General features: G+C 48.7%; 132 protein-coding genes (2 of these 132 running past the window's edge). 38 read left to right on the top strand and 94 right to left on the bottom strand.

What is annotated here, in order from left to right; all coding sequences use genetic code 11:
* The 6 genes from HRU77_13710 to HRU77_13685 all read left to right on the top strand — a co-directional run.
* A protein-coding gene (locus tag HRU77_13710) for a DUF1614 domain-containing protein (GenBank protein QOJ21646.1) crosses the window boundary here: on the top strand, positions 1-571 show its 3' portion. It extends 98 nt beyond the left edge of the window; the window shows 571 of its 669 coding nt (coding positions 99-669); its start codon lies beyond the left edge, outside the window; the stop codon is at positions 569-571.
* A 69-nt stretch (positions 572-640) separates the two neighbouring features.
* The gene (locus tag HRU77_13705; protein ID QOJ21645.1) at positions 641-2,407 is read left to right on the top strand and encodes an NAD(P)H-dependent oxidoreductase subunit E; all 1,767 of its coding nucleotides are present in this window, start codon (positions 641-643) and stop codon (positions 2,405-2,407) included.
* Positions 2,391-3,122, top strand: a complete 732-nt coding sequence (locus tag HRU77_13700; protein ID QOJ21644.1) for a (2Fe-2S)-binding protein — start codon at positions 2,391-2,393, stop codon at positions 3,120-3,122. Before HRU77_13705 ends, HRU77_13700 begins: the two co-directional genes overlap by 17 nt.
* A 125-nt stretch (positions 3,123-3,247) precedes the next feature.
* Positions 3,248-4,525 carry an aminotransferase class I/II-fold pyridoxal phosphate-dependent enzyme gene (locus tag HRU77_13695; GenBank protein ID QOJ21643.1) on the top strand — a complete coding sequence of 426 codons (1,278 nt, stop codon included), beginning with the start codon at positions 3,248-3,250 and terminating at the stop codon, positions 4,523-4,525.
* Between the two features lie 184 nt (positions 4,526-4,709).
* Entirely contained in the window at positions 4,710-5,465 is a 756-nt protein-coding gene (locus HRU77_13690) for a fused MFS/spermidine synthase (GenBank protein ID QOJ21642.1), read from the top strand.
* 560 nt (positions 5,466-6,025) lie between these two features.
* The gene (locus tag HRU77_13685) at positions 6,026-6,568 is read left to right on the top strand and encodes a PEP-CTERM sorting domain-containing protein (GenBank protein QOJ22190.1); all 543 of its coding nucleotides are present in this window, start codon (positions 6,026-6,028) and stop codon (positions 6,566-6,568) included.
* 162 nt (positions 6,569-6,730) lie between these two features.
* Here HRU77_13685 and HRU77_13680 read toward each other — a convergent pair whose 3' ends face one another.
* Genes HRU77_13680 through HRU77_13665 form a run of 4 tightly spaced genes read right to left on the bottom strand, consistent with a single transcriptional unit; the run spans position 6,731 to position 9,066 of the window.
* A complete protein-coding gene (locus HRU77_13680; protein ID QOJ21641.1) occupies positions 6,731-7,231 on the bottom strand; it encodes a phage tail protein in 501 nt (166 codons plus the stop codon).
* Positions 7,232-7,280: 49 nt separating this feature from the next.
* Positions 7,281-7,799 (bottom strand): phage tail protein, encoded by a 519-nt coding sequence (locus tag HRU77_13675; protein ID QOJ21640.1) that lies wholly within the window; start codon positions 7,797-7,799, stop codon positions 7,281-7,283.
* A 45-nt stretch (positions 7,800-7,844) separates the two neighbouring features.
* Positions 7,845-8,366, bottom strand: coding sequence for a phage tail protein (locus HRU77_13670; protein ID QOJ21639.1), 522 nt, complete (start codon positions 8,364-8,366; stop codon positions 7,845-7,847).
* Positions 8,367-8,415: 49 nt separating this feature from the next.
* Complete coding sequence (locus tag HRU77_13665; protein QOJ21638.1) at positions 8,416-9,066, bottom strand: hypothetical protein; 651 nt, start codon at positions 9,064-9,066, stop codon at positions 8,416-8,418.
* A 294-nt stretch (positions 9,067-9,360) separates the two neighbouring features.
* Here HRU77_13665 and HRU77_13660 point away from each other — a divergent pair, with 294 nt between their 5' ends.
* The 4 genes from HRU77_13660 to HRU77_13645 all read left to right on the top strand — a co-directional run bounded on the left by HRU77_13660 (position 9,361) and on the right by HRU77_13645 (position 12,203).
* Positions 9,361-9,900 carry an NADP oxidoreductase gene (locus HRU77_13660; GenBank protein QOJ22189.1) on the top strand — a complete coding sequence of 180 codons (540 nt, stop codon included), beginning with the start codon at positions 9,361-9,363 and terminating at the stop codon, positions 9,898-9,900.
* Positions 9,901-9,905: 5 nt separating this feature from the next.
* Positions 9,906-11,378 (top strand): Ni/Fe hydrogenase subunit alpha, encoded by a 1,473-nt coding sequence (locus HRU77_13655; GenBank protein QOJ21637.1) that lies wholly within the window; start codon positions 9,906-9,908, stop codon positions 11,376-11,378.
* 64 nt (positions 11,379-11,442) lie between these two features.
* Positions 11,443-11,856 (top strand): nucleotidyltransferase substrate binding protein, encoded by a 414-nt coding sequence (locus HRU77_13650; GenBank protein QOJ21636.1) that lies wholly within the window; start codon positions 11,443-11,445, stop codon positions 11,854-11,856.
* Positions 11,853-12,203 carry a nucleotidyltransferase domain-containing protein gene (locus HRU77_13645; protein ID QOJ21635.1) on the top strand — a complete coding sequence of 117 codons (351 nt, stop codon included), beginning with the start codon at positions 11,853-11,855 and terminating at the stop codon, positions 12,201-12,203. Before HRU77_13650 ends, HRU77_13645 begins: the two co-directional genes overlap by 4 nt.
* A 183-nt stretch (positions 12,204-12,386) precedes the next feature.
* On the opposite strand, the gene HRU77_13640 is transcribed toward HRU77_13645, so the two are convergent.
* From HRU77_13640 to HRU77_13630, 3 genes are read right to left on the bottom strand one after another with little or no spacing between them, the layout of a single operon-like run.
* On the bottom strand, positions 12,387-12,587 hold the full coding sequence (locus HRU77_13640; GenBank protein QOJ21634.1) for a DUF2905 domain-containing protein: 201 nt from the start codon (positions 12,585-12,587) through the stop codon (positions 12,387-12,389).
* A 31-nt stretch (positions 12,588-12,618) separates the two neighbouring features.
* Positions 12,619-13,134 carry a lipocalin family protein gene (locus tag HRU77_13635; protein QOJ21633.1) on the bottom strand — a complete coding sequence of 172 codons (516 nt, stop codon included), beginning with the start codon at positions 13,132-13,134 and terminating at the stop codon, positions 12,619-12,621.
* A gap of 1 nt (position 13,135) precedes the next feature.
* Positions 13,136-14,215: an alkene reductase gene (locus HRU77_13630; protein ID QOJ21632.1), complete on the bottom strand. Its 1,080-nt coding sequence runs from the start codon at positions 14,213-14,215 to the stop codon at positions 13,136-13,138.
* A gap of 234 nt (positions 14,216-14,449) precedes the next feature.
* Here HRU77_13630 and HRU77_13625 point away from each other — a divergent pair, with 234 nt between their 5' ends.
* Complete coding sequence (locus HRU77_13625; GenBank protein QOJ21631.1) at positions 14,450-14,668, top strand: C4-dicarboxylate ABC transporter; 219 nt, start codon at positions 14,450-14,452, stop codon at positions 14,666-14,668.
* 84 nt (positions 14,669-14,752) lie between these two features.
* Here HRU77_13625 and HRU77_13620 read toward each other — a convergent pair whose 3' ends face one another.
* Positions 14,753-15,718 carry an MBL fold metallo-hydrolase gene (locus tag HRU77_13620; protein ID QOJ21630.1) on the bottom strand — a complete coding sequence of 322 codons (966 nt, stop codon included), beginning with the start codon at positions 15,716-15,718 and terminating at the stop codon, positions 14,753-14,755.
* 49 nt (positions 15,719-15,767) lie between these two features.
* Entirely contained in the window at positions 15,768-17,738 is a 1,971-nt protein-coding gene (acs, locus tag HRU77_13615) for an acetate--CoA ligase (GenBank protein QOJ21629.1), read from the bottom strand.
* Positions 17,739-18,013: 275 nt separating this feature from the next.
* Between acs and rimP the strand changes: the two genes are divergently transcribed.
* From rimP to HRU77_13585, 6 genes are all read left to right on the top strand, one after another.
* Positions 18,014-18,442, top strand: a complete 429-nt coding sequence (gene rimP / locus HRU77_13610) for a ribosome maturation factor RimP (GenBank protein ID QOJ22188.1) — start codon at positions 18,014-18,016, stop codon at positions 18,440-18,442.
* A gap of 29 nt (positions 18,443-18,471) precedes the next feature.
* Complete coding sequence (nusA, locus tag HRU77_13605; GenBank protein QOJ21628.1) at positions 18,472-19,944, top strand: transcription termination/antitermination protein NusA; 1,473 nt, start codon at positions 18,472-18,474, stop codon at positions 19,942-19,944.
* Positions 19,945-20,025: 81 nt separating this feature from the next.
* Positions 20,026-22,662: a translation initiation factor IF-2 gene (gene infB / locus HRU77_13600; protein QOJ21627.1), complete on the top strand. Its 2,637-nt coding sequence runs from the start codon at positions 20,026-20,028 to the stop codon at positions 22,660-22,662.
* A 24-nt stretch (positions 22,663-22,686) separates the two neighbouring features.
* On the top strand, positions 22,687-23,073 hold the full coding sequence (gene rbfA / locus HRU77_13595) for a 30S ribosome-binding factor RbfA (GenBank protein QOJ21626.1): 387 nt from the start codon (positions 22,687-22,689) through the stop codon (positions 23,071-23,073).
* A 43-nt stretch (positions 23,074-23,116) separates the two neighbouring features.
* Positions 23,117-24,055, top strand: coding sequence for a tRNA pseudouridine(55) synthase TruB (truB, locus tag HRU77_13590; protein ID QOJ21625.1), 939 nt, complete (start codon positions 23,117-23,119; stop codon positions 24,053-24,055).
* A gap of 325 nt (positions 24,056-24,380) precedes the next feature.
* Positions 24,381-24,917, top strand: a complete 537-nt coding sequence (locus HRU77_13585) for a PEP-CTERM sorting domain-containing protein (GenBank protein ID QOJ22187.1) — start codon at positions 24,381-24,383, stop codon at positions 24,915-24,917.
* 131 nt (positions 24,918-25,048) lie between these two features.
* On the opposite strand, the gene HRU77_13580 is transcribed toward HRU77_13585, so the two are convergent.
* From HRU77_13580 to polX, 4 genes are all read right to left on the bottom strand, one after another.
* Positions 25,049-25,498: a hypothetical protein gene (locus HRU77_13580; protein ID QOJ21624.1), complete on the bottom strand. Its 450-nt coding sequence runs from the start codon at positions 25,496-25,498 to the stop codon at positions 25,049-25,051.
* Between the two features lie 102 nt (positions 25,499-25,600).
* A complete protein-coding gene (locus tag HRU77_13575) occupies positions 25,601-26,101 on the bottom strand; it encodes a hypothetical protein (GenBank protein ID QOJ21623.1) in 501 nt (166 codons plus the stop codon).
* A 42-nt stretch (positions 26,102-26,143) separates the two neighbouring features.
* Positions 26,144-26,788 (bottom strand): phosphoribosyltransferase, encoded by a 645-nt coding sequence (locus HRU77_13570; GenBank protein ID QOJ21622.1) that lies wholly within the window; start codon positions 26,786-26,788, stop codon positions 26,144-26,146.
* Between the two features lie 20 nt (positions 26,789-26,808).
* Positions 26,809-28,536: a DNA polymerase/3'-5' exonuclease PolX gene (gene polX, locus HRU77_13565; GenBank protein QOJ21621.1), complete on the bottom strand. Its 1,728-nt coding sequence runs from the start codon at positions 28,534-28,536 to the stop codon at positions 26,809-26,811.
* Positions 28,537-28,665: 129 nt separating this feature from the next.
* On the opposite strand from polX, the gene HRU77_13560 reads away from it, so the two are divergent.
* The 11 genes from HRU77_13560 to HRU77_13510 all read left to right on the top strand — a co-directional run bounded on the left by HRU77_13560 (position 28,666) and on the right by HRU77_13510 (position 38,507).
* Entirely contained in the window at positions 28,666-29,073 is a 408-nt protein-coding gene (locus HRU77_13560) for an archease (GenBank protein QOJ21620.1), read from the top strand.
* Positions 29,070-30,497, top strand: a complete 1,428-nt coding sequence (locus HRU77_13555) for an RtcB family protein (GenBank protein ID QOJ21619.1) — start codon at positions 29,070-29,072, stop codon at positions 30,495-30,497. The genes HRU77_13560 and HRU77_13555 overlap by 4 nt, the downstream gene beginning before the upstream one ends.
* 43 nt (positions 30,498-30,540) lie before the next feature.
* On the top strand, positions 30,541-31,098 hold the full coding sequence (gene raiA, locus HRU77_13550; protein ID QOJ21618.1) for a ribosome-associated translation inhibitor RaiA: 558 nt from the start codon (positions 30,541-30,543) through the stop codon (positions 31,096-31,098).
* A 44-nt stretch (positions 31,099-31,142) separates the two neighbouring features.
* The gene (locus HRU77_13545; GenBank protein QOJ21617.1) at positions 31,143-31,724 is read left to right on the top strand and encodes a nicotinamidase; all 582 of its coding nucleotides are present in this window, start codon (positions 31,143-31,145) and stop codon (positions 31,722-31,724) included.
* A complete protein-coding gene (locus tag HRU77_13540) occupies positions 31,721-33,079 on the top strand; it encodes a nicotinate phosphoribosyltransferase (protein ID QOJ21616.1) in 1,359 nt (452 codons plus the stop codon). The genes HRU77_13545 and HRU77_13540 overlap by 4 nt, the downstream gene beginning before the upstream one ends.
* Before the next feature lie 146 nt (positions 33,080-33,225).
* A complete protein-coding gene (locus tag HRU77_13535) occupies positions 33,226-33,729 on the top strand; it encodes an ATPase (GenBank protein QOJ21615.1) in 504 nt (167 codons plus the stop codon).
* 51 nt (positions 33,730-33,780) lie between these two features.
* A complete protein-coding gene (locus tag HRU77_13530) occupies positions 33,781-34,230 on the top strand; it encodes a CBS domain-containing protein (GenBank protein ID QOJ21614.1) in 450 nt (149 codons plus the stop codon).
* Positions 34,231-34,383: 153 nt separating this feature from the next.
* Positions 34,384-36,756, top strand: coding sequence for an endopeptidase La (gene lon, locus HRU77_13525; protein QOJ21613.1), 2,373 nt, complete (start codon positions 34,384-34,386; stop codon positions 36,754-36,756).
* Between the two features lie 471 nt (positions 36,757-37,227).
* On the top strand, positions 37,228-37,584 hold the full coding sequence (locus HRU77_13520; protein ID QOJ21612.1) for a hypothetical protein: 357 nt from the start codon (positions 37,228-37,230) through the stop codon (positions 37,582-37,584).
* A 135-nt stretch (positions 37,585-37,719) separates the two neighbouring features.
* Positions 37,720-38,010 carry a DUF2934 domain-containing protein gene (locus HRU77_13515; protein ID QOJ21611.1) on the top strand — a complete coding sequence of 97 codons (291 nt, stop codon included), beginning with the start codon at positions 37,720-37,722 and terminating at the stop codon, positions 38,008-38,010.
* 47 nt (positions 38,011-38,057) lie between these two features.
* Positions 38,058-38,507: an Hsp20/alpha crystallin family protein gene (locus HRU77_13510; protein QOJ21610.1), complete on the top strand. Its 450-nt coding sequence runs from the start codon at positions 38,058-38,060 to the stop codon at positions 38,505-38,507.
* A gap of 138 nt (positions 38,508-38,645) precedes the next feature.
* Here HRU77_13510 and HRU77_13505 read toward each other — a convergent pair whose 3' ends face one another.
* The gene (locus HRU77_13505; protein QOJ22186.1) at positions 38,646-39,011 is read right to left on the bottom strand and encodes a hypothetical protein; all 366 of its coding nucleotides are present in this window, start codon (positions 39,009-39,011) and stop codon (positions 38,646-38,648) included.
* A gap of 257 nt (positions 39,012-39,268) precedes the next feature.
* Between HRU77_13505 and HRU77_13500 the strand changes: the two genes are divergently transcribed.
* Complete coding sequence (locus HRU77_13500; GenBank protein ID QOJ21609.1) at positions 39,269-39,565, top strand: hypothetical protein; 297 nt, start codon at positions 39,269-39,271, stop codon at positions 39,563-39,565.
* A gap of 15 nt (positions 39,566-39,580) precedes the next feature.
* On the opposite strand, the gene HRU77_13495 is transcribed toward HRU77_13500, so the two are convergent.
* From HRU77_13495 to HRU77_13450, 10 genes are all read right to left on the bottom strand, one after another.
* The gene (locus HRU77_13495; protein QOJ21608.1) at positions 39,581-40,009 is read right to left on the bottom strand and encodes a GNAT family N-acetyltransferase; all 429 of its coding nucleotides are present in this window, start codon (positions 40,007-40,009) and stop codon (positions 39,581-39,583) included.
* A gap of 49 nt (positions 40,010-40,058) precedes the next feature.
* Positions 40,059-41,354 carry an adenylosuccinate synthase gene (locus HRU77_13490; GenBank protein ID QOJ21607.1) on the bottom strand — a complete coding sequence of 432 codons (1,296 nt, stop codon included), beginning with the start codon at positions 41,352-41,354 and terminating at the stop codon, positions 40,059-40,061.
* Between the two features lie 35 nt (positions 41,355-41,389).
* On the bottom strand, positions 41,390-42,541 hold the full coding sequence (locus HRU77_13485) for an ATP phosphoribosyltransferase regulatory subunit (protein ID QOJ21606.1): 1,152 nt from the start codon (positions 42,539-42,541) through the stop codon (positions 41,390-41,392).
* A 41-nt stretch (positions 42,542-42,582) separates the two neighbouring features.
* Complete coding sequence (locus tag HRU77_13480; protein ID QOJ21605.1) at positions 42,583-42,768, bottom strand: DUF2065 domain-containing protein; 186 nt, start codon at positions 42,766-42,768, stop codon at positions 42,583-42,585.
* A 208-nt stretch (positions 42,769-42,976) separates the two neighbouring features.
* The gene (hflC, locus tag HRU77_13475; protein QOJ21604.1) at positions 42,977-43,852 is read right to left on the bottom strand and encodes a protease modulator HflC; all 876 of its coding nucleotides are present in this window, start codon (positions 43,850-43,852) and stop codon (positions 42,977-42,979) included.
* Positions 43,853-45,031 (bottom strand): FtsH protease activity modulator HflK, encoded by a 1,179-nt coding sequence (gene hflK / locus HRU77_13470; GenBank protein QOJ21603.1) that lies wholly within the window; start codon positions 45,029-45,031, stop codon positions 43,853-43,855.
* 33 nt (positions 45,032-45,064) lie between these two features.
* Positions 45,065-46,240 (bottom strand): GTPase HflX, encoded by a 1,176-nt coding sequence (gene hflX / locus HRU77_13465; protein ID QOJ21602.1) that lies wholly within the window; start codon positions 46,238-46,240, stop codon positions 45,065-45,067.
* A complete protein-coding gene (hfq, locus tag HRU77_13460; GenBank protein QOJ21601.1) occupies positions 46,240-46,485 on the bottom strand; it encodes an RNA chaperone Hfq in 246 nt (81 codons plus the stop codon). Before hfq ends, hflX begins: the two co-directional genes overlap by 1 nt.
* Positions 46,486-46,758: 273 nt before the next feature.
* Positions 46,759-47,751 carry a cytochrome-c peroxidase gene (locus HRU77_13455; GenBank protein QOJ21600.1) on the bottom strand — a complete coding sequence of 331 codons (993 nt, stop codon included), beginning with the start codon at positions 47,749-47,751 and terminating at the stop codon, positions 46,759-46,761.
* Positions 47,752-47,896: 145 nt separating this feature from the next.
* On the bottom strand, positions 47,897-48,472 hold the full coding sequence (locus HRU77_13450) for an RNA pyrophosphohydrolase (protein QOJ21599.1): 576 nt from the start codon (positions 48,470-48,472) through the stop codon (positions 47,897-47,899).
* 213 nt (positions 48,473-48,685) lie between these two features.
* Between HRU77_13450 and HRU77_13445 the strand changes: the two genes are divergently transcribed.
* Positions 48,686-50,395 carry a proline--tRNA ligase gene (locus tag HRU77_13445; protein QOJ21598.1) on the top strand — a complete coding sequence of 570 codons (1,710 nt, stop codon included), beginning with the start codon at positions 48,686-48,688 and terminating at the stop codon, positions 50,393-50,395.
* Positions 50,383-50,973, top strand: coding sequence for a lytic transglycosylase domain-containing protein (locus HRU77_13440; protein QOJ21597.1), 591 nt, complete (start codon positions 50,383-50,385; stop codon positions 50,971-50,973). The genes HRU77_13445 and HRU77_13440 overlap by 13 nt, the downstream gene beginning before the upstream one ends.
* A 51-nt stretch (positions 50,974-51,024) precedes the next feature.
* On the opposite strand, the gene HRU77_13435 is transcribed toward HRU77_13440, so the two are convergent.
* From HRU77_13435 to HRU77_13395, 9 genes are all read right to left on the bottom strand, one after another.
* Positions 51,025-51,513: a TlpA family protein disulfide reductase gene (locus tag HRU77_13435; protein QOJ21596.1), complete on the bottom strand. Its 489-nt coding sequence runs from the start codon at positions 51,511-51,513 to the stop codon at positions 51,025-51,027.
* A 49-nt stretch (positions 51,514-51,562) separates the two neighbouring features.
* Positions 51,563-53,095, bottom strand: a complete 1,533-nt coding sequence (locus HRU77_13430) for a 2-isopropylmalate synthase (GenBank protein QOJ21595.1) — start codon at positions 53,093-53,095, stop codon at positions 51,563-51,565.
* Positions 53,096-53,323: 228 nt separating this feature from the next.
* Complete coding sequence (gene pssA / locus HRU77_13425; protein ID QOJ21594.1) at positions 53,324-54,100, bottom strand: CDP-diacylglycerol--serine O-phosphatidyltransferase; 777 nt, start codon at positions 54,098-54,100, stop codon at positions 53,324-53,326.
* A 158-nt stretch (positions 54,101-54,258) separates the two neighbouring features.
* The gene (locus tag HRU77_13420) at positions 54,259-54,903 is read right to left on the bottom strand and encodes a phosphatidylserine decarboxylase (protein QOJ21593.1); all 645 of its coding nucleotides are present in this window, start codon (positions 54,901-54,903) and stop codon (positions 54,259-54,261) included.
* Positions 54,904-54,914: 11 nt separating this feature from the next.
* The gene (ilvC, locus tag HRU77_13415; GenBank protein QOJ21592.1) at positions 54,915-55,931 is read right to left on the bottom strand and encodes a ketol-acid reductoisomerase; all 1,017 of its coding nucleotides are present in this window, start codon (positions 55,929-55,931) and stop codon (positions 54,915-54,917) included.
* Between the two features lie 119 nt (positions 55,932-56,050).
* Entirely contained in the window at positions 56,051-56,542 is a 492-nt protein-coding gene (gene ilvN / locus HRU77_13410; protein ID QOJ21591.1) for an acetolactate synthase small subunit, read from the bottom strand.
* 8 nt (positions 56,543-56,550) lie between these two features.
* Positions 56,551-58,254: an acetolactate synthase 3 catalytic subunit gene (locus tag HRU77_13405; GenBank protein ID QOJ21590.1), complete on the bottom strand. Its 1,704-nt coding sequence runs from the start codon at positions 58,252-58,254 to the stop codon at positions 56,551-56,553.
* 64 nt (positions 58,255-58,318) lie between these two features.
* The gene (gene tldD / locus HRU77_13400) at positions 58,319-59,791 is read right to left on the bottom strand and encodes a metalloprotease TldD (GenBank protein QOJ21589.1); all 1,473 of its coding nucleotides are present in this window, start codon (positions 59,789-59,791) and stop codon (positions 58,319-58,321) included.
* Between the two features lie 30 nt (positions 59,792-59,821).
* Positions 59,822-60,679, bottom strand: a complete 858-nt coding sequence (locus HRU77_13395; protein QOJ21588.1) for a carbon-nitrogen hydrolase family protein — start codon at positions 60,677-60,679, stop codon at positions 59,822-59,824.
* Positions 60,680-60,909: 230 nt separating this feature from the next.
* On the opposite strand from HRU77_13395, the gene glnE reads away from it, so the two are divergent.
* Both glnE and HRU77_13385 read left to right on the top strand, forming a co-directional pair.
* A complete protein-coding gene (gene glnE / locus HRU77_13390) occupies positions 60,910-63,693 on the top strand; it encodes a bifunctional [glutamate--ammonia ligase]-adenylyl-L-tyrosine phosphorylase/[glutamate--ammonia-ligase] adenylyltransferase (GenBank protein ID QOJ21587.1) in 2,784 nt (927 codons plus the stop codon).
* Positions 63,694-63,885: 192 nt separating this feature from the next.
* Positions 63,886-64,308, top strand: coding sequence for a prepilin-type N-terminal cleavage/methylation domain-containing protein (locus HRU77_13385; protein QOJ21586.1), 423 nt, complete (start codon positions 63,886-63,888; stop codon positions 64,306-64,308).
* A 491-nt stretch (positions 64,309-64,799) separates the two neighbouring features.
* Here HRU77_13385 and HRU77_13380 read toward each other — a convergent pair whose 3' ends face one another.
* From HRU77_13380 to HRU77_13355, 6 genes are read right to left on the bottom strand one after another with little or no spacing between them, the layout of a single operon-like run.
* Positions 64,800-67,178, bottom strand: a complete 2,379-nt coding sequence (locus HRU77_13380) for a GspE/PulE family protein (GenBank protein QOJ21585.1) — start codon at positions 67,176-67,178, stop codon at positions 64,800-64,802.
* A gap of 11 nt (positions 67,179-67,189) precedes the next feature.
* A complete protein-coding gene (locus HRU77_13375; protein QOJ21584.1) occupies positions 67,190-67,954 on the bottom strand; it encodes a 3',5'-cyclic-nucleotide phosphodiesterase in 765 nt (254 codons plus the stop codon).
* Positions 67,955-67,975: 21 nt separating this feature from the next.
* A complete protein-coding gene (locus HRU77_13370; GenBank protein QOJ21583.1) occupies positions 67,976-68,401 on the bottom strand; it encodes a universal stress protein in 426 nt (141 codons plus the stop codon).
* A 28-nt stretch (positions 68,402-68,429) separates the two neighbouring features.
* Positions 68,430-69,149 carry a TerC family protein gene (locus HRU77_13365; protein QOJ21582.1) on the bottom strand — a complete coding sequence of 240 codons (720 nt, stop codon included), beginning with the start codon at positions 69,147-69,149 and terminating at the stop codon, positions 68,430-68,432.
* Between the two features lie 54 nt (positions 69,150-69,203).
* Positions 69,204-70,373 (bottom strand): patatin-like phospholipase family protein, encoded by a 1,170-nt coding sequence (locus HRU77_13360; protein QOJ21581.1) that lies wholly within the window; start codon positions 70,371-70,373, stop codon positions 69,204-69,206.
* A complete protein-coding gene (locus HRU77_13355; GenBank protein ID QOJ21580.1) occupies positions 70,366-70,623 on the bottom strand; it encodes a hypothetical protein in 258 nt (85 codons plus the stop codon). Before HRU77_13355 ends, HRU77_13360 begins: the two co-directional genes overlap by 8 nt.
* A gap of 297 nt (positions 70,624-70,920) precedes the next feature.
* Here HRU77_13355 and pip point away from each other — a divergent pair, with 297 nt between their 5' ends.
* Positions 70,921-71,883, top strand: coding sequence for a prolyl aminopeptidase (pip, locus tag HRU77_13350; GenBank protein QOJ21579.1), 963 nt, complete (start codon positions 70,921-70,923; stop codon positions 71,881-71,883).
* A gap of 8 nt (positions 71,884-71,891) precedes the next feature.
* On the opposite strand, the gene HRU77_13345 is transcribed toward pip, so the two are convergent.
* Positions 71,892-72,815 carry a CPBP family intramembrane metalloprotease gene (locus tag HRU77_13345; GenBank protein QOJ21578.1) on the bottom strand — a complete coding sequence of 308 codons (924 nt, stop codon included), beginning with the start codon at positions 72,813-72,815 and terminating at the stop codon, positions 71,892-71,894.
* 369 nt (positions 72,816-73,184) lie between these two features.
* Here HRU77_13345 and HRU77_13340 point away from each other — a divergent pair, with 369 nt between their 5' ends.
* On the top strand, positions 73,185-74,423 hold the full coding sequence (locus HRU77_13340; GenBank protein ID QOJ21577.1) for an HDOD domain-containing protein: 1,239 nt from the start codon (positions 73,185-73,187) through the stop codon (positions 74,421-74,423).
* A gap of 23 nt (positions 74,424-74,446) precedes the next feature.
* Here HRU77_13340 and HRU77_13335 read toward each other — a convergent pair whose 3' ends face one another.
* The 14 genes from HRU77_13335 to bioB form a co-directional block, all read right to left on the bottom strand.
* A complete protein-coding gene (locus HRU77_13335) occupies positions 74,447-74,896 on the bottom strand; it encodes a hypothetical protein (GenBank protein ID QOJ21576.1) in 450 nt (149 codons plus the stop codon).
* 15 nt (positions 74,897-74,911) lie between these two features.
* Positions 74,912-75,424, bottom strand: a complete 513-nt coding sequence (locus HRU77_13330; GenBank protein QOJ21575.1) for a PEP-CTERM sorting domain-containing protein — start codon at positions 75,422-75,424, stop codon at positions 74,912-74,914.
* Between the two features lie 77 nt (positions 75,425-75,501).
* Complete coding sequence (locus HRU77_13325) at positions 75,502-75,897, bottom strand: TM2 domain-containing protein (protein ID QOJ21574.1); 396 nt, start codon at positions 75,895-75,897, stop codon at positions 75,502-75,504.
* 19 nt (positions 75,898-75,916) lie between these two features.
* On the bottom strand, positions 75,917-76,129 hold the full coding sequence (locus HRU77_13320) for a DUF4177 domain-containing protein (protein ID QOJ21573.1): 213 nt from the start codon (positions 76,127-76,129) through the stop codon (positions 75,917-75,919).
* Between the two features lie 99 nt (positions 76,130-76,228).
* A complete protein-coding gene (locus HRU77_13315) occupies positions 76,229-76,810 on the bottom strand; it encodes a hypothetical protein (protein ID QOJ21572.1) in 582 nt (193 codons plus the stop codon).
* A 264-nt stretch (positions 76,811-77,074) separates the two neighbouring features.
* A complete protein-coding gene (locus HRU77_13310) occupies positions 77,075-77,776 on the bottom strand; it encodes a PEP-CTERM sorting domain-containing protein (protein ID QOJ21571.1) in 702 nt (233 codons plus the stop codon).
* A gap of 213 nt (positions 77,777-77,989) precedes the next feature.
* Positions 77,990-78,628 (bottom strand): hypothetical protein, encoded by a 639-nt coding sequence (locus tag HRU77_13305; GenBank protein ID QOJ21570.1) that lies wholly within the window; start codon positions 78,626-78,628, stop codon positions 77,990-77,992.
* A gap of 102 nt (positions 78,629-78,730) precedes the next feature.
* The gene (locus HRU77_13300) at positions 78,731-79,027 is read right to left on the bottom strand and encodes a DUF3175 domain-containing protein (GenBank protein QOJ21569.1); all 297 of its coding nucleotides are present in this window, start codon (positions 79,025-79,027) and stop codon (positions 78,731-78,733) included.
* Positions 79,028-79,103: 76 nt separating this feature from the next.
* Complete coding sequence (locus HRU77_13295) at positions 79,104-79,667, bottom strand: PEP-CTERM sorting domain-containing protein (GenBank protein QOJ21568.1); 564 nt, start codon at positions 79,665-79,667, stop codon at positions 79,104-79,106.
* A 276-nt stretch (positions 79,668-79,943) separates the two neighbouring features.
* Positions 79,944-80,624, bottom strand: coding sequence for a dethiobiotin synthase (gene bioD, locus HRU77_13290; GenBank protein ID QOJ21567.1), 681 nt, complete (start codon positions 80,622-80,624; stop codon positions 79,944-79,946).
* A gap of 1 nt (position 80,625) precedes the next feature.
* The gene (gene bioC / locus HRU77_13285; GenBank protein ID QOJ21566.1) at positions 80,626-81,504 is read right to left on the bottom strand and encodes a malonyl-ACP O-methyltransferase BioC; all 879 of its coding nucleotides are present in this window, start codon (positions 81,502-81,504) and stop codon (positions 80,626-80,628) included.
* Positions 81,482-82,252 (bottom strand): pimeloyl-ACP methyl ester esterase BioH, encoded by a 771-nt coding sequence (gene bioH, locus HRU77_13280; protein QOJ21565.1) that lies wholly within the window; start codon positions 82,250-82,252, stop codon positions 81,482-81,484. Before bioH ends, bioC begins: the two co-directional genes overlap by 23 nt.
* Positions 82,249-83,415, bottom strand: coding sequence for an 8-amino-7-oxononanoate synthase (bioF, locus tag HRU77_13275; GenBank protein QOJ21564.1), 1,167 nt, complete (start codon positions 83,413-83,415; stop codon positions 82,249-82,251). The genes bioH and bioF overlap by 4 nt, the downstream gene beginning before the upstream one ends.
* Positions 83,416-84,423, bottom strand: coding sequence for a biotin synthase BioB (bioB, locus tag HRU77_13270; GenBank protein QOJ21563.1), 1,008 nt, complete (start codon positions 84,421-84,423; stop codon positions 83,416-83,418). It lies immediately after the preceding gene.
* Positions 84,424-84,554: 131 nt separating this feature from the next.
* Between bioB and HRU77_13265 the strand changes: the two genes are divergently transcribed.
* Together HRU77_13265 and trmL are read left to right on the top strand one after the other, a co-directional pair.
* Positions 84,555-85,232 carry a ComF family protein gene (locus HRU77_13265; protein ID QOJ21562.1) on the top strand — a complete coding sequence of 226 codons (678 nt, stop codon included), beginning with the start codon at positions 84,555-84,557 and terminating at the stop codon, positions 85,230-85,232.
* A gap of 25 nt (positions 85,233-85,257) precedes the next feature.
* The gene (gene trmL, locus HRU77_13260) at positions 85,258-85,722 is read left to right on the top strand and encodes a tRNA (uridine(34)/cytosine(34)/5-carboxymethylaminomethyluridine(34)-2'-O)-methyltransferase TrmL (GenBank protein QOJ21561.1); all 465 of its coding nucleotides are present in this window, start codon (positions 85,258-85,260) and stop codon (positions 85,720-85,722) included.
* A 7-nt stretch (positions 85,723-85,729) separates the two neighbouring features.
* Here the strand turns inward: trmL and pilQ are convergent, their stop codons facing one another.
* Genes pilQ through HRU77_13235 form a run of 5 tightly spaced genes read right to left on the bottom strand, consistent with a single transcriptional unit; the run spans position 85,730 to position 90,699 of the window.
* Positions 85,730-87,832 carry a type IV pilus secretin PilQ gene (pilQ, locus tag HRU77_13255; GenBank protein QOJ22185.1) on the bottom strand — a complete coding sequence of 701 codons (2,103 nt, stop codon included), beginning with the start codon at positions 87,830-87,832 and terminating at the stop codon, positions 85,730-85,732.
* A 30-nt stretch (positions 87,833-87,862) separates the two neighbouring features.
* Positions 87,863-88,381 (bottom strand): pilus assembly protein PilP, encoded by a 519-nt coding sequence (locus HRU77_13250; GenBank protein ID QOJ22184.1) that lies wholly within the window; start codon positions 88,379-88,381, stop codon positions 87,863-87,865.
* Positions 88,382-88,384: 3 nt separating this feature from the next.
* Entirely contained in the window at positions 88,385-88,999 is a 615-nt protein-coding gene (locus tag HRU77_13245; protein ID QOJ21560.1) for a type 4a pilus biogenesis protein PilO, read from the bottom strand.
* A gap of 9 nt (positions 89,000-89,008) precedes the next feature.
* Positions 89,009-89,599 carry a PilN domain-containing protein gene (locus HRU77_13240; protein ID QOJ21559.1) on the bottom strand — a complete coding sequence of 197 codons (591 nt, stop codon included), beginning with the start codon at positions 89,597-89,599 and terminating at the stop codon, positions 89,009-89,011.
* Entirely contained in the window at positions 89,596-90,699 is a 1,104-nt protein-coding gene (locus HRU77_13235; GenBank protein ID QOJ21558.1) for a pilus assembly protein PilM, read from the bottom strand. The genes HRU77_13240 and HRU77_13235 overlap by 4 nt, the downstream gene beginning before the upstream one ends.
* Before the next feature lie 205 nt (positions 90,700-90,904).
* On the opposite strand from HRU77_13235, the gene HRU77_13230 reads away from it, so the two are divergent.
* On the top strand, positions 90,905-93,223 hold the full coding sequence (locus HRU77_13230) for a penicillin-binding protein 1A (protein ID QOJ21557.1): 2,319 nt from the start codon (positions 90,905-90,907) through the stop codon (positions 93,221-93,223).
* Positions 93,224-93,459: 236 nt separating this feature from the next.
* Here HRU77_13230 and hemB read toward each other — a convergent pair whose 3' ends face one another.
* The 35 genes from hemB to fusA form a co-directional block, all read right to left on the bottom strand.
* Positions 93,460-94,464 (bottom strand): porphobilinogen synthase, encoded by a 1,005-nt coding sequence (hemB, locus tag HRU77_13225; protein QOJ21556.1) that lies wholly within the window; start codon positions 94,462-94,464, stop codon positions 93,460-93,462.
* 186 nt (positions 94,465-94,650) lie between these two features.
* Positions 94,651-95,265, bottom strand: a complete 615-nt coding sequence (locus HRU77_13220) for a YihA family ribosome biogenesis GTP-binding protein (protein QOJ21555.1) — start codon at positions 95,263-95,265, stop codon at positions 94,651-94,653.
* Positions 95,262-96,035 carry a type III pantothenate kinase gene (locus tag HRU77_13215; GenBank protein ID QOJ21554.1) on the bottom strand — a complete coding sequence of 258 codons (774 nt, stop codon included), beginning with the start codon at positions 96,033-96,035 and terminating at the stop codon, positions 95,262-95,264. Before HRU77_13215 ends, HRU77_13220 begins: the two co-directional genes overlap by 4 nt.
* 10 nt (positions 96,036-96,045) lie before the next feature.
* Positions 96,046-96,840 carry a biotin--[acetyl-CoA-carboxylase] ligase gene (locus tag HRU77_13210; GenBank protein QOJ21553.1) on the bottom strand — a complete coding sequence of 265 codons (795 nt, stop codon included), beginning with the start codon at positions 96,838-96,840 and terminating at the stop codon, positions 96,046-96,048.
* Positions 96,841-97,070: 230 nt separating this feature from the next.
* On the bottom strand, positions 97,071-97,463 hold the full coding sequence (gene rplQ, locus HRU77_13205) for a 50S ribosomal protein L17 (protein QOJ21552.1): 393 nt from the start codon (positions 97,461-97,463) through the stop codon (positions 97,071-97,073).
* Positions 97,453-98,454, bottom strand: coding sequence for a DNA-directed RNA polymerase subunit alpha (gene rpoA, locus HRU77_13200; protein ID QOJ21551.1), 1,002 nt, complete (start codon positions 98,452-98,454; stop codon positions 97,453-97,455). The genes rplQ and rpoA overlap by 11 nt, the downstream gene beginning before the upstream one ends.
* A 42-nt stretch (positions 98,455-98,496) precedes the next feature.
* On the bottom strand, positions 98,497-99,123 hold the full coding sequence (gene rpsD, locus HRU77_13195) for a 30S ribosomal protein S4 (GenBank protein ID QOJ21550.1): 627 nt from the start codon (positions 99,121-99,123) through the stop codon (positions 98,497-98,499).
* Between the two features lie 10 nt (positions 99,124-99,133).
* Positions 99,134-99,523 carry a 30S ribosomal protein S11 gene (gene rpsK / locus HRU77_13190; protein ID QOJ21549.1) on the bottom strand — a complete coding sequence of 130 codons (390 nt, stop codon included), beginning with the start codon at positions 99,521-99,523 and terminating at the stop codon, positions 99,134-99,136.
* A 42-nt stretch (positions 99,524-99,565) separates the two neighbouring features.
* On the bottom strand, positions 99,566-99,925 hold the full coding sequence (rpsM, locus tag HRU77_13185; GenBank protein QOJ21548.1) for a 30S ribosomal protein S13: 360 nt from the start codon (positions 99,923-99,925) through the stop codon (positions 99,566-99,568).
* Positions 99,926-99,961: 36 nt separating this feature from the next.
* Positions 99,962-100,075 carry a 50S ribosomal protein L36 gene (gene rpmJ / locus HRU77_13180; GenBank protein ID QOJ21547.1) on the bottom strand — a complete coding sequence of 38 codons (114 nt, stop codon included), beginning with the start codon at positions 100,073-100,075 and terminating at the stop codon, positions 99,962-99,964.
* A 52-nt stretch (positions 100,076-100,127) separates the two neighbouring features.
* Positions 100,128-100,346 (bottom strand): translation initiation factor IF-1, encoded by a 219-nt coding sequence (gene infA / locus HRU77_13175; GenBank protein QOJ22183.1) that lies wholly within the window; start codon positions 100,344-100,346, stop codon positions 100,128-100,130.
* Between the two features lie 18 nt (positions 100,347-100,364).
* A complete protein-coding gene (gene secY / locus HRU77_13170; GenBank protein ID QOJ21546.1) occupies positions 100,365-101,687 on the bottom strand; it encodes a preprotein translocase subunit SecY in 1,323 nt (440 codons plus the stop codon).
* Between the two features lie 37 nt (positions 101,688-101,724).
* On the bottom strand, positions 101,725-102,147 hold the full coding sequence (rplO, locus tag HRU77_13165) for a 50S ribosomal protein L15 (GenBank protein QOJ21545.1): 423 nt from the start codon (positions 102,145-102,147) through the stop codon (positions 101,725-101,727).
* A 2-nt stretch (positions 102,148-102,149) separates the two neighbouring features.
* Positions 102,150-102,341 (bottom strand): 50S ribosomal protein L30, encoded by a 192-nt coding sequence (gene rpmD / locus HRU77_13160; protein ID QOJ21544.1) that lies wholly within the window; start codon positions 102,339-102,341, stop codon positions 102,150-102,152.
* On the bottom strand, positions 102,334-102,858 hold the full coding sequence (rpsE, locus tag HRU77_13155) for a 30S ribosomal protein S5 (GenBank protein QOJ21543.1): 525 nt from the start codon (positions 102,856-102,858) through the stop codon (positions 102,334-102,336). The genes rpmD and rpsE overlap by 8 nt, the downstream gene beginning before the upstream one ends.
* Positions 102,859-102,888: 30 nt before the next feature.
* Complete coding sequence (gene rplR / locus HRU77_13150) at positions 102,889-103,242, bottom strand: 50S ribosomal protein L18 (protein QOJ22182.1); 354 nt, start codon at positions 103,240-103,242, stop codon at positions 102,889-102,891.
* A 13-nt stretch (positions 103,243-103,255) separates the two neighbouring features.
* On the bottom strand, positions 103,256-103,789 hold the full coding sequence (gene rplF / locus HRU77_13145; GenBank protein QOJ21542.1) for a 50S ribosomal protein L6: 534 nt from the start codon (positions 103,787-103,789) through the stop codon (positions 103,256-103,258).
* Between the two features lie 15 nt (positions 103,790-103,804).
* Positions 103,805-104,200 carry a 30S ribosomal protein S8 gene (gene rpsH, locus HRU77_13140; protein ID QOJ21541.1) on the bottom strand — a complete coding sequence of 132 codons (396 nt, stop codon included), beginning with the start codon at positions 104,198-104,200 and terminating at the stop codon, positions 103,805-103,807.
* A gap of 71 nt (positions 104,201-104,271) precedes the next feature.
* Entirely contained in the window at positions 104,272-104,577 is a 306-nt protein-coding gene (gene rpsN, locus HRU77_13135; protein ID QOJ21540.1) for a 30S ribosomal protein S14, read from the bottom strand.
* 7 nt (positions 104,578-104,584) lie between these two features.
* On the bottom strand, positions 104,585-105,124 hold the full coding sequence (gene rplE, locus HRU77_13130; protein ID QOJ21539.1) for a 50S ribosomal protein L5: 540 nt from the start codon (positions 105,122-105,124) through the stop codon (positions 104,585-104,587).
* Positions 105,125-105,140: 16 nt separating this feature from the next.
* Positions 105,141-105,455, bottom strand: a complete 315-nt coding sequence (rplX, locus tag HRU77_13125; GenBank protein ID QOJ21538.1) for a 50S ribosomal protein L24 — start codon at positions 105,453-105,455, stop codon at positions 105,141-105,143.
* Between the two features lie 17 nt (positions 105,456-105,472).
* The gene (gene rplN, locus HRU77_13120) at positions 105,473-105,841 is read right to left on the bottom strand and encodes a 50S ribosomal protein L14 (GenBank protein QOJ21537.1); all 369 of its coding nucleotides are present in this window, start codon (positions 105,839-105,841) and stop codon (positions 105,473-105,475) included.
* Positions 105,842-105,911: 70 nt separating this feature from the next.
* Entirely contained in the window at positions 105,912-106,169 is a 258-nt protein-coding gene (gene rpsQ, locus HRU77_13115; protein QOJ21536.1) for a 30S ribosomal protein S17, read from the bottom strand.
* 2 nt (positions 106,170-106,171) lie between these two features.
* Positions 106,172-106,360, bottom strand: coding sequence for a 50S ribosomal protein L29 (gene rpmC / locus HRU77_13110; GenBank protein ID QOJ21535.1), 189 nt, complete (start codon positions 106,358-106,360; stop codon positions 106,172-106,174).
* Positions 106,361-106,362: 2 nt separating this feature from the next.
* The gene (gene rplP, locus HRU77_13105) at positions 106,363-106,779 is read right to left on the bottom strand and encodes a 50S ribosomal protein L16 (GenBank protein QOJ21534.1); all 417 of its coding nucleotides are present in this window, start codon (positions 106,777-106,779) and stop codon (positions 106,363-106,365) included.
* A gap of 60 nt (positions 106,780-106,839) precedes the next feature.
* Entirely contained in the window at positions 106,840-107,598 is a 759-nt protein-coding gene (gene rpsC, locus HRU77_13100; protein QOJ21533.1) for a 30S ribosomal protein S3, read from the bottom strand.
* Between the two features lie 20 nt (positions 107,599-107,618).
* The gene (rplV, locus tag HRU77_13095) at positions 107,619-107,966 is read right to left on the bottom strand and encodes a 50S ribosomal protein L22 (protein ID QOJ21532.1); all 348 of its coding nucleotides are present in this window, start codon (positions 107,964-107,966) and stop codon (positions 107,619-107,621) included.
* An 11-nt stretch (positions 107,967-107,977) separates the two neighbouring features.
* Complete coding sequence (gene rpsS / locus HRU77_13090) at positions 107,978-108,259, bottom strand: 30S ribosomal protein S19 (GenBank protein QOJ21531.1); 282 nt, start codon at positions 108,257-108,259, stop codon at positions 107,978-107,980.
* An 8-nt stretch (positions 108,260-108,267) separates the two neighbouring features.
* On the bottom strand, positions 108,268-109,101 hold the full coding sequence (gene rplB, locus HRU77_13085) for a 50S ribosomal protein L2 (GenBank protein ID QOJ21530.1): 834 nt from the start codon (positions 109,099-109,101) through the stop codon (positions 108,268-108,270).
* Complete coding sequence (gene rplW, locus HRU77_13080; protein ID QOJ21529.1) at positions 109,101-109,436, bottom strand: 50S ribosomal protein L23; 336 nt, start codon at positions 109,434-109,436, stop codon at positions 109,101-109,103. Before rplW ends, rplB begins: the two co-directional genes overlap by 1 nt.
* Positions 109,433-110,053, bottom strand: coding sequence for a 50S ribosomal protein L4 (gene rplD, locus HRU77_13075; protein ID QOJ21528.1), 621 nt, complete (start codon positions 110,051-110,053; stop codon positions 109,433-109,435). The genes rplW and rplD overlap by 4 nt, the downstream gene beginning before the upstream one ends.
* A 36-nt stretch (positions 110,054-110,089) precedes the next feature.
* A complete protein-coding gene (rplC, locus tag HRU77_13070) occupies positions 110,090-110,737 on the bottom strand; it encodes a 50S ribosomal protein L3 (GenBank protein QOJ21527.1) in 648 nt (215 codons plus the stop codon).
* An 84-nt stretch (positions 110,738-110,821) separates the two neighbouring features.
* Positions 110,822-111,130: a 30S ribosomal protein S10 gene (rpsJ, locus tag HRU77_13065; GenBank protein ID QOJ21526.1), complete on the bottom strand. Its 309-nt coding sequence runs from the start codon at positions 111,128-111,130 to the stop codon at positions 110,822-110,824.
* A 71-nt stretch (positions 111,131-111,201) separates the two neighbouring features.
* Positions 111,202-112,392, bottom strand: a complete 1,191-nt coding sequence (gene tuf / locus HRU77_13060; protein ID QOJ21525.1) for an elongation factor Tu — start codon at positions 112,390-112,392, stop codon at positions 111,202-111,204.
* A gap of 31 nt (positions 112,393-112,423) precedes the next feature.
* Positions 112,424-114,414, bottom strand: the 3' portion of a protein-coding gene (gene fusA, locus HRU77_13055; protein QOJ21524.1) for an elongation factor G. 100 nt of this gene lie beyond the right edge of the window; 1,991 of the gene's 2,091 nt are visible here — the last part of the coding sequence; its start codon lies off the right edge, out of view — the gene reads right to left on this strand; the stop codon is at positions 112,424-112,426.

The following is a 114,414-nucleotide window of genomic DNA, read 5'->3' as shown; positions in this document are numbered from 1 at the left end:
TGTGAAACTGGGCTTGCCGCCGGAAATGGGTTTGACGGTGTTATTCCTTTCCCTGTTCGGCAGCGTCGTCAATTTGCCGGTGGCGCGGATTAAAAGCGATGTACCGGTGCGGGAATTCACCCAACCGGTATATTGGGGATTGCTGCGGATGCCGATGCAGCCGTTTCACAATGAAACGCAGATCGCGGTCAACCTCGGCGGTTGCCTGATACCGGCGGCGCTATCGCTTTATTTGTTTTCCAACAGCGCGTTGGGTCTATTTCCCACGCTGCTGGGGATCGCCATCATCAGCGCGATCAGTTACTACTTCAGCCGCCCGATTCAGGGATTAGGCATCGGCATGCCGATATTGGTCGCGCCCGTCAGCGCGGCGCTGGTCGGTTTATTCATCAGCCCGGAGCAAAGCGCGCCGCTGGCGTACATCAGCGGCACGCTGGGGGTGTTGATCGGCGCCGACCTGCTGCATATGAAGGATATTTCCCGGCTCGGCACACCGTACGCCTCGATCGGCGGCGCAGGCACGTTCGACGGCATTTTCATCACCGGCATCGTCGCCGCGCTGCTGGCTTAATCGCTGATTTCACGAACAAATACCCGCCGCCGCTACCGGTTCGGCGGCAATCCCGCTATACTCACCAGCATGATGAATTGTTCCAGCTCATTCGCGCGTGAGCACTTGCTGCACCGCCTGCACGCAATCCAGCAACAACACCGGTATATTCCGCCGCACGCGATGCAGCAAGCCGCCACCGAATTCAATGTACCGCTCAGCCAGGTAGCCGCGGTGGTGGCGTTTTATTCGTTTTTCTCCACGCAACCGCGCGGCCGTTTCGATATTTTGTTCAGCAATTGCACCAGTTGCGGTTATCTGACCGGCGAACAGAACCTGCTGCAAATGTTGTGCAAACAGTTGCAAGTCACGCCCGGCAAGACGCGAGCGGACGGATTGGTCAGTATCGATGAAACCTCGTGCATCGGTCTATGCGATCAGGGTGCGTCGCTGCTGATCAACGGGTTTCCCGTAACCGGCCTGAATGCGGCAAAACTCGCGCAAATTGCGCAGCTTATCACCGATGAAATACCGCTCCGGCAATGGCCCGGGACATGGTTTGACATCCCGGATACCATTCACCGCCGCGATTTGCTGCTGACGGAACACCTGTTCCCCGGTGCTGCGCTGCAACAAGCCTTTCAACACGGCGCCAGCGAAACCTTGGCGATCATTCAGCAATCCGGCTTGCGCGGCCGCGGCGGCGCGGGATTCGATACCGGCAAAAAATGGCAATTGTGCCGTGAAGCACCCGGCGCAACACGCTACGTCGTCTGCAACGCCGACGAGGGCGAACCCGGCACGTTCAAGGATCGCCTGCTGTTGCACGAATACGCCGATGCTTTGTTCGAGGGCATGGCGCTGTGCGCGTTTGTCATCGGCGCGCAAAAAGGCTTTGTCTATCTGCGCGGCGAATACCGCTATTTGCTGCCGCACCTGCAAGCGCGGTTGGATCAGCACCGCAAGCAAGGATTGTTGGGCGAAAGGATTCTCGGGCAAGCGGAGTTTGATTTTGACATTGATATCGTCATCGGCGCCGGTGCGTATATTTGCGGCGAGGAATCGGCGCTGATCGAATCGCTCGAAGGCAAGCCCGGCATTCCGCGCATCCGTCCGCCGTTTCCCGTCACGCACGGCTACCTTGGGCAACCGACCGTGGTCAATAACGTCGAGACGTTCATCGCCGCGGCGCACATCGCCGCACGCGGCAGCGCTTGGTTCAAAGCGGCGGGCACACCGTCGTCGGCGGGCAGCAAAATCCTCAGCATCAGCGGCGATTGCGGAAAACCGGGAATTTACGAATATCCGTTTGGTGTGACGATCCAGCAAGTGCTGGACGATTGCAGCGCCACGGATGTGCAAGCGGTGCAAACCGGCGGTCCCGCCGGAACATTGCTCAGCCCGGCGGAATTCGGACGCACCATTGCTTTCGACGATGCCGCCACCGGCGGATCGTTGCTGGTATTCCGATCGCAGCGCGATTTGCTCGCAGTTCACCGCAACTTCGCGCAGTTCTTCGCGCACGAAAGCTGCGGCTTCTGCACACCCTGCCGGGTCGGCACGCAATTGTTGAAAAACACGCTGGATAACATCGCCGCTGGCCGCAGCACAGCAGCCGGCATCGATGAATTGCAACAGCTCGGCCGCATCGTGCAGCACCAATCGCATTGCGGCCTGGGACACACAGCCGCCAACCATGTGCTGGACGGCCTGCGGAAATTTCCCCAAACCTTCTCCCCGCATTTGCAACCGCACTTCACCGCGCGCTTCGATCTTGGTCAAGCGCTGGCCAGCGCACGGCGCATCACACATCGCGACGATGCTGGCGCGCATTTGGATAATGACCACCGGCCCTGACACAATCCGTATCGATGGCGAGGAAATCCCGTTCACGCCGGGCCAAACCATCATGGATGCAGCATTGGCAGCCGGAATCTACATCCCGCATCTGTGCCACTACCCCGGCCTGCCGCCGAGCGGCAATTGCCGCCTGTGCGTGGTGGAAATTGGCAACCGCAGCGCCGCCGCGTGTATCACAGCGGCAGCAGCGGGGCAGGAAATCCGCAATAACACGCCGGAATTGAACGAAGCGCGCAAAGCGATCACGCAGATGCTGTTCGTCGAAGGCAACCACATTTGCCCGTCATGCGAGAAAACCGGCAACTGCAAATTGCAAGCGATGGCTTATCACCTCGGCATGCTCGACGATCACTTCGCGCAGTTTTATCAACGCCGCGAGATCGACGCCTCGCACCCCGATATCCTGCTCGACCGCAGCCGCTGCATTCTGTGCGATTTGTGCGTGCGCGCCAGCCGCGACGTGGATCAAAAAAATGTCTTCGCCATCGCCGGACGCGGCACGAATGCGCACCTGATCGTCAATACCCCGAGCGGGAAGCTGGCCGACAGCACGATGGCAGTCACCGATCTGGCCGCAACGATTTGCCCGGTGGGCGCGATTCTGATCAAGGGAAAAGGCTACGAAGTGCCAATCGGGCAGCGCATTTACGACCGGCAAACCATCCGCGAAACCGGTTTGCAGGAACATGTCGAACGGAAAAATGACGATTGAGCGCACAACCGGTTGATTGAAAACAACGCCCTGCCATGCCAACGCTTGCAGCGCATGCACGATGAAATACGGCAAACCTGCTAAACTCCTCGCTATTTCTTGAGGTTCACGCACAGGAGAATGGCATGAAAGACGAAACAATCGCTATCCACGCGGGCTATCACACCGACCCCACCACCAAAGCGGTGGCGGTTCCTATTTATCAGACCGTCGCCTACGAATTCGACAATGCGCAGCACGGCGCGGATTTGTTCAATCTGGCCGTGCCGGGCAACATTTATACGCGCATCATGAACCCGACCAACGATGTGCTGGAACAGCGGGTGGCGGCGCTCGAAGGCGGAGTTGCGGCGCTGGCGCTCAGCTCGGGCCAAGCGGCGATTCATTATGCGGTGATCAATATCGCCGAGATGGGCAACAACATCGTCAGCGTGCCGCTGCTATACGGCGGAACTTATACGCTGTTCGCACACATGCTGCCGAAATTGGGGATCGAAGTGCGTTTCGCCAAGGACGATAATCCGGCGAGCCTCGAGCCGCTGATCGACAAAAAAACTTCGGCGGTATTCTGCGAATCGCTGGGCAATCCGGCGGGCAATATCCCGGACATGGAAGCCATTTGTGCGATGGCGCACCGGCACGGTGTTCCGGTTATCGCCGATAACACCGTGCCCACGCCGGTCTTGATGAAGCCTTTCCAGTCCGGCGCGGACATCGTCGTGCATTCGTTGACCAAATACATGGGCGGACACGGCACATCGGTCGGCGGCATCATCGTCGATTCCGGCAACTTTCCCTGGCCGGATCACGCGGAACGGTTTCCGATGCTCAACAACCCCGAACCGGCTTATCACGGCGTCATTTATACACAAGAATTCGGCCCCGCCGCTTATGTCGGACGTGTGCGCACCGTCGCGCTGCGTAATACCGGCTCGGCCATGTCGCCGATGAATGCCTTTTTCTTTTTACAGGGCATCGAAACCCTGTCACTGCGCATGGAACGGCACACTGAAAACGCGCTGAAAGTCGCGCAATATCTTGAGCGGCATCCTGCCGTGGCGTGGGTCAGGTACGCGGGACTGCCGTCGTCGGAATACTATCAACTGGCACAGAAATATATGCAGGGCCGTCCGTCGGCATTGATGACATTCGGCATCAAAGGCGGTTTTGAGGCCGGTGTAAAATTTTACGATGCGCTCAAACTGTTCAAGCGGCTGGTGAATATCGGCGATGCCAAATCCTTGGCCGCGCATCCGGCATCCACAACCCACCGGCAATTGACTGAACCCGAACTCGCCGCGGCAGGCGTCACGCAGGACATGATCCGTTTGTGCATCGGCATTGAAAATATCGACGATATTCTGGCGGACTTGGAACAAGCGCTAGCGGCCAGCCGGATTTAAGAAAGCTCTGAAAAACTACTGCGCTCGGTCATGCTGTGTTGAAATCAGACTCAAAATGCTCATTTACATCTTGTAAACTGCGCTTTTTCGCCTGATTTCGCCTTGCCTGACCGTCGCTCGCTACCTTTTTCAGAGCTTCCTTAAGCAATCGCGACCAACAAAGCTATCGGATACCAAAAGTATAATGACTTTCCCCATCGACATCCGCGAAGCAGCCGGGGTGCGCACCTTGCATTTCGGTTCCGACTGGATACAGGGTGCCATGCGCATCGCGCGTCCTTGGCGCTTGGAACTCGACTACACCCGGGAAATGATGACGAGCCTGTTGCTGCGGGACGACGCGCGCTTTCCGCGCAACGCGCTGCTGATCGGTCTGGGTGCGGCGTCGCTGACCAAATTTCTGTACCGTTACTACCCATCGGCGAAACTGACCGTGGTTGAAATCGAGCCACGCGTGGTGGCGGCCGCGCGGCAATTTTTCAAACTGCCGGACGACCCGCTGCGCTTGAACATCGTGATCGCCGACGGTTCGCACTATATCGCCGAGCGGAACAAGACTTACGACCTGATTCTGGTCGATGGCTACGACGCCGATGCGCATCCCGGTGAACTGAACATGCTGCCGTTTTACCAAATGTGCCGCGCGCGATTGAGCGATAACGGCGTCCTTGCGGTGAATCTGCTGGGCCGCAGCCGCGGCTATCAAGCCAGCCTGGAACGCATCAAAACAGCATTCGACGAACGCGCACTGGCTTTCCCTTCCTGCGACAGCGGCAACGTCATCGCACTGGCCGCAACCGGAGAGAAAGTCGAGATTCCGTTGCATGAGCTCAAGGAACAGGTGCTCAAATTGAAAGAAAAAACCGGCCTCAACCTGCTACCGACGCTGACGCGTCTGGAACAAGCAAAATCTTGTTTGGGCGGAATTCTGGCAATTTAGAAAAATTAAAAAGAAAATACTTAGGGTTATTCTGAATTAGTTGATTGGATAGAAAAATCATAACGGCCGCATAATAGAAAGTTTTTCGGCGATGCAAGAACGGAGCGGTCAGGTCAATGAAGCAGTAATTCTTGGTTCGCACCCACTAGCTGAGAAAGCCGGATATTTCATACCTGCTTGATGCTGGGCTTTCTTCGGCAGCCCAGCCTACCGTGCTTGCGGAAAAAGTAGCATAACCAGCGAGTGAGTTAATCAAGCACACCAACATCACCCCCAGAATTTGTACAAAAATACTAAAAAAATAGTATGGATTTCCATTACAACCATCTACACTTCAGCATATATTTCTGTGATGCAATAGTATTGGGAATCAAAATCTAGTTTGTGATGTGCTGTTGAAGCGTATGACCTTAGTAGCCAGATTTTGATTGAAGGAATATTTTTTATATATACAAGGAAAAATAATGATGAATCTTAGAAAAATGGAAAATTCCTCGCCGTTGAAATTGTTTTCATCGATAGGTGTTTTTATTCGCCGCAGCGTCATTGGCGCTGCCGCGATGCTGACGGTTGGCAGCGCTCAGGCATTGGATTTCCAGCTTGTTTCGCATATTGGCGACAACTACAGCTACACGCTAACCTATGGACCAAATGACAATATGTGGTACGTTGAAAATGGTAACGTGCACGCAACGATCCAGCTATCAGGCCTGTTTGGAGTCACCAGTGTTTTCGGGCCGCTCGATAACGACTTTCCGTCCGGTTCTCTTCACGATGGGCAGTTAAAATGGACAGGCAGTGTATTGTTTGGCGGCTCAGTTGTACGTTTTACGATGCTCGAAGAAGACGTTGGTACCGGTAACTTCGGGTCAGACAAGCATGTCATTGGCTTCACACTCGTTGCGCCTCATACATCCGAAATCGATAAGATCATTCTGGATACCAACGGTTTCTATAGCGGCCACACATTGGCTGATCGGGACGTGCATATGCTCATTTCCGGCCCTGGCGTACCGGCGGTACCTGAGCCTTCTGGCTATGCAATGATGATCGCTGGAATATTGGGTATTGGCGTGATGCTCCGGCGGCGGAGTTTGTGTTAATCAGCACGCTTTATCTTTCTCAAACAGGTATGCAACCTTCGACATGATCTCTGAGCGCGATTTCCAATCCCAAAATATCGACCGCTCGGATAAGGCTTTGAGCTGCCATATGAAATGCTTAAAAGTCAAATACCACCGGATCTTACCGGTGGTATTTGTCTACTAACTCCGGCTCGGAAAAATACCCTGCACAGCAATGCAATAATTCACTACGAGGTAAGGTTGCATATTGGAATGCGGCTGTCCGCCTGTATTGCCAATCGCCGCGGCAGCCATGGTTGCGCCGCCTGTGCTGCTGAACACGACATTGCCGTCGGAATCCTGCGCCCAGAACTTTCCCGCCGGACTGGTTTGGGTTCCAACCACATTGCTGCAGTTTGCCGTATGACTGTGCGGGGGAATCTGGGCGGTTGTAAGCGTCACGTTTTCTTGCCCGGCCCGTTCTCCCTGGGTATGAACCGAGCTCGGGTGCATTCCCGCACGGCCGCGAAGATCGGGCAGCGCGAACGTGGTGCGGCCGTCTCCGCCGTACATCGTGCCCAGTAAGGAAAACAGCGCCATGTTTTGGGCAATCGGTAACAATTGACCATCGCAACTCGCCCAGCCTTTCGGCGCAAAACCGAAAGAAAAGGGCCGTATTTCTCCTAAAAATGGTTCGTCCATACTATCCTCTCATTTATCTTTGTCGAATTTTGCTGCGAAACATCCGGCTTTAGTTTCTGGGCGGATATGCGCCTTGCAGTGCAATGCAGTAGTTCAGCACCAGATACGGCTGCAGATTATCGTGCGCTTGTCCGCCACCGGTAGCGGTGATTGTTCCAGCCGCCATCTGCGCCGGTCCGCTATCGCCGTATTCCTTGCTGCCGCCCAGATCCTGCGCCCAGAAATTTCCGGCGGGATCCGGTTTGTTGCCGTTCCCGGCTTGCGCGTTGGCCGGATGGGTGTGCGGCGGAATCTGCTCAAGCGTCAGCGTCTCCGTCACCGTGCCGCCGGATTCACCCAGAACACGGTTAGAAAGACCGCTCCCCTGCCCCGCGCCCATAACGACATTGCCTTGAAGATTAGGCAGCGCGAAGGTCGTTTTGCCGTCGCCACCATAGGTTGTGCCAAGAATCGAAAATAATGCCGTGTTACTCGATATGGGCAGCAACTGTCCATTACACTGCGCCCAGCCCACCGGCGCGAAATTAAATCCAAACGAACGGATTTCTCCAATATACGGATCGCTCATGCAAAGATCTCCTTTTTTTCAACGGTTATCCGGATTGCCATCCTCTTAATCTCTCGGAGGGTAGATACCTTCAAGCGCGATGATGTAGTTGATGACCAAATAGGGTTGCACATTGTTATGCGGTTGTCCGCCGCCGGCATTGCCGATCGCCGTAGCAGCCATGGTGCTGCCGCTGGTCGTGCTGTATGCCCCGGTATTGCCGCCGGGATCGGTCGACCAGTAGCTGTTGACAGGGCTGGTGCTATTGGCGGTGGTATTGGAGCAGACCGCGGTATGGTTGTGCGCCGCCAGTTGCCCGGTAGTCAAAGTGATTGTTTCACTGCCGCCCAATTCACCGATTACTCGCAGACTGAGGCCGGCCCCGGCGCCTTGGTGCAGCGGAATACGACTGGCGAGATTCGGTAAGGCGAAATTCGATACACCGTCGCCGCCGTAGGTTGTTCCGATGAGCGAAAACAGCGCTTCATTCTCCGCGATTGAAAGTACCTGCCCCTGGCATAAAGCCCAGCCGGCGGGGGCAAAATTGCCGGCAAACGTCCTGATTTCACCTAAAAAGGGGTCGGGCATAATTTTCTCCTTGTTTGCGAAAAACTTCAGTCACAACGACGCAATCGCATCAAGCCACCTTGCGCCGCGCCGCAGCCAATACCGCCGGAACACCGATCAGAAGCAGCGTGCTCGTCAGCGGTTCCGGAACCGCGGTGGCGATATCCAGCGTGGAGAAATCCAATGCAGCGCCATTAAATTTCGTTTCGCCGAACAACCCCAGCCCCGGACCAGCCAGCGCCAAGGAAACGTTAACCGTGCCCGAGGCCAAGCCCGCAAAGGCCGATGCCGGTAACGTCAATGTATACACGTTATCTTCCCGGTTGACACCGCCATGCGCTTCGAACAGCGTATTGAGCGCGCTAGTAAGATCAATTCCATTGACGGTAAAGGATGCAACTTGACTTCCAGTGGCGGCGGATTCGTAATCATAAATCCCAAACGACAAACTACCGCCGATGATGGTATCTGCGATCGCGCCATATGAAAACACCCAGCTAGCGGAAAAATTCGAGCCAGTATCAGAATCCGAACCAATAAATACCCCATTGAACGGCGCGGGTTCACCGCCTCCGGCAGTTAGAAAAGCACCGGTGGTCGGCGTCGCGCCATCGGCAAAATCCTGATCACCGAGGGTTACGACTGTATTTGCATAAGTCAACTGAGACCCGGCCAAAAGCGCGAACGGTACGATTATTTTTGCAGACAAATATTTTTTCATTGAAAAATCCCCTTTGAATATGTGAATATTTCTTGTCAACATTCACGAAACGGCAGCGATGATCGTCGACTCTATCACCAGACGAGACCGGTTCTCGTTAACCGGCTCCGTTACGTTATACTCTTATATCGCAATCCATATCAAGGAATTTCTGCACCGGGAATTCATTATATTATTCATGATAATAACTGCATTTCATCAGAATTTCTTGACTAACAAAACAAAAAAGCCATACAACCGTTTTGTAAGAACTATCCGGCAATGGATCCGATAAAAATGACGATTGAGCACACGATCAAACGCAAACTCAAAATCGCCACCACGTCATTGGCGGGTTGTTTCGGCTGCCATATGTCGTTTCTCGACATGGACGAGCGCTTGGCCGGTTTGCTGGAGCACGTCGAGTTCGATCGTTCGCCGTTCACCGACATCAAGCATTGCGGGCCGTGCGATATCGGCTTGATCGAAGGCGGCGTGTGCAACGCGGAAAATGTGCATGTGCTGCGCGAGTTTCGCACTAACTGCAAGATTCTAGTGGCGGTTGGCGCGTGCGCGATCAACGGCGGTGTCCCGGCAATGCGCAATTACTTCGATTTGCAGGATTGCCTGGAGGAAGTGTATTTACGCGGCACCAATGTGACTCATCCGCGCGTCCCGGATGATCCCGAGCTGCCGCTGCTGCTCGACAAAGTTTATCCGGTCAGTGAGATCGTCCCAATCGATTATTTCCTACCGGGCTGCCCGCCTTCCGCCGAGGCTTTTTTGCAATTGCTGCAACCGCTGCTGGCCGGGGAAAAACCGGTGATCGCCAAATCCCAATTACACTACGATTGAGCATCATGGAACCGGACAAACCTGCATCACCAACTACCCGCCGCATCGCCATCGACCCGGTCACGCGCGTCGAAGGGCACGGCAAAATCACGCTGCTGGTCGACGATAACAACCGCATCGTCGAGGCGCGCTTTCATATCGTCGAATTCCGCGGTTTCGAGAAATTCATTCAGGGCCGCCCGTTCTGGGAAGTACCGTTTTTCGTGCAACGTCTATGCGGTATCTGCCCGGTCAGTCATCAGCTAGCCGCCGCGAAAGCGGTCGATCAGATCGTCGGCGTGCAGCAACTCACGCCCGCTGCAACCAAGCTGCGCCGCCTGTTGCATTTCGGCCAGATGCTGCAATCGCATGCGCTGCACTTTTTCCATCTATCGTCACCGGATTTTTTGTTCGGTTTCGGCAGTGATCCGGTAAAGCGCAACATCACCGGCGTGCTGGAGCAATATCCGGAAATCGCGCTGAAAGGCGTCAAGCTGCGCAAATACGGGCAGCGCATCATCGAAGCGATCACCGGCAAGCGCATCCACGGCACCGGCACCGTGCCCGGCGGCATGAACAAGCCGCTGACGATAACGGAACGCGATGCATTGCTTGCCGACATTGATGACATCCTGCAATGGAGTCAGGATGCTGTGGCGCTGAACGAGCACACTCATACGGCTCATCCAGAACATCGCAATTTCGGCACGCTGCCGAGTCATTATCTCGGCATGACCGGAACCAACGGTGAGCTGGAGTTCTACCACGGCGGACTGCGCGCACGCGCCGCCGACGGCAGCGGTATTTTCGATCAATTCGATTACTGCGATTACCAGCAAATCATCAAAGAAGAAGTGCGCTCGTGGAGCTACCTGAAATTTCCCTATTTCTCCAGCTTAGGCACCGAGCACGGCTGGTACCGCGTCGGCCCGCTGGCGCGCATCAATAATTGCGATGTCATCACAACACCGTTGGCGGAAGCGGCGCGTCAACGCTTCAAAGCCACCGGCCACGGCGGCTCGGTACACGACACGCTGGGATACCACTGGGCGCGCATGATCGAACTGTTGCACTGCGCCGAATCGATTCACGGCTTGCTGCAAGATCCGGACATCACCGGCACGGATTTACTGGCGGATAAAGGCGAATACCAGCCGCAAGGCATCGGCGTCATCGAAGCCCCGCGCGGCACGCTGTTTCATCATTACCACGTCAACGAAGAAGGACTGGTCACGCAAGCCAACCTGATCGTCTCGACCACCAGCAACAACCAGGCCATGAACGAATCGGTGCGCGTGGTCGCCAACCAATACCTCGACGGCCATGAAATCACCGAAGCGCTGCTAAACCACCTCGAAGTCGCCGTGCGCGCGTACGATCCGTGTCTTTCCTGTGCCACGCATGCACTGGGCAAAATGCCGTTGCAAGTGACGTTGCAAGACATGACGGGAAAAGTGATTCATCAATTGACGAAAGGCATAGACGGTGCTATTCAGTGATGAACAACCGGATTTAAATCCGGGCTCGCCGAGACTTTCAATTCCGCTTGAAAAATGAACGACCATGAATAATCCCGATATTCGCTGGCAGCAACGTTTCGCCAGCTACCAAAAAGCTTTGCTGCAACTGCAAAGCGCAGTTGAGCTCAGTCAACAGCGTGCGCTCAGTGCATTGGAAAAACAAGGTGTTATCCAAGCATTCGAATTCACGCATGAATTGGCTTGGAATCTATTGAAAGATTTCTTGCAAGATCAAGGCAATCAAAATATTAAAGGCTCCAGGGATGCCACCCGGGAAGCGTTCAAGGTTGAATTGATTCAAGACGGTGAACAATGGATGGCGATGATACAAAGCCGTAATGTCTCATCGCACACTTACGATGAACGCACTGCCGAGCGGTTGACCGATGCGATCATCCATCATTACTACCCATTGTTCGTCGCGCTAAAAAACGAAATGGAAAAATACCGGCCATGACCGATGAACGTCCGTTCGGTTTACCACCCGCGACCTTGGAAAAGCTCAACAGCGTATTCGCGCAACACACCGCCATCGACTCGGTACTGTTGTACGGCTCACGCGCCAAGGGAAATTACCGTGCAGGTTCCGATATCGACCTGACCATCAAGGGTGACGAAATTTCTTTCGATGAACTGATGCAAATCGAAAACGAAATCGACGATTTGATGCTGCCGTATACCGTCGATCTGTCGCAATACCGCCAGCTTGAAAACACCGGTTTGATCGCGCACATCGATCGGGTTGGAATTGTCGTTTATAATAAAGCGCATCTAAGCAAATCGCCGCAAGCAGCGGGATATTAATCACGTTTCAATTTGCCGGTTTTCAACCAGCTCGCGCTCCAAGGGTCGAAAAATTAGATCCATAGGGATTAAATCAGACTGGAATCTTCAGGACTGAGCAGCACGGATTCCTAATAAAAAACCAGGAAGCCATACCGAATTCACACATTCCCGGCATCCACGAAAAATTCTTTACGGGATGATTCACTTCCGTAACCACCACAGTATCAGCGTCAACACGACGGAAATGACCAGCCCCGTCATCAGCGGAAAATGAAAGCTGAAATTCTCGCGTTCGATATGAATATCGCCGGGCAAACGGCCGAGCGGCAGTTGCGATAGCCACGGCCACAGCAAACCGAGCACGAGTAAAATGATGCCTAGGGTAATGAGTAATTGCTGCATCGCGTTGATCCGGTCCACATCACAGTTTGAGTTAGTCCTGTTTTGGAAAAATCAATTTGTCCGTTGCAAAACCCAGTTCGCCGGATTTTTGCACAAAACGATTCAGCACTTCATCGCTCACCACCGGAGTTCTTGCCAGCAGCCACAGATAGGATTTGTCGTAACTGGTGATGAAGGCGTATTGATAGTTTTCCTTATCCAGTTCGAACACGATGTACGCACCGTAAAACGGGCCGAAGAAGGAAACTTTCAGATAGCCCTCCTGTGGATCTCTGACGAAATACGCTTTGCCTTCCGCTTCCTTCCATTTGTTATCCGCAACCGAGAAACCTTTGTTGACAACTTTGACGCCGCCGTCTTCGCGCAGCGAGTACTCGGCAGTGATATTGGCCAATCCGCGTTCAAACGAATGGTCGAGGCGGGCGATTTCGTACCATTTTCCTAGATAGCGGTTGAGTTCGAAGCCGTCAACCGGTGCGACATTTTGCGGTACCGAAACGCACCCGCCGAGCAAAACGATCAGGAGAAAAAGTGGCAGCAATCGCATATCAGCGCTCCAGCACAGTATTTAACGTTGGATAATCGGTATAGCCTTCCGCGCCGAAGGTATAAAACGTAGCCGGATTGGGTTCATTGAGCGGCGCACCGGTTTTGATCCGCGCCGGTAAATCGGGATTCGCCAGGAAGCTGACGCCGAAAGCCACGGCATCGACTTTGCCCACGGCAATGTCGCGCTCCGCCTCTTCCGCGGTGTAACCCATATTGCTGATCAAGACGCCGTTGTAATGCTGACGGATCGGCGTCAGAACATCGCCGCTTTGCTGGCGGTAAACATCGCCGCGAATCACGTGCAAGTATGCCAGATGATAGTCATTGAGCCGCCTGGCCAGCCAAGTAGATAATCCGGCCGGATCGCTGTCGATCATGCTGTTGTAACTGCTCAGCGGCGAAATACGCAAACCGACCCGCTCGCTGCCCCACACGGCACTGACGGCCTCGAGCACTTCCAAGGTCAGGCGCGCGCGGTTTGCAATCGAACCGCCGTACGGTCCGGTACGCTTGTTTGAGCCGTCGCGCAAAAATTCATCGAGCAAATAGCCGTTCGCGCCGTGGATTTCGATGCCGTCGAAACCGGCAGTCAAGGCATTTTGCGCCGCTTTCTTGAATCCGGCGGCGATGCCGGATAATTCGTCGTCACGCAATTCGCGCGGCACAGCATAAGGCTTTTTTCCTTCCGGCGTGCGCACTTCATCGGCAATGGCGATGGCGCTCGGCGCAACCGGCTGCGCGCCGCCATTGAGCAGCGGATGACACGCTCGGCCGCCATGCCAGAGTTGCAGAAAGATTCTGCCGCCGGCCGTATGTACGGCATCGGTCACCAGCTTCCAGCCGGTAACTTGTGCTTCCGAGTGAACACCCGGTTCCTTCCAGAATGCCGAGTTGCCTTCGATCGCCATCGTCGCTTCGGCAATGATCAATCCGGCACTTGCCCGTTGCGCGTAATACTGCGCCATCATGGCATTCGGAAGATGCTCGTCGCCTGCACGGCAACGCGTCAACGGCGCCATGAAAATGCGATTCGGCACGGTCAGCGCACCGAACTTGAGCGGCAAAAACAAGGTATTCATCTGCTAAATCTCCTCACAAATGCAGTCTGAGTCATTCTAGCGCAATTTGGCGCACGCCACTTTTACTCGATTTTTACAATTTTTCATAAAAATATTTCGCTTATTTTTCAATAAGAAGGCTAATTGTGTGAATAAATCGTGAAATAAATGTGAACTTTTTGTGAAGGTTATCCTCAAATTTGCCGTAAACGCTTTTTCAAACAACCTCAACCAATTTCAAACTAGGAGATTTTCATGAAAACAGGTCATATTTTCGTTATTTCAGCGTTGGTTATTAGCGGCATATTTTTTGGTATTTTGTCGCTGTATGACCTGCCGGAATCGGTAACCGAATGGGTTATTTCCGATATTATTCTTGGCGCAGTGCTGTACGTAAATTATCTGGTGATTGTGATGGGCACAGGTTCATCCAAATCCAGAGTACATTATTCAAGCAAAAAAGTTACCGCGTAAAACTCTCCGAAGTGATGGGGTTAAGTCAATCGTGCGGCTTAGCCCCTCTTTTCTTATCAGCAACCAATACCAGCATTTTAGCAATCAAAGCTGCTTGAAACGCTCAGCAGGTTGATCAAGCCAATGAATCAATCCTTGCGCGTTCAGCCGGATATCCGAACGTAACAGTTCATCGGCCGCATCCAGCGGTAACCGGCAGCCATGTTTTTCCAGGCGTTGCAGAAACAATTCCCGTAATGCGCTTGCAATCACGCTTTGCCGGTCTTCTTCATTTTTTGCGCACTGCGCGATCTCCACGTGCGCATCGAGCAAATCATGCAAGGATTGGGCATGGCGCGCGAGATGACCGATCTGGCTATAGTGCGTTAGATAAGCATAACGCGGCTGATAACGCATGATACGGTCAATCGACGCATGCGCCGCATTGGGATCGAATTGCACCGGCGACGTGGTCGGAATGACAAACTCCAAGCCATCGACATCGAATTCCCGGTATGAAACACCGAAAGTATCGCCGGTAAAAAAAGACTGACTGCGTTCGTCATAAATGCAATTATGATGGCGCGCATGCCCCGGTGTGTCGAGAAACAACAGCGAACGGCCATTCAGATCGATACGGCTTTCATCCGGCGCTTCGATAATGCGCCCGGCGTCAATCGGATAAATCTCTCCATACACGCGCCTGAACTCGGCCTCGCCATAAACGCCTACGGCACCGGCGACCAGCCGCGCCGGATTCGCCATATGACTGGCGCCGCGCGGATGCACGACCAGTTTAGCATTCGGAAATAAACGCATGCATTCACTGGCGCCACCGGCGTGATCCAGGTGGATATGCGTCAAGATGACATAAGCAACCGCCTCGGCGGGGATGTTCTTTTGCTCGAGTGCCTCAGCCACGCCGGAGATGGAAAACGTGGTGCCGGTATCCACCAGCGCGGCCGCGCCTTTTTCGACAATCAAATGAATCGCCGCCCGTTTGGGGCGGTGAAACTGTGCATCGATGGCACTGATGCCATGCTCATAATCAATTACAAATGGTGATGACATAACTCTCCGGTTTCTCGCGAACCAATTGTTCAAATAGCAATACTGAATATTATTTTGACGGATATTTCAGCTGTTCCAGGATCGCCGGGTTTTCCAGCGTGGAAATATCCTGCGTGATTTCCTCGCCTTTGGCTAATGTACGCAATAACCGGCGCATGATTTTGCCCGACCGGGTCTTGGGCAGATTTTCCCCGAAACGGATCTCCTCGGGCTTGGCGATTGGACCGATCTCTTTCGCCACCCAGTCGCGCAAAGTATCGGCGATTTGGATAACTTCCTCGCCGTGCGGATATTTACCCTTCAGCACGACAAAAGCAATCACCGCTTCACCTTTGATTTCATGCGGCTTGCCAACAACCGCCGCTTCCGCGACCAGAGGGTGGGCAACCAGAGCCGACTCGATTTCCATCGTGCCCAAACGATGTCCGGAAACGTTCAGCACGTCATCGATGCGCCCCATGATCCAGAAATAACCATCTTTGTCACGGTACGCGGAATCGCCTGCCAGATAATATTGGCCGTGTCCGATGTCTTCCGGGAAATATGCTTTTTTGAAACGTTCCGGATCGCCCCAGAGCGTGCGGATTTGCGAAGGAAAAGGTTTTTTGATCACCAGAAAACCACCTTTGCCGTTTTCGACATCGTGACCCGCTTCGTCGACAATTGCCGCAACAATACCCGGCAGCGGAAATGTGCACGAACCCGGCTTGAGCGCAACAGCGCCCGGGGTTGGCGCAATCATGTGACAACCGGTTTCCGTCTGCCACCAGGTGTCGACAATCGGACAACGCGACCGGCCCACTTTTTCATAAAACCACATCCAGGCTTCCGGATTGATCGGCTCACCCACCGATCCCAATAACCGCAGCGACGAGAGATCGTACTGCGCGGGCAGATCGCCACCCAATTTGATCAGCGAGCGGATCGCAGTGGGCGCGGTGTAAAACGTGGTTACTTTATGCTTCTGGATGATTTCCCAAAAGCGCCCGGCGTGCGGATACGTCGGAATACCCTCAAAAATCACTTGAGTCGCCCCCATAGCCAGCGGCCCGTACGTGACATAACTATGGCCGGTAATCCAGCCGACATCGGCCGTACACCAGAAAATATCCGTGGGCTTATAGTCAAAAATCCACTGCATGCTGACTTTGGTTCCAAGCAAATAACCCGCGCTGGAATGTTGTACCCCTTTAGGCTTACCCGTCGATCCCGAAGTGTACAGCGTAAACAAAGGATGCTCGGCATCGACCCATTCCGGTTCACAGTCAGTGCCAGCATCCTGCGTAATGTCATGCCACCAGACATCGCGCGCCGGATCGAAGGGAATCTCTCCGCCGGTGCGCCGGTACACCACGATCAATTGAACCGAAGTGGTATCGCCCATGCGCATGGCTTCGTCGACGGTAGCTTTGAGCGGATTGCGCTTACCGCCGCGAACTTGCTCGTCGGCGGTGATCACCGCCACCGCACCGGCATCATGAATGCGTTCGTGCAAGCTTTTGGCGGAAAAACCGCCGAACACCACCGAATGAATCGCACCGATACGCGCGCACGCTTGCATGGCGACCACCGCTTCAATGCGCATCGGCATGTAAATGACAACCCGGTCGCCTTTTTTGATATTGTGCGACTGCAATGCGTTGGCCAGCTGGCAAACGCGCTGATGCAGATCGCGGTAAGTGACACGCTGCACGTCGCCTTCATCCGATTCAAAAATAATGGCGATTTTGTCTGCTTGTGTAGCTAAATGCCGGTCAAGGCAGTTATAGGAAACGTTTAATTTCCCATCGGCAAACCATTTATAGAACGGCGCCGCACTGTCATCCAATACTTGCGTAAAAGGTTTATGCCAAAGAATCAGTTCATTTGCCCGCTTCGCCCAAAAACCCTGATAATCCTGCTCCGCTTCCGCGCACAACGCTTGGTATGCTTGAATGCCGGCGATATTGGCTTGACGGGCAAATTCACTGGAAGGCGGAAAAATACGGATTTCGTTCAAAACGGATTCAATGGTCGACATGCGCTATCTCCAATACTGTACTCATTTGTTCAGCAAACTCGAACCGAATTGTATCATTGGCACCAAGCACCATTGCTACTTCTATTTTTACCAAAAAAAACAACGCCGAAAAACCGCTAGAAAAATTACCGGAGGGGCTCCGGAAAGACGCTGAAAATGCTTGGAAATATTACTGTTGGCAAAAGTTTATGTTTCCTATTTTATAAAAATTTGTTAAAATAAAATCAATAAATTCGATGGGCTTTTTCAGCCCATTTTTTATTTGTGGTGGAGCTATGGCATTAGAGGAATTATTGGAGTCGACTCTAAAGGGAATGGGCTACGAGCTGGTCGAAGTGGAACAATTAGCGCACAACAAATTATTAAGAATATTTGTCGACAAAGAAGGTGGTATCAGCATCGATGACTGTGTAACAATCAGTAATCATTTGAGCAGGTTGTTCGCAGTTGAAAACATCGACTACGGCCGATTGGAAGTTTCGTCCCCCGGATTGGACAGACCGTTGCGGAAGGAAGCGGATTTTATTCGTTTCACAGGAGAAACGATCAAACTAAAACTGCGCATTCCAGTACAGGGGCAGCGGAATTTTGTGGGCGTTTTGCGAGAAGTAAATAATGGCATAATAAAACTTGAAGTCGAAGGGAAATTGTTGGATCTTGAATTGAGTAACGTTGGAAAAGCGCGTTTGGCTCCAAAATTGTAGGTATATAAAGAAGATTTGGCTGGAGGATTATGAGCCGGGAAATTTTACTGTTGGTTGATGCATTGGCGCGCGAAAAAGCGGTGGAAAAAGAAATCGTTTTCAGCGCGCTCGAACTTGCTTTGGCGTCCGCCACGAAAAAACGGTTTCAAGAGGATATTGAAACTCGTGTTTCTATTGACAGAGTCACAGGAGATCACCAATCCTTCCGCCGCTGGCTGGTTGTTGAAGATGATGCCGTGGAAGATCCTGCGCGCCAGATTTCCTTAAGTGACGCGGCAAAAACCGATGCCGGCATCCAGCTTGGCGAGTATCTTGAAAAACCGCTGGAGCCCATCGAATTCGGACGCATCGGAGCACAGGCGGCAAAACAGGTCATTTTCCAGAAAATACGCGACGCCGAACGCGAACAAACACTGAATGATTTCCTCGAGCGTGGAGATTATTTAATTACCGGCACGATCAAGCGCATGGAGCGCGGTAATGCCATCATCGAATCCGGAAAAATCGAAGCCGAGCTTCCGCGCGACCAGATGATACCGAAAGAAAATTTGCGTGTCGGTGACCGGGTGCGCGCTTACCTCCATAAAGTGGATCGCGCCGCCAGAGGACCACAATTAAAGCTTTCCCGTATTTCCCCCGAATTTCTGATGAAATTATTTGAACTGGAAGTCCCGGAAATTGAGGAAGGTTTACTGGAAATCAAAGCGGCAGCGCGAGACCCCGGGTCGCGCGCCAAGATTGCTGTCAAATCAAACGACCAGCGTATCGACCCAATCGGCACTTGCGTTGGCATGCGCGGTTCGAGAGTCCAGGCGGTTATCAGCGAACTGGCCGGAGAGCGTGTGGATATCGTGTTGTGGTCGGACGATCCCGCGACTTTTATCATCAATGCGCTGGCACCCGCAGAAATCAGCAGCATCATGGTCGATGAAGAAAAACATAGCATGGACATCGTGGTCGATGATGATAACCTTGCACAAGCCATCGGCCGCGGCGGACAGAATGTGCGCTTGGCTTCCGAATTGACCGGCTGGGAACTCAACATCATGACGGTGGATGAGTCCAAAGCCAAGCATGAACAGGAAACATCGCAAACCTGCCAGCTCTTTATGCAGAAGCTCGATGTTGATGAGGAAATCGCGGAAATTCTCGTGCAAGAGGGTTTTGTCACGCTGGAAGAAGTGGCTTACGTACCATTAAATGAGATGCTGGAAATCGAATCGCTGGACGAAGAAACCGTCAATGAACTACGTAATCGCGCGCGTAATGCGCTGCTGACGGATGCTATCGCCAATGAAGAAAAGGTTGAGCATGTCGCCGAGGATTTGCTTGCAATAGAAGGGATGGATATCGATATCGTGCGCGAATTGGCTGCAAAAGGTATTAACACGCAAGCCGATCTGGCCGATTTGGCCGCCGATGATCTGGTCGAGATAACCGGTATCGATATTGAACGCGCGAACCGGTTAATTATCAAAGCACGTGAACCATGGTTTACTTGATTCAAGCAACCGGCTGGAATACGGCCGGAACGTTAATTTCTGGAAGTCTTGCATGTCGTTTTGTTTGTTGAAGGGTTATAAATGGCTCAAATGAGTGTGGAACAATTTGCTAATGAACTGGGTTTGTTACCGGCCGTTCTGCTGGAGCAGCTTAAAGCCGCCGGTGTGAAAAAAACGCTGGCGGAAGACAGTTTGACAGAGCAAGATAAAGCGCAGCTACTCGACTATCTAAGAAAAACACATGGCGCCACCGAGACCAGAAGCAAAATCACTCTAACGCGCCGGCAAACTTCCGAAATACGAAAATCCGACAGCACGGGCAGACCGCGAACAATTCAAGTCGAAGTCAGAAAAAGACGTGTCGTAGCGAAACCCGGCGTGACGGACGAAGCTGAAACTTCCCCAGAAACCGCTAAGCCGCTTGACACCGCTCCGGCGATTAAAGAACCCACACCGGTCATCGATGCGGAACAATTGGCCCTGCGCAACGAAGAAGCAAGAAAACAAGCGGAGCTGATTGCGCGCCAAACCGAGGAAATCAAACAAAAAAGAGCGCGCAGAAAAGCCGAGACAGAAGAAGAGATCAAGAAAAAAACAGGGGAACCGGAAGCAGAAATCAAGACTGCGCCGCCGGTAACAAAGCCCGCGCCGTCAGGGGAACCGGAAGCCGCAAAGAAAATCGAACCTGAACAACGGATGGAGGATACACATCCCGGCTCGACTGACGGGACGCTGCATAAACCCGCAGTAAAACCCGAAGAAAAAGCCGATAAAAAGAAGAAGCAAGCCAAGCAGCAGCAAGTCGTCTGGAAAGATGAAAACACCAAGAAGCGCAGCGTAAAAACCCGCGGCGGTGATCTTCCCAACAGCCAGCAAGGCTGGCGCACGCGTAGAGACAAACACAGCAAACCGGCGCATGCCGAAGAACAGAATATTCACGCTTTTTCCGCGCCGACAGAACCGATCGTGCGTGAAATCATGGTGCCCGAAACCATTTCCGTCAGTGCGCTGGCACAGAAAATGTCGGTAAAGGCCGCCGATGTCATCAAGGTATTGATGAAAATGGGCAGCATGGTCACGATCAATCAAATGCTGGATCAGGATACGGCCATGATCGTGGTTGAAGAAATGGGACATATCGCAAAATATGCCGAGATCGATAACCCTGAGAATTTTCTTGCCGACCATGAAGCCTCCGCCACCGAAGCGGAATTATCTCCACGCGCTCCAGTCGTTACGGTCATGGGGCATGTCGATCACGGCAAAACCTCACTGCTGGACTATATCCGCCGCACCCGCGTTGCCGGCGGCGAGGCTGGCGGAATAACCCAGCATATCGGCGCTTATCATGTGGAAACCGATCACGGCATGGTCACTTTTCTCGACACACCGGGTCACGAAGCCTTTACGGCTATGCGCGCACGCGGCACCAAAATCACCGACATTGTCATCCTTGTGGTGGCAGCGGATGATGGCGTCATGCCGCAGACGATCGAAGCTATTCACCATGCCAAAGCAGCCAAGATCCCCATCATCGTGGCGGTAAATAAAATCGACAAACCGGAAGCCAATGCCGAACGGATCCGGCATGAACTGGTCGCGCACGAAGTGGTGCCGGAAGACTGGGGCGGCGATACAATGTTTGTCGAAGTATCGGCAAAAACCGGGCAAGGCATTGATGCTCTGCTGGAAAGTATACTGCTGCAAGCAGAAGTGCTGGAATTGAAAGCACCGGCCAAAACACCGGCCAAAGGCGTTGTGATTGAATCACGACTGGATAAAGGCCGCGGCCCGGTTGCGACGATCCTGGTGCAATCCGGAACGTTGCATCGCGGCGACGTGTTGCTGGCGGGCGCGGTTTTCGGCAAAGTGCGCGCCATGAATGATGAAAACGGCAAAGCGATCAAGCAGGCGGGTACCTCTATTCCGGTTGAAATTCAAGGATTATCGGAAGTGCCCGAGGCGGGTGAAACCGTACTGGTGCTCGATGACGAACGCAAAGCGCGTGAAATCGCGCTATTCCGCCAAGGTAAATACCGCGACGTGAAACTTGCCAAGCAACAGGCGGCAAAACTTGAAAACGTGTTTGATCAGCAAGAAGACGTCAAGGTGCTGTCCCTCATCATCAAAGCCGACGTGCAAGGCTCCTGTGAGGCTTTGGCTTATGCGTTGCAAAAGATTTCAACGGACGAAGTCAAGGTCAATATCATTCATAGCGGCGTGGGTGCGATTATCGAATCCGATGTCAATCTGTCGCTGGCATCTAAAGCCGTCATCATCGGCTTCAATGTGCGCGCGGACGCCAGCGCGCGCAAACTGATCGCGTCTACTGGCGTTGACGTGCGCTACTACAATATCATTTACGAAGCGGTTGATGAAATTAAAGCAGCGCTTTCCGGCCTGATGTCGCCTGAGCGTAAAGAAAGCATCATCGGGCTGATCGATATCCGTGAAATTTACCGCATCCCGAAAGTCGGCGTGGTTGCAGGCTGCTATGTGCTGGACGGTATCGTAAAAAGAAATTCTTTGATCAGGGTGTTACGCGACGGACTGGTCATTCACAGCTGCGAGCTCGATTCGCTGAAACGCTTCAAGGATGACGTCAAAGAGGTCAGGGAAGGATTTGAATGCGGCTTATCGCTCAGAAATTTCAACGATATTCAGATAGGCGATCAACTGGAAGTTTATGAAATCGTCGAAACCGCGAGATCGTTATAATCTAGCGCTCTGATTCAAGCACCTATGCCGAAAGATTTTTCCCGCACACTACGCGTTGCCGATCAAATACAACGAGAACTGGCGGACTTGATACAAAATGAAATCAAAGATCCCCGCGTGCGCCATCATGTCACGATTACGGCTGTTGAAGTCACGCGCGATTACAGCTACGCCAAGATCTTTTACACCACCTTATGCACGCCGGAAGAAAATCTGCTGGTAGAAAAAGGACTGGAACACGCCAAAGGCTTTTTGCGCACCCATCTGGCGCACCGCATGAAGTTGAGAATCACACCGCAACTTCACTTTGTTTTTGATGAATCGGTCGAACGCGGCGTACGTCTGTCGAAATTGATTGACGAAGCGATTGCGCAAGACAAAGCCACTCATCACATCGATCCGGAAACCTGAGCAATCAAACGGACGATTGCATTCAAATATTCCTCGCACAGATTTGGCTAAACCGAAACAACGTAATATCAGCGGTGTTCTATTACTGGATAAGCCCCTCAATGTCTCGTCCAATAAAGCCATTCAGATCGCCAAGCATCTTTTCTCCGCAACCAAATGCGGACACACCGGCACCTTGGATCCGCTGGCAACCGGATTGCTTCCGGTCTGCTTCGGTGAAGCAACCAAGTTTTCATCGATTTTGCTGGGTGCCAATAAAACCTACGAAACAACCCTGAAGCTCGGTTATTTGAGCACGACAGGCGATGCGGAAGGTGAAATCAGTCAAACATCAACAACCGTGCCAAACCCGGCTCTCGCCGAATGTGAACAGGCGTTAAAAAACTTTGTCGGCGACATCTTGCAAATCCCGCCCATGTACAGCGCGCTCAAACATCAAGGAAAACCGTTGTACGCCTACGCCAGAGATGGCGAATTCATTGCCAGGCCGGCACGCAAGATCACCATTTACGGCATACAAATCCGGTCATTGCGGCAAAATGAATTGTGCTTGAGCATCCAATGCGGCACCGGTACCTATATCCGGACACTGGCGGAAGACATCGGCAAAGCACTGGGTTTCGGCGGCGCCTATCTGATCAGTCTGCGCCGCACCGCTATTGATAAATTCGATTTGTCCCAGGCATATACAGTACCGATGCTGGAAGCAATGGATGCTATCGCAAGAGACGCGTGCTTACTGCCGGTCGATTGTCTGGTACAAGCATACCCGAAAGTAACGCTAGAAGATCAATCGGCATTATGGCTGCAGCAAGGCCGCACCGTTGAATGTCAATCGGGTAGTTGCACTCTACCGGCAGGACAAATAATGCGCTTGTATCACCGGCAGCACTTCATAGGACTCGGTGAAATTACCGTTGAACAAAAAATAATGGCAAGGCGTTTACTATCGAACGCTTATTGGTCTGCAATTACTGCATGAATTGCAGTCAAAGGGAGCCTTTTCCGTAAATTAAGGAAGCTGAATCACCTCTCATCCTATTTATATCCGAATCTCACACAATTTCGACCAACCCCGTAAAATACACGCACTTCAGTTTTGCACAATCGCCCTCAAACGTGCTTCTCTGCACCAGAAACAAAAGAACTCCAAATATCCTACAAGAATCACTCATTAATTATATTGAAAAATAAGCATAACCTTTATATCAATAAGTGAAACTTATCGGCAGAATGAACAACACTTTCACTATTGTTTATTTAATCATTAAAAATTACTCGTAACCGCTTTATTCTTTACCGGATCAATTTCTACCGCGTCTGCTGGCGCGGTTATCACCAATATTACCGCCAGCGGGGCTGGCTTAGGTTCATTTAGCTACAGCGACGATGGCTCAAGAAATCTGGACATCAGCAAAATATTCGATAGTGTAAATCCCATCGTTCTGGAATTTACCGTTGCGCATGATACCGGTCCAGGAAATCCCTACAATATAACGGAACACATCACGAATAACACGGGAATACCCTGGACCGATTTCCATTTCGCGATCACCGAACCTGATCATGGCAGTGGCGTCGTTTTCACCAGTTTTAATAAATCAACGCTTTCAGGTTTTACGCTTGAAGGATCAAGCGGACCACGCAATCTTGACTTTATCGGATCACTAGCGGTTGGTGGTACAGCTACCGCATCGTTCGATTTAAGTCCGTTTGATCCAGGCGATGGAAAGACCACAACTTTCCTACTGACACAGGCTCCAACAATTCCAGAACCGGAAACCTATGCGATGTTACTGATTGGATTGGGATTACTCGGTTTTACCGCTCGCCGCAGAAAGTAAAACCGATATCGAATCTAACGCCGCTTCAAACAATCCCGCCAAAACAGCGGGATTGTTTTTCATGAAACAAAAGCAATAGTGCGGACTTTTAATCGTTTCAGCAACGCCGTTTAAGCCGATTAAAATCCAATCTAAGCCGAGCCGAGATAAAAATCGGGAATTGCGCCGCTGGATTGCTGCAAATTACGTTCGGCGATGCGCAATTTGTGCAGCAAAATGGTCAGTTGCGAATAAAATTCGTCACTGGCAATCAATTGCTGCCACTCATCACCATCCGGATCGTCTTCATCCAGGTTGCGCCAGAATAGACTGCAAAAGCTATTGAATGGAACCGGTTGTCCGGCGATCAAATCGGCTTTGATTTTATGATTGATCCAACGCTGCCGCCTTTTGATCAATTCTTCCGCACCAGCGCAAACGACAACGGACAGATGAGCATATAAATCCGTTGTGCTGCGAATGCTCACAAGCTCGGAGAATTTTTTTGTGCGAATGGCGTTTGCAATAAATTCCTGTAACGCCATCGTCGACACTTTAAGACTTACACCCGTTTGTAATGCGTAAATTTTATCGAGATACATAGGTCAGAAAAATAAAGTAAGCGGCGGTAACCAATGCGCTATTCGATTGGCAATCAGGGTTAAGGTTCATTCTTATGTAGCGTACTTCGATCACGAACCTTTTCATTCATAGCGGATAAACAATTCCGCCAGCGCATCGGAACCGTGCCGGTCGATCAAGGATTCGATTTCGGCAAGCAGCACATCGTCTTCATCCTCGTCCAGCACGCCCGCTCCCACCAAATTCGCGGATATACCGGAGATAAGCGCATCTTTCACCATTTCAAGCGTCGCGGGTTTTTCCCGACCGGCCGCATTGATCACGGTATCAATGACGCGCGATAAGGGCTCGCTTGCCATTTCCTGCACAAAATCGATCGCCAATGCGGTTTCGCCGAATTCCTCGATCAACGCATCGAGTTCGTCCAGCAGCGACTCATTGATATCAAAATGATGCAGTTGCTCTGTTTCGGTGAATGCATCGCTCAACACAGCGGTCACAAAATCGCGGATCGTAGCCAGCGTCATATCTTCCGCGAGCGCCGACTGGTTCATCCTGCTGGCAATCAAAGCGGATAAATTAGGACTCACGCGGGTCGCAACATCAATCGGATTGCGTATCATGGCACACTCCTCATCAATAATTTTTGTCCAAAGAATATTCGATCAATCCCTCGCTTGCCGGGACGGACCGGTAAGGCAAGCGATCACTTCATCGTCGGTCACTTGCGGAAAATCCGCATAAAATTGCCCGACGGCATAAAAATTGTCAGGCGCTGACAAACATACAATACGATCCGCTTTGCCGTGCAGCTTTTGCAATGTCTCCGGCGGCGCCACAGGCACCGCGCAGATCAATTGCGCCGGTTTCTGGTTGCGCAACGCGTGCAACGCAGCAATCATGGTCGAACCGGTTGCCAAGCCGTCATCGATGACGATCACGATGCGCCCGGCGGGATCGACAGGTGCCCGCTGGGGGGTATAGCACGCGCGCCGCTGCCGGATGGTTTCCAGTTGCGCGGCAACTTCGCGCTTCACATATTCCTGATCCGCGCCCGCGCGCTCGGCGTATTCGGTCAAATACACCCAGCCAGTCTCATCGACGGAACCGATGGCGAATTCCGGATTACCGGGTGCGCGCAGTTTGCGCACCAGCACCACATCCATTTCTCCGTTCAGTTGTTGCGCAATTGCCTTGGCCATCGGCACCGCGCCGCGCGGAATGGCGAGCACCAGCGGGTTCTTGCCGTGATACTCGGACAGCGCTTGCGCCAGCTTATCGGCTGCTGCGATACGGTCAGCGAAAATCATAATGTTCTCCTCAGTGGCTATTAAGACATCGTGCGATTAATCAATTGACGCAACTCCTTCAGCGGGCGGGTATTCAACACATCGCTTTTTTCCAGCCAGCCGCGCCGCGCCTGACCGACGCCAAAACGCAAATTGGCAAAATCGTAAACGCTGTGTGCGTCGGAATTGATACTGATCAGCACGCCCTCCTCTTTGGCCATTTGGCACTGGGTATCGAGCAAATCCAGCCGTTCCGGATGTGCATTCAATTCCAGAAAGCAACCGCGTTTCCCAGCTTCCCGGATGATCTGCAGCATATCGACATCATACGGCGCGCGGCGCTGGATCAAACGCCCGGACGGATGCGCCAGCAAGGTGAAATACGGGTGCTGCATGGCGTTCAGAATGCGCTGCGTTTGTTTGGCACGGGACAGATTAAAACTGCTGTGCACCGCGCCTACCACCAAATCCAGCCGGGCCAGCACGCTATCCGGTAAATCCAGGCTGCCGTCCTCGAGAATATCGACCTCGATGCTCTTGAGCAGGATGATACCTTTCAATTCAGCGTTCAATTGATCGATTTCATCGCACTGCCGCGCCAATTGCAACGGATCGAGGCCATGTGTAAAAGCCAGTCGCCGTGAATGCTCGGTAATCGCAAGATATTCGAAACCATTGGCCAATCCCGCCTGCGCCATCTCGCGCAAGCTGTTATGACCGTCGGTTGCCTTGGTATGCGCATGCAAATCACCGCGCAAATCGCTTTGTTCCACCAGGCGCGGCAACCGCCCCTCCTTGGCAATGGCGATCTCACCGCGGTTTTCGCGCAACTCGGGGGGAATATAGCAAAGACCCACCGCGGCGTACACCGACGCCTCCGTTTCTCCCGCAATCCGCGTGCTATCGCGAAAAACACCGTATTCGTTGATTTTCAGCCCGCTCTGTTGCGCCAGGCGGCGGATTGCGATGTTATGCGCTTTGGAGCCGGTAAAATAATGCAATGCCGCACCGTAGGATTCTTCCTTGACGACGCGCAAATCGACTTGCAATCCGCAGTTCAGAATCACACTGGCGCGTGTGGGACCGGCCGACAATACTTCGATCACTTCATCGTAGGTGGTGAAACGCTGCGCCACCTGACTTGACGCCGATGCTGCCACGACAATATCCAAATCGCCCACCGTTTCCCGCATGCGCCGGTAACTGCCCGCAACCGTAACGCGCGCAACACCGGGAATAGCGGCCAAAAATTTCTCCAGTGCTTCAGCATATTGCGCCGCCACCGCCAGCTTGAAACGCTGCGCCTGATCAGCGTGCGCTTCAATCGCCTGTAGAATATTGCTTTCGGTTTTCTCGCCAAAACCCGGCAGCTCGCGGATGCGGCCGTCGCGCGCCGCACGATGCAATTGCTCGATTGTTTGCACATCGAGATCGTGATACAACGCTCTCACCCGCTTCGGGCCAAGCCCCGGAATTTTCAGCAACTCGATGATGGCAGGCGGCAGTTCGGCATGCAAGCGATCCAGCAAACTACAGTGGCCGCTACTGACAATCTCCTTGATCTTGCCCGCCAGATCGCTCCCAATGCCCGGCAATTCCATCAGGTCTTCATCCTTTTCCAGCATCCGGGATGCTTCTTGCGACAATTCGCCCACGATGCGCGCGGCATTGCGGTAAGCGCGGATACGGAACGGATTGGCGCCTTGGATTTCAAGCAAATCGGCAATTTCCTCAAAAATGGCGGCAATGTCGGCATTGTGTTTCGGCATGCAAATTCCCTCTCGCACTTCCTCGCGTTACGTACGGTAATTGATTAATCGCAACGGTTTCCCAGATTAATACATTTCTGCCAGTAAAAATACTACAATGAAACTACTTTTTCATAAAGTGATTAAAAAATGAGCTCATCGTATTTTGAACACGACGCTGACATCGGTATTATCGGCCGCGGCCTGACCGTCGAGCAATCGTTTGAAGCGGCGGCGCATGCGGTTTTCGCCATTATCACGCACATTGAAGAAGTGCAACCCGCGACAATCGTCGCCGTCGAATTCGAGGAATCCGATCCTGAGCTTGCGCTGGTGGTTTGGCTCAACCTCCTGTTAGGAAAAGCGCGCGAACTCGGCATGGTATTCAGCCATTTTTATATTCAGCGCCAAGGCAGTTATTGGCACGGCAAAGCTGCTGGAGAAAAATGGCGCGAGGAATTGGAACGCGGCGTCGAAGTCAAGGGCGCGACGCTGACCATGCTCGCGGTAAAACCAATCGGCCCGATCTGGGAATCCCGTTGCGTGGTGGACGTATGAACGTACAACAATTACATCAGCTTCATCCCTATCTCTGGACGCTACCCAAAGCATCCGGCGAAAAGCGCGCGGAAGTTCTGCTGTACGGCAGTGCGCCTTTACTCACCAGCATGGATGATAAAGTGCTGGAACAAATCGCCAATGTCGCCGCATTGCCCGGCCTGGCCGGAGCGGCGATGACGATGCCGGATGCGCATTGGGGTTACGGTTTTCCCATCGGCGGCGTGGCGGCATTCGATGCCGGGCAAGGCGGCATCATTTCAGCCGGTGGTGTGGGCTTTGACATTTCCTGCGGTATCCGCTGCCTGCGCAGCAACCTCAATCTGCACGACGCCGCCGCTCGTTTCGAACGCTTGGCCGACCGGCTATTCGCGACAATTCCCGCCGGGGTCGGCGAGGAAGGCCATATCAACCTCAATCCGCAGCAACTCGACCAGGTCCTGCTCGGCGGCGCGCAATGGGCCGTGAAGCATGGTTACGGCGATGCCGCCGATCTGGACTATGTGGAAGAAAACGGTTGCGTCGGCGGCGCGGTGCCGGGCAACGTGTCCGAGCTGGCAAAAAAACGCCAGCGCGGCGAAATGGGTACGCTCGGTTCCGGCAATCATTACCTGGAAGTGCAGGTGGTGGAGCGCATCTACGACCAGACTGCTGCACAGGCTTTCGGTTTGCACGAAAGTCAACTGATTATTTCCATTCACTGCGGCTCGCGCGGACTCGGTCATCAGATCGGTACGGATTATCTGGTAATGCTGGCGAAAGCCGCCGGCCGTCTCGGCATTCACCTGCCTGACCGTGAACTGGCCTGCGCGCCGATCAAATCGCCGGAAGGGCAGCAATACCTCGGCGCGATGAACGCCGCGATCAATTGCGCGCTGGCTAACCGGCAGATCCTCACGCATCTGACCCGGGAAACATTTACCGAAATCTATCCAAACGCCACGCTGGAAACACTATTCGACATTTCGCACAACACCTGCAAGGAAGAGCAACACGAAGTCGATGGCAAAACCCGCTGGTTGCATGTGCACCGCAAAGGCGCGACGCGCGCTTTCGCGCCCGGACATCCTAGACTGCCGGCGCGTTACCGTGACGTAGGACAACCTGTCATCATCGGCGGCAGTATGGGTACGGGCTCGTACATTCTCGCCGGCAGCAGTCACAACCGAGCCTTTGCTTCGTGCAGCCACGGCGCAGGCCGCGCCATGAGCCGCAATCAAGCGTTGAAGCAGTGGAATGGCCGGACATTGATCAACGATCTCGCGCAACAAGGCATCCTGATCCGCACCCGTTCGATGCGCGGCGCGGCGGAGGAAGCGCCCGGCGCTTACAAGGATGTCGACCAGGTGGCCGAGGTCACGGAACAAGCGGGATTGGCGCGCCGGGTGGCGTTTCTGCGCCCGAAAGTATGCATCAAAGGATAACTGTTACCGGAAATATAAACTCAATCAACCAGGAGAAATTGTCATGGAAGTCACCTTGCAAATCACCACGCGGGATATGCCCCACTCCGAAGCACTGGAAAGCCATATCCGCGAAAAAGCGGAAAAGCTAGAAAAATTTTATCCGCATATCATGAGCTGCCGCATCGTCGTCGAGCTTCCGCACAAGCATCACCATCAAGGGCGGCTGTTTGACGTGCACATCCACATGACCGTGCCGGGCGGAGATTTGGCGGTGAATCGCGTCGCCAATGAAGATGTGTACGTCGCCGTGCGCGACGCTTTCGATGCCGCCAAGCGCCAACTGGAAGATTACGCCCGCCGCCAGCGCGGCGCTACCAAGGCGCACGCCCCGGTACTGCATGGCACAGTGACACAGCTATTCAAAACGGAAGGTTACGGATTCATTGAGACTGCCGACGGAGAAGAGCTATATTTTCAGCGCGACAATCTGGCCAGTCACGATTTCGATCAATTGGCGCCCGGCGACGCAGTGCAGTTTCTCGAAGATATCGGCAGCGAAGGCTATCAGGCGAAACGGGTGAGCACCGGCAAGCATCATATCCCTGGAAGCGAAAAATGAACGTCGGATTTTAGTCATTGGCGCGCTGATGACCGGCTTATATCATGAAAATTACACCCGCAGCGGGCGATGCGCTCATCGTGATCGACATGCAGAATGATTTTCTGCCGGGCGGTAGTCTTGCGGTTGCTGGCGGCGATGACATCATTCCGCAACTGAATCGCTATCTGGCTTATTTTGCTGCGCATCGATTGCCAGTTCTTGCCACGCGCGATTGGCATCCGCCGGACCATTGCTCGTTCCAACCGCAAGGCGGTCCATGGCCGCCGCATTGTATCGCCGGATCAGACGGCGCGGCTTTCCATGCTGCTCTGGCATTGCCCGCCGCCACACATATCATCTCCAAAGCAACGGCACGGGAAAGCGACGCGTATTCCGGCTTCAGCGGCACGCAACTCGATGGCTTATTGCGGTCGCTGCATATCCGGCGCATTTTTACCGGCGGCGTTGCAACCGAATATTGCGTGTTCCATACCGTGCAGGATGCGCTGCGCCTGCAATACACCGCTTTCGTGCTGAAAGACGCCGTGCGCGCCTTCGACCGGCAGCCCGGTGACGGGCAGCGTGCATTGCGGGAAATGATGCAATTGGGCGCACAGTTCGTCCATTATCAGGAGCTTGCATGAATCCGCTATCCAGCCCGTTACTGGCCGATCTGTATCAATTCACCATGCTGCAAAGCTATCTTGAGCTAGGCATGGAAGAAACCGCCGTGTTCGAGCTGTTTGTACGCAGACTGCCGCCGGGACGCAATTTCCTCGTTGCCGCTGGGCTGGAACAAGTGCTCGAATTTCTGGAAAACTTGCGATTTTCAACGGAAGAATTGGACTGGCTTGGCACGCGCTTTCCACCGCATGTCATCCATTATCTCGCGCAATTTAAGTTTGACGGCGATGTTCATGCGATGCCGGAAGGCACCATTTTCTTTCCCAATGAGCCGATTTTTCGCATCACTGCGAAAATGCCGCAGGCGCAACTAGTCGAATCGCGCATTATCAATCTGCTGCATTTTGAAACCCTGATCGCTTCCAAAGCGGCGCGTTCGGTGCTGACAGCGCCGGACAAGCTGCTGGTCGATTTCGGCATGCGCCGCGCGCACGGCGCGGAAGCCGCATTGCTGGCTGCGCGCGCCAGTTATCTGGCGGGATTTTCCGGTACTGCAACGGTACTGGCGGCCGCGCTGTACGACATTCCGTTGTTCGGCACGATGGCGCATTCCTATATTCAGGCACATGCAGATGAAAGTGCGGCATTCGAGCATTTTTCCCGCTGCCACCCCGCTAATACGGTGCTGCTCATCGATACCTACGATACCGAAGCGGCGGCGCAAAAAGTGGTGCATTTGGCGCACAAACTGGCCGCTGAAAACATCACCGTTAAAGGTATCCGTCTAGACAGCGGTGACTTAGCGGCTCACGCCCGCAATGTTCGTGAGATACTCGATGCTGGTGGTCTGCAAAACACCGCTATTTTTGCCAGCGGCAACCTCGACGAATACAAACTGCATGCGCTATTGTCCGCGCAAGCGCCAATTGACGGCTTTGGCATCGGCACCGCGCTCGATATTTCCATCGATGCACCGGCGCTGGACTGCGCGTACAAACTGCAGGAATACGCTGGTAAACCGCGCCGCAAACATTCCGAAGGCAAGGCCACGTGGCCGGGACGAAAACAGGTTTACCGTACTTTTGACAATAACCGTCGTATTGCCGCCGATGTCATCGCATTGGAAGACGATGATCCGCAGCCGGGTGAAGCGCTGATTCAACCCGTGATGCGCGCGGGTAAGCGTCTTCATCCCAAGCTCCCACTCGCTGCATTGCGCGATCAAACGCTGAAAAATTACCGCCAACTGCCCGCCGCCATGACTGCACTTGAGCCCGCACCCGCCTATCCGGTAGCGATTTCAATCGCCTTGCAAGCGCTGGCGGATCAACTGGATCGGGATCGCATGCTGTACGAGCGGGAAACCGGGGGATAAAGCACGATGGAAACGCTTGACAAAATTATCAAAGCGCGCAAGATGAAGCCACGGCTTAAGCATAAAGCGGCAAAGCGGCGTCACCCGCAAATGCAGGTGTGGTGATTGAAATTCAAATAAAAAAGTTATTTAGAAGGAGATTTACCATGGGCACAAAAAGCACACATCCCGGTTTCCATCCGATCAACCGGCGCGATGGTATTTTTCAGGAACAAATACACGATGCGTACAAAATTTCCGGCAAACTTCCTGAGCCGACCGTATGTCCGCAATGCAGCGCGGTATTTCACAAAGGACGGTGGCAATGGCTTGGCGCAACGGCCAATGCGCATGAGCATAATTGCCCGGCCTGTCAGCGCATTCATGATCATTACCCGGCCGGTTTCCTGACTTTGCAAGGCAATTTTTTACAGGAACACCGCGACGAAATTATGCATTTGGTACAGCACTTCGAGAAAAAGGAAAAAACCGAACACCCGTTAAAGCGGATCATGGCGACCGAGGAAAAACAGGACCAGGTGTTGATTACTACTACGGACATACACCTCGCGCGCGGTATCGGTGAAGCTATTCATGAAGCGTATCAAGGAGAATTGGAGTTTCATTACAATCCGGCGGAAAACCTGTTGCGCGTGCACTGGTCGCGCTGAATCGGGAATTCAACCGTTCTTCCACTTATTTGAGAAAAAAGGAGAAAACAAATGCCTGTCGGTGAAATTTGTAATCGTGAAGTCATTGTCATCCAGCGCGATGCAACCGTTGTGGAAGCTGCCAAGCTGATGCGCCAATACCATGTCGGCGCCGTCATCGTAGTCGAAAAGCGTGACGGCCGCCAAGTTCCGGTCGGCGTTGTCACGGATCGCGATCTGGTTGTAGAAGTTGTAGCGACCGAATTGGACGAAAACGTCATTACAGTCGGCGATATCATGGCGCAGGAAGTATTTACCATCAAAGAGAGCACGGCATCGTACGAGGCCATCGAACTCATGCGTCGCAAAACCGCACGGCGTTTGCCGGTTGTCGATGAAACCGGGGAATTGGTCGGCATACTGACGCTCGACGATGCGCTGCAATTATTATCGGAAGAGCTGCTCGATCTCGCCAAGCTGGTGCGTTACGAGCAAAAAAAAGAAACACGGCACCGTCCGTAATCGCATCGTTTTCCCAGGTAACCGGCACATGATCGCCATTGCGCCGGTTACCTTGAACCATAACCAGCGCTATTCACTTGAATTCCTGGTTAAGCGCGCAAATATTCGAGGGGAGTAATACAACCCGCTTACATTCCTGGAGGATGAGCCGCTATGGAACAATCTGTCACAAGCCTGCCGTTGCCTGCCGATGTCATCGCTTTGGTGCCGATGCGCAACGTGGTGTTATTTCCGCATGTGTTAATGCCCGTCACCGTCGGTCGCGCCCGTTCAATCGCCACCATCGAGCATGCGCTGCAATCGAAGGCCCCTATCGGTATCGTGCTGCAAAAAGACGCCGCAGTGGACGAACCGGGACTGGATGCGTTATGCCGCACCGGCACGATCGCCAATATCATCCGCCATGTCACCACGGACGATAAAACGCATCATGTTATTTGTCAGGGTGTGGAGCGCTTTCAGATTGAAGAACTCGTCGAGGGCTATCCGTTCATTGCGGCCCGCATAAAACGCCTCAAGGAATCCGCGGAAGTTTCCACGCAAGCCGAAGCGCTCGCTTTGCAATTGCGCGAACGCGCCATCGAAATTCTTTCGCTGTTACCCGGCGTACCCGCCGAGCTTGCCCATTCCTTGCAGGCCACGCGCGCGCCGTCCGATCTGGCCGACATTACCGCCAGCCTGCTCGATACCGAAGTCAGCGAGAAACAAATGCTGCTGGAAACCATCGGCACCGAAGAACGGTTGCAGAAAGTGCTGCACATCCTATCGCGCCGCATCGAGGTTTTACGCCTGTCGCAGGAAATCGGCGAGCGTACCAAGGAACAGATGGAAGATCGCGAGCGTAAATTTTTGTTGCACGAACAGCTGAAAGCCATTCAGAAAGAATTGGGCGAAGACGGCGAGAACGACCAGGAAATCGCGCAACTGAGTGAAGCGATCGGCAAAGCCGGCATGCCCGGCGATATTGAAGCGCAAACGCGCAAGGAATTGCAGCGCTTGCAACGCATGCCAAGCGCCTCGAGCGAGTATTCGATGCTGCATACCTATCTGGAATGGATGACGGAATTGCCCTGGCGCTTGCCCGCAGAAACGCCCATCGATCTGAACAGCGCGCGCCGGATTCTGGAAGCGGATCACTTTGGATTGGAGCGCATCAAACAGCGCATCATCGAATTTCTCGCCGTGCAAAAACTGAAACCGCACGGGCGCGCACCGATTTTGTGTTTTGTCGGCCCGCCAGGCGTCGGCAAAACATCGCTGGGGCAAAGCATCGCGCGCGCCCTGCAGCGGTCGTTCGTGCGCGTTTCTCTCGGCGGCGTGCACGACGAAGCGGAAATGCGCGGTCACCGCCGCACCTACGTCGGCGCGATGCCGGGCAATATCGTGCAGAGCTTGCGCAAGGCGGGCGCACGCAACTGCGTCATGATGCTCGATGAAATCGACAAAATGTCCGCCAGCATCCAAGGCGATCCGTCGGCCGCGCTGCTGGAAATTCTCGATCCGGAACAAAATTCCACGTTTCGCGATAATTATCTCGGCGTGCCGTTCGACTTGAGCCGAGTGATTTTCATCGCCACGGCGAACGTCATCGACAATGTGTCGCCGCCGGTGCGCGACCGCATGGAAATCATCGATCTGCCCGGCTATACGCAAGAGGAAAAGCTGCAAATTGCGCTGCGCTATCTCGTGCAGCGCCAAAGCGAAGCGAACGGCTTGCGCGAAGAACAATGCACGCTGACACCGGCCGCGCTGGAAAACATAGTCGCCAGCTACACCCGGGAAGCCGGTGTGCGCCAGTTCGAACGGGAAATCGGCCGGGTCATGCGGCACGCGGCGTTACGCATCGCCGAAGGTCAGCAGCAGCAAGTGCGGATTGACGCAGCAGATCTGGACGCGATTCTGGGACCGGAAAAATTTGAACACGAACTGGCGCTGCATACCGATTTACCAGGCGTCGCTACTGGCCTGGCGTGGACACCCGTGGGCGGCGACATTTTGTTCATTGAAGCCACGCGCATCCACGGCAGCGGGCGGCTGATACTGACCGGACAGCTCGGCGATGTCATGAAGGAAAGCGCGCAAGCGGCGCTTACGCTGGTAAAAGCGCGCGCCAGCGATCTCAATATTCCGCCAGCATTGTTCGAGGGTATCGATGTGCATTTGCACGTGCCTGCGGGAGCGATCCCGAAAGACGGACCGAGCGCCGGTGTAGCGATGTTTATCGCGCTCGCTTCCCTGTTCACCAACCGCCCGGTGCGTCACGATGTCGCCATGACCGGTGAAATCAGTTTGCGCGGATTGGTGTTGCCGGTCGGCGGCATCAAGGAAAAAATACTGGCGGCGCAGCGCGCCGGTATCCAAACCGTGCTGCTGCCCGCACGCAACGAAAAGGATTTGCGCGATGTGCCGGAAGCAACGCGAACCGCGATGCAGTTTATTTTATTGGAAAGTGCGGATGATGCCGTGCAAGCAGCCTTAAGCCCGAGCGACAGCCGTGCTCAGACTCCGGGATTCAAGCTCGTTTAAAATTACATTACAACAAGATATGGAACGATTCTGAATTGAAATGCACAATCCAATCTATGGAAGCGCTGATTAATTCGACGAACATGATGAAGGGCTAGGCATACGAAACGCAACAACCAAGACATATCAATCAGATAGACGAGGGAGTGAGCACCGCGCAACGAAGCGATTCGCTCGTGCAGTCAATTAATCAGCGCTTCCCGATCGGATGTCATGAACTTTTAGGCATTTTGCTTAGACAAATTTAAGCCATGTGCTTATTTATTTATCCGGCCTGTCGCTTCACAATGAAAAAACAGCGGCTGGATTTAACAACAAGAATAACCAGAGAGCGGCAATTTGTCGCATTGTAGTTTCTTCCCTTCCAAGTTACAGTGAATAACCGGAAGCAAGTTTAAACGGACTTGTTATATTCTTGTCACATAAGCTTGCTATCCTGGAATTATTGCCCTACGTGAGGAGTAAATTCAAATGGTACAAGCTGAAACTCTCGAAAACCTTAACGTCAACAACCTTCTTTCCAGACAAAAAAACAATCATTCCTTTTACGAAGCGGGTCAATTGAGACGCGCTAAAATGCACGCTGCACGCCTCATCGAGTCCATCGATCACAAGAAAATGCTTACCCCGGCGCTGTACCGGTTGCTTGAGGCAAGCTTTATCCTGGAAACAACCGATAGCAAAATTCTGGCTGCACATCTAAAAAAAACCCCCGCCACCATTCGCAGCGAATTTCAAAAAATATGCGAAATTCTTGGGCAATCGCACGATACGCCAACCGATCCGCTTTTTTTTGATCACAGAAATAAAAGTGTTGTCAATATTTAAGTATATTGCTTAGTTAAAAATAAGTTTTTTCTTACTTATTTTTAAAAAAAGTTTCTTTAAGATAGTCAACCGATAGCGTTTTTTGCCAGCTCAATCTCTTGAGTTTGAAATATTCGTATAAAGGAGAACGATCAAATGCCAAGCAAAGTCAGCGAAACCGCACCCAAGAAATCGCGTACAAAATTGTCCAAAAGCGAAGAAAATATCCTCGCGCATCGCATTATCACTGCAACCAAACAACGTGCCGATCGCCAGGAAATGATCGCCACCGCAGCGTATTACCGCGCCGAGAAACGTGGCTTTAGCGGCAATGAAGCGGATGCAATCCAGGATTGGCTGGAGGCGGAAATGGAAGTTGACAGCGAGTTGAGTATGTTTGACAGCAGCGGTATAGATTTTCAATTCCTCACCCATAAAACCGAGTAATTGAGTTTTAGTGTTACCCAATAACAACTATCCAGAGAGTTGATATCATGTCAAAAATTGTTCGGCATTCTCCATTATTCGGCGATTTGGCACGCCTCGATCCTTTCATCAACATGGAAGACTGGTTCAGAGGATTCGGACTGCGCCCCTACTTCAATGAATCGGAAATTGCACCTTTGATCAAAATCGATTTGAAGGAAAACGATAAAACCTATACCGTCCGCGCGGAAATCCCTGGTGTCAATAAAGAGGATATTAAAGTCGAAGTTGACGGCAACCGGGTTTCCATCAGTGCTGAAACCAAAAAAGAAAAGGAAGAAAAAGAAGGAGAACGCGTGATTTGCCGCGAATGTTACCAAGGCTCCAGTTATCGCAGCTTCACGCTGAACAGCGCGGTTGATGAAGCAAAAACGGAAGCGAAATATAAAGACGGTATACTCGAACTGACACTTCCGAAAATAAACGGCTCAGCCGCCAAGAAAATAACCATCAAATAACCAGGATGGCACGTTCGATCGATTACAGGGCAAACGTCCCAGTTAAAAAGAAATAATCTAACTGGGGGACATAAAAATAAGAAGGCTATCCACTAAAGCATGCAAATTGGATGCGATCAAAAAAGGAAATAAATCATGCTAATCCTTTTTCACCGAACGCGGCGGTTTGCAGTAAACCCGGGATGGATATTCGGCATTGCGCTGTTTGTTCCGGATGACATCCCCCCCTTCATTGACACACACCATTACTGACTTATCCAAACTGGGAAAATATTCGTTAGAGCCGGGTTGAGCCGAAGTCGGTGGCACTTTTTCTCTAATTTTGGCGCACAACTCGGGTTCGTTTGGTTTGATCGGATCATTTTCCATCGCAGGTAGCGGACAAAGCTTGCAAGGGTCTCCGGGACACAAGCAACCTTCGCAACCAGCCAGAACCGGCAATGCAAAAGTGATCAGTCCTACACTAAAAGCAAAGATTACACTCGTTTTTAACAGCGACAGCAGCGACATTCCAACTCCTTTCATCAAAACGATTAACTCAAAAATATTTTATTCACACTTTGTTTTTCAGCATTACGAAAAACCCGGTAACCACAGGCGATCAACATGAGCACCCGCTTTTTGCTATACTGATTTTACCTTAACTTAAAACACAGTTAGGCAAAGCGAAGAAAAATTTCAACACAATGACTATGATGACGAACCTCTATCCAATGCAATCAAATTTCAACTTTCTTTTCACTTCGTTTTTACTGTTTGTTTTGATTACACCATCTGCGCACGCGGACACCATCGAGCTATTGCAGAAAAATGCCAGCGCGGCCTACGAGAAAATGATGGATGCTAAGCAGAGTGCCGACACTGCTGCAAAAGACGCCGCTTTCGCCGAGAGGAAACTAACTTCAGCCAAGCAAAAGATGGTTGAAGCCGAACGCGAAGCCGAAGCAGCTCGAAAAAAATCGGAACAGGCTAAGATTGCAGCGGAACAAGCAACCAACCGTTGGAAACAAGCCTCGGATACCTTGGCGAATGAATGGGGAAAATCGGAAGTTAAGTAAGCGGATTCAAAGCTACTACAATGACAGTGTCATTTTGACATGCGGAATACCGGCTTCCATGAATTCCTCTCCCAATACCCGGAAACCGAATTTCTCATAGAACGGAACCGCACTGGTTTGTGCATTCAATAGCGCTTTCCGTTGATGCCGTTGCGTCAACTCTTGCAGCAATTTGCGCAGCATCGCGCTACCAATACCTTGGCCGCGCCATTCTTTCAGTACCGCCATGCGACCGATATGTCCATCCGGCAGCAATCGCGCAGTCCCTACCGGTTGCCCAGCAGTATCATGCGCCAACAGATGTACACTGATCGCATCAAACTCATCCCATTCCATCGCTTCGGGTACATGCTGCTCATGAATGAATACGGCCGTCCTGATTGCCCGCAAAGCGGGTTCGGCTTCTCCCCAGTGGACAACTTGTATCAAATCGTTAAGGTGCATGAGTGATTCAAGCCATTGATACCGGTTTGAGCCGGGTAGATCCACCGCATTATTTGAACGGGTGGCGCAGCAGAATCGTGTCTTCTCTGTCCGGCCCGGTTGAGATCATATCAATCGGTGTTGCACAGACCTCTTCGAGGAGTTTCAGATAGTTTTGCGCCGCTTTGGGTAGTTGAGCGAATTCCTTGATTCCGGCGGTATTCTCCGGCCATCCGGGCATCTCTTCATAGATTGGTTCACAATTCCCGAGATCATCGGCGCCGACTGGCAAAATATCGCTTTTGCTGCCATCGCTCAGTCTGTATCCGACACCCAGATTAAGGCTTTCCACACCATCCAATACATCCAGTTTGGTAATGCACAACCCCGTCACACCGTTTATTTGGATTGACCGCTTCATGGCAACCGCGTCAAACCAGCCGCAGCGGCGCGGCCTGCCGGTTGTTGAACCAAATTCGTGGCCGCGCGTGGCGAGATGTTTGCCGACTTCATCGTCCAACTCGGTTGGGAACGGACCCGACCCAACCCGGGTGGTATAAGCTTTGGTAATGCCTAATACATAGTGCAGCATTTGCGGCCCTACCCCGCTACCGGGACCTGCGGCGCCAGCCACGCAGTTACTCGAGGTTACGTAAGGATAAGTACCGTGATCGATATCGAGCAATGCACCCTGCGCACCTTCAAACAGCAAGTTGCCGCCTTTTTTGTTCGCTTCAAACAACAAGCGCGGAACATCGGCCACCATCGGTTTAATTCTCTCGGCTTGCGCCAAAGCGTCATCGACGGTTTTCTGGAAATCGATGACCGGTGCATGAAAATAATGCTTTAGCACAAAATTGTGATAATCCAGTACCTCGCCCAATTTAGCCGCCAAACGATCGCGATGAAACAGATCCTGCAATCGAATGGCACGCCGCGCGACTTTATCTTCGTAAGCCGGCCCAATGCCGCGTCCGGTAGTGCCAATCTTCCCGGCGCCTCTCGCGGCCTCACGCGCATTATCCAGCGCAGCGTGATAGGGTAGGATCAATGGACAGGCTTCGCTAATCCGTAATCGGCCGCTGACATCGATACCATTCTGTTCCAGCATGTCAATTTCACTGAGCAACGCCTCCGGCGCAATCACCACACCGTTACCGATATAACAAATCACCGTATTGCGCAGAATGCCGGAAGGAATCAGATGCAATACGGTTTTCTTATTACCGATGACCAGTGTATGGCCCGCATTATGCCCGCCTTGAAAGCGCACCACACCTTGCGCATGATCCGTCAGCCAATCGACGATCTTGCCTTTCCCTTCATCGCCCCATTGCGTGCCAATGACGACAACATTCTTAGTCATATCTTTAAACTCTAAAAGATTCCGTTTTAAAAAAATCAGATTTCTTTGACAATCCACTGCCCGTCATGAAACACCAATTGCCGATCGCAATCCAACGGATTGCCCTTTTGTTCAGGAAACTTCATCACAACGATTTGTCCCGATTCGCGCAGTTGCTCAATTTTACTTTCCAGTGCTTTATTTCTTTTCTCGTAAGGCGCACTAATCGCTTTTGGATACGATTGGGGTTTTACCATTCGGGACAATTCTCTGAGATCCATACTAAAACCGGTTGCCGGCCGCGCGCGGCCGAATGCTTTCCCAATTTCATCATAGCGCCCACCCAAGGCAACAGCATTGGAGCAACCGTTCGCATACGCGGCAAAAACCATTCCGGTATGATAATGATAGCCGCGCAAATCCGCCAAATCGAATGCAATTTTATCGATGACCGGTTTTAATTCCTCTTCAGCGATGCGCAGTTCGTTAAGCGCCGATTTTATCTCAGGATAATCAGGCAATCGGCTGGCGGCATCTGACAATATGTTTTTATCGCCATAAAGCTCCGGCAAAAGCAGCAACGCTTCGCGCGTTTGCTGCTGCAATTTTGCGCATAACTCTTTCAGAGTGGATATATCTTTTGCCTGCAATACTGCATAAAGTTCAGTTTCAAGTTCATGTGAAATACCCGCACCTTTGATTAGTCCGCGAAAAACCGCGACATGACCGAGATCCAAATGAACTTCATTCACCCCGGAGACAGATAAACACTGCAACATAAGCCGCTGGATCTCAAAGTCACTTTCCAAACCGGAATGACCGTAAAGCTCCGCACCCACTTGCAGGGGTTCCCGCGTCTTAGTGATCCCCGATGGTACGGTGTGCAGTACGCTATTGGCGTAGCACAAACGCGTAATGCCGTCAAAATTCAGCAGATGCGCATCGATTCTCGCCACTTGCGGCGTCATATCGGCACGCAATCCCATCATGCGGCCGCTCAACTGATCAATGACCTTGAGCATATGCAAATCCATATCGCTGCCACTGCCGGTCAACAACGACTCCACATACTCCAATAGGGGCGGCATTACTTGCTGATAGCCATGCACCCGCAACAAATCCATAGTTTTGCGGCGCATGCCTTCGATATGAATTGCTTCCGCAGGCAACACATCTTCAACAAACTCTGGAAGTAACCAATTGTGCATAGTTATGATCGACAAACTGTCAACGAATAAAATAAGAAGCTTCAGCTAACGATGAAAAGCACCACTAATCCTGCCAACATCGAAGTCAGACCGATAAAGCGTATCTGATTATCATTAATCTCAGTTAATCTTCTAAATGCCTCGCGCCACGTTTGCGGAGATAAAAATGGTAACATTCCCTCTAGAATTAACATCAATGCAACGGCATTAAGAAAATTTTCCCACATATATAAACAAACTCCAGTTAAATCAGGTAAGCATCCTATCTTCTACAAGCAGCAGAAAAATTAAGAGGTTCTGATGTAATCGTATATCAAGAATAAACGATTCCCAGAACCTCTTCTCATTCAAAATAATATAGTAGAGTCACATACGCTTACTTACATCATGCAATGCTGAGATTGCACATACACCTTTTCTTTTAATTCGTTGCAATTATTTACTCACTGCGGGATTCTTCAGGTACTTGAAGAAATCGGAGGTAGGCTCCAGTACCATCATGTCTCCCTTATTCTTGAATGATTGCTTATAGGCATCGACACTACGCCAGAAAGCGTAAAATTCCGAATCTTTCTGAAAGGCAGCCGCGTAAATCGCCGCTGCCTGGCTATCACCGTCACCCATCACCTTTTGGGCTTCCCGGTAGGCTTCCGCCAATATCACTTCACGCTGCCTATCGGCATCGGCTCGAATCTTTTCCGACTCAGCGGCGCCGGTAGAACGCAATTCATTGGCAACCCGCTTACGTTCGGCCTCCATCCGTCTGTAAACCGACTCGCTCACTTCCTGTGGCAGGTCTACGCGTTTCAAGCGCACATCAACCACTTCCACACCGATAGCACGAGCATCATTATCCGCTTTCTGACGCATGATCTCCATAATGACATCACGCTCGCCTGAAACCACATCGTGAACGGTACGATTACCGAATTCGTCGCGCAAACTCGCATTGATCGTTTGCGCTAAACGTGTCTGCGCCAGCGATTCATCACCACGCACACTGATGTAATATTGTTTTACATCCACGATGCGCCATTTCACAAACAGATCCACCAAAACGTTCTTTTTCTCCGAGGTGATGAATCGTTCAGGTTCTTCAGTATTCATTGTCAAAATACGTTTTTCAAAATAACGCACATTCTGAGCGATTGGAATCTTGAAATATAAGCCAGGTTCACTCTTAACATCAATGACTTCACCCAGTTGAAACAGAATAGCTTGCTGCCGCTCATCAACTATATAAATTGCTGAACTGCCCAGAAAAAAAATTGCAATAGCAATACCTGAAAATACTGATGTAAAACTTTTCATCTATCTTGCCTCCCGATCGCGACTGCGAAATGATTCCCGTGCCCGTACACTGCTTTCAGGCGGTGTTTCCTGCATCATGGGCTGCACCGTCACTGGTGTAGCCGATGGCGATCCGCTCATGTTAATCAGCTTATCCAGTGGCAAATACAATAAGTTGTTGCCATTTTTTTGATCAACAATGATCTTGCTCGTATTGGAAAGCACTTGCTGCATCATATCCAGATATAAGCGCTCGCGCGTAACATTGGGCGCCTTGCTATATTCAGCAAAAATTTTCTCAAAACGGCTGGCATCACCTTCCGCGCTTACAATCACCCGCTGTTTATAACCCTCAGATTCTTGAGTCAGCCGTGCCGCATTACCCACAGCTCTCGGAATCACATCGTTCGCATATGCCTGACCTTCATTCTTTTGCCGCTCTCTATCTTGCCCTGCTTTAACCGCGTCATCAAACGCCGCTTGAACCTGTTCAGGCGGTTGCGCATTTTGCATCGTCACTCTGCTGATCGAAATACCAATTTGATAGCGATCCAGAATCTTCTGCATTAATTGCGTTGCATTGGCTGCAACTTGCTCGCGGCCTTCATACAGTACATAGTCCATTTTACTTTTACCGATCACCTGCCGGATGGCGGTTTCCGCCGCTTGCAAAACAGCTTCGTCAGGGTTTCTATTTTTAAACAGAAAATTTTCCGGATTATTCAATATGTATTGCACAGCAAACTGAATATCGATGATATTTTCATCATCAGTCAACATTAACGATTCCCGCAAAACTTTACTTCTTACATTGTTACGGTAGCCAATCTCAACCGTGCGCACTTGACTAACATTCACCAATTCCACCTTCTCAATTGGATAAGGCATGTGCCAGCGCAAGCCCGCCGGCGAAGTGTCGACATATTGACCAAACCGCAATACCACACCTCTATGCCCTTCATCCACGATATAAAAGCCGCTTGCCAGCCATACCACCGCAAGCAAGCCGAGAATCATGACAACACTACCGCCACTTTTTGGCTTGGGGCTTTGTGTGTGCGAGCCGTCATCGCCTCCGCCACTTTTTTTCTGCCCGAAAATATTGTTGATTTTCTTATTGACATTACGAAACACATCATCCAGATCCGGTGGACCCGATTCACCTTTATTTTTTCCCCACTGTGGATCATTTAATCCCATAATAATTCCTGTCTTGTTCGTTCAAAAAAATTCCTATACCGGAGCACAATCACCAATTATTTTCGGAATATCTGTAGACTCTTCATTCAGTTTCTTCGATTTCTCTACTATTGCTTCTGTCAATGCCTGCCTTACAAACTCTATCCCTTCCCCTGTTTTTGCACTTAAACGAATGAGCGATATTCTATCATATTCGTCACGCACGCAACCTTTACTACCTGGCGCTAAGTCAGTCAGGTCAATCTTATTGAAGATTAAAATTTGCGGGATATCGTCAGCGCCAATTTCTTTTAGAATTTTATTCACTTCTTCAATTTGTTCATCGCGATTAGGATTACTGGCATCAACGACATGAAGCAATATATCGGCTTGCACCGTTTCTTCCAGTGTCGCGCGGAACGCTGCAACCAGTGTATGGGGTAATTCGCGAATGAATCCTACCGTATCCGAAATCACTACCGACACCCCTTCAGCAAGAAATAATTTGCGTGTCGTCGTATCCAATGTGGCAAACAATTGATCGGCGGCGTATGTTTGCGCGCGCGTCAATTGATTAAACAAGGTTGATTTCCCGGCATTGGTATAACCGACAATCGACACCGACAGCACATTGGTGCGTTGCCTTGAACGCCTCTGGATAGCACGCTGACGCTGAAGCGTTGCAAGTCTCTCTTTAAGTAATTTAACTCGCTTTCTGATCAAACGGCGGTCCGTTTCCAATTGGGTTTCACCTGGACCGCGCAAACCAATACCCCCCTTTTGTCTCTCAAGATGAGTCCAGCCGCGCACCAGGCGAGTAGCCAAATGCTCAAGCTGAGCAAGCTCAACCTGTAATTTTCCTTCGTGACTCTTCGCACGCTGCGCAAAAATATCCAGAATCAAGCTGGTACGATCTATGACATTACAATTTAAATGCAACGATAAATTACGTTGTTGCGCCGGGGATAAATCATGATTGAATATAATGATTGAAGCCTTATTCCGCGATATCAGTTGCGCAATCTCGTCGACCTTGCCACTACCGATATAGGTGGTTGGGTCCGGACGTGAACGCTTCCCTTCTACAATTGCCACAACTTGAAGTTTTGCACTGACAGCCAGCTGCTGCAATTCATGCAGACTCTCCGCATAGGCACTGCTGCCAAAATCAACGCTAACGAGTACGGCTGCATCAGCAGCACTTGATTTATCCATACCTGATTCAAACATCAGGCATCACGTGTATCCGTCGTTTCGATAGGAATAGTAACGGCCCTTGCTGGTACTACAGTGGAAATTGCATGTTTGTATACCATTTGCGTAACCGAGTTTTTTAACAGCACCACATACTGATCAAATGAATCAATTTGTCCTTGCAATTTAATACCATTCACCAAATAGATCGATACCGGAATATGCTCTTTCCGCAATATATTTAAGAATGGATCCTGTAATAACTGGCCCTTGTTACCCATAGGTAACTCCCTATTCTAATTATTTGTTCTTGGAATAGTGACTCTACTTCATTTTTTAATGCAAATCTATACTTGATTGCACTAATGCAGTAGAGCCGTCATATTAAATCAACCCAGCCTAAATCTCTCAGGCCATCGTGATACTCTGTACGCACCAGGATTAAATACTGCACAGGCATCCGGCTTATTTTCGCAACATCCAGATGCCTGCATTTCAATTCCTCGCTTTGTTTCAATAGCAAGACCGCTGATTTCCAGTATAGCGATAAGCCATTAAAACGGTGCCGGTCTTGGCGTATTATTATTAGAAGGCGGTAGAATTGGCAGCTTAAAGTTTGGCTGCTCACCTGTTAATGATTTCAAGAAAGCAACGATACTGTCAATTTCCTTCTTGTTAAAGTCACGATCTAACTGAAGCTTGCCCATCGTTTTAACAGCATCCTCCAATGTTGCAGCTGCGCCGTCATGAAAATACGGATAGGTCAATTCGATATTGCGCAAAGTTGGTACTTTGAAAACATTTAAGTCAGTATCTTTTCCGGTAACAGCTTTTCTGCCTTCTATCTTACTGGTTGTTTTATAGGGATGATAGACGCCAAATTTTTGATAAAGCGCCCCCCCGACGGCGGGACCGTTATGACATCCCGAACAACCGCTGCTTTTAAATAATTCGTAACCTTCGATTTCCTGCGGACTGAGTGCTTTTTTGTCACCTTCCAGCCACTTATCGAAGCGTGAGCCTGGGGTTACCAAGGTTTCTTCAAACGCGGCGATTGCCGTGGTTACTCGGTCAATATCAACCTGATCGGTGCCGAATGCTTTTTGGAAATGGGCACGATATTGCGGAATTGATTGCAATACTTCAACGGCAGCTTTATGGGTTGAAGCCATTTCACCCGGATTTGCAATCGGGCCGCCGGCTTGCTCTTTTAAGTCCTTAGCACGGCCATCCCAGAATTGCGCCAAATTCATGCTGGCATTCAATACCGTCGGCGCATTGATTGGCCCTTGCTGCCACGCATGACCAATCGAAGTTGGAATATTATCTGTTCCGCCCATGCTTAAGTTATGGCAAGAATTACAAGAAATGAATCCTGACTTTGACAGGCGGGGATCAAAAAATAACATCTTGCCCAGTTCAACCATATCAACATTTGCTACTTTGGCGGCTTTAATGGGCTGGATAGGTTCATTGGCTGAAACAGCCATCGAAGTGACTAGAGCGCCAATCGATAACAGTGACGCAACCAGTGTACGCATCTTCATCGGAATTCTCCCTAAGTAAATAAAAAACGGCTGTTATGGCGCAGCCGATTACGCCTGATGAAACACCCACAAATGGGAATTTGTGAAAACGCGGCAGAGCGGCTCAATCCCGCACCTTCGATTCGCAGAGCAGCTTAAAAGCCTTTCAAATTTTTGAATTATTCATTACTTCCAGCTGATTAACCAGAATATCCTTGGTTCCGTTGACCAGATTTTGATCATAACCAACCCCTATACTTTGGCAAGGATCCGTTTTTAACAAGCGCGATAACTCGGTCAGCGCCTGCTTATATACTTTGCGCTTGAATTCGACCACCGAGTCCAATTCAACCCAATACTGATTCCAGCGCCAGGCATCAAATTCGGGGTGCGTGCTGCGGCGCAACGAAACATCACTATCACGCCCGATCAAACGCAACAAATACCAAATTTGTTTCTGCCCCTTGTAATTCCCGCGCCATTCCCTCCGGATCCAGCGATCGGGAACCTCGTAACGCAACCAATCGCGTGTGCGCCCGACAATTTCTACATGATTGGGACGCAGCCCTATCTCTTCGCTGAGCTCCCTATACATAGCCTGCTCGGGACTCTCTCCCGACTTAATGCCGCCTTGCGGAAATTGCCAAGAATTTTGCTTAATACGTTTGCCCCAGAAAACCTCATTTTTTGAATTCAAGAGGATAATTCCGACATTGGGGCGATATCCATTTCGGTCAATCATACGGAATACTCACTTGACCCATCAAATGGGTGGATTTTTTCACACTTTTCCGCAGATTGAAAGTGCTCATAGAATAAAAATCCACCCCTCATAAAATTTCCGCCCGTCTAAACAAATCAAATCGTGTTTACCTTATATATGGACTTATCCCCACTTAACCAAGTATTTCAAGGTAAAATTGCCACCATTTTTTATCATTAATGGAATCACTTCATGCGCGTCTCGCAATTTTTTATTTCAACCCTCAAGGAAGCCCCTGCCGAAGCGGAACTCGTCAGCCACAAACTCATGCTGCGCGCAGGGCTCATAAAGCGTTTAGGCAGCGGATTATATACCTGGATGCCGTTAGGTCTGCGGGTATTGCGAAAAATTGAGAATATCGTGCGCGAAGAAATGAATAACAGCGGCGCCATCGAAGTTCTCATGCCGGCCATTCACCCCGCCGAATTATGGCAAGAAACCGGCCGCTGGGAAGTTTTCGGGCCGCAAATGTTAAAAATCAAGGATCGCCACGAGCACGACTTCTGTTTCGGCCCCACGCACGAAGAAATCATCACCGATATTGCACGCAAGGAAATCAAAAGCTACCGTCAGTTACCGCTGAATTTCTATCAGATTCAAACGAAATTCCGCGATGAAATCCGACCGCGTTTCGGTGTCATGCGCGCACGCGAGTTTGTCATGAAGGATGCTTATTCATTCCATACCGATGAAAACAGTCTGATGCAAACGTACCAACGCATGTATGAAACTTACAGCCGCATTTTCACCCGGCTTGGGCTGAAATTCCGTGCGGTCGCAGCCGATACCGGCGCCATCGGCGGCAGCGGTTCGCATGAATTTCATGTGTTAGCGGATTCGGGCGAAGACGCCATTGCGTTTTGCCCTGACTCGGATTACGCCGCCAATATCGAATTGGCTAAATCACGATTCACACCTCAGGAGAGGGACACTCCGGATGGCGCCATGCAAAAAATTGCCACACCCGGCAAAAAGACTTGTGTCGAGGTCGCTGACTTTTTGCGAATACCCTTGCAAAAAACTGTCAAAACCTTGGCGGTCAAAGCCAATGACCAATTATTCTTATTGCTGCTGCGCGGCGATCACCAGCTCAACGAGCTAAAAGTGAGAAAAATACCCTTTTTATCGACCTTTCAGATGGCCAATGAAGAGGATATTCTACGCGAAACAGGTACAGTACCCGGATACATCGGCCCCGTTGGTTTGCAAACTTGCGTGATTGCCGATCAGGCCGTCATGAACATGAGCAATTTCGTGTGCGGCGCAAATGAAGAAGGCTTCCACTTGACGCAAGTAAATTTCGGCCGCGATGTCAAACTGCCGGATCATGTTTTTGATATCCGCAATGTCGTCTCGGGGGACGACTCGCCGGACGGCAAAGGCAAACTGGAAATTTGCCGCGGAATTGAAGTCGGCCATATTTTCCAGTTACGCACCAAATATTCGGAAATGATGAAAGCCAATTATCTCGATGAAACAGGTCAAACTAGAAATATGGAAATGGGTTGCTATGGCATCGGCATTTCACGTATTGTCGCGGCTGCCATTGAGCAAAATCACGATGAGCACGGCATTATTTTTCCCGATGCCATTGCGCCTTTTCAGCTCGCGATCATCCCGATCGGGTTGCAGAAAAGCACGCTTGTCAAAGACGCTGTGGAGAGACTTTACAGGCAATTCATGGAAGCGCACATTGAAGTACTTTTGGACGATCGCGACGAACGCCCCGGGGTCATGTTCGCCGACATGGAATTAATCGGTATTCCTCATCGAATCGTTATTGGAGAACGGGGATTGAAACAATCAGTTGTTGAATATCAGGGGCGGAATGATCAGGCTTCTCAAGCGATACCACTGGATGAAATTTTCTCATTTATCACGACCAAGTTATGCACAAACTAATCTATCTATCAGCATTATGGCTCTTATCCGGCCTTAGCCACGCCAATAATATCCAATACGAACAGCTGACGGCCAGCACACAAACCGTCGTCTTTCACGGCATCAGCGATCAAGCTGTGTCGTACACTGAATACGCCGCCGTTGCCGACAATATCGCCTGGCTCGTCAGTATGAGCCGGCGTTTGGAAAAATACATACCCGATTCATTGGAACGGGAAGAATTTCTGCGAACCGTTTTTTATGAAGCAACGCGTGCCGGATTGGATCCGCAGATCGTGCTCAGCATTATTCAGGTAGAAAGCGGTTTTAAGAAATATGCCGTATCACACGCAGGCGCACGCGGCTATATGCAAGTTATGCCTTTCTGGGTCGGCGTCATTGGTCACCAGGATCACAATCTTTTTCACCTGCGTGTCAACCTGCGCTACGGCTGCACCATTTTGCGCCATTATCTGGATCAAGAGAAAGGTGATTATTTTCGTGCGTTGGGACGCTACAACGGCAGTCTGGGCGAAGCCGCCTATCCGCAACTGATATTCAATAAATGGCAAACGACCTGGCGTTACTCTGCTTTATAACCGGATTCATCAAACTTAAATCAATTCCGGCTGAAAAATCGACGTAATCGATCAGGGTTTCCGTCTGACATCCTTATTGCCAGTAGATTTTGATTCAATAAACCGTTCAATATCCTCCCGTGAAATAATCCCTTGCTGACGCGCAGCCGGATTTCCTTCCGGATCAAAGAAATACGTACTGGGCAGAAGCGAAACCTCATCCAATTGGGAAGCAATCTTGCGGTTACCTAGCACGATAGGATACGGTATGGCCATCGACTGCACAAAATCCGTCACCACCTTGGGATCATCGATATCCATCGCTATCCCGATCACTATCAGATCCTTGCGCTGCTCATACAGCGCGATCAAATCGGGAATCTCTTTCAAGCAAGGCGGACACCAGGTGGCCCAGAAGTTAACCAGCACCCAGCGCCCTTTGTAATCCGAAAGTTTATGAATTTTTCCGGTCACATCCTGGAATTGGAATGCATGAACCGGGAAGCTCAGCAACATGGCAGTCACATAAAATAATACGATTAATTTATATTTCATCTTCATGTCGCCTGCGCTTCCTTTCAATGATCAATCATTTCAGTTCTGTTCTCGGTTAAACTTGCGGATGCGCCCGTTCGAGCTTGCTGTGCAATTTGTTCAACGCGCTCAGATAAGCTTTGGCCGAAGCCACGACGATATCGGTATCCGAACCATGGCCGTTGACGATACGGTCGGATTTCTGCAACCGCACAGTCACTTCGCCTTGCGCATCGGTTCCGCTGGTAATATTGTTCACTGAAAACAATTGCAGCTTGGCTCCGCTTGACAACAACTTCTCAATCGCGCGGAAAGTGGCATCCACAGGGCCGCTGCCTTCAGACTCGGCGCGCATCTCCTTGCCGTCATCGGAAATCACAATACGCGCATACGGCACTTCACCGGTTTCGCAATGCACCGTAAGCGATATAAGCCGGTAGCGTTCCTGCAACACCAGTACTTCGTCGGAAACAAGCGCATGCAAATCTTCATCGAAGATTTCATGTTTCTTATCCGCCAATTCTTTGAAACGCATGAACGTGTTGTTGAGCATTTCTTCCGATTCCAGCTCAATCCCCAGTTCCATCAGACGATTACGAAAGGCGTTACGGCCGGAATGTTTTCCCAGCAGAAGTTTGTTCGTACCCCAGCCGACATCCTCGGCGCGCATGATTTCATAGGTCTCACGATGTTTCAGCACACCATCCTGATGAATACCGGATTCATGCGCAAAAGCATTGGCGCCCACAATCGCTTTATTGGGCTGCACCGGAAAACCGGTAATCCCCGACACCAGTTTACTGGCCGAGACGATATGCGTGGTATCGATTTTTGTATCACACGGAAAATAGTCCTGGCGGGTGCGCACGGCCATCACGACTTCCTCCAGCGAAGCATTGCCGGCGCGTTCTCCTAGTCCATTGATGGTGCATTCCACTTGGCGCGCGCCATTCATCACGGCAGCCAGTGAATTCGCGACAGCCAACCCTAAGTCATTATGGCAATGAACCGAAAAAACCGCTTTATCAGAATTCGGAATGCGCTCACGCAAATTTCGAATCAGCTTGCCGAATTGATCCGGCATGGTGTAACCCACCGTATCCGGAATATTCAATGTCGTTGCACCGGCGTTAATGACGGCTTCCAATATCTGGCACAGAAAATCGATTTCCGACCGGCCGGCATCTTCCGGCGAAAATTCAACGTTATCAGTGTACTGGCGCGCCCAATTCACCGCTTTAACTGCCTGCGCGATCACCTGGTCAGGCGACATCCGCAGTTTTTTCTTCATATGAATCGGCGATGTCGCAATGAACGTGTGTATGCGTGCTGCTTGCGCACCTCTCAATGCCTCGCCGGCACGCTGAATATCCGCTTCAATCGCCCGCGCCAACCCGCACACGATGCTGTCTTTGACTGAATCAGCGACTGCCTTGACAGCTTCAAAGTCGCCATTTGAAGCTGCCGGAAAACCGGCTTCGATGACATCGACACCCATGCGCTCCAGTTGCCAGGCGATGCGCACCTTTTCTTCTTTGGTCATGGATGCGCCAGGACTCTGTTCACCGTCACGCAACGTCGTATCAAAAATTATCAAATGCTTTTGCATTATGCTCTCCACTTGAGGAAGAAAACCTTAATGAATCATAAAACTCGTCATGCGAATTTTATCGGGAAGAAAGGGAAATAGGGGAAGAAATTTTAGCGCGCAAGGCGCAGTAACAGCTCCGCTAGAGCCATCGGAACCGGGATAAACTGCAGTGAATGGATATAACTTTTAGCAAACATGGTGGGCGGGACTATAAATAGTTTTTTCTTTCGATGCAAGAGGCAATCTTCAGGTGCCGGGTGTTTCGCTATTTTTCTTACCCCTGCCTAAACGCCATAATTTAATCGCATAACCGGAAAAAGCATAAGCTCCGAACAAAATAAACAATACCAACGGCGGATGGCTCGGAATCAATACAAAAAAGAACAGTACGATTAATAAGACCGTGAAAAACGGCACGCGGCGGCGCAAATTAAACTCCTTACCACTATAGTAAGGGATATTGCTAACCATCGTTAATGCGGCGAATAAAGTCACAATAGAAGCTAACCACTTAACATCGCTTCCTTGTATGTCAAAATTAATCGTTACCCAAACCAATCCCGCGATCAATGCAGCCGCTGCCGGACTAGGCAAGCCTTGAAAGAAACGTTTATCGACCACTGCGATATTGGTATTGAAGCGCGCCAGCCGTAAGGCCGCACAGGCGCAGTAAATAAAGGCAATGATCCAGCCCCATTGATCCATTTCCTTCAACGCCCACTCGTAAACGATCAATGCCGGCGCGACACCAAAAGAAACCATATCCGACAAACTGTCGTATTCAGCACCAAACTCGCTTTGCGTGCCAGTCAATCGCGCCACCCTGCCATCCAATCCATCCAACACCATGGCAATGAAAACGGCAATAGCCGAATATTCAAAATTTCCGTTCATTGCCTGCACAATGGCATAAAAACCGGCAAAAAGTGCAGCGGTAGTAAATAAATTAGGTAACAAATAGATGCCGCGCCGCCGCAACCGGGCCTTCAGTACGGTACGTTCTGGTAGAGAATCGGGCGTCATGAGCGTTTCATAAAAGGATAGGAATAACGGAAATCACACGAAAAATTAAAACACAACCTCCGGGAGAGTTCGATTTACGCCAGAAAGGGTTTTCGAGACACCGGCACACGCACAAAAATTATATTCGCATTACTCTCATCAGGCATCTGCCCGGCTTCTTAACGAAATTCCGCCAATACGGTCAGTGTCGCCGACACTTTGTCACCGATATTGACATTCACTTTAGCATCCAGTGGCAAATAAACATCTACGCGCGAACCGAACCGTATGAAACCGAACCGCTGGCCGCGCGCCAAATGATCACCCGGCGACACGTGACAAAGTATCCGCTTGGCGATCAAACCAGCCACTTGCACGCAGGTCACATCGGCGCCACGATCCGTTTTGATCCATAACGCATTGCGTTCATTTTCCAGCGAAGCCTTGGGTAAGTCTGCATTAATGAATTTACCGGGGAAATACCACTTGTTGCGCACCTCACCGTCAACCGGACTGCGATTGGAATGTACATTAAATACATTCATAAACACGCTGATCTTGAGCGCTTCGCGATCCAAATAAGGATCTTGCGTTTTTTCTACCGCCACAATTCTGCCATCCGCTGGCGCCAATATGGCATTTTGATTCGCCGGCACCTCGCGTGGCGGGTCACGAAAAAACTGCAAAACAAACAACGCAATCACCCAAAATGGAAGCGCCCAAAGCCAGCCGAGCAATTCTGTCGCACCAATCGCAACAGCAAATGCGATTGCGATATGTAACCAGCCTTCCCGGGCAATGATAGGATGGGGATAATGAGCCATAAAATTATTTTTTAGTTTTTACCTTGATCTACCAGCTTATTCTTCTTGATCCATGGCATCATATCGCGCAACTTGGCACCCACCTGCTCGATCTGATGTTCGGATGCAATGCGGCGGCTCGCTTTCAGAACCGGTGCGCCGGCTTGATTTTCCAGAATGAATTCTCGCGCATACTCTCCGGTTTGAATCTGACGCAGAATTTTGCGCATTTCCGTGCGCGTTTCGTCGGTAATAATACGCGGTCCGCGCGACACATCACCATATTCCGCATTATTGGAAATCGAATAGCGCATATTGGCGATGCCGCCCTCATAAATCAGATCGACGATCAGTTTAACTTCATGCAGACACTCGAAATATGCCATTTCCGGCGCGTAACCAGCTTCCACCAGCGTTTCAAAGCCGGCCTGAATCAATGCGGTTAAACCACCGCACAGCACCACTTGTTCACCGAACAAATCGGTTTCGGTTTCCTCACGGAAACTGGTTTCGATTACACCGCCGCGGGTACCACCATTAGCGGCTGCATAAGAAAGTGCCAGATCCCGCGCTTTGCCGGATTTATCCTGATGCACAGCGATCAGCGTCGGCACGCCACCGCCTTGCAAGTAGGTCGAGCGCACCAAATGCCCCGGCCCTTTAGGTGCAATCATGATGACATCGAGATCGTCGCGCGGCGTTACTTGCCCGTAATGCACACTGAAACCGTGCGCAAACGCCAGGGTTGCGCCTTTCTTCAAACCGGGCTCGATTTCCCTTTTATATACCGTGCCAATTTGCTCATCGGGTAATAGAACCATGACAACGTCCGCATCCTTGACAGCTTCGGCAACTTCCATGACCTTTAATCCGGCTTTTTCCGCTTTGCCCCAGGACAACCCGCCCTTGCGCAGCCCGACTGTCACTTTCACACCGGATTCGCTCAAATTGTTAGCATGCGCATGCCCCTGCGAGCCATAACCCAATATGGTTACTTTCTTTCCTTTAATCAGGGATAAATCTGCATCTTTATCGTAATAAACTTTCATTATTTTCCTTTTAAACAAAAATAGGATGGAAACAGGCAGTCAATTGAGAAAATTCTATTCAAGCGAATGGATTACTCTGGATTACCAGCCTCAAGACCGGGATTTTTCAACAACTTGAATTATACCTTTAAAATCCATTCTCCGCGCCCTATGCCGGAAGCGCCTGTACGGACGGTTTCCAAAACCGCGCTGCGCTCGATCGCTTCAAGAAAAGCATCCAGCTTTGAGCTTGTACCCGTCAGCTCGATGGTATAGGACTTATCCGTCACGTCAATGATGGAGCCACGGAAAATTTCCGCCAGCCGTTTGATTTCTTCACGATCCGGACCGACTGCGCGGACTTTGACCAGCATCAATTCACGTTCGATATGATTGCCGTCATTCAGATCGATGATTTTTACCACTTCGATCAGCTTATTCAATTGCTTGGTGACTTGCTCCACAACTTCATCGGATCCAATCGTAACCAACGTCATGCGCGACAAAGTGGGATCCTCAGTGGGGGCAACCGAAAGCGATTCAATGTTATAACCACGCGCCGAGAACAGTCCGGCCACGCGTGACAAGGCTCCTGCCTCATTTTCCATCAATAAAGAAATAATATGTCGCATTTATTTTTCTACACCAGAATCATTTCAGAAAGACCTTTGCCGCCCGGCACCATGGGGAAAACGTTTTCGGTTTGATCGGTAATAAAGTCCATGAACACCAGCTGATCTTTCAGCTTGAATGCTTCTTTCAGCGCATCCTCGACATCTTCCGGTTTTTCAATCTTCATGCCGACATGACCGTAACTCTCAGCCAGTTTGACAAAATCGGGCAGCGCATTCATATACGATTCCGCATAGCGATTACCATGGAAAAACTCCTGCCATTGTCTGACCATACCCATATAGCGATTATTCAAATTGATGATTTTCAGCGGTAGTTTGTATTGCTTGCAAGTTGACAATTCCTGTATGCACATCTGAATACTCGCTTCGCCGGTAATACACGCTACTTTCCCTTTCGGATTGGCAAGCTGAACCCCCATCGCGGCAGGCATGCCGAATCCCATCGTGCCCAGCCCACCGGAATTGATCCAGCGCCGCGGTTTGTCAAATTTATAAAACTGCGCGGCCCACATCTGATGTTGCCCGACATCCGAAGTAATAAACGCATCGCCTTTGGTGACATTGAACAGCCTCTCAATCACCATCTGCGGTTTAATAATTTTGCTGCTGCGGTCAAATTTCAGGCAATCCCGCTCGCGCCACAGCTCGATCTGTTTCCACCATTCTTTCAATGCCGCCTGATCCGGTTTCTCCTTTTCAGCTTTGAGCAGTTTGATCAGATCTTTCAGCACATCCAGAACATCACCGACAATCGGCACATCCACTTTGACGCGTTTTGAAATAGACGACGGATCGATATCGACATGAATGATCTTTCTGTTCTCGTTGAAAAAGTGCTTCGGATTGCCGATCACGCGATCGTCAAAACGAGCACCCACGGCGATCAGAACATCACAATACTGCATTGCCATGTTGGCTTCGTAAGTGCCGTGCATGCCCAGCATACCCAGCGACTGCCTGTCCGTCGCGGGATATCCGCCCAATCCCATCAGCGTATTGGTGCAAGGGAAATTAAGCATTTGCGTCAATTCGGTCAGTTGCGGTGCTGCATCACTTAAAATCACCCCGCCACCGGCATAAACCATCGGACGCTTGGCGCTAAGGATCAACTCAGCCGCCTTCTTAATTTGCCGCGCATTCCCTTTAGTCACGGGATTATAGGAACGCATGCTGACCTTATCCGGATAGACGAACTTGATTTTCTGCTGGGTTACATCTTTCGGAATATCGACCAGCACAGGACCGGGACGCCCTGTCGACGCGATATAAAAAGCTTTTTTAATGGTCAGCGCCAGCTCGGATATATCTTTAACCAGAAAATTATGTTTGACACAAGGCCGCGTGATGCCGACCGTATCGACTTCCTGAAATGCATCGAGACCAATGGCACCTGTCGGCACTTGCCCGCTGATCACCACCATCGGAATGGAATCCATATAGGCCGTGGCAATACCTGTCACCGCATTGGTGACACCCGGCCCCGAGGTCACCAGCGCCACCCCCACTTTATTGCTGGAGCGCGCATAGCCATCTGCGGCGTGTATTGCAGCCTGCTCATGGCGCACTAATATATGCCGGACTTTATCCTGCTTGAACAATTCATCATAAATAAACAATACCGCGCCGCCAGGATAGCCGAAAATACACTGCACGCCTTCTTCCTGCAGACAGCGGATGGTAATTTCAGCACCGGTTAATTCCACACTCATGCTTTTTGCATCCCAATATCAATTTCAACAAGTTATAAAAACATTCCAATTTATCATCGTACCGTCAAATCCCTGTCCCGCCGACAGTCAATCCGTCAATGCGCAATGTCGGTTGCCCGACACCTACCGGTACACTCTGCCCTTCTTTGCCGCACGTCCCGACACCCGGATCCAGAAGCATATCGTTGCCAATCATGGAAACCCGCGTCAACACATCCGGCCCGTTACCGATCAGGGTGGCCCCTTTAACCGGGTAGGTGATTTTACCATCTTCAATCATATAGGCTTCAGCAGCCGAAAAAACAAATTTACCGCTGGTAATATCGACCTGGCCGCCGCCAAAATTTGCCGCATACAAACCATGCTTCACGGAAGCGATAATTTCCGCCGGATCTTTGTCGCCGTTCAACATATACGTATTCGTCATGCGCGGCATCGGAATATGCGCGAAAGATTCACGCCGCCCGTTACCGGTAACCGGCAAATCCATCAACCGGGCATTCAGGCTATCCTGCAAATAGCCTCGCAGTATGCCATCTTCTATCAGCACAGTACATTGCGTTGGATTACCTTCGTCGTCGATGTTTAACGATCCGCGCCGCCGCAGGATCGTTCCGTCGTCGACAACGGTAACGCCCGGCGCCGCAACACGCTCACCGACACGCCCGGAAAAAGCCGAACTGCCTTTGCGGTTGAAGTCGCCCTCCAGTCCATGCCCAATCGCTTCGTGCAGCAGTATGCCCGGCCAACCGCTTCCCAAAACTACCGTCATCGTACCCGCCGGCGCCGGGCGCGCATCCAGATTGACGATAGCTTGATGGACAGCTTTTTGGGCGTAATCCTGCAAAATCTCATCGGTGAAATAAGCATAACTGAAACGCCCGCCACCACCAGCCATGCCCTGTTCCCGGCGGCCGTTTTCTTCCGCGATCACCTGCAGCGACAAACGCACCAGCGGCCTTACATCCGCTGCCAGCAATCCATCGCTGCGTGTTACCAGAATTACTTCATATTCGCCCGCAAGCGATGCAACCACCTGGGTCACGCGCCGGTCAAGCTGCCGGGTATACCGTTCCAATCGCTCCAGTAAAGCCACTTTATCCGCATCTTTGAGACTGGCTATCGGATCTTCCGGCAAATAAAGTTGTGTCCGCCGATCCAATGCGTTTCGTTTGGCAATCTGCACCGGATGCGAACCGCTTTGATTGGCGATGGCCCGCGTGGCCTGCGCCGCTGCTACCAATGCCGGCATGCTGATATCATCGGAATACGCAAACCCGGTTTTTTCTCCGCTGATAGCGCGAACGCCCACACCCTGCTCGATATTGAAACTGCCCGACTTGACGATGCCTTCCTCCAGCATCCAGCCTTCGGAGCGGCTGTACTGAAAATAAAGATCGGCATAGTCGATTTTATGCGTCAGTATTTGCCCCAATACTTGCTGCAATGCGGTTGCATCGATATCATAAGGCGACAACAGGCAGCGATCCGCGATCGCCAGAAAATCCTTTGAGTCTACTGTGTATTCAGCTGTCATTCTAAGTAGTTCTAATAATTGCGCAGGCAGTTAACAGGGTTGCAAAATGCGGTGATCCAGTGCGGGCAAGTTGGTTCGCAAACTGGTTTGATATTCGGGATCGATTGTCGCCACCACAGCTCCGGAACCGCGCGGCAAGCGCGCCATCACGACCCCCCAAGGATCGACAATCATACTATCGCCGTTGGTTTCACGCCCGTTGACATGATAACCGCCTTGACCCGGCGCGATCACGTACGCCATATTCTCAACCGCGCGCGCGCGCACCAGCACTTCCCAGTGCGCTTTACCGGTAATCGCCGTAAATGCCGCGGGCGCCAGGATAATATCAACTTTATTCATCAGCCGGAATAATTCCGGAAAACGCAAATCGTAGCATATCGATAAGCCGATGCGACCAAACGGAGAATCCACGGTCACCACTTTATCCCCGGCTTTAATGGTTTTCTCTTCGGCATAATGCTCATGCCCGAGCTGCAAGCCAAACAAGTGAATTTTATCGTAACGCGCAACTTGCTCACCGTTGTCTGCATAAACTAAGCAACTATTATAGACTTTGTCCGGTTCGGATGAGGTCAACGGCACTGATCCGCCTACCAGCCATATACTCAACCGTTTTGCCGTTTCACTGAGAAACTTCTGGATTTGTCCATCGCCGGGTTGCTCCCGGACCGCCAGCTTATCGGTATCCTTCATCCCCATGATACAAAAATACTCGGGTAATACAACCAGCTGCGCCCCCTGGGAGGCCGCATCTTCAATCAAGCGCGCAGCTTCCTCCAGATTCGCGGATACGCTCGGCCCCGAAGCCATTTGAATGGCAGCGACACGAAAGCCTTGGTGTTTTTTGTTTTCCATCGTTGCTTCTTGCTGTTTATTGTTTAACATAGTAGTTGATCGATTGTTCTATTATTCAAAATATTTCCATCAGGAAACAGGCGCCACCGGCAAGTTCTTTTATATTTGGCATTTTTCTTTTTTAATGTCACCCTGTTGAGAACAATGATTTCACTTAGCAAGCCCGATTCTAGCATTTACTCTGATAACGTTCTATTTTGATTTATGCTTAATCCGAAATGATTTGCTAATCTTAGCGTCTTTACACTTCGATCATACCGATGACCGCTCAACCAACCGTTGCAACACTGGCCGCCGCATTACCGTTCAGCCGTTATGTCCAGCGCCTATTGGACAGCGAACCGGCACGAAAAGTCACACTGCAGGAAACACTTCTATTTCCCTTCCGCAGGGATGAAATGCAAGCTTTTCTGGATTCGCAAACCGATCCAATTGCCGATGAGGAAGTGCTGCATCGCGTCCTGCGCGATCTACGCAAACACGTCATGCTCCGGCTGGCCGTGCGCGACATCAGCGGTCTGGCCGATTTAACCGAAGTCATGTCCTGCATGACCGATCTCGCCGAAGTTGCCATCAATTTTGCGCTCCGGCATCATGAAATGTGGTTGACGCAACCCGATCGCTTCGGATTTCCGCGCGGAGAAAACAGCAATGCGATTCAACATCTGCTGGTGGTCGCTATGGGCAAGCTGGGCGGCGGCGAACTCAACGTATCGTCCGATGTCGATTTGATCTTCGTCTACCCAGAAGATGGTGAAACCGATGGCGCCAAATCCATTTCAAACCATGAATTTTTTGCGCGCCTCGGCCGCAAACTGATCGCTAGCCTCAATGACCTGACCATCGACGGCTATGTATTCCGTGTCGACATGCGATTACGCCCGCATGGTGAAAACAGCCCTTTGGCCATCAGCTTCCCCATGCTGGAAGAATATTTCATCAAGCAAGGACGGGAGTGGGAACGTCATGCCTGGATCAAAGGCCGGGTAATTGCCAATCACACCGGCACGGATGCCGAATCGGTTTTGATGGAAAAAATTGTCCGGCCGTTCGTGTTCCGCAAATATCTGGATTTCAGCGCATACGAATCGATGCGCCGTTTGCATGCGCAATTGCGCAAGGAAGTCGAGCGCCGCGAAATGCACGACAACATTAAACTGGGCCCCGGCGGCATTCGTGAAATCGAATTTATCACACAAGTTTTCCAATTAATTCGCGGCGGGCGCGATGTGGATTTGTGTATCCGACCGACGCTCAGTGTCTTACAGCGCTTGCAAAAGAAGCAGCAACTCCCGGCGGAAACCGTCGCGGAACTCACCGATGCTTATCTGTTCCTGCGCAAACTGGAACATCGTCTGCAATATCTCGACGACCAGCAAACACAAACGTTGCCGCTGAATACGGATGATCAAAAACTGATCGCCACAGCCATGGGATTTTCAGGTTATGCGGCTTTCATGGAGCAGCTCGACATCCACCGCAAGGACGTAACGCGTCACTTTGAGCTCATTTTTGCCACTCCACGGAAATCATCAGCACATGACACCCTGGCTAATTTGTGGCAAACCGAAACACAGGATGTTTCGCAAACCGAAGCAGCCACCATGCAACTGAGCACGCTCGGATTCAGTGATCCGGTCAAAATCTCGGAACGGCTGCGGTTGTTTTATCAAAGCAGTTTTTATCAACAACTGCCTGAAACCAATCGTGAGCAAATCAATACCTTAATTCCCTTATTGATTGAAGCCGTGGCCGGGCTTCCGCCGGTTGAAACCACGCTGGAGCGCATGCTGCAATTGATGGAAAAAATCAGCCCGCAAGCATCGTATCTGGCGCTCCTGCTGGAACATCCGCACACCTTGCATCGCGTCGCGGAACTCGCCAGCATCAGCCGGTGGGCAAGCGACTATCTCGGGCGTCATCCTATTTTGCTGGATGAATTACTGCGGCAGGACGCTCCCCACCCCGTTCCTGATTGGCATGCCCTCAGTGACGAACTCGCTTATCAACTCAATCATGTCAATAACCCCAAGGATGATGTCATCGAGTGGCAAATGGATGTTTTGCGTCACTTTCAGCACGCTCAGGTCTTCCGGTTGCTGGTCACCGACCTGGAAGGCTCATTGTTGCTCGAAACCCTCAGCGATCATCTGACTGCTTTGGCCGATCTGATATTGGAAACAGTGCTGAACCTGGCTTGGAACGGCTTGAAAAAACGCCACCGGGAAAAACCTGCATTTGCAATCATCGGCTACGGCAAATTGGGAGGGAAAGAGCTCGGTTACGCGTCGGATCTCGACATGATTTTTCTGTACGACGACGATCATCCGGATGCCGCCGAGATCTACACCAAGTTGGGACAAAGCATCAATGCCTGGTTCACCCGCCATACGTCGGCAGGATTGTTGTACGAAACAGACTTGCGTCTGCGCCCGAACGGCGCTTCCGGCTTACTGGTCAGTTCAATGGAAGCGTTCGCGCAATATCAGCATCATCAAGCCTGGGTATGGGAGCATCAGGCATTGACCCGTGCACGCTTCGTTGTCGGCGACCGGCGGGTCGGCGAGATTTTTGAAAACACCCGCAAGGAAATCTTATGCAAGCCGCGCAATTTAATTGAGCTCAAACAGCACATATTGAAAATGCGTGAGAAAATGCTGGAAGCCCATCCGAATCCAACACCGCTGTTCGACATCAAACATGATCGCGGTGGTATTATCGATGTCGAATTCATCGTGCAGTATTTAGTGCTCGGATACGCCGGCCGCTACCCGGAATTAACCGGAAACATCGGCAATATCGCCCTTCTCAAACTGGCGGGGGAATTGGCACTCATCCCCAAAGAAACTGCCGAAAAAGCACGCTCCGCATACCGGGAATTCCGGCGCATTCAACACCGTTTGCGATTGAATGGCGATGCCGATATGACCGGCAATGCTCCCATTGATGGTCAAACTCAAAAATTCACCCGGGTGGAAGGCAGTCATATAACAGACAATCGCATGGCGGTACTGGGGCTATGGGAAGTAGTTTTCGGCAATTGAATTCACGCCAATCAAATGCCTGTTAATTCTTTAAAACATAACATAAAATATTCCTATAGATGCTTACAAACTGATTGAACTTTGATCTGTAACGATTGACTAATTATATGGTTTATAATTCTGGCATGATTCCTGCTTAAGACACTTCACACACACTTGGTGTGCCTTACTTAACCCAAAGGAGAACAACAAATGCAACAAGTACAAAAAGGTTTTACCCTGATTGAATTAATGATCGTTGTCGCTATTATCGGTATTCTGGCTGCTGTTGCGGTACCTGCTTACCAAACGTATACAACAAAAGCAAGATATAGTGAAGTTGTTTCAGCCGCAGCACCACTTAAACTAGCGCTAGAACTTTGCTATCAATCAACAGGATCTTTACTAAACTGCACGCACGGCGCAAATGGCGTACCTGCTGCAATTGGTGCATCAGGTCAAGTAACATCAGGCACTGTATCAGGCAATACGGCTACAGCAGCAGTAATCACTATGGTACCTGCAGCAACAAATGGGATATTAGCAGCTGATGATTTCACACTTACAGCTAGCATCGTCAACAACACAGTGCAATGGGCAAGAGCCGGTGGATGTTTGGCTAAGGGATATTGTTAATCTTACTTTCAAAACAGACATTCAATAGAGTTCAATTCGATTGCGATACTAATTTCAGATCCCATTGACACTCTACAGATAAAAGCCGCCTTAGGGCACTAAGGTGGCTTTTTTACTTATATGAATTCAACTTTGAATCACTTCACTTAAAAAAATCTGCGAAACTTAGATAAGCGCAAAACTCTGCTAGATCAGCTTCTTTAGCATCTCCATGCGTGCCAAATCATTGCCAGAGAAATGAAGGAAAAACAGCTTGAAGTAAGGTTTTTTGATTTAACTTTTGTAATCCGCGCTTCAATAAACTGAACGCCGACAGTTCTTGTAAATAATCGTATCAGCTTTCAGTTTGCCAGTACATTTCCATCATTCAACGATATCGAGGTACTTGATGATGTAGATGTACTGGTTACTGCTCTCAAACAGATATGCCCTGTCTGCTTAATTGATATTCCGCTTACCACGTCAGAAAGTGACAATTTTTGTCACATTGCTTACTTGATACACACCACCCGTACTTGATGAATATCGGTAATTCCTTGTAACACCTTTTCGATCCCATCCTGCTTCAACGTTCGCATGCCATCGCCCAATGCCGTCACCAGCATATCCGCGACACGGGCGCGCTCCTGAACATTCTTCTTCAGCGCATCGGTCGCCGTCATCAACTCATGCAATCCCACCCGGCCTGAATAGCCGGTACCGACGCAATCATCGCAACCGGCAGCTTTATACAAGGTAATCTGGCCGCTTTCATCGCCGTATTGCTTGATCCATTGCTGCCGAATCTCTTGATAAGCAGCTTCCGGATTGGCCCTAAACCGGTCAATATTTTTCAATTCCCCGCAATATTCCATTAATAACGCTTGAATCTCACCCTCATCGGCAATATACGGTTGCTTACATTTGCACAATCGTTTGGCCAGCCGCTGTGCCAATACACCCAGCAGCGCATCGGAAAAATTGAACGGATCCATGCCCATATCCAGCAAGCGAATGACCGATTCAGGTGCGCTGTTGGTGTGCAATGTCGCCAAAACCAAGTGACCGGTCAGTGAAGCTTCAATGCCGATGCTGGTGGTTTCCTTGTCACGCATCTCGCCGACCATGATGATATCCGGGTCTGCCCGCAAGAAAGACCGCATGATGACTGGGAAAGTCAATCCCGCTTTGACATTGATTTGTACCTGACGCAAGCCTTTTTGCGTAATCTCGACCGGATCTTCCGCTGTCCAAATCTTGGTGTCGTCACGATTGAGGTATTTCAAAACCGAATGCAGCGTCGTGGTTTTACCTGAACCTGTCGGCCCGCACACAAAAAACAGCCCGTAAGGTTTGCTAATAATCTTTTTCAACTCTTCCAGGTTATGCTGAGTAAACCCCATCTTATCCAGCGGAATCGGCTCGCCGGCCGCCAGAATACGCATCACGACATCTTCCACGCCACCCGCCGAGGGCAGGGTTGCAACGCGCAATTCGATGTCCAATGGCGCAAACTTCCGGAATTTAATCTTACCGTCCTGCGGCTTGCGTTTCTCGGAAATATCCATATCGCACATGATCTTGATCCGTGTCACCAAGGGATTGCGATAGCCCGCCGGAATCTCGATATAAGGCATCAACGAACCATCCTTGCGGAAGCGGATCTTGGTTTTCTCTTTGCCTGAATAAGGCTCGATATGGATATCCGACACACCCATCTTATAGGCATCGATGATGATCTTATTGACGAGCTTGACCAGCTCGTTGTCGGTAGCAGCCGAAGATTCTTCTATCTCGGCGCCTGCCTCTTCAGCGTCTTCCACACCCAGATTGGTCAGCATCTCATTGATATCGCCCGTACCGATCTCATCCGTGCCGCCGCCATAGAATTGTTCGATCGTCGCATTAAATTCATGCTGCGTGGTAACCGCGTAAATAATTTTATGCTTGGGAAAAATGGTATGGGCAATGCGCTGCGACTTAATCCGCTCGGGATCGAGCGTCAGTATTACCAGGCCGTCTTTGGTATCATCAATCGGCAGCAAGGAATTACTTTCGACATAATCTTTTTTTAAATTTCTGAGCAAATCGATTGGTTTAATCCGGTCGGCCTTGAAAGGCTCGTATTTAACCTGAAAAAATGAAGCTAGCGCTTTACCGATGAGCGGTAAACTGATCTGAAATTCTTCAATCAATACATCTTCCACATCACAACCCTTTTTACGCGCCGAACGGGTGGCCAGTTCCAATTCCGCGGCGGAGATCAGCGCATCGAAAATCAGATAATCATATTTTGATTTCAGCAGTTGGGCGGGTTTCTGACGCTGCCTAAGCGCCATCGCGAGCGCACGGCAAATTTCTCCCACACTCTCTACAGTTGCGGTTGTGAACGGTTCATTACGCCTGTTATTAATCACCTGAACCATACCGATCAACTCGCGGCTGTCAGTACTCAGGATCGGCACCGCCAGCATCTGTTTGGTGCGATAACCGGTGCGTTTGTCCACTTCATTGGAAAAAACCAGCAACGGATTATATTTTTTTAACTCGCTCTTATCGTAAACATCCGCAATATTGATAATTTTCTTTTGCAAGGCAGCACATCCGATAATACTGTTTTCCGTTAGCGGCAGTTTCAGCTCCTGGAAAGAATCAAATCCGGTTTTAACCCTTGAGACAAAAAAAGATTTGTCGTCACTCAGCGAATAAATGGTAAACCGGTCCGCATTGAGTAACGTACAGATATCCTTACTAACTTCCAGCGCGATCTCATCCACATCGCTGGCTGCTTGAATCTTATTGACAACAATCTGTAGATGCTTGGAAAAAGCCGATTCACTTGTGCCGCCCGCACTATCTGTTTGTGGTTGTATCGTTGCAATTGTACTCATGGCATTGCTTCCTAAAATTCGAATAATTGATTGTTCTCAAGCCGGCGCGGATTATATTGCCCCAGGCACTGATGTATCTCATCCATGATGACATCGGCTTCACCCGGTTTCATGTGCGTAATGAATATTTCCGCATTCCGCTCCAATTTCACTAATTCTTCCGCCAGCAAGCTGGGGCAAAAATGCCGTGATCTGATCGCGATATCTCTCTTCTGGTTACAGAAAGCGGATTCGATGATCAGATACTTCAGATTTGCAATCCTATTAACGGCCATCCAGAAGGCATCATGAGTGGTCGTATCACCGGAAAAAACAAGACTGTCAGATCCAGAGTCCAACTGAAAACCAACGGTGGGAACGGTATGGTGGGCCGGCAATGGTGTAATCGCACGTCCGTCAAGAAAAAAAGTATCCCCCAGCGACAATGCTTGGTACCGCATATAAGGGGAATTGTCATTGGGAATTTTTGTAAAATCCGGCCAGAGGTGCCAGTTAAACAGATGTTCCCGCAATGTATCCAATGTAGGTTGGATGGCGTATATCGTTATCGGGTTGTTACGTATGGAACCGACGGTATCAACCAGAAACGGAATGAATGCAACATGATCCAAGTGTGCATGCGTGACTAAAATATGATCTATCTTGATCATTTCGGACAAACTCAAATTACCCACGCCCGTGCCCGCATCGATCAGCACATCGTCGTCCAGCAGCATGGCCGTGGTTTGTTCGCCGCTCCCTATCCCTCCGCTACATCCCAAGATCCTGAGCTTCAAAAGATTCGCTCCGGAAATTCATTACTTAATCAATAATACCGGAGTTGTCGCCAGTTGCATCACTTTGCTGGTGACCGATCCCAGCAACAAACCTTGAATACCGCCCGCTCCGCGCGGTCCCATGACAATCTGGTCAAATTGCTTCTCACTTGCGAACCGGACAATCATTTCGGCCGGATCGCCCACCACAATGTGATATTGATAAACAACCCCCGCTTGATCGAGCAAAGCGCGTGTGTTTTGCAACTCTTTCAGCCCTTCCTCCTGATGATACTGCTTGATATCCGCCTGGTTAATGAACAATGACACATTGCCACGCAGCGAATACTGCACATTCAACAAATGCAGTTCCGGCTTTTCCTTATACCAGTCCAGCAAAGCAATGAAGCCGGTTACCGCTTTATTGGCATATTCAGAACCATCGACAGGTAATAAAATTTTCAGCATGATCGATCTCTCAATATTTTATGTAAATCTAATGCTTCGGTTTGTCATTAGCCAAATCTTCCAACGGCTCAGTCTTGGCGGGCCTCCGCGCAGCCAGCGCTTTACCCGCAACGATCACCAGCAAGGCAACCGAAACCGGTGCAACCCACTGGAGATACTTCGCTTGCGTGCTGACCCAATCCTTGGTAACCACATCGGTAACCGCCATATCCCCGGCGATCCATCCCAGTAATCCGGCACCGATCGCAATCGTCACCGGATAACGATCCATGACTTTCAACACCATTTGACTACCCCAAACAATGATCGGCACGCTGACGATCAAACCGAAAATCACCAAACCGATGTCATCCTTGGCAGCGCCGGCGATGGCGATGACATTGTCCAGGCTCATCACCGCATCCGCCACAATGATCGTCTTGATCGCGCCGATCAACGTCGTGCTGGCATCGATCTCATGCGCGCCTTCCGCTTCGGGTTGCAGCAATTTAATACCAATCCACACCAATAACGCGGCACCGATAATCTTGAGATAAGGCATGGTCAGCAGACTCAAAGCGAAAAAGATCATCACCACACGCAGCGCGATGGCGCCGAAAACTCCCCAAAAAATACCCAGCTTACGCTGTTGTTCGGGCAAACGCCGGCAAGCCAGCGCGATCACAACGGCATTGTCGCCGCCGAGCACGATATCAATCGCGATGATTTGTAAAACTGCAATCCAGAATTGCGGACTATCAAAAGCCATTTATTTGTTCCTGACAAAAATTTCCAACTGATAAGAATATGACAAAGGAATGTGCTATTCCTGCTGTTCAACTTCGAGAAACTTCAAGAGTTCATCTTTTTGCTGCAACGTATCGTTATAACCCAGCTCGATCAAATCGCGGCAGAAGGGTACCTCAAACAGCACATAGCTGAGCAATGTCGAGCCGTTCGGGCCCATCGCGCCAATCGCACGGTACAAATAACGCATGATCCACGGCAATGTATACGCATATTTTTGTGCAATCTCGTTGATTCCCTCACTGGGCGCGATCATCATCGATTCGACCGGACGCAGCGGTACATTTTTGGCTTTAAGCGCTTCGGGCGGAATCAGTTTCAACGTCTCATTGATCCGCAGCAAACGTTCCAAATCGACATCCAGGCTATCCACAAAAATGCTGTTCAACGCATGGCCGGCAATCTGCGCAAAAGGCGGATAACCCGATGCACTCATGCGTCTCGGCTCGTCGGTTACAGGTTTACGCACGCCGATAATCAACAATTTTTCGGCGCCCAGATGAAGCGCCGGGCTAATAGGCGCCAATTGACGCATGGAGCCGTCGCCGAAATATTCCCGGTTTAATTTGACAGCGGGAAAGATAAACGGTATCGCTGACGAAGCCATCAAATGTTCCACGCCGATTTCAGCCGGAATACCCAATCGTTGTGCTCGCTTCCACGGCAGCACTTCTCGCGCCGCTTGATAAAAAGTAACCGACTGTCCCGAAGTATATCCCCACGCAGTGAGTCCCAATGCGTGTAGCGAGCCGGAACGGATACAGTGCTGAATGGCGCGAAAAGAAAAACGGCTTCTGAGCAAGGCTTCCAGCGGACAATTATCCAGCAACGAAATCGGATTATGCTGACCGTACTCGCTCGATACCAAGGAAAGCAAGCAGCGCAGCGTGTTATGAATAACGCCGAGCAGATCAGAGCGGTAAATATGGTCAACATGAAAATTTGACCAGACAGCCTCAAGCCGTTCGACACCCTCGGCAAAATTATTGGCTGAAACCGCGATACTGGCGGCGTTGATAGCGCCGGCTGAAGTACCGCAAATGATCGGAAACGGGTTACGGGTCTTGTCCGGCAATAACTCGGCGATTGCTCGCAACACGCCGACTTGATAAGCCGCGCGCGCTCCTCCGCCGGTCAGAACAAGCCCAACCTTGGGTGTGATTAGTTCCTTCTTTTTCTCATGCACGAACTGCAAATTCCGACTTCACCCTCTCCAGCGCATCCTTTAAGGTTTCTTCTGGTAAGTTATTCAACGAACTGGACAACATTTTCGCCGCCTGGCAAACCGAATTCGGCAATATCGAACTGTCCAGCTTGGCCACAAATACTGCCGCTGCACCAGTGGCATCCAGCAGGCATTGACGCTCCTTCATCAATATTTCCATTTCCTCGCGCAACATGGAAACTTCTTGTTCTCTCAGGATAGTATTAGGCATATGATATTCCTTTTGACATTGATACAGTAAACAACCTGTCGAGCACTATAGCAAGAACTATAATCGATTTAAGATTTGAACTCTGTGATGTTTGCCACGTTTTTCCGTCTTTCTTAAACCTAGGGAACGCTGAATAATTGGGCAGGTACGCTGAAATACAAGGCGAATGGAGCGTAGAAAATGAGACTTATCATCGTGATAGGCAATTTTTCGAGCACCACCTAACACAGCGGATCGCTTGCGCAGGCAACTATTACAATGTTTTCCTAATTAATTATCGGCATTTATACTCATATCATGAACCATCATTCACCCGCTGCACTTTATCCTGAAATCCAACCCAATCGGCAAGGCGCACTAGCCTTGGATAACATTCACACTATGTACTGGGAGGAATCCGGCAATCCATCCGGCACACCGGTGGTATTTATCCATGGCGGCCCCGGCGCAGGATCGACACCGGCGCACCGGCGCTTCTTCGATCCGGCATATTACCGCATCGTGGTATACGATCAAAGGGGCGCGGGGCGCTCCACCCCGCTGGGCGAGACTCGCGACAACACAACCCCGCACTTGATCAGCGACTTGGAAACATTGCGCCAGCATCTGGATATCGAACGCTGGCTGGTATTCGGCGGCTCGTGGGGCAGTACGCTGGCGTTGGCATACGGCGAGGCGCATCCGGAACGCTGCCTGGGCTTTATCCTGCGCGGCATTTTCCTGTGCCGCAAACAAGAAATCGACTGGTTTCTGTACGGACTACGCAATCTTTTCCCGGAAGCCTGGCGAGAATTGGTTGCACCGCTTTCAGAGGCAGAGCGCACGGACATTCTGTCCGCCTATTATCAGCGCTTGATGAATCCTGATCCAGCCATTCACATGCCCGCCGCGCGTACCTGGAGCACCTACGAAGGCTCGTGTTCGACCTTGCTGCCGAATCCGGCCACGGTCAACTATTTCGCCAGCGACACCGTGGCGCTCGGGCTGGCGCGCATGGAAGCACATTACTTCATGCACAATATCTTCTTGCCGGACAATTCGTTGCTGGATAACGCGCACAAGCTGCACAACATTCCCGCCACCATCGTGCAAGGCCGCTACGACGCCGTCTGCCCTATCGTCAGCGCGGACGATCTGCATCACGCCTGGCCGCAAGCGGAATACATCATCATCGACGACGCCGGGCATTCTGCGTGGGAACCGGGCATACAAGCCGCGCTGATCCGCGCCACCGATCGCTTCAAAACCCGCAAGCCGTAACGCGCAATCTATCCGCTCCTTACATTCCCGGCATAAGCGCTGACCTCCATCATCCACGCGATGCCCAGATGCACCGCCAGACCTCCGGCGATGGAGCGGGTTTGATACGCGACAACACCCAAAATCAACCCGCCGAAGAAGGAAGAAATGCACTCGAGCAGCGGTTTACCGAAATGGATGCTGCAATAAAAAACCGCCATCGGCAAAATCGCCGCCGGTCCGGCATAGCGGGCAAACGCAAAAATCAGGAAACCGCGGAAGAACAGTTCAATCGTGACAAAATCGATGCCGTAACTGACCTCGTACAACAACTGAAACCAGCCGAAATGCTCCGTGTGCGGCGCGATGAAAGCGATCTGCTTTAAGCGCGGATACGCCGTGAGAAAATCCGGCTGCGTCCCGGCATACGCAATCAGCGGCACCATGATCAACAGCATCAAACCGTACGGCCGCCAGCGCACATTACGCACCGTCAGACCCCAAAAGCACGGTTGCTCTGGAAACCACTGCTGTAACACAATCAACGGCACCAGCACGACCAGCAATTTAAACGGCAGCGCCGTGACGATCGTCCAATAATCCCCCCACACACCCTCGATCCGATTCTCCAGCGGACTGGCGACAGTCGCTTTCACCGCGAACAAAGCCGGTGCGATCAGCAGCAAAACCAAAAACATCGGTGCCGGTGTGATCAATTGTTTGCGCGCTAGCGCAACAAACCCATACGGAACCACAAACGCACAGCAATAAACCAGAAACAACGCGGCGCACTGGCTAAAGCGCGAATCCAACCCTCGAATGACGCCGCTTTCAATATTCAGCGTGTAATTCAGCGTAATCAGAATACCCGCCCACAGGATGCAAAATAACAGCATCCCTTTGTCCATCGCCACAACGCGATCTTGCCAATCAGAAAGAATAATCTTTAACATCGATCAATGGAAAAATACTCAGCAGATGAGGATGGAAGAGCACAAGAAATCTTATTTGAAATAGCGTAATGTACTACATGCAGCGCAGAATTCTTAAGGAAACGCTGATTAATTGGCTGCACGAACGAATCGCTTCGTTGCGCGGTACCCGCGCCCTCTTCTATCTTGCCGATATGTCTCGGCTGCTGCGTTCCATGCACCTATCGCTTCATCTCGTTCGCCGAATTAATCAGCGTTTCCTTAACAAAATCTCCTGCTGAACGGAAAACCCCGTTTATTCACGCTTTAGGTGGTCGTCTCCCTACCGTATATTCCAACTTCATTTACCCGAACAAGCAGTTGCACCCAACGATCAACGCGGAGGAATCAATGGAAAGTTATTTTCTTGGCCGGCAACCCATTCTGGATCGCAATCAGAACTTAGTCGCGTACGAGTTGCTGTTCCGTCAGGAGGAAACCCAGGAAGCAGCCAAAGTCACCGACGATTTATCCGCGTCGGCCAACGTGATCGTCAACGCTTATGGCCGTTTCGGCATTCAGAATGTGCTCGGGCAACAGCGCGGTTTCATCAACGCCGATCTCGACTTGATCATGAGCGGCATCATTAGTTTGCTGCCCAGCAGGCATGTGGTGTTGGAAGTCCGTGTGCCGGAACAAATCACGGCCAAATTTCTGCAGCAGTGCAACGATTTGAAACAAAAAGGCTATCAATTCGCGTTGGATAATATCGTCGCGATCGACAGCAAAATCGAGCAATTACTGCCGATCGTCAGCGTCGTGAAAGTCGACGTACTGGCGCTCGAAACGGACGAGCTGGAAAAAGTGGTCGCTGCGTTGAAACGCTGGCCGGTTTTGCTGCTGGCGCTGAAAGTAGAGAGCCGGGAACAGGAAATGCGCTGCAAGCAACTGGGATTCCAGATGTTTCAGGGTTACTATTTCGCAAAACCGGAAGTAATGTCGGTCAAACGCGCCGATCCGGGCAAACCGTCGCTGTTGAAGTTGTTGACTTTGGTAACGGACAATCACGACCACGAAGCCATCGAAAAGGAATTCAAGCGCCAGCCCGGCTTGAGCTATCACCTGATGCGCATGGTCAACTCCGTGGCTGGCGATCTGCCGCACAAAATCAACTCGATCAAGCATGCGATCACATTGATGGGGCGCGAGCAATTGCAGAAATGGATACAACTGCTGCTGTACACTTCCGGTTCAACTGAAGACGGCATGCCCGATCTGCGCATGCAAAGCGCGGTGGAGCGCGGCAAGATGATGGAATTGATCGCCGCCGCCGAGCGCCCGCACGATAAAAATCACCAGGAACGGGCTTTTATCGTCGGCATCTTGTCGCTGCTGGACGAATTATTGGGTATCGACATGCGGCAGATCGTCAACAAACTGGGTATTTCCGACGATATGTGCCAGGCTTTGATGACGCGCGAGGGGCGATTGGGCCAGGCGCTCAAGTTGCTGGAGGCAGACGAGCGAGGCGACCATGCCGCGGTTCAATCTATCCTGGCCGGTCTCGGTTTCTTGAGTCTGGATGAATTCACCGGTATCAAAATACAAGCCAGCGGCTGGGCCAATCAGACCGGCGACATCCCTAACTAGAACGACCCGGATCAGTCTTGCGACTAAGGCAGCCGCTCAAACGCGGAGACCGTCAGACTCAGTTCATCGTCCGCGGCACCTATGATGCGATCGACGGTGATCCGGGTTGGAAAGCCGTAGCCCGGATGATAAGCGGCCACGACCTTATCCGCCTTGCCGCTTAAATTCGATTGCAGCTCGGCAAATAAATGGTCGAACGTCGCGTAACGGGAAAAATGCCGATAGTCGCTGTCCGCTGCCATGATTGGGTGGCCGGCATTATCTTTCATCACGACAGCCTGCCCGTTCAGCACTTCGATCTGCAACGGCATGCGATGGCGGAACGGGCAGAAACAAATCAAGTTCAACTCAAAACGGTAGTGCGTGATATCCGCTTCCCGCCATTTCTTCCGCTGCCCCTCAAAATCGTTGTGAACCGGTGTTGCACATGCGATCAGCAGTATGGTTAGTACGAGTAAAAATAGTTTTTTCATGCGCTGCGGAATTCCTTAATCATCCATTTTTCCCGGCTCACCGGCCGGCGTATCCAGCGTGATTTCCGGCTCGGTAAACGGTGTGGCAGTAAATTTGACTGGCAGTTCGCTATAAGTGGTTGGCGTGACAAACACTTCCATGTACACCGGCGTGGCTAGGAAACTGGCGTAAAAAGTATTGATGTAGTTGCCCGAGGCTGTGGCGAAACCGAATCCCTTCGGTGTGATCTGTCCTTGTGCATCGATACGGACTAAATTGTCCAGCGTAAACGGCTCGTTCCCAGGAATCCATTTGCCGGTCGGATGCAGACCGGTGATGCGTTCGCCATTGCGATGCCCGGCAATACTGAGAATTTGATAATAACCCTGATCATCCGCGGTCTCGGTAGTCGAAAATGTTCCGCTGGCCGATATTTTGCTGCCCGCATAATGCCAATTCCACAGTTTCTCGGCATTGGCACTAGAAACGGATACGAGCAACGGCACCAGAACCAACCCGGATAAGATTAAACGCAGCCATTTGTGCATAATGTGCTCGACAATGAGGTGGTTATTTTTAAATGCCCGGCTGAAATGTGCGGAAACACAATTCGGCTCCGGTTTGCTCAGTTTCCGGTCAGGCTGTGGTAAATTTTTTCCATCACGCCGTTATTGTAATCCTGAACCACGAGCTGCGAATAAAACAAATCCTTCAGTTCGATCACGGTGACTCCAATCAGCAGCAGCAAACCGATACCGGTGAGATTGGTGAACAATAAAACCGCACCGGTAATAAAAACACTCAGATTAATGCAGCCGCGCAGCCATTTTCCCAGATAAAAATGATGCAGTCCGGCAATGAACAAATAATTCAGCACCGCATACGTATCTGGATCTTTCAGCGCTTGTTCGGTTTGTTGGAAAAATTGCAACCGCTTATCGTCCGGCAATTCGCGCACCCATCTTCTGATGCGCTCCTCATCCTCCTGGATGGTTTCCTTGCTTTTCCTCGCGATGCTCATGTGCCACCCGTTTTAGAGTTCAGCGCGCCAGCGTGATGATCACCGCTTCCCGCCTCCAGAACAATAAAAACCGCTTCTGCTCAACAAACTGAAACACCAATGTCCAGCCATCCGCCGCTTCCTTATTGAGCGTCGCTTCCAGGCGTTTGACCGGAATTCCGGAAGCGCCCAGAATAATCGTCCCCAATCCGCCTTCCGTCACGTACAGCACTTTGTACTCCTTATAAGCCATTGCCGCTCCTCTTTAAATGTGGGATTGTTTCAATCAACGGCGCAGTTTAGCGCAACCGGGGTGACCGGTGTTGCGCGGCGGATTCCAATGCGCAGCGTATTACGCTACCACAACCCGTCTGCGATAAGCGATCATGGTAATCATGAATACGCAAATCACCAGCATCACAGCCGGGAACAACAGCGTAGTCACGGAAAGATTCTCCAGCGCCAGCATCACCAGCACATTGCGCAACGTAAACAAGGCGAAAAACAGCAAAGATTCCGAATACGGAAATTGATACGCTTTTCGGACCGTCGGACCAAATCCGGCGACATCGATCGCGGTCAGCAACACCACCGCCCACAGCGGATCGGATGTCCAGTACCACAGCGGCAGCGACAACAGTGCCGTAGCAAAAAACAACCAGTCGGTGCGCGTAATAGTCACGTCCGCGCGCTTCGTGTAGGCCAGATAAGCGATGAATATCGTGATGGTCGCTGACACCCCGATCGGCCACGTACCCGCTCCGCCATTGTCTTCCAGTTGCGCCAGAAAAATCAGCAGCGTGGTCGCACCCCAAATCACCCAGGAAAAAATATGCGGCTTGACCGATCCACGGAAAATTTCCCGGATGTAGGGAATGAACGCAGCAAACGTGATCACGATGGCGATAAGACTAAGAGCCTCTTTGTAGAACATTTCTTCTTGCTCGGCTTTGAAAAATCGAAAGCGATGTATGAGTGCATTGTTTTCGATTAGTTCAGTCCGGATAAAAATATCCTTGGCGGAACTTTTTCTTCAATAAAAGCAAAAAGAATTAGCCATTTCTGGCTATTCGATCAGTGTTTTTTGCGGTTGCGGCTGACTGGGTCATTGGTCAACGGCCGGTTTGAAATATACCTGATGTGATGCAGATACCTTGATGGATGCCACCAGACTTCTCCAGCAGCATCCGATTGAAAATTAAGCTGCCTGATTTCTACGGCGAACCGTGAATCCCAGCAATCCCAAACCAGCTAACAACATGCCGTAAGTGGCAGGTTCAGGCACCGGACTGATTGTGCCGCCGATAAAGAAAGTGTCTGTGCCATTGATTGCAGAAACAGCTGCTGCGTTCAGTGGAATCGATACGATATTGCCATTGCTCGATGAACCAATCGCAATCGAAGCGTAAGAAACACCGGATGCCAGATCACCAAAAATTCCAAGACCGGAATCGGTTAAAGGGTTACCCGAAACATCGAACAAGGTATACACCAATGCAGCCGATTGGCTCAGAAAACCGCCATCCGCGCCGCCATTCTCGCCGACTGCCGGTTGATACAAATTCAACACCGCGCTGGTAGCGCCGGTAATTCCATGAAGATCGAATGCAAAGTAGTTATTTGCGAACGTGTCGCTTCCACTGCACGAATCGGACGAACCGCAAGTCCCTACGATATAGTTTCCTGTCGCGCTGCCGAAATTGTTAACACCAAATTCATCAACCCAACCGCGGTTGGTCGCCGTTAAAGTCGTACTACCGTTCAGCACCAATTGCGCGCTGCCGATGCCGTGCGTCCAAGCAAAACTATGATCGCTTAAACCAGCCGATGCAACCGACGGCAATACCGCCAACCCTAGTAAACCTACAACTGCACTTGCCAATTTGATTTTTTTTGTCATGATGCCCTCCGGCGAGTTACGTCATTAAGTAATGATTAATAGAACTATCCCATAAGAAAATAGTACCTTGCATTATATTTGGGAACCATAGAGCGGTTCTACTTTTTTTATAGGCGAGTTGTACTATTTTTGGGGGTGTCATTATCGACTCTGAATTAACAAGAACGCGTCATTACAACGCCGGCAATCTTTCATCGCCGACTCAACAGGCTTCTACTCCCAAATCACCATTTTGAAGCGTTCCTTGACGATGCCGAAGTAGCTACACTTCCAGTCGCTTTGCGCGAAGAAGTCGAGATGGTGCCATTGGTCTTTTTGTTTCAAGATGCTGGCGGCGGCATCGTCCCAGTCGATGGCGGCGAATCTCGGTTCCAGTTCCTGCTTGCGGTCTTCGACTTCGGCGTAGTCGAAACCGTCGTATTCCCAGTGCAGCACTTCGAATACATTGCCGCCGCGGTCGGCGTAGTCGATGCTAAAATCGAGTCCCCATTTCGGACGGATGCGGATGATCTTGTAGATCAGCGGATTGGCTTTCGCCCAGTGCTGCAATTGTTGCAACGCTTCCCCGGCATACCCTTTGCGCTCAAACAGCAAACTGTGATTCAGCACCGCGCCTTCGACCCGGTCCGGTTGCGTGAACCACGGCGCTTTCAATGCATGATGGTGCTCCCGGTGCGAATGTGCTTGCGTCCCGTTGGCTTCGGCATAGCGCTGTTCGAGATCGGTCAGGTCGTAACCGTTCTGATCGAATAGCGCCAGATCGCGTGCCAGCGGGATGCTCGCCGTATCCAGCGGCCGCTCCCAATGACTGATGGGATTCAATTGATGGTCGGTTAAATCGAGGTAACTCATAGGCAAAAAGATGAACGGATTAACAAATGATGGCGAAAAGAAATTGCAGATTGTGACAGGCTGAATCAAAAAAAGCTACGCGACCGCCGCAGGAGCAGTAAATTAGCCACCGTGGCGCGGCTTTCCATACAATGCGCGCAGCTCATCCTTGGTCTTTTCCAGCACCTCGCGCTGCTGCGCAGACAAATGCTTCCCCGCCCGGTTGATGTAAAAATTCAGCATCGACATCGCCGACACAAACGGCTCCGCCTTGCGCCGCTCGCTACTATCGGCGGAATGCTTCAACGACAATGCGATTTCATACGGATCGTTCCAAGTAAAAACACCGGGCTCGAGATCGAGAGCGTCGCTGGTTTCGGTGACATGGCGGGACCAGTTTTGCGGGGTATTTTGAGACATAAACCATTTTGCAGTGTCATTAAAAAATAACCCCGTTACTTTAACGGGGCTATCTCAATTAGATCAGTTTGTTATTCTAGCTATTTTGTTTCCTGCGACGCGCAAAATAGCCTATCAACCCCAATCCTGCCAGTAACATGGCATAGGTTTCCGGCTCAGGCACAGCAGCTACCGTGTTGGTGAATGAGAAACTTAAATCGTTGTAGTCAAATGGTCCGTTATAAAGATCTTCGAAGCTGACCAGCGTTGTATGCGGAAGCCAGTCGGATTGTACCCGGGCGTGCTCGTGACCGTCGGGATTCAGACTGTCCGGTCCGGTAAAGAAGTCATCGCCGGTATTGTTGACATGCATACGAAACAGCAACTCAGTTCCTGCGGCGAAAGTCCCTAAACTTACTGAAGTGCCGACCGGTGTGGTGTGGTTATTAAAAATAAAAGTAGAACCCAGGTATAGATCGTTGCTGAATGCAGCCGAGTTTCCTTCATAGGTTGCGATGATTTCCCCGCCCGTGGCAAATACTTTAAGTCCTTCTGTACCAGGCGCAGCAATTGGGAATGCATAAGCCGACAAGCTGACGCCCCCGGTAATCATCAAAGCAGCGGCTAGACGTACAACTGTATGAGTAAGCGTATGTAACATAGTATTGTTCCTTTTTTTATTATCGATCGAGCCAATTTAGAAGCCAGCGGCAACAACATTGGCACTCAAATTCAGAGCATGAGCAAAACATCTGAAAATAATAAGACACTTCATCTGTTTTGCTCCCAATGCGCGCCTGCTAAAGCAGATAGTAAGCGTCATCGGCTTTATACTCCCACTGCAACGAAACGATCAAAACTTATCGAACCGTTTGCAAGCGGTTGTCAAGTATTCTCCGTTTTTCCGATTGAATCAAGTGCCGATTAGAATATTGTTTTACAAGCAATTATTTGCCTCTAGCTTGAGGATATTCAGCAAACCGGACGGTTGTTGACTTTCCGTTCCATCGGTAAACGGATTTACTCCCAGCAACGGCCCCTCCAGCCGCTGCTTCAACATCGCAATATTTTCTTCCAGCACCCGCATCTGCTGATCGATACCATTCGCCACCCAACCCGCCAACGGCAAACCGGCAGCGCGGATCGCTTGCGCGGTCAGCAAGGCGTGATTCAGACAACCGAGGCGCATACCGACCACCAAAATCACCGGAAGATTTAACGCGCGCGCCAGATCGGCGCCGGTTTGCTGCGCATTGAACGGCACCAGGAAACCGCCTGCGCCTTCGACGATGACGATATCCGCCTGACTGCTGAGCGCTTGGTAAGCGTGTTGAATGACGGCAAGATCGATGTCGACACCGGCTTGTTGCGCGGCGATATGCGGTGAGACCGGGGGATCGAAAGCGTAGGGGTTGACGTGTTGGCGCGCGGCGCTGATGTTGCTGGCGGCGATCAGTTGCTCGACATCGTGCCAGCGGCCGTTTTCACTACCGGCCACTACCGGCTTCATGCCCACAACCTTTTTGCCTTGCGCGGCAAAAGCCCGTAACAGCGCGCAACTGACGGTAGTTTTACCGGCGCCGGTATCGGTGCCGGTAACGAAGTAGCCTTGCGCCATATTAAGGCGGCAGCCCCAATTGCCGCCGGGTTTCCGGCGTCAGAATCGAACGCGGGTCGAAAGGTTTCCAGGCATGTCCGTACACCACTTCAAATGTGGCTGGCAGCTTGCCGTCGCGGCGCAGGGTTTCATAGGCATCGAGTGCCTGCCGCCACTGACGCTTACCCATCAACCCCTGCCGCCGCCCCTGCGTCACGTTATGCGCGCCGATGGCTTTGAGATCGCGCATAACGCCGATCACGTCGTCGTACGTCAGCGTGATGTATTCCATATCCATCACCGGGGTGGAAAAACGGTTGTTCAGCAGCAGATCGCCGATGTCGTGCATGTCGACGAAGCGGTTGACGTGCTGGTAGCCGTCGATATGCGCGAACGACTGGCGCAATTCCTTCAGCGTATCCGGACCGAAGGTGCTGAACATCAGTAGCCCGTCGGCGCGCAGTATGCGATGCATTTCAGCAAAGGTGCGATCCAGGTCGTTGCACCATTGCAGCGCAAGGTTCGACCAGATCAGACCGACGCTTTCGTTCTTGAACGGCAGTTGCTCGATATCGCCGCATACGTAGTCACCGCGCTGCTGCAACGGCAGCAAACGTTGCCACCAAGCGGTGTTCGGGCGCGCGTGCGTGAGCATCGTCCAGGCGATATCGAATGCGATCAAACGGCTTTGTGGATAGCGTTTAGCCAATTGCTGCGTGCCGTAACCGGTGCCGCTGCCGGCATCGAGAATCACATCCGGCTGGTATTTGATATATTCCAGGCGCGCCAGCATGCGGTTGCTGATCTCGCGCTGCAACACCGCCGCCTGGTCATAGCTGCTGGCGGCGCGTTCAAACGAGGCGCGCAGTTGTTTCTTGTCAAGAATTTGTTCTGAAATCATTAAGATGTGCTACAAATTGTTCGGGGTACGATAAAAACGGCGCATGGCCGCAGTGTTCAAACTTCACATATTGCGACTGCGGCAATTGCTGGTGCATCCAGCCAGCTGCCGCCGGGTGTGTAATCACGTCATTGTCACCATGCATGATCAAAACCGGTTGACGGATATCACCGACACAGTCGCGCAAATCGCTGTGCTGTAATATCTTCAATCCTTTCTCCAGCGCTGCCGGATCGGGCTCGGCGCGCTGAAAAAAACTTTTGCGCAGTTGTGACAGAATTTTGCCCGCATCGCGATCACCGCTCATTTGCAGTGTTAGGAAGCGGTTGATCGTCGTGGCGTAATTCAGTTTCAGATTCTCTAGAAACAGTTGCAGCAATTTGCGATCCATACCGGATGGCCAATCGTTTTGCCAGGCAAAACAGGGCGTGGTCGAAATCAAAATCAATTTCTCAATTCGCTCCGGCTGGCGCAATGCCAATTGCATCGCAATCTGCCCGCCTAGCGACCAACCGCCGAGCAGGCAACGTTCCGGCAGGATAGCGGCGATGATCTCGGTCAGATGTTCGAGCGTTCCCGGCTCGCACGCCGGACTCAAACCGTGCCCGGGCAGATCGACCAGATACAAACGGAAATGTTGCGCCAGCGCATCGCGTACGCTGCCCCAGATACCACTGTGCATCGCCCAACCGTGTAGCAGCACGAGATCGGGACCCTGCCCGGACGTTTCAATATGCAGTGCGGTCATGATTGAGCCGCCAATTCATTCAAAGCATCGATCAATCGTACGATGTCTTGCGGTTGATGCGCAGCGGACAATGAAATACGCAAGCGCGCCGTCCCTTGCGGTACGGTCGGTGGACGGATCGCCGGAACCAGTATGCCGCGTTCGCGCAATCCCTGGCTGATGCGCACGGCTTCAGCGCTATCGCCGATCAGCAGCGGCTGAATTGGCGTGTTCGATGGCAACGGTTTCCACGGCAATGACTGCAAACCTTGTTTCAGTTGTGCAATATGCTGCGCCAATGCCTCGCGCCGCCATTCGTCCTGTTCGATCAGCTGTAAACTTGTCAGCAATGCGTGCGACAAAGCCGCTGGTGTGGCGGTGGTATAAATATAACTGCGCGCCGACTGAATTAAAGTTTCGATCACCTCCGGTTGCGCCGCGACAAACGCGCCGAACACCCCGGCCGCCTTGCCGAGCGTGGCCATATACACCACACGCGGCGAATGTGCGGCAAGCTCCGGCGTCGTATGCAAGCTGCCGCGTCCTTGCCGCCCGAGCACGCCGAAACCATGCGCATCGTCAAGCAACAGCAGCGCATCATAGCGTTCGCATAAAGCGATCAGTTGCGCAATCGGCGCAATGTCGCCTTCCATACTGAAGACCGCATCGGAAATCACCAGCTTGCACCGCGCCTCAGTCGCCGCCAGCCGCTTCTCCAGCACCACTAGATTGAGATGCGGATAACGGATGAACTTAGCGCGCGATAACAGCGCCGCATCGTTCAGCGACGCATGATTGAGTTTGTCGGCAAAAACGGCATCGTCACGCCCGGCCAGCGCAGTCACCACACCGGTATTCGCCATGTAACCGGTGGAAAACAACAGCGCTTGCGGAAAACCGGTGAATGCCGCCGCCGCTTCTTCGAACTGATGATGAGCCGCCGAATGTCCATTGACCAGGTGCGACGCACCGGCGCCGACGCCGTAGCGCCGCGCGCCTTCGCACACCGCTTGAATCAATGCCGAATGATTGGCCAGTCCGAGATAATCGTTGCTGCTGAACGCCAGATAATCCTGCCCGCCGACCGCAATATGGCTCGCCTGCGGGCTGTCGACGACTTGCCTTACTCGCCGCAACCCCTGCTGTTCACGGTTGCGCAGTTGCTCGGTCAGACCGGAAAACATTTACGACAATGCGCGTAATCCCAGCTTATCCAGCAGCACCCGGTCGCGATCGGTTTCCGGATTCGATGTAGTCAACAACTTGTCGCCGTAGAAAATTGAATTGGCCCCAGCGAGAAAACACAGCGCCTGTACCGCATCGGACATTTCCTGACGGCCCGCGGATAGCCGCACCATGGCTTTCGGCATGGTGATCCTCGCTGCGGCGATGGTGCGCACGAATTCGAGCGGATCCAGTTCTTCAGTGCCATACAGTGGTGTGCCTTTGACCTGCACCAGGTGATTGATCGGCACCGATTCCGGGTAGGGATTGAGGTTCGCCAGTTGTGCGATCAGTCCGGCGCGCGAACGGCGTGTTTCGCCCATGCCGACGATACCGCCGCAGCACACGTTGATGCCGGCGTCACGCACTTCCTGCAACGTATTCAGACGATCCTGATACTGCCGCGTGGTAATGATTTCTTCATAATATTCGGGTGCCGTATCAAGATTGTGATTGTAGTAATCCAGACCGGCTTCGCCGAGCTGCTGCGCCTGGCCCGGTTTCAACAAACCCAGGGTGGCACAGGTTTCCATGCCGAGCGATTTGACCGCACGCACCATCTCGGTCATTTTTTCGATGTCGCGCTGTTTCGGGCCACGCCATGCCGCCCCCATACAGAATCGCGAAGCGCCTTTGGCCTTGGCTGCCGAGGCGGCAGTGACTACCTCGTTCAGCGACAACATGTCCTGATTTTCGACACCGGTGTGATAACGCGCGGCTTGCGGACAATAACCGCAATCCTCGGGACAGCCGCCGGTTTTGACCGAAATCAGCGTCGATAACTGCACACCGTTGGCATCGTGATATTGGCGATGCACCGTTTGCGCTTGGAAAAGCAGGTCGTTAAACGGTGCATTCAACAACGCTTCAATGTCCGCTACGCTCCAAACTGCTGCATCTTGCGATTTTCCGGTTTTACTTCTCAGTTCGTTTTGTATTTCGCTGTTTGTTGGTGCATCCCAGTTCATATTCATTTACCTATTGTTCAGTTTAATTGCTATAGCGATCGCGCCGTTTGCCGATAGCCTTCGATGATCAAGAATGGTGTCAGTGCCGCTTATTTTACCACCGACGATTTTTACGCAATGGATTAAATACGATGCCTACCCGAACTCAGAAAAGCTGCTTGCTGTGTGGTGCAATCGCCGGCGGGGATTTTTGTCCAGCCTGTTACCGCGATTTGCCGCAACTGCCTGCCAGTCATTGTCCTGTTTGCCTGTGGCCGGTACCGACCAACGAAATCTGCGGTAACTGCCTGAAGAAACCGCCGGCATTCACACGCACGCTGGCGGCACTGCGTTATACCTTTCCTGCCGACGCGCTGATCCATGCGTTAAAATATCAAACCAATCTGGCTATCGCACCGGTTCTTGCCAATCTTTTCATCGCCCGGCTGAAAACAATGGAAACGATGCCCGATGTCATCGTACCGATGCCGCTGCATCCGATCCGGCTACGCGAGCGCGGATTCAATCAGGCGATGGAAATCGGCCGCACGATCGCGAAACAAACGGGTATTGCCTTGCTGCCGGACGGTTGCAGCCGCATCAAGCATACCTTGCCGCAAACCGGATTGCCGTGGAAAGAGCGGCAGAAAAATATCCGCCGGGCTTTTAGTTGTAGAATAGATGTATCCGGCAAACATGTTGCGATCGTCGACGACGTCATGACCACTGGCGCGACACTTAATGAATTGGCGCAAGTATTGCGCCGCCGGGGTGCTACTGAAATCAGCAACTGGGTTATCGCCAGAACCCTGCCGGAAATCCATCCATAGGCCCTTATACTTTTTAAATCACCGCATGTTTCATATCGTCTTGCATCAACCGGAAATTCCGCCCAACACGGGCAACATCATCCGCCTGTGCGCCAATACCGGCACACAGCTTCATTTGGTCAAGCCGCTCGGTTTTCCGCTGCAGGATAAACAACTAATCCGCGCCGGTCTGGATTACCATGAATTTACTTCCATTCAAGTGCATGAGAACTGGGCGGCGTGCCATCAGAGCCTGCAAGGACGCCGCCTGTTTGCGATCACAACGAAAGGAAAACAGCGTTACGACCAGGTGGCGTACGCCGAGGGAGATGTGTTTCTGTTTGGCTCGGAGAGCTGCGGCCTGCCTGCTCATCTCATGGAGACTTTTCCGGAACCGCACCGTCTCCGGGTGCCGATGGTGGCAACCAGCCGCAGTTTGAATCTATCCAATGCCGTTGCCGTCGTGGTTTATGAAGCATGGCGGCAAATGGGATTTCCATCTGGACAATAGCTTGTAATTACTGCAAATTGAGATTCTCACTCAAAATCCGTGGCGTCACGAAAATCAGCAGTTCGCGTTTGTTGTCCACTTTCGTGGTATTACGGAAAACATACCCTAGTACCGGAATATCGCCCAGCATCGGCACCTTGTTCACCACTTCGTTCTCGGTGCGATCGAAAATACCGCCGATGACAACAGTCCCGCCATTTTCGACGAGAATCTTGGTCGTCACCGATTTAGTATTAATCGGCGGCGGCAGGAACTGATTAATCGGCGTGCCGATTTTGTCCTGATTGACGTTCAATTCCATATCGATCTGGCCATTGTAGGTGATTAGCGGTTTAACTTTCAGCCGCAACGTGGCATCCATGAAACGGATACTGGTTGCGCCGCTGCTGGTTGCTTGTTGGTACGGCACCCGGTCGCCCTGTTCGATAATCGCTTCCACGCCATGTGCGGTAACCACGCGCGGACTCGCGATGATTCGCCCTCTCTGATCGGTCTCCAAAGCGGATAACTCGAGATTAATGAGCCGGTTATTGTTAATCTTCAGCAAACTCAAACCCAGCGCAGCGGGACCGCCCAGTAAACCGGTCGCTGCCGCTGCGGGCAGATTCACATTAAGATTATCTCCTCCCGATGCCGATCCTCCGCCAGCGAGTGTGCTCGAGTTAGCCAAATTGCCCGAAATGCCGAGTCCATAACCTCCCAGATTGTTTGCGTTCTGAATCCCGAAACGCGCCCCCAGATTCCGACTGAATTGATCCGTCGCCTCGACAATACGCGCTTCGATCATGACTTGCCGCTCAAAAACATCCAGTTTCTGAATCCGCTTTCGGATTTCTTCCAATCTGGACGGAATATCGGTAACCGTGACGGTATTGCTGATGTCATCCAGATTGAGTGTGCCCCGTTTGCTGAGCATGCTTTCGAACGACATCGAGTTGACCCGGCGGTGATTCAGGCGAAAAATTTCGGAGCGCAGCGGCTCCATATCGGCAATTTGCATTTTCGCTTCCACATCGAGCAATTCCCGATCGGCCATTTCCTTGCGCGGCGCGACAAAAATGACATTGCCGGTCTGACGCTTATCCAATCCGTGCGCTTGCAGCACGATGTCCAGCGCATGATCCCACGGCACATCTTTTAGCCGCAGCGTAAGATTGCCCGCAACGGAATCACTGGCAATGATATTCAGATTGGTAAAATCGGCGATGACTTGCAACACCGCGCGCACTTCCACGTCCTGAAAATTGAGCGATAACCGCTCACCGGTATAACCGCCGTTGGCGCGCTTCTTTTTTGCTTGTTCTTCTTCGTCATCGCTCAATGCCCGGACTTCCAGAACAAACCGGGCGCCGGATTGGCGTGCCGAATGTTCCCATCGACCGCCTGCTTTGACATGCATGCGAACATTATTGCCTTTCTTCGAGGTTTCGATGGTATGAACGGGTGTTGCAAAGTCGACGACATCAAAACGCCTTTTCAGGCTACCGGGTAGCACGGTATCGACGAATTCGACGAAAATATCGTTGTTTTGCAGTTGCACATCGACGCTGGCGCCGGGTTTTGTCATATCAACCTCTATCCGCCCTTCTCCGCTCGCGCCGCGGCGGAAATCAATATCCTGCAAACTGTTCATTTGCTGGTTCGGCGTCTCTTCCGCGAACCGTACCACCGAAGCCGCAACCGGACTCTCTTGCACACTGACCAGTTTGATAAACAGGATATTGTCTTGCGTGCTGATATCGTGCCGCATGAGTCTCGCCAAATTCAACACCAGCCGGGTGCGATCCCCGACCTGCACGATGTTGATGCTGCGCAAGTCACCTTCGGCGGCTTCCTGTACATTCTTGCCCAAGCCGTTGGTAACCTGATGAAGGTCAAAATAAATGCGATGCGGATTATCCAGCACAACACCCGCCGGCAGTACCGGTAACGGCCGGTCCAAAGTAAGCTTGGCGATGACTTCGCCATTCTGGAATGTGGAGATATCGATGGAACGGATACTATTACTATTAGGCGATGCTTCCGCAGTTATCGTTTGTTGTGCAAGAACCACGGTCGCAAAACAAATCAACAATGCTGCTAATACGATGTTGAGACCAGATCTTTTCATCATTATTGGTAGCTTCAGGGTTGTTTTATTTTAATTTTTCAGCATAAGTGCGCTTGTTTTCTCAGTCCATTCATTTACGCCATCTTGCACAATCTCCAGTAGTTGAACTTCCGATTCCGATATATGGTTAATTTTTCCGAAATTCTGCCCTAGATAATTACCGACTTGTACACGGTACAAGGTACCGTCCGGTGATTTAATCACGGCAAAAATCTTATCACGCTGCTGCAATGTGCCGACCATCAGCAGGCTTTCCAGCGGATAGGATTCCAGCACTTCCTTATGTCGCGTCAAGTCCGGCTGAATTCCGTTGCCGACTGTTTGCACATGATCATTTTTCCGCGGTACAAAAGGGCTGGAGATATCAAAAGCCTGATAGGTAAAATATTGATGCGGTCTGATTTCAGGTAACGGATCGATCTGACCATGCAAACCTTCGCCGGCACTTTGAACGAAGGCTTCCAGATCACTAAAGTCGTTTTGACCACAAGCAGTCAGCATCGTCAAGGGTATCGCAAGCAACATCAGCAGGCATCGATTTCCGATCATCATTTATTTACCTTTCGCTTGCTTGGCCATTTCTTCTTCATCCAGATAACGGAATGTCTTTGCGATTGCATCCAATACTAATTTTCCATCCGTGCCCGGCGCGATCGTGATGTCATTTAACGTAACAATCCGCGACAGTCGTGCAACATCGCTGGCAAAGGCACCAATATCGTGGTAACCGCCAGTTACCCGGATGGAAACCGGAAGTTCGGCATAAAATGCGTTGATCGTTTCCTTTTCGGCCGGCTTGAATAATTCGAACTGCAACCCTCTGCCCAAACCTGCCTGATTGATATCGATCAACAATGCTTCCATTTCCGATTTATCAGGAAGCTGCTTCAGCATGGCACTCAGCGATTGTTCTATTTCTTCCAGTTGCACGCGCAGTGCCGGCAAATTAACCGCGCTTCTTTTTTTAATCAAATAAGTATTTTTTAATGTTTCTTCTTCCGCCCGTATCTTTTCCAGCATATCGGTCTGTTCTTGCCACACCAAAAAATGGCCTGCAATAATGATGGCAATGAATAAAATGACCAAAGCGCCGATTTTAATCGGCACCGGCCAATTTCCCGCTTGATTGATATCAAGCTGACGCAATTCAATGAGTAGATCATTCATACCGTAGCCTTACGATTTTCCAGGGGGATTGGCAAGCTGTTTCTGTGCATCATCAATCGATGTCCGCCTCAGTTTTATTCTCATGTTGAATTCATTCTGGCGGATGTTATTGACCGTCATTGCCTTAATTTCTATTAACAGCGGTGATTCAAGCCAGGGTGATGATTCCAGATTACGCATCAACATCGATATCCAGGCGTTGGATTGCGCATACCCGACAAGGGTAATGTTCTGATCGTTCTGCTTAACGCTTTGCAAATACACGCCGTCGGGAAGCAATCGCGCTAGCTGATCCAGCAAATGCACCACTTCGGAGCGGCTATTCTGTAATGTTTCGACAACATGCTTGCGTGCAAGCAATTCCTGAGTTTGCGACTTTATATTGCGGATCTCGGCAATCTCACCATCCAAAACGGCAATGCGACTCTGCAAAAATTGATTGCGGGCATTCTGATACTCTATATTGCCCGCGATGAAGGTATAAACGCCCCAGACCACCAGGATTCCCAGAAAACTCACCACGCCGGCCAGAATCGCAATCTGTTGTTGCCGGGCTTTACGCTTCAGCTCGCGATGAGGCAGTAGATTGATGCGGATCATGACGGATCGAAACTGCGCAACGCCAGACCACAAGCAATTAATAGAGAAGGCGCATCCTGCTTCAGTTGGCGCGAAATGATGCGGCTCGATAGCTCCATACTAGCGAAAGGATTCACAACGAGTGTGCTGACCTGAGTGCGTGCTGCGATGATGGCGTCCAGTCCGGGGATAACGGCGCATCCGCCGGCGATAAAAATATAATTAACCTCGGTATATTGCGTCGAAGTGTAGAAAAACTGAATGGCGCGCATGACTTCGATCGCCAACGTCTCGCAAAAGGGTTGCAATACTTCCGCTTGGTAATTTCCCGGCAGATTGCCGCCGCGTTTGGCGGTTTCCGATTCTTCCAGGGACAGATTGAATTGATTATGGATCTCCTGGGTCAGCTGATCGCCGCCAAAATGCTGATCGCGCGTGTATAACGACTCGCCATTCAGCAGCACGTTCACTTTCATGACGGTCGCGCCAATATCGACGAGCGCTATCACCCGGTCTTTCCCGCCGTCCGGCAGTTGATTCAGTGTTAATTCAAACGCGGTCTGCGCCGCGTAGGGTTCAACATCCATGACAACTGTTTTAAGACCAGCCGCCAGCGCAGCAGCCACACGATCTTCCACTTTTTCTTTGCGCGAAGCCGCAATGAGAACTTCCACTTCGTCCGGATTATCCGCAACGGGCCGGGTAACTTGAAAATCCAGATCCACTTCATCCAAGGGAAAAGGAATATATTGACTAGCCTCATTTTCCACTTGAAAAACCAGATCTTCCTCGCGCTGCCCGGCCGGCACCACAATTTTCTTGGTAATCACATCCGTTGCAGGCAGCGCCAATGCCACGTTTTTCTGGCGCGTGCCCATGCGCTTCCAGCTGCGCTGCAAACTTTCAGTGACCGCTTCCATATCGGCAATTGCACCGTCCTGCACAGCGTCTGCCGGTAAGGATTCGATGACATAACGCTCGATACGGTAGGCCTGACTGCCTTTCCCGGCCATTGACAACTCCACCATCTTTACCGATGAGGAGCTAATATCCACACCGATCAGTGATGGCGACTTCAACTTCAGGAAGTCTAAATTGATATCAAAATTTCCCTTGAACATTGTTCAGTTAGAAGCGATACTCGCGCATGGCATAAATTAGTTTAGTACATAAACTTACTTTTCATCTGAATAAATCTATATTTATTCAGTGGACTGAAAAAGCTATTACTGATTCTGACATAATCCGGAACATCCTATTCAAAGAAAAACAATAAATACACCCCCTATAATTTTGTATTTTAACCGTTTCATTGCTTAATTATCCATGTTTGCTCGCTGGTTGTACTATTTTTTTATCACATTGTCCGCTTTAGGTTTGATTGGTGTGTTGCTGGCAGGCTTTGCCGGCTTGGTTATCTATTCCAATTTGCCGTCACTCGATACACTGACCGATTATCGTCCCAAAATACCGTTGCGCATCTATAGCGATGAAGGTCTGCTGATCGGCGAGTTTGGCGCGGAGCGCCGGAATGTGGTCAGTATTTCCGAAGTACCGGAACATCTCAAACAAGCAATTCTCGCAGCGGAGGATGACCGCTTTTATGAGCACGGCGGTGTTGATTATCTGGGGGTGCTGCGTGCCGCTTATTCCAATTTTTCTGCGGGTAGTGTGCGCCAAGGCGCCAGCACGATCACCATGCAGGTTGCGCGCAATTTTTTTCTGACCCGGGAAAAAACAATCACCCGGAAACTCAGTGAAGCGCTGCTGGCGTTCAAAATTGAACACAGTCTCAGCAAAGACAAAATCTTAGAGCTGTATGTCAATCAAATTTATCTCGGGCATCGCAGTTATGGTTTTGCAGCAGCCGCAAACACATACTTCGGCAAATCGCTGCAAGAGATCAATATTGCCGAAGCCGCCATGCTGGCCGGACTACCCAAAGCACCTTCAAGCTACAACCCTATCAGTAATCCCAAACGGGCTAAAAACCGGCAACTTTATGTATTGGGCCGGCTCCATAAACTGAATTACATCTCCAGTGAAGAATTGAGCGAATTGGAAAAACAACCCGTCCCCGTGAAGAAACAATCGACGGCTTTTGCCATGCGTGCCGAGTATGTTGCTGAAATGGTTCGTCAAGTAATCTACGATCGTTACCAGGAAGAAACCTATGACAAAGGTATCAAAGTCTACACGACATTGCGCCAATTGGATCAGGAAGCAGCCTATCAGGCGTTGCGCAAGAATGTGATCGAGTACGACAGACGTCGCGGTTACCGAGGTCCCGAAGGATATGTCGATCTGACCAAATACGGCGCCAACCAGGAAAAAACACTGGACGATGCACTGGACGAAATCAATGACAGCGACGATATTTATGCAGCCGTTGTTTTGGCTGCAAAGCCCAGTGTCGTACAGGTTTATAAAAAGGGCGGGGAGGTGATTGAAATCACTGGTGACGGCCTTAAGTTCGCACAGAAATTCTTGACTGAAAAAAAAGAACCGGGAAAAAAATACATTACCCCTGGTGCGCTAATCCGTGTGCAAAAAAATCAGAAGAATGCATGGCATATCGTTCAATTGCCGGAAATTGAAGCAGCACTTGTTTCAATCGATCCCAACGATGGAGCAATTCGCGCTTTGATCGGCGGATTCGATTTCTATAAAAATCAATTCAATCATGTCACACAAGCATGGCGGCAGCCGGGTTCCAGCTTCAAACCTTTCGTTTATTCCGCTGCACTCGAAAAGGGTTTCACCCCGGCCACCATCATCAACGATGCCCCGCTCTCGTTCAGCGCCGCACAAACCGGCAGTCAATTGTGGGAACCGAAAAATTTCGATGGCAAATTCGAGGGACCGATGCGCATGCGTACTGCACTAACAAAATCAAAAAATTTAGTCTCGATCCGGATATTGCAAGCGATCGGCATTCAGTACGCGCAAGATTACATAACCCGGTTCGGTTTCGATGCCAGCCGGCATCCACCCTATTTACCGATGGCACTTGGTTCAGGTTCGGTCACTCCGATGCAAATGGCGGTCGGGTACGCTGTTTTTGCCAACGGCGGTTTTCGGATTGCACCTTATTTCATTAAGAAAATTGAAGATGAAAAGGGTAGCGCCATCGAACAATTCAATCCCGTATCGGTCACCAATGGCGCAAAACGCGTCATCGATCCGCGCAACGCATTTATCATGACCAGTATGATGCAAGATGTCATTAATCACGGCACCGCCGTCAAAGCAAGACAATTAGGACGCACCGATTTAGCCGGAAAAACCGGCACGACCAGTAATTTTGTCGATGCCTGGTTCTGTGGCTTTCAAAAAGACTTGGTGACCATCGCCTGGACCGGATATGACGAACCGAAGTCACTGGGAAATAACGAAACGGGCGGACGCGTCGCTTTGCCGATATGGATGGATTATATGAGCCCCGTCCTGAAAGGCGTGCCGATGGCGGAATACAGGCCCCCCAATGGGGTAGTTACCGCTAAAATTAATTCGGCAACAGGATTCAGGGAGTCAAGCGGCGACATGACTGAATTTTTCTTTAGCGAACAGCTCCCGCCGCTTAATGAAAGTACGATTGACCATACGCCCAAAGTCACCCGAGATGTGCAAGATCAATTATTTTAGGGAAAAGCTGATTCTAAGACTGCACGAGCGAATCGCTTCGTTGCGCACTACCCACTCCATCGCCTATCCGGGAGGGGTCGATAGGCTTTGGGTGCTGCGTTCAACCATGCTGCGTTAAAATCAGATTCAAAATGCGCATTGCCCACTCGTTTTTTACCTGATTTAGCTTCGCCTGACCGTCGCTCGCTCCCTTTCTCAGAGTTTCCTCCTCAGATCGCTCAGGATACTTTTTATCTTTATCCTTTTTTTAACCACTTGGCAGCTTCCACTGCATAATACGTCAATATTCCATCGGCCCCAGCGCGTTTGAATGCGAGCAGCGACTCCAACACACAGGCTTCTTCATTGAGCCAGCCGTTAATCGCGGCGGCCTTGAGCATGGCATATTCGCCGCTCACTTGATAAACAAATGTTGGCGCCCCGTATTGATCCTTCACGCGACGCACAATATCCAGATAAGGCATACCCGGCTTGATCATGACCATGTCCGCCCCTTCATTCAAATCTAATCCAACTTCCCACAAGGCTTCATCGGAATTTGCCGGATCCATCTGATAGGTATATTTATTTCCCGCACTAAGATTTGCCGCAGATCCAACTGCATCACGGAATGGTCCATAAAAACTGGAAGCATACTTTGCTGAATATGCCAGTATGCGTGTATGAATAAACTGCTGGCTATCCAAACCGCTTCGAATCGCTGCAATGCGACCATCCATCATGTCGGAAGGCGCCACAACATCTGCACCCGCTTGCGCATGTGCCAGCGCCTGCTGACACAAAACATTCACTGTTTCATCATTCATAACGTAGCCACGCTCATCAATCAAACCATCCTGACCATGACTGGTATAGGGATCCAACGCAATATCGGTTATGACGCCCAGTTCAGGAAAATTTTTCTTTAATTGTCGGACGACTCTGGGTACTAATCCTTCCGGATTATAGGCCTCACTTGCAGTTAAGTTTTTGAGCTCGGTGTCAATAACCGGGAAAATTGCAAGTGCCGGAATACCCAGCCGCAAACAATTTTCTGCTTGCACCATCAAGAAATCAGGGCTCTGCCTGACGACACCAGGCATTGATTGAACATTCTCGCTGCGATTTTTACCATCCAATACAAAAACAGGATAAATCAAGTCATCTACGTGAAGATGAGATTCTTGCATGAGACGGCGGGAAAATTCGTCACGACGCATACGTCGCATTCTTTTTTGCGGAAACTGGCTGAAAGAGAACATAAGAAAAGAAAAATAAAAAATAAGATAAAAAAAATCTACTGCTTAGAGGAACTAATTAAGTCATTAACCGCTCTTAAGAGCGGACAATCTTGATCGTCCCCCTGTCTTTCCTCCCTGAGGCAGGGCCTTAAGTGATATTAAGGCGATTCCCCCCGGTTTTACTCCCCTTTAACCGGGGGCTTTTTTTCAACTTTCCCCAAGACTTCGAGTAGCATTCAACCATTCGTTAATAACAGCCGCAGCATTCTCAGCTCCACTGCCAGCTAAACTAGAAAACAACTGTACAGTACATCCCGGATAAGATTCATTCAAATATTGAGTGACCGTTTGTAAAGTCATATGCGCTTTTTGCTTACTTAGTTTGTCAGATTTTGTCAGTAAAATATGCACAGCTTTTCCAGTCGGTACAAACCAATTCAGCATTTGGATATCAAGTACTTTTAACGGATGACGGATATCCATTATCAACACCAAGCCTTTAAGCGCTTTTCGTGTTTGTAAATATTGCTCCAATAACCCCTGCCAGTGCTGCCGTATACCGCTAGGAACTTTAGCGTAACCATATCCAGGTAAATCAACAAGAAATTGATTTTCGTTTAATTGAAAAAAATTGATATGTTGCGTGCGCCCAGGTGTTTTACTTACATAAGCCAAGCGATTTTTATTGGCTAGGGTATTTATGGCGCTAGATTTGCCTGCATTAGACCTTCCAGCAAAAGCTATTTCTATACCTGAATGCTCAGGCAAGTCACGAATATCATTTACCGAAGTATAAAAAGTTGCGTTCTGAAACGGAATCATCGCGTGCCTTCCGAAATTGCTGACTTTTGTCTGCGCAGGTCATCTTTAGCAATTAGAATCAATCCTTCCAATACTAAATTATCAACAGCATTAATTGGAAACTTAATAAATGGAAGTAAGAGAGGCGCAGCTCCACCGCTTATAATACAGCTTTTGACGGCATGACGTGTTTTCTTTGATAAAAGATCATGCATTCGTTCAATTGCACCAACTAGGCACTGAATAATTCCACTTTGAATCGCATTATTAGTACTGCCAGGAAAATCTTCGTAAGAACCGGCTTTAATTTGACTTAATTGAGTTTCTGCGCACAAGCTATTCTGCATCAAGAGCACACCAGGTAGTATGATACCGCCAAAAAATTCACCAGAATCTGAAAGTGCATCAATGGTCACTGCAGTTCCGACATTAATCACTAAGCAAGCTTCACGCTGAAGCTGCCATGCCGCAATTAAAGCTGCCCAACGATCACTTCCTAACTGCTCGGGATTTAAATAGCCATTCAGAACACCACATCGAGATAAGCTAGACTGAAGCCATATAGTTCGCACATTCCAAAACGAAATCATTGTAAAGATCTCGTTTTTTGTTTTGCTACGTGCGACATGAGAAATTATAATAACATCAGGTTCCGGCAGTTTGCTAAATTCATTCCTCAAAAACGAAATGCTTTCGTAATTGATCTTATTTTGCATTAACCAATGATCATTATCATAAAATCCCCACTTAACAAAAGAATTACCAGAGTCAATTGCTAATATAGCAGGCATTAGCTTAAAACTAATCAGTCAATCGCATTGAAATGTCACCAACACTATATGAGCGTCGGCCAGCAAAAGTTAGCAAACTAATTGATCCATCGGAATTTACATTGTCCACTTTACCGGAAACTGTCAAATTATTAGGAAGAATCAGCTTAACATGTTTACCATGATATGCATGATAATTAATCCATTCATCTTTGAAAAATGAGAACCCATGCACTTCAAAATTTGACAAGATGTCGCATAATTCTAGGAGCAATGCACTCAAAATTACATTGCGATCGAAATGCTTCCCAGTGATTTGATATAAATCCGTAATATCTTGTTGAATAATAGATTTTAGGGAAGGTGAGAGATCAAAATTGATACCAATGCCGATGACTGCATAAGAGGGTCCAGTCACTTTTCCACGAAGCTCAATTAATATGCCACCTAATTTACAGTTATTGTAAAGGATGTCATTAGGCCACTTAAGCTTTACTTGACCTATTGAGAAGGATCTCAAAACTCGAACAATTGCAATACCAATCGCCAAACTAAGTCCTGCTAATTCGGCTATGCCATTCCTAAAGCGCCATAATAAAGAAAATGTAAGCCCACTTCCAAGCTCACTGTACCATGATCGACCTACTCGACCACGCCCTTTTGTTTGGATTTCAGCTGCTACAACAGGAATTCTATCGCTATCTAACCGAAGTCTATGGAAATTTTTCAATATAAAGCTATTTGTAGAATCTATGATATTGAAAATATTCAGATCAAAAGTGAATAAAGAATTTGATGTAAATCTGAGGATTTTATCTTTATTCAATAGAAATAAGAACAATATTCACACTCAACACTTTGCTCAAGGTAAATTTCAACCTATTTCAATAGTGCCGTCACATTCCAGCACTATTTTTCAACTAAACCAAAAAAGTTTATACAGAGCCTATCGTAACTATATTTCATAATTCGAAGAAGATCTCTGTCTCTTTATGCAGCAAACAGGAAATTTACAAATACACTGTTCATTAAGTAATATTTCAAGGAATTTTAAATTCAAATCAATTCGCTATCAGCACTAAGCTCATCAGCAGGTCGATCAACGAGTTCCACTAAAGCCATCGGTGAATTATCACCATTTCTATAACCATATTTAAGAATTCTTACATAACCACCAGGCCGGCTAACATATCTAGGCCCTAATTCTGCAAATAATTTGGTTACATTATCTCGATCACGAAGTTTGTTGAAAGCTATGCGCCGATTTAGTAATGTTGATTTCTTCCCTAAAGTTATTACAGGTTCAATATATCTTCTAAGCTCTTTTGCCTTAGGCAAAGTAGTTGTTATAACTTCATGTCTTAGCAGTGAATTACTCATATTTCGAAACATTGCTGATCTATGACTACTTGTTCGATTAAGTTTTCTAAATGCATTATTATGACGCATGATTTTGATCCTTAGATACACTTTCTAAATTTGCTGGCGGCCAATTATCTAATTTCATTCCAAGTGTTAACTCACGTGCAGCTAATACTTCTTTAATTTCATTAAGAGATTTTCTTCCTAAATTAGGTGTTCTCAACAATTCAGCTTCTGTGCGTTGAATTAGGTCGCCTATATAATAAATATTTTCCACTTTCAAGCAATTTGCAGATCTCACTGTTAGTTCAAGATCATCAACTGGTCGGAGTAAAATAGGATCAATTTGAGGTGCTTGTGGTTTTTCTTTTGGTATAGGAGTACTTTCCAGATCCGCGAACACTGACAATTGTTGAACTAATACTCTAGCTGCATAACGAATAGCTTCTTCAGGCTCGACCACTCCATTGGTTTCCAGATCAATTATCAATTTATCTAAATCAGTCCTTTGCTCAACACGCGCGCTTTCAACCGTGTAACTTACTCGTCTAATAGGGCTGAAAGAAGCATCAAGAAAAATTGTTCCAATATCCTTCTCTATATTTATGTTCTTTCTAGTTGAAGCAGGTATAAATCCTCTACCCTTTTCAACTTTCAATTCAATTTCTATAGTATTATCAGAAGTCAAATGCGCGATGATATGCTCAGGATTTATTATTTCAACATCATGCCCAGTATCTATATCACCTGCTGTTACAGTTCCTTTTCCAGATTTCCTTAGATATAAAGTAGTTTGTTCATTATTGTGTAACTTTAAAACTATACCCTTAATATTTAACAAAATATCTACAAGATCTTCCTGCACACCATCCAAAGCAGAATACTCATGAACAACGCCAGCAATTTTAACCTCTGTTGGAGCAAAACCAAACATTGAGGATAACAGTATTCTTCTCAATGCATTTCCCAAAGTATGGCCATATCCCCTTTCAAAGGGCTCCATGATTACTCTAGCATGAAGTGGTGATATATTCTGAACATCAATAATCCGGGGAGTAAGTAGCTCCGTTCCGAGCATAAATAAGTCCTTTAACTTTAAGGTTATCTTAATATGAAATAATCACTTAGAATATAATTCAATGATTAATGATTCATTGATCGTAGCAGGTAGCTCTGTGCGATCCGGTTTTGCTTTATACGTACCCTTCATTTCCTTAACATTTACTTCAATCCACGAAGGAAAATTTCTATTATTAGCTGCTTCAACAGATGTTTTTATGCGCAAATGATTTTTTGCTTTTTTGTCTACTTCTACAACATCACCCATTTTTACTAGATAAGAAGGAATATTAACACGACGACCATTTACCAGAATACAATTATGTCTAACGATCTGCCTCGCTTCACTTCTTGATGAACCAAAACCCATATGATATGTGACATTATCGAGACGACTTTCTAAGCGTTGAAGCAAATTATCACCAGTTATGCCTCGTTGCTTATCCGCGAAATAATATATATTTCTGAATTGCTTTTCGAGTACACCATATATTCTTTTTACTTTTTGTTTTTCACGGAGTTGGTTTCCATAATCTGACAATCTACCTTTTTTTTGCCCATGTTGACCTGGTGGGTAATTTCTTCGCTCTATCGCACATTTGTCTGTAAAGCATTTTTCACCCTTCAAAAATAATTTTTCACCCTCCCGTCGACATTGTTTACATTTTGGTGCAAGGTTTCTAGCCAATTTTATCTCCTCAAATACGTCGTTTTTTTGGTGGACGACATCCATTATGTGGAACAGGTGTAACGTCTGAAATACTGGTAATTTTGAAACCAGCAGCATTCAAGGCTCTAACGGCCGAATCTCGTCCAGGGCCTGGTCCTTTTACTTTTACTTCAAGATTCTTAACGCCACAATCGATAGCAATTTTGCTAGCATTCTCTGCAGCAATTTGCGCTGCGAATGGCGTACTCTTCCGTGATCCTTTAAAACCGGCGCCGCCTGAAGTTGCCCAAGACAAAGCATTTCCTTGCCTGTCTGTTATTGTCACTATCGTATTATTGAAAGATGCATGAATGTGTGCTATACCTTCAGAAACATTTTTTTTGATTTTTTTTCGCAATCGCGAAACTGCTTTAACCATTATATAGTCCTTAATTATGTTTTTGCATTAACAAATCAATATTTATCGCGCGCGTATAACTTTTCTTGGCCCTTTTCTGGTTCGTGCATTTGTTCTAGTTCTCTGCCCGCGAACAGGAAGACCGCGTTTATGCCTTAGCCCTCTGTAACACCCTAAGTCCATGAGTCTTTTAATATTCATTGAAATCTCACGTCGCAAATCGCCTTCGGTCGTAATCTTCCCGATGTGATCTCGTAAGCTATCGATCTGCTCTTCAGAAAGATCTTTAAGCTTTTTATCAACCTCAATTCCCACTGCACGGCAAATATTCTTAGAACTCGTTCTTCCAATGCCATAAATTGCTGTAAGGGCAATACCAACATGTTGATGATTAGGGATATTTATGCCGGCTATACGTGCCATATTTTTTTCCTGAATTAATTGTCTTGTAGTCTATCACTAACCTTGGCGTTGCTTATGCCTTGGATCTTTGCATAGTACGCGGACTATGCGATTACGGAGAATAATTTTGCAATTTCTACAAAGTTTTTTTACAGACGCGTTTACTTTCATAATCTTATGTTAAATCATCTCAAATAAAAAAATCATAAAATTTCAATCTTATTTATTTCGCTCGAAAAGTTATTCTTGCCTTTGTAAGATCATATGGTGTTAAATCAACAGTAACTTTGTCTCCAGGTAAAATTCTAATATAGTGCATTCGCATTTTCCCGGAAATATGCCCCAAAACTATATGTCCATTTTCTAACTTTACTCTAAAAGTTGCGTTAGGCAGCGTTTCGAGTACCTCACCCTGCATTTGTATTGTATCTTCTTTCGCCATCATATTTAACTTAAGCAATTATCGTGCTGGTAATTTTATATTACTATTATTGCTTTTAAAATTTGTCTTTTTTAGTAAGCTATCGTATTGAGATGACATGATATGTGATTGAACTTGTGACATAAAATCCATAGTTACTATCACTATAATGAGAAGAGAGGTTCCCCCAAAATAAAATGGAACATTCCACTTCAAGATTAAAAATTCCGGTAACAAACAAACCAAGGTAACATAAATAGAACCCGACAAAGTTAGGCGCAGCATTATTTTCTCAATATAACGCGTTGTTTGATCTCCTGGCCTTATACCAGGGATAAAAGCACCACTTTTTTTAAGATTCTCTGCTGTCTCTTTCGGATTAAATACAAGCGCAGTATAGAAAAAGCAAAAGAAAATTATCATTACTGCATATAATATTACATAAATAGGTTGACCAGGCGAGAGTGCAGAGCTAATATCTTTTAGCCATGTAACCGATTCATTATTTGCAAACCATCCAGCTAAAGTGGCAGGAAATAAAATTATACTTGAAGCAAATATTGGAGGTATTACTCCAGGCATATTGAGCTTTAGGGGTAAATGCGAACTCTGTCCACCATAAACTTTTTGTCCAACTTGCCTTTTAGCATAATTTACTAAAATTCTTCTTTGCCCCTTTTCAACGAAAACTACGATTCCTGTAACAAAAGCTGCAGCACCGAATATACCTAATGCTATTAAGAAATGCATCGAACCATTGCTTACCAAATCTAAGGTTCCACCAATTGCACTTGGTAATCCTGCAGCTATTCCAGCGAAGATAATTAATGAAATTCCATTTCCTATGCCACGTTCCGTGATTTGCTCACCCAACCACATCAAAAAAATTGTTCCGGTCACTAAAGTTATCACTGTTGTGATTATAAACATAACATCTGGATTTATCACTAAGCCTTCTTGAGATTGTAAAGCTATTGAAATACCGTAACTTTGAATTAAAGCTAAAATAACAGTGCCGTATCTCGTATATTGAGTAATTTTTCTTCTTCCACTTTCACCTTCTTTTTTCAAGGTTTCTAGAAAAGGAATAGCAACTGTTCCGAGCTGCATAATAATCGATGCTGATATATAGGGCATTATACCAAGCGCGAAAATTGAAAATCTAGAAAGCGCTCCTCCTGAGAACATATTAAACATTCCGAGTACACTACTTTCTTGGGAATCAAATAAATCTTTTAAAACTATTGGATCTATTCCTGGCACAGGAACATGGGCTCCAATTCTATATACTATTAGCGCAAATAATAAAAACCATAAGCGACGCTTAAGATCTGCAAATTTATCCACAGAAAAATTCGACATACTTTATATTAATTTTTTTTAGAATTTATGAAGTAACTCAATCTGATACCTGTATCATATTTAACACACCTTTACTGACTACGATATCTTTAAAACTCAATAATTTTTTGCAATTACCAGATTTAAATACCTTAATTTTCTTAATAGTCTTAGGCACAATATTATTTATTTTAAGAGATGCCAAGCTAACTTCGGTCTCGGGAATATTATTCAAATCACTTAATCTTAGGTTAAATGAAATTTGGCGATTTCTAAAATTCGAGAAGCCTCTTTTTGGCAAACGTCTTTGAATTGGCATCTGCCCACCTTCAAATCCTACTTTATGAAACCCACCAGATCTAGATTTTTGCCCTTTATGCCCTCTTCCGCCTGTTTTACCAAATCCTGAGCCTATGCCACGTCCTAATCTTTGTCTATTTTTCTTCGAGCCATCAGCTGGTTTAATTGTATTTAAATGCATAATTAATTTATCTTAATTAAATAGTTAATCTTTTTAATCATTCCGCGAATTTCAGGCGTATTTACAAGTTCAGAAGAGCTATTTAATTTTCTTAATCCGAGACCATAGATAGTTGCTTTATGTGTTTTTTTCGTACCTATAACACTTTTAACAAGAGTAATTTTTATGGTCTCTTTTACTTTACTGTCAGTCATTACCTTGTCCCATTATTTCTTTTATAGATTTATTACGTTTTGCTGCAATATTGGCCGGTGTATTCATTTGAGTTAAACCTTTAAGTGTAGCCCTTACTACATTATACGGATTAGTCGAGCCAATACATTTTGCCAATATATTAGTCATACCCATCACTTCAAAAATAGCTCTCATCGGACCACCCGCAATTATACCAGTGCCTTCTGGAGCAGGTTGCATATATATTTTTGCTGCTCCATGTGAAGCAGTTATAGGATGATAAATCGTTCCATTCTTTAATTTTATTTTTATCATTCTCCGCCGCGCTTCATCCATAGCTTTTTGAACAGCAACCGGTACTTCTCTTGACTTTCCTTTTCCCATACCGACACCACCATCACCATCGCCCACAACAGTTAAGGCAGCAAATCCTAAAATACGACCACCCTTCACGACTTTAGTCACTCTATTGATAGCAACCATCTTTTCACGCAGATCGTCGCTATTTTCTTCTGTTCCCATCGCTTTAACATTCATATTTCTTACCTTCGGGCATTATTTAGTTGATTAAAATCTTAAGCCACTTTCACGAGCTGCGTCAGCTAACGCCTTAACTCGTCCATGATATTTATATCCAGATCGATCAAATGCAATAGTTGCTATTCCTAATTTTATGCCCTTATCTGCTATTCGTTTTCCAACAAGAGATGCTGCTTTGGTGTTACCTCCTGAACTTATTTCAGCACGTATCTCAGGTTCCAAAGTAGATGCACTTGTAATTACTTTATTATTTTTATCATCAATTAACTGTGCATATATATGCGAATTACTTTTATGAACAGATAATCTTATTAAACCTAATTTAGCTATAATCGCTCTAGTTTTTTTAGATCTCTTGATACGCTTACTTTTTGAGTTCATCATAATATTTTGTTTATTTTTTCTTCGTTTCTTTGAGAGCAATCACTTCATCTGAATAACGAATCCCTTTACCTTTATAAGGTTCCGGTTTTCTGTAGGCTCTTATATCCGCAGCAACTTGCCCTACTTTTTGCTTATCAATACCTTTAATAATTATTTCTGTTTGTGTAGGAGTTTCAATTTTGATTCCGCCAGGAATTTCAAAGTCGATCGGATGGGAGAAACCTAAAGTAAGATTCAACTTATCTGCTGTAGCCTGCGCCCTATATCCTACGCCAACCAATTGAAGTTTCTTCTCAAATCCAATCGAGACTCCATATATCATATTGGCTACAATTGCTCTAGTGGTCCCAGAAATTGCATTCGCTTGCTGAGATTCAGATTTTACTTTTATTCTTAAAATGCTTTCTGACAGATCAAATAAAAGATTATCTGCTATTGAGAATTGCAGAGTTCCCAATGGTCCTTTTATGTGAATATCATCCTCTACTATACGAATTTCTACATTTGATGGAACACGTATTGGATTGCTACTAACTCGTGACATTTTAAATTAAATCCTCTAAACAACTGTACACAAAAGCTCGCCACCAATACCTAAAGCTCTTGCTTTATTTTGTGTCATTACACCCTGCGACGTAGAAACTATCGCTATACCCAATCCATTCATCACGCTTGGCAAGTTTTTACTAGATTTATATATCCTCAATCCAGGCTTGCTTATTCTTTTTATTTTCTCAATTACTGCCAAATTCGCATGATATTTGAGAACTATCTCTAGTGTGCTTTTATTATTTTTGCCTGTTATAACAAAATCATTGATGTAGCCTTCATCTTTCAATACACTCGCAATTGCAGATTTTAAATGCGAATTCGTCATATTTACAGTTTGCTTTTTTGCTAACTGTGCATTTCTAATTCTAGTTAACATATCTGCAACAGGATCGCTCATACTCATGTTAATATACTCTATTATTCGTAAAATTATATACTTATAAAATCAGAGGTTCTATAGAAGAATTTTTATTTTTACCAACTAGCTTTTATGAGTCCAGGAATTTTTCCACTCATAGCCATATCTCTTAATTTATTTCTTCCCAATCCAAATTTAGAATAAACTCCTCTTGGTCTTCCTGTTAGAGAACAACGATTTCTTAAGCGAACAGGGCTTGAATCTCTAGGAAGTTTTTGTAATTCTTGGCGTGCTAAAAAACGTTCATCATCACTTAGAGCAGAATTATTTATTTTTTCATACAGTTTTTTTCTTTTTGAAGCAAATTTATTAACTGTTTCTTGCCTTTTTTCATTTCGATTGATAATCGCAATCTTCGCCATTTTATTCTCAATTCTTAAAAGGAAAATTAAATGCAGTCAACAAAGCTTTTGCTTCTTTATCGCTCTTAGCAGTAGTAGTAATAGATATATTCATACCACGTAAAGCATCGATTTTATCATAATCAATTTCAGGAAAAATAATCTGCTCTTTAATTCCCATATTGTAATTACCTCTCCCATCAAAAGCCCTTCCTGATATCCCTCTAAAATCGCGTATTCTAGGAATTGCAATTGTAATCAGTCTATCGAGAAATTCATACATTCTAATTTTTCGCAGGGTAACCATGCATCCAATTGGATAATCTTTTCTTACTTTAAATGTCGCTATTGATTTTTTTGCCTTCGTCACCACAGGTTGCTGACCACAAATCTTTTTTATATCAGAAATTGCGTTCTCAACTATTTTCTTATCCGTTGTTGCTTCACCAAGTCCAATATTAAGTGTTATTTTGCTAATATAAGGCACTTCCATACTAGATTTATATCCAAATTGTTCCATCAATTCTTTTTTAATAGTGTTCCGATAATAGTCTTGCAAACGAGCCATATAATTACATCTCCTTTTATCCTTCAATCTGCTCATTAGTTGATTTAAAAATGCGCACCTTGTTATTCACGGAAAATTTGAAACCAACCCTATCTGCTTTTTTGGATGTAAAATTATAAATTGCTACATTCGATATGTGTATCGATGCTTCTTTACTTGTGATTCCGCCTGTAACACCTGTTGCCGGATTTGGCTTTTGATGTTTCTTAACCAAATTAATACCTTGAATTATCAACCGATCAGTTTTTATTGCGCGAAGTACTGTTCCTCTTTTTCCCTTATCTTTTCCCGCAATAACAATAACATCATCGCCTTTCCGTATTTTTCGCATAAAAATTCCTTTAGCTGCTACAAAACTTCTGGAGCAAGCGATACTATTTTCATAAAACGAGCATTACGCAATTCTCTTGTAACTGGACCAAATATACGCGTTCCAATTGGCTCTAATTTATTATTCAAAAGCACCGCAGCATTTTCATCAAATTTTAATAATGAACCGTCTACTCGTCTGACACCTTTCGCAGTTCGAACTACTACCGCATTATAGACCTCACCTTTTTTTACTCTTCCTCGAGGCGCTGCATCTTTGATACTGACTTTAATAATATCTCCAATACCAGCATATTGTCTTTTTGAGCCCCCGAGGACTTTGATACACATTAGCGATCTAGCGCCTGTATTATCAGCAACTCGTAATATCGATTGCATTTGTATCATTTATTATTCTCTTTCTCTGAAAAATAATATATTTAAAATCAATTCTTCCAACGGCTTCTATTTTACTGTTTCAAGATGCTTTATCAACTTGCTTAACAACTTTCCAACTTTTTGTTTTTGACAAAGGTCGGCATTCTTCAATTAAGACAATATCACCTATAGCGAGACTATTACTTGTATCATGTGCATGATATTTTTTAGATCTCGTTATAAATTTTGCATAAAGCGGATGTTTTATTCTACGCTCAACTAAAACAGTGACGGTTTTTTCCATCTTATTACTCGTGATTTTTCCTGTCAGAGTACGATTTAATTTTTGACTATTCATGATTAATCTATTTTCTGCTTAATGACAGTTTTGATTCTGGCTATATCTTTTCTAATCATTTTTAATTGACTAGTATTTGAAAGCTGTTGAGTCGCTAATTGCAGTCGTAAACTAAACTGCACTCTTAATAAATTGATTAACTCTTTATTTAATTCAGATAGTGATTTCTCTCTTAACTCATTAGCCTTCATCGTTATCCGCCAATTTGTCTGATTGTAAATACTGTTTTGATTGGCAGTTTCGCAGCTGCAAGTCTAAATGCTTCTTTTGCCAATTCTTCATTAACTCCATCCATCTCATACAGAACTTTACCAGGTTGAATCTCAGCTACAAAATACTCAGGACTGCCCTTTCCATTACCCATTCTAACTTCCGCTGGTTTATGAGAAATTGGTTTATCAGGGAAGATTCTTATCCAAATACGACCACCTCTCTTGATATGTCTAGTCATTGCTCTTCGAGCCGCTTCTATCTGGCGAGCTGTTAATCGACCACGATCTACTGCCTTTAAGCCAAATTCCCCAAAACTTACTTTTGATCCACGTACCGCAATTCCTGTATTTCTTCCCTTTTGCTGCTTTCTATATTTTGTTCTAGCTGGTTGAAGCATGTTTTTCCCCAGTATTTATTTTTTCTGGATAATCTAATTTAATTTCTAAAATAGAACTTTTTATAATTCAATAGGTTTATCAGATTTTGTATCAACTTCATTTATAAATGAGGTAGTAGTTTTTTTATTAACTTTTTTCTTCTCACCATTTGAATTAACACTTGAAACATTAGAGTTAATCGAATTATCTTTCCCTAATATTTCACCTTTAAAGATCCATACTTTGATACCGATTATTCCATATGTTGTTTTTGCTTCTGAGGTTCCATAATCAAGATCAGCTCTTAACGTATGCAGTGGCACTCGCCCCTCGCGATACCATTCGGTCCGCGCAATTTCTATTCCGTTCAATCTTCCAGAACTCATTATTTTTATACCTTGAGCACCTAGTCTCATAGCATTTTGCATTGCTCTTTTCATTGCTCTACGAAACATAATCCTTTTTTCTAACTGTTGAGCAATATTGTCAGCAATCAGCTGTGCATCCAATTCAGGCTTTCGAATTTCTTCAATATTCACATGAACCGGAACTCCCATTCTTTTTTGTAGTTCACTTCGCAATACTTCTATATCTTCGCCTTTCTTTCCAATAACAACCCCTGGTCGAGAACTGAATATTGTAATTCTGGCGTTTTTTGACGGTCTTTCTATTAAAATCCTACCAACTGATGCATTTTTTAACTTTTCTTTAAGAAAAGTTCGTACTTTTATGTCCTCATTTAGCATGGTCGCAAAATTATTGCTATTTGCATACCATTTTGATTGCCAATTTTTCTGAACTGAAAGACGAAACCCAGTTGGATGTATTTTCTGACCCATATCAATTAATGCCTTTCCTTTTATTTAATCTGACTTTTGCTGTCACTTACTGTGAGTGATATGTGACATGTTGGTTTTACAATTCTATTTCCTCGGCCTTTTGCACGTGCACTGGTTCGTTTCATCAATGTTCCTCGATCGATAAAAATCGATGAAACTCTAAGTTCATCAATATCAGCGCCATCATTATGTTCAGCATTTGCAATAGCTGACTCTAAAATTTTTCGTATTATTTCAGCACCTTTTTTAGGACTGAAAGTTAATATACTGAGTGCTTTATCTACTGGTAAACCTCTAATTTGATCAGCAACTAAACGCCCTTTTTGCGCCGACAATCTGATACTTCGTAATTTAGCAGTTGTTTCCATTATTATATTCCCTATCGCTTAGTAACTGCTTTTTTATCACCAGCATGGCCTTTGAAAGTTCGAGTTAGTGAGAATTCGCCAAATTTATGACCAATCATATTCTCTGTTACTAAAACCGGAATATGTTGCTTTCCGTTATGCACTGCAACAGTCACTCCAATAAAATCCGGCAATATCGTTGATCGTCTTGACCATGTTTTTATTGGTCTTTTATCATTTGTTTCACGAGCTTTCAAAATTTTCTGCATTAAGTGTGTATCAACAAATGGTCCTTTTTTTATTGATCGTGCCATTTAATAAATCATCCTTTTCTTGAATAGCGATGACGAACAATCATTACTTCTGTTCGTTTATTTTTTCGAGTCCTATATCCCTTAGCTGGAACCCCCCAGGGACTTACGGGATGTCTGCCTGCTGAAGTTCTTCCTTCCCCGCCTCCGTGTGGATGATCTATAGGATTCATTGCGACGCCTCTAACAGTCGGTCTAATTCCGCGCCACCGCACAGCTCCAGCCTTGCCGATCGATCTTAAATTATGCTCTGCATTGCCAACTTCTCCGATTGTTGCACGACAATCAATATGAACCTTCCGCATTTCACCAGATCGAAGTTTCAATTGTGCATAATTCCCTTCTCGCGCTTGTAATTGAATTGATGCTCCTGCTGATCTTCCTAATTGCGCTCCTTTACCAGGTAATAACTCCACGCAGTGTATAATTGTTCCCATTGGGATATTACGGAGCGGTAATGCATCTCCCGGCTTTATTTGCGCATTCTTTCCACTGAAAATTTTTGTGCCAATAGTTAAGCCTTTAGGAGCAATGATGTATCTTCTTTCCCCATCTTGATAACAAACTAAAGCAATATTAGCTGTTCTATTAGGATCGTATTCAATACGCTCAACTACTGCCGCAATATCATCTTTGTCACGTTTGAAATCTATTAATCTATAGTGATGTTTATGTCCTCCACCTCGGTGCCTAGTCGTTATATGTCCGTGGTGATTTCTTCCTGCCGTTTTTGCTTGTTTTTCAGTCAAATTTTTATAAGGATCACCTTTATGTAAGTCCTTATTAATTAATTTTACAACCGCCCTTCTGCCGGGAGAGGTAGGTTTTTGTTTAACAAGTGCCATTATTTAACCTCTGTATTCGAAAAATTTGTAAAATTTAATTCCTGCCCTTTCTCGATACTTATAACGGCTTTTTTCCAATCACTTCTTCGTCCCATGAAACGGCCTACTCTTTTTCTTTTTCCTTTCACATTAATCGTTTGAACATTTTTCACTTCTATTTTCTGTTCTTTCCATAATAACTCTATGGCATCTTTTATTTCTTTTTTGGTTGCATCTGATACGACACGAAATATAGTTTGATTATTTTTCTCACCAATATATGTAGCTTTTTCAGATATATGAGGTGCTAATATTATTTTTAATAAACGCTCTTGATTGATATTTAATTTTTTCATGATAAAAGCTCCTCAAGTTTCCTTAACCCTTCAGACGTCAGCAAGATTCTTTCGAATTTCAAAAGACTAACAGGGTCTATATTTTTCACTTCCACAACAGAAACTCGTGGGACATTCCTTGATGAAAAATATAAATTATCATCTACTTGATTTGTTATCAGCATTACTTCGTTTAATCCGAATGCTGACAATTTTTCTACAAAAGTTTTCGTTTTATGTGTATCAATACTAAATGCATCCGTTACTAGTAATCGATCATCACGAATTAGTTGAGATAAAATAACGCTTAGGCCAGCGCGATACATTTTTTTGTTAAGTTTTTTTCTAAAATTCTCATCGGGGCTATTTGGAAAAATCTTCCCACCCCCACGCCAAATCGGACTTGATGCCATTCCTGCACGAGCACGTCCTGTTCCTTTTTGACGCCATGGCTTTCGAGTTGATTTTGCAACATCTGAACGGCCCTTTTGAGCTCGAGTAGCACCTCGCGCATTCGATAGGTAAGATGTAATCACCTGATGAACAAGTGCTTCATTGTAATCTCTATTAAAAAGCTCATCAGAAACCGTAATATTCCCTGATGTTTGATTTTTTTCACCGATAAGCTTTAGTTCCATTACTTGTTCACCTTTTTATTCATTTTACTAATTTCTCTATTTCTTCACTTTTATGCTGGGGCGCACTATAACATTCCCACCTTTTGATCCAGGTATTGCGCCTTTAACTAGCAATAAATTTCTTTTATCATCAACTCTTAAAATCTCTATATTTTGCACAGTTCTTTTTACATTACCCATATGACCAGACATTCGTTTCCCAGGAAATACTCGCCCCGGATCCTGAGCCATTCCAATTGATCCTGGTTTATTGTGCGCTTTCGAATTACCATGACTAGCTCTATTAGAAGAAAAGTTATGCAACTTTATGGTGCCCGCATACCCTTTACCTATAGTTGTTCCTGAAATATCAACCTTTTGACCAACCCTGAAAATATTACATTCGATTGCTTTTCCATTTTGGAACTGATCAGAAATTTCTTCTGCACCCATCCGGAATTCTTTTGCGATACTTCCGGCTTCAACACCTGCCTTTGAAAAATGTCCTTTTGCTGGTTTATTGACTCTAGTCGCTTTTCTTTTTCCAAAAGTTAACTGGACAGCGGAATAACCATCAGTCTCAATTTTTTTTATCTGAGTTATACGATTATTGGAAACATCAATTACCGTTACTGGCAAACTATCTCCATTTTCCGTAAAAATCCTCGTCATTCCGACTTTACGTCCAATCAATCCCATTCCCATTTTTAACCTCTTTCGGCGTAAACATACTACGCTTTGTAAATCATTTATCTAAGTCGCTTATTTCTCAACTTATTAGAGAATAATCTATAATTTAATCTCAACGTCAACACCAGCCGGCAAATCCAATTTCATCAAGGCATCTACCGTTTTATCTGTTGGGTCAATAATATCCATTAATCTCAGGTGCGTTCTAATCTCGAATTGATCACGAGAGGTCTTATTTACGTGAGGCGATCGAAGCACATCAAAGCGCTCTATTCGTGTAGGCAACGGCACAGGCCCTTTAACCACAGCGCCCGTTCTTTTCGCTGTTTCAACTATTTCAAGCGCTGACTTATCTATCAATCGATAATCGAAAGCTTTGAGACGAATTCTAATTTTCTGATTCTGCATATTTTATTCCCGAGCTTATAAATTCAATATCATCGTTTGATTGAACTCAACTCTTCATCGCCCTCTTAATATCACTCAATAATTTTTGCGACCACACCGGCACCTACCGTTCTTCCGCCTTCACGTATCGCAAACCTTAACCCATCTTCCATCGCAATCGGCGCAATTAAATTCACCGTCACCGATACATTATCCCCAGGCATCACCATCTCCGTACCCGCCGGCAACTCTATCGCTCCCGTAACATCCGTCGTTCTAAAGTAAAATTGCGGCCGATAGCCAGGAAAGAAAGGTGTATGTCTTCCGCCTTCATCCTTACTCAACACATAAATCTCTGCCGTGAATTTGGTGTGAGGGGATATGCTGCCCGGTTTTGCCAGCACTTGACCTCGCTCAACCTCTTCCCGTTTTGTACCCCGTAACAATATTCCCACATTATCACCAGCCTGACCTTGATCCAGTAACTTGCGGAACATTTCAACGCCGGTACAAACCGTCTTCAGTGTGGGCTTGAGACCAACAATCTCAATTTCATCACCTACCTTGATAATACCTCTTTCCACACGCCCGGTTACTACCGTTCCGCGGCCAGAAATCGAGAACACATCCTCAACCGGCATAATGAATGCGCCGTCAATCGCGCGTTCCGGTTGCGGTATATAACTATCCAGCGCTTCCGCCAGTTTCAATATGGAAGGTTCACCGATATCGCTTTGGTCTCCTTCTAACGCTTTCAGCGCTGAGCCAACAATGATTGGCGTATCGTCACCTGGAAAATCGTACTTCGATAACAGTTCACGTATCTCCATCTCCACCAACTCAATCAACTCGGCGTCATCAACCATATCCGCTTTGTTCATGTATACGATAATGTACGGAACACCTACTTGACGCGCCAGCAATATATGCTCACGCGTTTGCGGCATCGGTCCGTCGGCTGCGGACACAACCAGAATCGCTCCATCCATTTGCGCCGCACCGGTAATCATGTTCTTCACATAGTCCGCGTGCCCAGGACAGTCCACATGCGCATAATGGCGACTCGCTGTCTCATATTCTACATGCGCCGTATTGATGGTAATTCCACGCGCACGTTCTTCCGGTGCCGAGTCAATCTGATCGTAGCTCTTCGCTTCGCCGCCAAATTTCTTCGTCAATATCGTCGTGATCGCCGCCGTTAGCGTCGTCTTTCCGTGGTCAACGTGTCCTATCGTACCAACATTTACGTGTGGCTTCGACCGCTCAAATTTACTCTTTGCCATGTCCTGTTCCTTTACACTCTCAACAATTCGATTATTTTTTATTAATTATCGCATCTGCCACATTCTTTGGAGCTTCGGAATAATGTTTAAACTCCATTGAATATGTTGCTCTACCCTGTGTGGCCGACCTTAAAGCTGTTGAATAACCAAACATCTCGGCCAGTGGAACCTCAGCCCGGATTACTTTGAATCCTGGTACATCGTCCATACCCTGGATCATACCTCGCCTTGATGACAAATCTCCCACCACATTCCCCATAAAATCCTCAGGAGACTCTACCTCCACCGCCATCATGGGTTCCAATAGCACCGGATTGGCTTTACGCATACCATCTTTAAATGCTATTGATGCGGCCATTTTGAATGCATTTTCATTTGAATCCACATCATGATATGAACCATCAAAAAGAGTAACCTTAACATCCACTACGGGATATCCCGCCAACACCCCGCTAGGCAACGTTTCCAACAATCCTTTTTCTACCGCAGGTATATATTCACGTGGCACTGATCCACCTTTTATCTCATCAACAAACTCAAATCCCTTACCTGCCTCATTCGGTTCCATTCTTAACCACACATGACCATACTGACCACGCCCACCTGATTGCTTAACAAACTTTCCTTCTATTTCTACGGACTTTCTTATAGCTTCGCGATACGCAACCTGCGGAGCGCCGACGTTAGCCTCTACACCAAACTCACGTTTCATCCGATCAACAATAATCTCTAAATGCAATTCACCCATTCCAGAAATTATCGTCTGACCCGATTCTTCATCGGTCCGCACCCTAAACGAAGGATCTTCTTGCGCCAATCTATTAAGCGCGATACCCATTTTCTCCTGATCCATTTTAGTTTTTGGCTCAACAGCAACATGAATCACCGGCTCAGGAAAATCCATTCTCTCCAATGTAATTACTTTTTGTGGATCACAAAGAGTGTCCCCCGTTACCACGTCTTTTAAACCCACAGCCGCCGCAATATCCCCCGCTCGCACTTCCTTTATCTCTTCACGCTGATTGGCGTGCATTTGCAAGATCCTGCCTATCCTTTCTTTTTTACCTTTGACTGGGTTATAGACAGTATCTCCGGACACAACAACACCGGAATAAACTCTAAAGAAAATGAGTTGCCCTACATAGGGATCCGTAGCAATCTTAAAAGCAAGCGCCGAGAACGGCTCATCATCATCTGCTGCACGTTTATCCGCCTCACCATTTTCATTTTCACCTTGTATCGCTACTATATCTGTCGGTGACGGCATGTAATCTATGACTGCATCCAGCATAGCTTGAACACCTTTATTTTTAAAGGCGGTACCGCACATCATGGGTACTATTTCATTATTGATAGTCCGTGCCCGCAAACCACTCTTGATTTCAGAAATCTCCAAATCTCCGTTTTCAAGATATTTATTCATTAGATCTTCGTTTGCTTCGGCCGCTGATTCAAGCATTTTTTCGCGCCATGCCTGAGCATCCACTTTCAAATTTTCCGGTATATCGCGTTCCTCGAATTTCATTCCTCGGCTTTCATCATCCCAGTAAATAGCCTTCATTTTCACCAAGTCAACGATACCCTCGAATTTATCTTCCGCACCAATTGGAAGCTGTATTGGCACTGGCATTGCTTTGAGTCGAGCCCTAATTTGCTCATAGACACGCATAAAATTCGCACCCGACCGATCCATTTTGTTCACAAAGGCCAGACGTGGCACCTTGTACTTATTGGCCTGCCTCCACACTGTTTCGGTTTGCGGTTGCACTCCGCCCACGGCACAAAAAACAGTACACGCGCCATCCAGCACGCGCAACGATCGCTCTACTTCAATAGTAAAATCAACGTGACCGGGCGTATCTATTATATTAATGCGATGCTCAGGATAGTTGCCTCCCATCCCCCTCCAAAAACAGGTTGTTGCTGCTGACGTAATCGTGATGCCCCTTTCCTGCTCTTGTTCCATCCAGTCCATAGTAGCCGCACCATCATGAACCTCGCCCAGCTTATGTGATACGCCCG

It is taken from the genome of Gammaproteobacteria bacterium (genome assembly GCA_015709615.1).
In the GTDB taxonomy this organism is placed as follows: Bacteria; Pseudomonadota; Gammaproteobacteria; order Burkholderiales; family Nitrosomonadaceae; genus Nitrosomonas.
This window is presented reverse-complemented; position numbering and strand designations above follow the sequence as displayed.

Coding starts and splice junctions, on each gene's coding strand:
- HRU77_13310 (QOJ21571.1), bottom strand. CDS start 77,776: ATGACAAAAAAAATCAAATTGGCAAGTGCAGTTGTAGGTTTACTAGGG.
- HRU77_13520 (QOJ21612.1), top strand. CDS start 37,228: ATGGTACAAGCTGAAACTCTCGAAAACCTTAACGTCAACAACCTTCTT.
- rplD (QOJ21528.1), bottom strand. CDS start 110,053: ATGGAACTAAAGCTTATCGGTGAAAAAAATCAAACATCAGGGAATATT.
- lon (QOJ21613.1), top strand. CDS start 34,384: ATGGAACAATCTGTCACAAGCCTGCCGTTGCCTGCCGATGTCATCGCT.
- HRU77_13635 (QOJ21633.1), bottom strand. CDS start 13,134: ATGCGATTGCTGCCACTTTTTCTCCTGATCGTTTTGCTCGGCGGGTGC.
- HRU77_13675 (QOJ21640.1), bottom strand. CDS start 7,799: ATGAGCGATCCGTATATTGGAGAAATCCGTTCGTTTGGATTTAATTTC.
- secY (QOJ21546.1), bottom strand. CDS start 101,687: ATGTCGAATTTTTCTGTGGATAAATTTGCAGATCTTAAGCGTCGCTTA.
- HRU77_13230 (QOJ21557.1), top strand. CDS start 90,905: ATGTTTGCTCGCTGGTTGTACTATTTTTTTATCACATTGTCCGCTTTA.
- HRU77_13665 (QOJ21638.1), bottom strand. CDS start 9,066: ATGAAAAAATATTTGTCTGCAAAAATAATCGTACCGTTCGCGCTTTTG.
- HRU77_13215 (QOJ21554.1), bottom strand. CDS start 96,035: ATGCCTGCTATATTAGCAATTGACTCTGGTAATTCTTTTGTTAAGTGG.
- rplQ (QOJ21552.1), bottom strand. CDS start 97,463: ATGCGTCATAATAATGCATTTAGAAAACTTAATCGAACAAGTAGTCAT.
- HRU77_13345 (QOJ21578.1), bottom strand. CDS start 72,815: ATGTTAAAGATTATTCTTTCTGATTGGCAAGATCGCGTTGTGGCGATG.
- HRU77_13235 (QOJ21558.1), bottom strand. CDS start 90,699: ATGTTCAAGGGAAATTTTGATATCAATTTAGACTTCCTGAAGTTGAAG.
- HRU77_13405 (QOJ21590.1), bottom strand. CDS start 58,254: ATGAGTGTGGAATTAACCGGTGCTGAAATTACCATCCGCTGTCTGCAG.
- HRU77_13420 (QOJ21593.1), bottom strand. CDS start 54,903: ATGGCTCATTATCCCCATCCTATCATTGCCCGGGAAGGCTGGTTACAT.
- HRU77_13440 (QOJ21597.1), top strand. CDS start 50,383: ATGCACAAACTAATCTATCTATCAGCATTATGGCTCTTATCCGGCCTT.
- HRU77_13315 (QOJ21572.1), bottom strand. CDS start 76,810: ATGTTCTACAAAGAGGCTCTTAGTCTTATCGCCATCGTGATCACGTTT.
- HRU77_13670 (QOJ21639.1), bottom strand. CDS start 8,366: ATGCCCGACCCCTTTTTAGGTGAAATCAGGACGTTTGCCGGCAATTTT.
- rplP (QOJ21534.1), bottom strand. CDS start 106,779: ATGCTTCAACCAGCTAGAACAAAATATAGAAAGCAGCAAAAGGGAAGA.
- HRU77_13695 (QOJ21643.1), top strand. CDS start 3,248: ATGAAAGACGAAACAATCGCTATCCACGCGGGCTATCACACCGACCCC.
- rbfA (QOJ21626.1), top strand. CDS start 22,687: ATGCCGAAAGATTTTTCCCGCACACTACGCGTTGCCGATCAAATACAA.
- infA (QOJ22183.1), bottom strand. CDS start 100,346: ATGGCGAAAGAAGATACAATACAAATGCAGGGTGAGGTACTCGAAACG.
- tldD (QOJ21589.1), bottom strand. CDS start 59,791: ATGACAGCTGAATACACAGTAGACTCAAAGGATTTTCTGGCGATCGCG.
- HRU77_13305 (QOJ21570.1), bottom strand. CDS start 78,628: ATGAGTTACCTCGATTTAACCGACCATCAATTGAATCCCATCAGTCAT.
- rplB (QOJ21530.1), bottom strand. CDS start 109,101: ATGGCACTTGTTAAACAAAAACCTACCTCTCCCGGCAGAAGGGCGGTT.
- hflK (QOJ21603.1), bottom strand. CDS start 45,031: ATGGGATTAAATGATCCACAGTGGGGAAAAAATAAAGGTGAATCGGGT.
- rpsM (QOJ21548.1), bottom strand. CDS start 99,925: ATGGCACGTATAGCCGGCATAAATATCCCTAATCATCAACATGTTGGT.
- pip (QOJ21579.1), top strand. CDS start 70,921: ATGAACCATCATTCACCCGCTGCACTTTATCCTGAAATCCAACCCAAT.
- HRU77_13385 (QOJ21586.1), top strand. CDS start 63,886: ATGCAACAAGTACAAAAAGGTTTTACCCTGATTGAATTAATGATCGTT.
- rplX (QOJ21538.1), bottom strand. CDS start 105,455: ATGCGAAAAATACGGAAAGGCGATGATGTTATTGTTATTGCGGGAAAA.
- rpmC (QOJ21535.1), bottom strand. CDS start 106,360: ATGAAGGCTAATGAGTTAAGAGAGAAATCACTATCTGAATTAAATAAA.
- hflC (QOJ21604.1), bottom strand. CDS start 43,852: ATGAAAAGTTTTACATCAGTATTTTCAGGTATTGCTATTGCAATTTTT.
- bioH (QOJ21565.1), bottom strand. CDS start 82,252: ATGACCGCACTGCATATTGAAACGTCCGGGCAGGGTCCCGATCTCGTG.
- trmL (QOJ21561.1), top strand. CDS start 85,258: ATGTTTCATATCGTCTTGCATCAACCGGAAATTCCGCCCAACACGGGC.
- HRU77_13380 (QOJ21585.1), bottom strand. CDS start 67,178: ATGAGTACAATTGCAACGATACAACCACAAACAGATAGTGCGGGCGGC.
- hemB (QOJ21556.1), bottom strand. CDS start 94,464: ATGTTCTCTTTCAGCCAGTTTCCGCAAAAAAGAATGCGACGTATGCGT.
- acs (QOJ21629.1), bottom strand. CDS start 17,738: ATGTCGACCATTGAATCCGTTTTGAACGAAATCCGTATTTTTCCGCCT.
- glnE (QOJ21587.1), top strand. CDS start 60,910: ATGACCGCTCAACCAACCGTTGCAACACTGGCCGCCGCATTACCGTTC.
- rpsQ (QOJ21536.1), bottom strand. CDS start 106,169: ATGAATAGTCAAAAATTAAATCGTACTCTGACAGGAAAAATCACGAGT.
- HRU77_13445 (QOJ21598.1), top strand. CDS start 48,686: ATGCGCGTCTCGCAATTTTTTATTTCAACCCTCAAGGAAGCCCCTGCC.
- HRU77_13335 (QOJ21576.1), bottom strand. CDS start 74,896: ATGAAAAAACTATTTTTACTCGTACTAACCATACTGCTGATCGCATGT.
- HRU77_13265 (QOJ21562.1), top strand. CDS start 84,555: ATGCCTACCCGAACTCAGAAAAGCTGCTTGCTGTGTGGTGCAATCGCC.
- HRU77_13510 (QOJ21610.1), top strand. CDS start 38,058: ATGTCAAAAATTGTTCGGCATTCTCCATTATTCGGCGATTTGGCACGC.
- HRU77_13705 (QOJ21645.1), top strand. CDS start 641: ATGATGAATTGTTCCAGCTCATTCGCGCGTGAGCACTTGCTGCACCGC.
- HRU77_13490 (QOJ21607.1), bottom strand. CDS start 41,354: ATGACTAAGAATGTTGTCGTCATTGGCACGCAATGGGGCGATGAAGGG.
- ilvC (QOJ21592.1), bottom strand. CDS start 55,931: ATGAAAGTTTATTACGATAAAGATGCAGATTTATCCCTGATTAAAGGA.
- HRU77_13250 (QOJ22184.1), bottom strand. CDS start 88,381: ATGATCGGAAATCGATGCCTGCTGATGTTGCTTGCGATACCCTTGACG.
- HRU77_13245 (QOJ21560.1), bottom strand. CDS start 88,999: ATGAATGATCTACTCATTGAATTGCGTCAGCTTGATATCAATCAAGCG.
- infB (QOJ21627.1), top strand. CDS start 20,026: ATGGCTCAAATGAGTGTGGAACAATTTGCTAATGAACTGGGTTTGTTA.
- HRU77_13395 (QOJ21588.1), bottom strand. CDS start 60,679: ATGTTAAACAATAAACAGCAAGAAGCAACGATGGAAAACAAAAAACAC.
- rpsJ (QOJ21526.1), bottom strand. CDS start 111,130: ATGCAGAATCAGAAAATTAGAATTCGTCTCAAAGCTTTCGATTATCGA.
- HRU77_13685 (QOJ22190.1), top strand. CDS start 6,026: ATGCTGACGGTTGGCAGCGCTCAGGCATTGGATTTCCAGCTTGTTTCG.
- HRU77_13455 (QOJ21600.1), bottom strand. CDS start 47,751: ATGAAGATGCGTACACTGGTTGCGTCACTGTTATCGATTGGCGCTCTA.
- rplO (QOJ21545.1), bottom strand. CDS start 102,147: ATGCATTTAAATACAATTAAACCAGCTGATGGCTCGAAGAAAAATAGA.
- HRU77_13650 (QOJ21636.1), top strand. CDS start 11,443: ATGAATAATCCCGATATTCGCTGGCAGCAACGTTTCGCCAGCTACCAA.
- rplE (QOJ21539.1), bottom strand. CDS start 105,124: ATGGCTCGTTTGCAAGACTATTATCGGAACACTATTAAAAAAGAATTG.
- HRU77_13365 (QOJ21582.1), bottom strand. CDS start 69,149: ATGGCTTTTGATAGTCCGCAATTCTGGATTGCAGTTTTACAAATCATC.
- rpsC (QOJ21533.1), bottom strand. CDS start 107,598: ATGGGTCAGAAAATACATCCAACTGGGTTTCGTCTTTCAGTTCAGAAA.
- rpmD (QOJ21544.1), bottom strand. CDS start 102,341: ATGACTGACAGTAAAGTAAAAGAGACCATAAAAATTACTCTTGTTAAA.
- rpmJ (QOJ21547.1), bottom strand. CDS start 100,075: ATGAAAGTAAACGCGTCTGTAAAAAAACTTTGTAGAAATTGCAAAATT.
- rpsS (QOJ21531.1), bottom strand. CDS start 108,259: ATGGCACGATCAATAAAAAAAGGACCATTTGTTGATACACACTTAATG.
- nusA (QOJ21628.1), top strand. CDS start 18,472: ATGAGCCGGGAAATTTTACTGTTGGTTGATGCATTGGCGCGCGAAAAA.
- HRU77_13220 (QOJ21555.1), bottom strand. CDS start 95,265: ATGATTCCGTTTCAGAACGCAACTTTTTATACTTCGGTAAATGATATT.
- HRU77_13545 (QOJ21617.1), top strand. CDS start 31,143: ATGAAAATTACACCCGCAGCGGGCGATGCGCTCATCGTGATCGACATG.
- HRU77_13640 (QOJ21634.1), bottom strand. CDS start 12,587: ATGCAGCAATTACTCATTACCCTAGGCATCATTTTACTCGTGCTCGGT.
- HRU77_13680 (QOJ21641.1), bottom strand. CDS start 7,231: ATGGACGAACCATTTTTAGGAGAAATACGGCCCTTTTCTTTCGGTTTT.
- HRU77_13495 (QOJ21608.1), bottom strand. CDS start 40,009: ATGCACCTTAACGATTTGATACAAGTTGTCCACTGGGGAGAAGCCGAA.
- HRU77_13570 (QOJ21622.1), bottom strand. CDS start 26,788: ATGATTTTCGCTGACCGTATCGCAGCAGCCGATAAGCTGGCGCAAGCG.
- HRU77_13630 (QOJ21632.1), bottom strand. CDS start 14,215: ATGAATACCTTGTTTTTGCCGCTCAAGTTCGGTGCGCTGACCGTGCCG.
- HRU77_13700 (QOJ21644.1), top strand. CDS start 2,391: ATGACCACCGGCCCTGACACAATCCGTATCGATGGCGAGGAAATCCCG.
- HRU77_13555 (QOJ21619.1), top strand. CDS start 29,070: ATGAACGTACAACAATTACATCAGCTTCATCCCTATCTCTGGACGCTA.
- HRU77_13655 (QOJ21637.1), top strand. CDS start 9,906: ATGGAACCGGACAAACCTGCATCACCAACTACCCGCCGCATCGCCATC.
- HRU77_13580 (QOJ21624.1), bottom strand. CDS start 25,498: ATGTATCTCGATAAAATTTACGCATTACAAACGGGTGTAAGTCTTAAA.
- hfq (QOJ21601.1), bottom strand. CDS start 46,485: ATGGGTAACAAGGGCCAGTTATTACAGGATCCATTCTTAAATATATTG.
- HRU77_13625 (QOJ21631.1), top strand. CDS start 14,450: ATGAAAACAGGTCATATTTTCGTTATTTCAGCGTTGGTTATTAGCGGC.
- bioC (QOJ21566.1), bottom strand. CDS start 81,504: ATGATTTCAGAACAAATTCTTGACAAGAAACAACTGCGCGCCTCGTTT.
- rplW (QOJ21529.1), bottom strand. CDS start 109,436: ATGAAAAAATTAAATATCAATCAAGAGCGTTTATTAAAAATAATATTA.
- HRU77_13535 (QOJ21615.1), top strand. CDS start 33,226: ATGGGCACAAAAAGCACACATCCCGGTTTCCATCCGATCAACCGGCGC.
- rpoA (QOJ21551.1), bottom strand. CDS start 98,454: ATGCTCGGAACGGAGCTACTTACTCCCCGGATTATTGATGTTCAGAAT.
- rpsH (QOJ21541.1), bottom strand. CDS start 104,200: ATGAGTATGAGCGATCCTGTTGCAGATATGTTAACTAGAATTAGAAAT.
- HRU77_13240 (QOJ21559.1), bottom strand. CDS start 89,599: ATGATCCGCATCAATCTACTGCCTCATCGCGAGCTGAAGCGTAAAGCC.
- HRU77_13485 (QOJ21606.1), bottom strand. CDS start 42,541: ATGCACAATTGGTTACTTCCAGAGTTTGTTGAAGATGTGTTGCCTGCG.
- HRU77_13340 (QOJ21577.1), top strand. CDS start 73,185: ATGGAAAGTTATTTTCTTGGCCGGCAACCCATTCTGGATCGCAATCAG.
- HRU77_13355 (QOJ21580.1), bottom strand. CDS start 70,623: ATGCCTAATACTATCCTGAGAGAACAAGAAGTTTCCATGTTGCGCGAG.
- HRU77_13690 (QOJ21642.1), top strand. CDS start 4,710: ATGACTTTCCCCATCGACATCCGCGAAGCAGCCGGGGTGCGCACCTTG.
- rpsN (QOJ21540.1), bottom strand. CDS start 104,577: ATGGCGAAGATTGCGATTATCAATCGAAATGAAAAAAGGCAAGAAACA.
- rplN (QOJ21537.1), bottom strand. CDS start 105,841: ATGATACAAATGCAATCGATATTACGAGTTGCTGATAATACAGGCGCT.
- HRU77_13450 (QOJ21599.1), bottom strand. CDS start 48,472: ATGATTGACCGAAATGGATATCGCCCCAATGTCGGAATTATCCTCTTG.
- rimP (QOJ22188.1), top strand. CDS start 18,014: ATGGCATTAGAGGAATTATTGGAGTCGACTCTAAAGGGAATGGGCTAC.
- bioB (QOJ21563.1), bottom strand. CDS start 84,423: ATGAACTGGGATGCACCAACAAACAGCGAAATACAAAACGAACTGAGA.
- HRU77_13480 (QOJ21605.1), bottom strand. CDS start 42,768: ATGTGGGAAAATTTTCTTAATGCCGTTGCATTGATGTTAATTCTAGAG.
- rpsK (QOJ21549.1), bottom strand. CDS start 99,523: ATGGTTAAAGCAGTTTCGCGATTGCGAAAAAAAATCAAAAAAAATGTT.
- rplC (QOJ21527.1), bottom strand. CDS start 110,737: ATGGGAATGGGATTGATTGGACGTAAAGTCGGAATGACGAGGATTTTT.
- ilvN (QOJ21591.1), bottom strand. CDS start 56,542: ATGCGACATATTATTTCTTTATTGATGGAAAATGAGGCAGGAGCCTTG.
- HRU77_13330 (QOJ21575.1), bottom strand. CDS start 75,424: ATGCACAAATGGCTGCGTTTAATCTTATCCGGGTTGGTTCTGGTGCCG.
- rplF (QOJ21542.1), bottom strand. CDS start 103,789: ATGTCACGAGTTAGTAGCAATCCAATACGTGTTCCATCAAATGTAGAA.
- HRU77_13620 (QOJ21630.1), bottom strand. CDS start 15,718: ATGTCATCACCATTTGTAATTGATTATGAGCATGGCATCAGTGCCATC.
- rpsE (QOJ21543.1), bottom strand. CDS start 102,858: ATGAATGTTAAAGCGATGGGAACAGAAGAAAATAGCGACGATCTGCGT.
- rplV (QOJ21532.1), bottom strand. CDS start 107,966: ATGGAAACAACTGCTAAATTACGAAGTATCAGATTGTCGGCGCAAAAA.
- HRU77_13295 (QOJ21568.1), bottom strand. CDS start 79,667: ATGTTACATACGCTTACTCATACAGTTGTACGTCTAGCCGCTGCTTTG.
- HRU77_13320 (QOJ21573.1), bottom strand. CDS start 76,129: ATGGCTTATAAGGAGTACAAAGTGCTGTACGTGACGGAAGGCGGATTG.
- pilQ (QOJ22185.1), bottom strand. CDS start 87,832: ATGAAAAGATCTGGTCTCAACATCGTATTAGCAGCATTGTTGATTTGT.
- HRU77_13530 (QOJ21614.1), top strand. CDS start 33,781: ATGCCTGTCGGTGAAATTTGTAATCGTGAAGTCATTGTCATCCAGCGC.
- tuf (QOJ21525.1), bottom strand. CDS start 112,392: ATGGCAAAGAGTAAATTTGAGCGGTCGAAGCCACACGTAAATGTTGGT.
- pssA (QOJ21594.1), bottom strand. CDS start 54,100: ATGACGCCCGATTCTCTACCAGAACGTACCGTACTGAAGGCCCGGTTG.
- HRU77_13560 (QOJ21620.1), top strand. CDS start 28,666: ATGAGCTCATCGTATTTTGAACACGACGCTGACATCGGTATTATCGGC.
- HRU77_13370 (QOJ21583.1), bottom strand. CDS start 68,401: ATGCTGAAAATTTTATTACCTGTCGATGGTTCTGAATATGCCAATAAA.
- hflX (QOJ21602.1), bottom strand. CDS start 46,240: ATGTTTGAATCAGGTATGGATAAATCAAGTGCTGCTGATGCAGCCGTA.
- HRU77_13575 (QOJ21623.1), bottom strand. CDS start 26,101: ATGATACGCAATCCGATTGATGTTGCGACCCGCGTGAGTCCTAATTTA.
- HRU77_13540 (QOJ21616.1), top strand. CDS start 31,721: ATGAATCCGCTATCCAGCCCGTTACTGGCCGATCTGTATCAATTCACC.
- HRU77_13325 (QOJ21574.1), bottom strand. CDS start 75,897: ATGAGCATCGCGAGGAAAAGCAAGGAAACCATCCAGGAGGATGAGGAG.
- raiA (QOJ21618.1), top strand. CDS start 30,541: ATGGAAGTCACCTTGCAAATCACCACGCGGGATATGCCCCACTCCGAA.
- HRU77_13515 (QOJ21611.1), top strand. CDS start 37,720: ATGCCAAGCAAAGTCAGCGAAACCGCACCCAAGAAATCGCGTACAAAA.
- HRU77_13300 (QOJ21569.1), bottom strand. CDS start 79,027: ATGTCTCAAAATACCCCGCAAAACTGGTCCCGCCATGTCACCGAAACC.
- polX (QOJ21621.1), bottom strand. CDS start 28,536: ATGCCGAAACACAATGCCGACATTGCCGCCATTTTTGAGGAAATTGCC.
- HRU77_13645 (QOJ21635.1), top strand. CDS start 11,853: ATGACCGATGAACGTCCGTTCGGTTTACCACCCGCGACCTTGGAAAAG.
- rplR (QOJ22182.1), bottom strand. CDS start 103,242: ATGAACTCAAAAAGTAAGCGTATCAAGAGATCTAAAAAAACTAGAGCG.
- bioD (QOJ21567.1), bottom strand. CDS start 80,624: ATGGCGCAAGGCTACTTCGTTACCGGCACCGATACCGGCGCCGGTAAA.
- bioF (QOJ21564.1), bottom strand. CDS start 83,415: ATGTTTTCCGGTCTGACCGAGCAACTGCGCAACCGTGAACAGCAGGGG.
- HRU77_13435 (QOJ21596.1), bottom strand. CDS start 51,513: ATGAAGATGAAATATAAATTAATCGTATTATTTTATGTGACTGCCATG.
- HRU77_13430 (QOJ21595.1), bottom strand. CDS start 53,095: ATGCAAAAGCATTTGATAATTTTTGATACGACGTTGCGTGACGGTGAA.